Annotated in this window: 103 protein-coding genes (1 of these 103 running past the window's edge); 54 read left to right on the top strand and 49 right to left on the bottom strand. The window is 59.6% G+C overall.

Translation table 11 applies throughout. The annotated features are described in order from the left end of the window. The 11 genes from PL640_RS20565 to PL640_RS20515 form a co-directional block, all read left to right on the top strand. Positions 1-4,204, top strand: partial view of a non-ribosomal peptide synthetase gene (locus tag PL640_RS20565; protein WP_271363376.1) — the 3' portion only. 3,500 nt of this gene lie to the left of the window's left edge; the window shows 4,204 of its 7,704 coding nt (coding positions 3,501-7,704); its start codon lies off the left edge, out of view; it ends in the stop codon at positions 4,202-4,204. 4 nt (positions 4,205-4,208) lie between these two features. Beyond that, entirely contained in the window at positions 4,209-5,885 is a 1,677-nt protein-coding gene (locus PL640_RS20560) for a condensation domain-containing protein (protein WP_271363300.1), read from the top strand. Positions 5,886-5,899: 14 nt separating this feature from the next. Beyond that, on the top strand, positions 5,900-6,643 hold the full coding sequence (locus PL640_RS20555) for a thioesterase II family protein (RefSeq protein ID WP_271363298.1): 744 nt from the start codon (positions 5,900-5,902) through the stop codon (positions 6,641-6,643). A gap of 39 nt (positions 6,644-6,682) precedes the next feature. Then, positions 6,683-7,567, top strand: coding sequence for a ferric iron reductase (locus PL640_RS20550; RefSeq protein ID WP_271363296.1), 885 nt, complete (start codon positions 6,683-6,685; stop codon positions 7,565-7,567). Between the two features lie 194 nt (positions 7,568-7,761). Beyond that, entirely contained in the window at positions 7,762-10,134 is a 2,373-nt protein-coding gene (locus PL640_RS20545) for a TonB-dependent receptor domain-containing protein (RefSeq protein ID WP_271363295.1), read from the top strand. 54 nt (positions 10,135-10,188) lie between these two features. Further along, positions 10,189-11,109 carry an iron-siderophore ABC transporter substrate-binding protein gene (locus tag PL640_RS20540; RefSeq protein ID WP_271363294.1) on the top strand — a complete coding sequence of 307 codons (921 nt, stop codon included), beginning with the start codon at positions 10,189-10,191 and terminating at the stop codon, positions 11,107-11,109. A 35-nt stretch (positions 11,110-11,144) separates the two neighbouring features. Next, positions 11,145-12,158, top strand: coding sequence for a FecCD family ABC transporter permease (locus PL640_RS20535; protein ID WP_405049200.1), 1,014 nt, complete (start codon positions 11,145-11,147; stop codon positions 12,156-12,158). Beyond that, positions 12,155-13,129, top strand: coding sequence for a FecCD family ABC transporter permease (locus PL640_RS20530; protein ID WP_271363291.1), 975 nt, complete (start codon positions 12,155-12,157; stop codon positions 13,127-13,129). Before PL640_RS20535 ends, PL640_RS20530 begins: the two co-directional genes overlap by 4 nt. Next, on the top strand, positions 13,122-13,916 hold the full coding sequence (locus tag PL640_RS20525; protein ID WP_271363290.1) for an ABC transporter ATP-binding protein: 795 nt from the start codon (positions 13,122-13,124) through the stop codon (positions 13,914-13,916). Before PL640_RS20530 ends, PL640_RS20525 begins: the two co-directional genes overlap by 8 nt. 365 nt (positions 13,917-14,281) lie before the next feature. Beyond that, positions 14,282-14,824, top strand: coding sequence for an RNA polymerase sigma factor (locus PL640_RS20520; protein WP_271363289.1), 543 nt, complete (start codon positions 14,282-14,284; stop codon positions 14,822-14,824). Positions 14,825-14,883: 59 nt separating this feature from the next. Then, positions 14,884-15,843: a FecR family protein gene (locus PL640_RS20515; protein WP_269702818.1), complete on the top strand. Its 960-nt coding sequence runs from the start codon at positions 14,884-14,886 to the stop codon at positions 15,841-15,843. Positions 15,844-15,978: 135 nt separating this feature from the next. Here PL640_RS20515 and PL640_RS20510 read toward each other — a convergent pair whose 3' ends face one another. After that, the gene (locus PL640_RS20510; RefSeq protein WP_161991466.1) at positions 15,979-17,313 is read right to left on the bottom strand and encodes an aspartate aminotransferase family protein; all 1,335 of its coding nucleotides are present in this window, start codon (positions 17,311-17,313) and stop codon (positions 15,979-15,981) included. A gap of 105 nt (positions 17,314-17,418) precedes the next feature. Between PL640_RS20510 and PL640_RS20505 the strand changes: the two genes are divergently transcribed. Continuing rightward, positions 17,419-18,267, top strand: a complete 849-nt coding sequence (locus PL640_RS20505; RefSeq protein ID WP_271363287.1) for a LysR family transcriptional regulator — start codon at positions 17,419-17,421, stop codon at positions 18,265-18,267. On the opposite strand, the gene PL640_RS20500 is transcribed toward PL640_RS20505, so the two are convergent. The 4 genes from PL640_RS20500 to ampC form a co-directional block, all read right to left on the bottom strand. Beyond that, entirely contained in the window at positions 18,264-19,592 is a 1,329-nt protein-coding gene (locus PL640_RS20500; RefSeq protein WP_110760084.1) for a solute carrier family 23 protein, read from the bottom strand. The genes PL640_RS20505 and PL640_RS20500 overlap by 4 nt on opposite strands. 196 nt (positions 19,593-19,788) lie before the next feature. After that, a complete protein-coding gene (locus tag PL640_RS20495; RefSeq protein ID WP_271363285.1) occupies positions 19,789-21,198 on the bottom strand; it encodes a GGDEF domain-containing protein in 1,410 nt (469 codons plus the stop codon). Positions 21,199-21,384: 186 nt separating this feature from the next. After that, positions 21,385-22,548, bottom strand: a complete 1,164-nt coding sequence (locus PL640_RS20490) for an MFS transporter (protein WP_271363284.1) — start codon at positions 22,546-22,548, stop codon at positions 21,385-21,387. Between the two features lie 120 nt (positions 22,549-22,668). Further along, on the bottom strand, positions 22,669-23,826 hold the full coding sequence (gene ampC, locus PL640_RS20485; RefSeq protein WP_271363283.1) for a class C beta-lactamase: 1,158 nt from the start codon (positions 23,824-23,826) through the stop codon (positions 22,669-22,671). Positions 23,827-23,959: 133 nt separating this feature from the next. Here ampC and PL640_RS20480 point away from each other — a divergent pair, with 133 nt between their 5' ends. Then, the gene (locus tag PL640_RS20480) at positions 23,960-24,838 is read left to right on the top strand and encodes a LysR family transcriptional regulator (RefSeq protein ID WP_271363281.1); all 879 of its coding nucleotides are present in this window, start codon (positions 23,960-23,962) and stop codon (positions 24,836-24,838) included. A 6-nt stretch (positions 24,839-24,844) separates the two neighbouring features. Here PL640_RS20480 and chrA read toward each other — a convergent pair whose 3' ends face one another. From chrA to PL640_RS20455, 5 genes are all read right to left on the bottom strand, one after another. Then, positions 24,845-26,074, bottom strand: a complete 1,230-nt coding sequence (gene chrA / locus PL640_RS20475) for a chromate efflux transporter (RefSeq protein ID WP_271363280.1) — start codon at positions 26,072-26,074, stop codon at positions 24,845-24,847. Positions 26,075-26,239: 165 nt separating this feature from the next. Next, positions 26,240-26,710 carry a hypothetical protein gene (locus tag PL640_RS20470; protein ID WP_271363279.1) on the bottom strand — a complete coding sequence of 157 codons (471 nt, stop codon included), beginning with the start codon at positions 26,708-26,710 and terminating at the stop codon, positions 26,240-26,242. A 205-nt stretch (positions 26,711-26,915) separates the two neighbouring features. Further along, positions 26,916-27,467: a hypothetical protein gene (locus PL640_RS20465; protein WP_225245791.1), complete on the bottom strand. Its 552-nt coding sequence runs from the start codon at positions 27,465-27,467 to the stop codon at positions 26,916-26,918. 231 nt (positions 27,468-27,698) lie between these two features. Next, a complete protein-coding gene (locus PL640_RS20460) occupies positions 27,699-29,567 on the bottom strand; it encodes a tyrosyl-tRNA deacylase (protein ID WP_271363277.1) in 1,869 nt (622 codons plus the stop codon). A 49-nt stretch (positions 29,568-29,616) separates the two neighbouring features. Further along, positions 29,617-30,516, bottom strand: coding sequence for a hypothetical protein (locus tag PL640_RS20455; protein WP_271363276.1), 900 nt, complete (start codon positions 30,514-30,516; stop codon positions 29,617-29,619). Between the two features lie 566 nt (positions 30,517-31,082). On the opposite strand from PL640_RS20455, the gene PL640_RS20450 reads away from it, so the two are divergent. Together PL640_RS20450 and PL640_RS20445 are read left to right on the top strand one after the other, a co-directional pair. Further along, on the top strand, positions 31,083-31,913 hold the full coding sequence (locus PL640_RS20450) for a hypothetical protein (RefSeq protein ID WP_271363275.1): 831 nt from the start codon (positions 31,083-31,085) through the stop codon (positions 31,911-31,913). Positions 31,914-31,997: 84 nt separating this feature from the next. Continuing rightward, a complete protein-coding gene (locus tag PL640_RS20445) occupies positions 31,998-32,717 on the top strand; it encodes a GntR family transcriptional regulator (protein WP_142843178.1) in 720 nt (239 codons plus the stop codon). 52 nt (positions 32,718-32,769) lie between these two features. Here PL640_RS20445 and PL640_RS20440 read toward each other — a convergent pair whose 3' ends face one another. After that, the gene (locus PL640_RS20440; RefSeq protein ID WP_271363274.1) at positions 32,770-33,750 is read right to left on the bottom strand and encodes a 3'-5' exonuclease; all 981 of its coding nucleotides are present in this window, start codon (positions 33,748-33,750) and stop codon (positions 32,770-32,772) included. A gap of 218 nt (positions 33,751-33,968) precedes the next feature. On the opposite strand from PL640_RS20440, the gene PL640_RS20435 reads away from it, so the two are divergent. From PL640_RS20435 to PL640_RS20425, 3 genes are all read left to right on the top strand, one after another. After that, positions 33,969-34,478 carry an RNA polymerase sigma factor gene (locus tag PL640_RS20435; RefSeq protein ID WP_065116490.1) on the top strand — a complete coding sequence of 170 codons (510 nt, stop codon included), beginning with the start codon at positions 33,969-33,971 and terminating at the stop codon, positions 34,476-34,478. An 86-nt stretch (positions 34,479-34,564) separates the two neighbouring features. Continuing rightward, on the top strand, positions 34,565-35,491 hold the full coding sequence (locus PL640_RS20430; RefSeq protein WP_271363273.1) for a FecR family protein: 927 nt from the start codon (positions 34,565-34,567) through the stop codon (positions 35,489-35,491). 147 nt (positions 35,492-35,638) lie between these two features. Beyond that, positions 35,639-39,226, top strand: coding sequence for a TonB-dependent receptor domain-containing protein (locus PL640_RS20425; RefSeq protein WP_271363272.1), 3,588 nt, complete (start codon positions 35,639-35,641; stop codon positions 39,224-39,226). A gap of 68 nt (positions 39,227-39,294) precedes the next feature. Here PL640_RS20425 and PL640_RS20420 read toward each other — a convergent pair whose 3' ends face one another. The 3 genes from PL640_RS20420 to PL640_RS20410 all read right to left on the bottom strand — a co-directional run bounded on the left by PL640_RS20420 (position 39,295) and on the right by PL640_RS20410 (position 42,782). Beyond that, positions 39,295-39,708, bottom strand: a complete 414-nt coding sequence (locus PL640_RS20420) for a hypothetical protein (protein ID WP_271363270.1) — start codon at positions 39,706-39,708, stop codon at positions 39,295-39,297. 148 nt (positions 39,709-39,856) lie between these two features. Beyond that, a complete protein-coding gene (locus tag PL640_RS20415) occupies positions 39,857-40,729 on the bottom strand; it encodes a lytic transglycosylase domain-containing protein (protein WP_271363374.1) in 873 nt (290 codons plus the stop codon). A 268-nt stretch (positions 40,730-40,997) separates the two neighbouring features. Continuing rightward, entirely contained in the window at positions 40,998-42,782 is a 1,785-nt protein-coding gene (locus tag PL640_RS20410) for a methyl-accepting chemotaxis protein (protein WP_271363268.1), read from the bottom strand. A 299-nt stretch (positions 42,783-43,081) separates the two neighbouring features. Here PL640_RS20410 and PL640_RS20405 point away from each other — a divergent pair, with 299 nt between their 5' ends. The 6 genes from PL640_RS20405 to PL640_RS20380 all read left to right on the top strand — a co-directional run bounded on the left by PL640_RS20405 (position 43,082) and on the right by PL640_RS20380 (position 48,928). Beyond that, positions 43,082-43,672 (top strand): methyltransferase family protein, encoded by a 591-nt coding sequence (locus PL640_RS20405; RefSeq protein WP_271363267.1) that lies wholly within the window; start codon positions 43,082-43,084, stop codon positions 43,670-43,672. Positions 43,673-43,820: 148 nt separating this feature from the next. After that, the gene (locus PL640_RS20400) at positions 43,821-44,294 is read left to right on the top strand and encodes a VOC family protein (protein ID WP_046800437.1); all 474 of its coding nucleotides are present in this window, start codon (positions 43,821-43,823) and stop codon (positions 44,292-44,294) included. 260 nt (positions 44,295-44,554) lie between these two features. Next, positions 44,555-45,898, top strand: a complete 1,344-nt coding sequence (locus PL640_RS20395; RefSeq protein ID WP_142843191.1) for an extracellular solute-binding protein — start codon at positions 44,555-44,557, stop codon at positions 45,896-45,898. 88 nt (positions 45,899-45,986) lie between these two features. Next, positions 45,987-46,877: a carbohydrate ABC transporter permease gene (locus PL640_RS20390; protein ID WP_271363266.1), complete on the top strand. Its 891-nt coding sequence runs from the start codon at positions 45,987-45,989 to the stop codon at positions 46,875-46,877. 7 nt (positions 46,878-46,884) lie between these two features. After that, complete coding sequence (locus PL640_RS20385; protein WP_142843193.1) at positions 46,885-47,769, top strand: ABC transporter permease subunit; 885 nt, start codon at positions 46,885-46,887, stop codon at positions 47,767-47,769. A gap of 34 nt (positions 47,770-47,803) precedes the next feature. Further along, positions 47,804-48,928: a sn-glycerol-3-phosphate import ATP-binding protein UgpC gene (locus PL640_RS20380; RefSeq protein WP_271363265.1), complete on the top strand. Its 1,125-nt coding sequence runs from the start codon at positions 47,804-47,806 to the stop codon at positions 48,926-48,928. Positions 48,929-48,947: 19 nt separating this feature from the next. On the opposite strand, the gene PL640_RS20375 is transcribed toward PL640_RS20380, so the two are convergent. The 7 genes from PL640_RS20375 to PL640_RS20345 form a co-directional block, all read right to left on the bottom strand. After that, positions 48,948-49,775 (bottom strand): carbohydrate ABC transporter permease, encoded by an 828-nt coding sequence (locus PL640_RS20375; RefSeq protein ID WP_046800433.1) that lies wholly within the window; start codon positions 49,773-49,775, stop codon positions 48,948-48,950. Next, positions 49,772-50,656, bottom strand: a complete 885-nt coding sequence (locus tag PL640_RS20370; RefSeq protein WP_271363264.1) for a carbohydrate ABC transporter permease — start codon at positions 50,654-50,656, stop codon at positions 49,772-49,774. The genes PL640_RS20375 and PL640_RS20370 overlap by 4 nt, the downstream gene beginning before the upstream one ends. A 69-nt stretch (positions 50,657-50,725) precedes the next feature. Beyond that, positions 50,726-52,000, bottom strand: a complete 1,275-nt coding sequence (locus PL640_RS20365; protein ID WP_271363263.1) for an extracellular solute-binding protein — start codon at positions 51,998-52,000, stop codon at positions 50,726-50,728. 72 nt (positions 52,001-52,072) lie between these two features. Further along, a complete protein-coding gene (locus PL640_RS20360) occupies positions 52,073-53,146 on the bottom strand; it encodes an ABC transporter ATP-binding protein (RefSeq protein ID WP_269702765.1) in 1,074 nt (357 codons plus the stop codon). A 7-nt stretch (positions 53,147-53,153) separates the two neighbouring features. Continuing rightward, the gene (arfA, locus tag PL640_RS20355; protein ID WP_110760067.1) at positions 53,154-54,665 is read right to left on the bottom strand and encodes an arabinosylfuranosidase ArfA; all 1,512 of its coding nucleotides are present in this window, start codon (positions 54,663-54,665) and stop codon (positions 53,154-53,156) included. Between the two features lie 120 nt (positions 54,666-54,785). Continuing rightward, positions 54,786-55,715, bottom strand: coding sequence for an ArsR/SmtB family transcription factor (locus PL640_RS20350; RefSeq protein ID WP_271363262.1), 930 nt, complete (start codon positions 55,713-55,715; stop codon positions 54,786-54,788). A 158-nt stretch (positions 55,716-55,873) separates the two neighbouring features. After that, a complete protein-coding gene (locus PL640_RS20345) occupies positions 55,874-57,166 on the bottom strand; it encodes an ABC transporter substrate-binding protein (protein WP_142843205.1) in 1,293 nt (430 codons plus the stop codon). A 111-nt stretch (positions 57,167-57,277) separates the two neighbouring features. Between PL640_RS20345 and PL640_RS20340 the strand changes: the two genes are divergently transcribed. Genes PL640_RS20340 through PL640_RS20325 form a run of 4 tightly spaced genes read left to right on the top strand, consistent with a single transcriptional unit; the run spans position 57,278 to position 62,004 of the window. After that, positions 57,278-58,342 (top strand): LacI family DNA-binding transcriptional regulator, encoded by a 1,065-nt coding sequence (locus PL640_RS20340; RefSeq protein WP_271363261.1) that lies wholly within the window; start codon positions 57,278-57,280, stop codon positions 58,340-58,342. Continuing rightward, positions 58,335-60,212 carry a DUF2264 domain-containing protein gene (locus PL640_RS20335; protein WP_271363259.1) on the top strand — a complete coding sequence of 626 codons (1,878 nt, stop codon included), beginning with the start codon at positions 58,335-58,337 and terminating at the stop codon, positions 60,210-60,212. The genes PL640_RS20340 and PL640_RS20335 overlap by 8 nt, the downstream gene beginning before the upstream one ends. Continuing rightward, on the top strand, positions 60,209-61,225 hold the full coding sequence (locus PL640_RS20330; protein ID WP_271363258.1) for a hydroxyacid dehydrogenase: 1,017 nt from the start codon (positions 60,209-60,211) through the stop codon (positions 61,223-61,225). The genes PL640_RS20335 and PL640_RS20330 overlap by 4 nt, the downstream gene beginning before the upstream one ends. Next, positions 61,222-62,004: a sugar phosphate isomerase/epimerase family protein gene (locus PL640_RS20325; protein WP_271363257.1), complete on the top strand. Its 783-nt coding sequence runs from the start codon at positions 61,222-61,224 to the stop codon at positions 62,002-62,004. Before PL640_RS20330 ends, PL640_RS20325 begins: the two co-directional genes overlap by 4 nt. 174 nt (positions 62,005-62,178) lie before the next feature. On the opposite strand, the gene PL640_RS20320 is transcribed toward PL640_RS20325, so the two are convergent. The 4 genes from PL640_RS20320 to PL640_RS20305 form a co-directional block, all read right to left on the bottom strand. Further along, a complete protein-coding gene (locus PL640_RS20320; protein ID WP_271363256.1) occupies positions 62,179-63,252 on the bottom strand; it encodes an ABC transporter ATP-binding protein in 1,074 nt (357 codons plus the stop codon). 77 nt (positions 63,253-63,329) lie between these two features. Further along, the gene (locus PL640_RS20315; RefSeq protein WP_142843209.1) at positions 63,330-64,205 is read right to left on the bottom strand and encodes a carbohydrate ABC transporter permease; all 876 of its coding nucleotides are present in this window, start codon (positions 64,203-64,205) and stop codon (positions 63,330-63,332) included. Then, positions 64,198-65,076: a carbohydrate ABC transporter permease gene (locus tag PL640_RS20310; protein WP_225245840.1), complete on the bottom strand. Its 879-nt coding sequence runs from the start codon at positions 65,074-65,076 to the stop codon at positions 64,198-64,200. The genes PL640_RS20315 and PL640_RS20310 overlap by 8 nt, the downstream gene beginning before the upstream one ends. 81 nt (positions 65,077-65,157) lie before the next feature. Beyond that, on the bottom strand, positions 65,158-66,447 hold the full coding sequence (locus tag PL640_RS20305) for an ABC transporter substrate-binding protein (RefSeq protein WP_137454782.1): 1,290 nt from the start codon (positions 66,445-66,447) through the stop codon (positions 65,158-65,160). Between the two features lie 117 nt (positions 66,448-66,564). Here PL640_RS20305 and PL640_RS20300 point away from each other — a divergent pair, with 117 nt between their 5' ends. From PL640_RS20300 to PL640_RS20240, 13 genes are all read left to right on the top strand, one after another. After that, complete coding sequence (locus PL640_RS20300; RefSeq protein WP_110760058.1) at positions 66,565-67,263, top strand: TetR/AcrR family transcriptional regulator; 699 nt, start codon at positions 66,565-66,567, stop codon at positions 67,261-67,263. A gap of 244 nt (positions 67,264-67,507) precedes the next feature. Then, complete coding sequence (locus tag PL640_RS20295) at positions 67,508-68,650, top strand: Gfo/Idh/MocA family protein (RefSeq protein ID WP_065116516.1); 1,143 nt, start codon at positions 67,508-67,510, stop codon at positions 68,648-68,650. Positions 68,651-68,660: 10 nt separating this feature from the next. Continuing rightward, complete coding sequence (locus tag PL640_RS20290; RefSeq protein WP_271363252.1) at positions 68,661-69,824, top strand: dihydrodipicolinate synthase family protein; 1,164 nt, start codon at positions 68,661-68,663, stop codon at positions 69,822-69,824. Between the two features lie 27 nt (positions 69,825-69,851). Further along, positions 69,852-70,673: a sugar phosphate isomerase/epimerase family protein gene (locus tag PL640_RS20285; protein WP_065116518.1), complete on the top strand. Its 822-nt coding sequence runs from the start codon at positions 69,852-69,854 to the stop codon at positions 70,671-70,673. A gap of 19 nt (positions 70,674-70,692) precedes the next feature. Further along, complete coding sequence (locus PL640_RS20280; protein ID WP_142843213.1) at positions 70,693-71,928, top strand: Gfo/Idh/MocA family protein; 1,236 nt, start codon at positions 70,693-70,695, stop codon at positions 71,926-71,928. Positions 71,929-72,261: 333 nt separating this feature from the next. After that, a complete protein-coding gene (locus tag PL640_RS20275; protein WP_271363251.1) occupies positions 72,262-72,435 on the top strand; it encodes a hypothetical protein in 174 nt (57 codons plus the stop codon). A gap of 266 nt (positions 72,436-72,701) precedes the next feature. Further along, positions 72,702-72,911: a cold-shock protein gene (locus tag PL640_RS20270; protein WP_046800412.1), complete on the top strand. Its 210-nt coding sequence runs from the start codon at positions 72,702-72,704 to the stop codon at positions 72,909-72,911. Between the two features lie 103 nt (positions 72,912-73,014). After that, positions 73,015-73,302 carry a cold-shock protein gene (locus PL640_RS20265; RefSeq protein WP_142843214.1) on the top strand — a complete coding sequence of 96 codons (288 nt, stop codon included), beginning with the start codon at positions 73,015-73,017 and terminating at the stop codon, positions 73,300-73,302. Between the two features lie 28 nt (positions 73,303-73,330). After that, positions 73,331-73,567: a 30S ribosomal protein S21 gene (gene rpsU, locus PL640_RS20260; RefSeq protein WP_046800410.1), complete on the top strand. Its 237-nt coding sequence runs from the start codon at positions 73,331-73,333 to the stop codon at positions 73,565-73,567. Positions 73,568-73,601: 34 nt separating this feature from the next. Continuing rightward, the gene (locus PL640_RS20255) at positions 73,602-73,817 is read left to right on the top strand and encodes a hypothetical protein (RefSeq protein WP_269702737.1); all 216 of its coding nucleotides are present in this window, start codon (positions 73,602-73,604) and stop codon (positions 73,815-73,817) included. Between the two features lie 146 nt (positions 73,818-73,963). Then, positions 73,964-74,236, top strand: coding sequence for a hypothetical protein (locus tag PL640_RS20250; protein WP_271363250.1), 273 nt, complete (start codon positions 73,964-73,966; stop codon positions 74,234-74,236). An 87-nt stretch (positions 74,237-74,323) separates the two neighbouring features. Further along, positions 74,324-74,461 carry a hypothetical protein gene (locus PL640_RS20245; protein WP_167379179.1) on the top strand — a complete coding sequence of 46 codons (138 nt, stop codon included), beginning with the start codon at positions 74,324-74,326 and terminating at the stop codon, positions 74,459-74,461. 599 nt (positions 74,462-75,060) lie between these two features. Next, on the top strand, positions 75,061-75,348 hold the full coding sequence (locus PL640_RS20240; protein ID WP_271363248.1) for a hypothetical protein: 288 nt from the start codon (positions 75,061-75,063) through the stop codon (positions 75,346-75,348). Between the two features lie 371 nt (positions 75,349-75,719). On the opposite strand, the gene PL640_RS20235 is transcribed toward PL640_RS20240, so the two are convergent. After that, a complete protein-coding gene (locus PL640_RS20235; protein ID WP_271363247.1) occupies positions 75,720-76,829 on the bottom strand; it encodes an acyltransferase family protein in 1,110 nt (369 codons plus the stop codon). 312 nt (positions 76,830-77,141) lie between these two features. Here PL640_RS20235 and PL640_RS20230 point away from each other — a divergent pair, with 312 nt between their 5' ends. The 4 genes from PL640_RS20230 to PL640_RS20215 all read left to right on the top strand — a co-directional run bounded on the left by PL640_RS20230 (position 77,142) and on the right by PL640_RS20215 (position 81,712). Beyond that, positions 77,142-77,378, top strand: a complete 237-nt coding sequence (locus PL640_RS20230; RefSeq protein ID WP_046800405.1) for an acyl carrier protein — start codon at positions 77,142-77,144, stop codon at positions 77,376-77,378. Between the two features lie 266 nt (positions 77,379-77,644). Continuing rightward, on the top strand, positions 77,645-78,169 hold the full coding sequence (locus PL640_RS20225; RefSeq protein ID WP_046800404.1) for an RNA polymerase sigma factor: 525 nt from the start codon (positions 77,645-77,647) through the stop codon (positions 78,167-78,169). After that, positions 78,166-79,116: a FecR family protein gene (locus PL640_RS20220; RefSeq protein ID WP_271363245.1), complete on the top strand. Its 951-nt coding sequence runs from the start codon at positions 78,166-78,168 to the stop codon at positions 79,114-79,116. The genes PL640_RS20225 and PL640_RS20220 overlap by 4 nt, the downstream gene beginning before the upstream one ends. A 91-nt stretch (positions 79,117-79,207) precedes the next feature. Beyond that, entirely contained in the window at positions 79,208-81,712 is a 2,505-nt protein-coding gene (locus PL640_RS20215) for a TonB-dependent receptor (RefSeq protein WP_271363243.1), read from the top strand. Positions 81,713-81,760: 48 nt separating this feature from the next. On the opposite strand, the gene PL640_RS20210 is transcribed toward PL640_RS20215, so the two are convergent. From PL640_RS20210 to kduI, 6 genes are all read right to left on the bottom strand, one after another. After that, positions 81,761-82,855, bottom strand: a complete 1,095-nt coding sequence (locus tag PL640_RS20210) for a glycoside hydrolase family 88/105 protein (RefSeq protein WP_271363242.1) — start codon at positions 82,853-82,855, stop codon at positions 81,761-81,763. Between the two features lie 99 nt (positions 82,856-82,954). After that, complete coding sequence (locus PL640_RS20205) at positions 82,955-83,833, bottom strand: amidohydrolase family protein (RefSeq protein ID WP_271363241.1); 879 nt, start codon at positions 83,831-83,833, stop codon at positions 82,955-82,957. Continuing rightward, on the bottom strand, positions 83,830-84,966 hold the full coding sequence (locus PL640_RS20200) for a D-galactarolactone cycloisomerase (protein WP_271363240.1): 1,137 nt from the start codon (positions 84,964-84,966) through the stop codon (positions 83,830-83,832). Before PL640_RS20200 ends, PL640_RS20205 begins: the two co-directional genes overlap by 4 nt. Before the next feature lie 24 nt (positions 84,967-84,990). Beyond that, positions 84,991-85,902 carry a 5-dehydro-4-deoxyglucarate dehydratase gene (kdgD, locus tag PL640_RS20195; protein ID WP_046800501.1) on the bottom strand — a complete coding sequence of 304 codons (912 nt, stop codon included), beginning with the start codon at positions 85,900-85,902 and terminating at the stop codon, positions 84,991-84,993. 114 nt (positions 85,903-86,016) lie between these two features. Further along, the gene (kduD, locus tag PL640_RS20190) at positions 86,017-86,760 is read right to left on the bottom strand and encodes a 2-dehydro-3-deoxy-D-gluconate 5-dehydrogenase KduD (RefSeq protein ID WP_142843223.1); all 744 of its coding nucleotides are present in this window, start codon (positions 86,758-86,760) and stop codon (positions 86,017-86,019) included. Continuing rightward, positions 86,757-87,581 carry a 5-dehydro-4-deoxy-D-glucuronate isomerase gene (kduI, locus tag PL640_RS20185; RefSeq protein WP_271363239.1) on the bottom strand — a complete coding sequence of 275 codons (825 nt, stop codon included), beginning with the start codon at positions 87,579-87,581 and terminating at the stop codon, positions 86,757-86,759. The genes kduD and kduI overlap by 4 nt, the downstream gene beginning before the upstream one ends. Positions 87,582-87,718: 137 nt before the next feature. Between kduI and PL640_RS20180 the strand changes: the two genes are divergently transcribed. The 3 genes from PL640_RS20180 to PL640_RS20170 all read left to right on the top strand — a co-directional run bounded on the left by PL640_RS20180 (position 87,719) and on the right by PL640_RS20170 (position 89,692). After that, on the top strand, positions 87,719-88,516 hold the full coding sequence (locus PL640_RS20180; protein ID WP_065116535.1) for an NAD-dependent epimerase/dehydratase family protein: 798 nt from the start codon (positions 87,719-87,721) through the stop codon (positions 88,514-88,516). A gap of 89 nt (positions 88,517-88,605) precedes the next feature. Beyond that, positions 88,606-89,343 carry a FadR/GntR family transcriptional regulator gene (locus PL640_RS20175; protein ID WP_142843225.1) on the top strand — a complete coding sequence of 246 codons (738 nt, stop codon included), beginning with the start codon at positions 88,606-88,608 and terminating at the stop codon, positions 89,341-89,343. Between the two features lie 31 nt (positions 89,344-89,374). After that, positions 89,375-89,692 (top strand): cupin domain-containing protein, encoded by a 318-nt coding sequence (locus PL640_RS20170; RefSeq protein WP_110760129.1) that lies wholly within the window; start codon positions 89,375-89,377, stop codon positions 89,690-89,692. A gap of 21 nt (positions 89,693-89,713) precedes the next feature. Here the strand turns inward: PL640_RS20170 and PL640_RS20165 are convergent, their stop codons facing one another. From PL640_RS20165 to PL640_RS20140, 6 genes are all read right to left on the bottom strand, one after another. Further along, positions 89,714-90,946, bottom strand: coding sequence for a M24 family metallopeptidase (locus PL640_RS20165; protein ID WP_271363237.1), 1,233 nt, complete (start codon positions 90,944-90,946; stop codon positions 89,714-89,716). 293 nt (positions 90,947-91,239) lie between these two features. Further along, on the bottom strand, positions 91,240-93,243 hold the full coding sequence (locus PL640_RS20160) for an aldo/keto reductase (protein WP_271363236.1): 2,004 nt from the start codon (positions 93,241-93,243) through the stop codon (positions 91,240-91,242). A 45-nt stretch (positions 93,244-93,288) separates the two neighbouring features. Beyond that, a complete protein-coding gene (locus PL640_RS20155; RefSeq protein WP_065656174.1) occupies positions 93,289-94,374 on the bottom strand; it encodes an ABC transporter ATP-binding protein in 1,086 nt (361 codons plus the stop codon). A gap of 9 nt (positions 94,375-94,383) precedes the next feature. Continuing rightward, positions 94,384-95,220: a carbohydrate ABC transporter permease gene (locus tag PL640_RS20150; RefSeq protein ID WP_046800394.1), complete on the bottom strand. Its 837-nt coding sequence runs from the start codon at positions 95,218-95,220 to the stop codon at positions 94,384-94,386. Continuing rightward, the gene (locus PL640_RS20145) at positions 95,217-96,077 is read right to left on the bottom strand and encodes a carbohydrate ABC transporter permease (RefSeq protein WP_003523586.1); all 861 of its coding nucleotides are present in this window, start codon (positions 96,075-96,077) and stop codon (positions 95,217-95,219) included. The genes PL640_RS20150 and PL640_RS20145 overlap by 4 nt, the downstream gene beginning before the upstream one ends. Positions 96,078-96,330: 253 nt before the next feature. Next, positions 96,331-97,602 (bottom strand): ABC transporter substrate-binding protein, encoded by a 1,272-nt coding sequence (locus PL640_RS20140; RefSeq protein WP_080820771.1) that lies wholly within the window; start codon positions 97,600-97,602, stop codon positions 96,331-96,333. A gap of 92 nt (positions 97,603-97,694) precedes the next feature. Between PL640_RS20140 and PL640_RS20135 the strand changes: the two genes are divergently transcribed. Continuing rightward, positions 97,695-98,585, top strand: coding sequence for a helix-turn-helix domain-containing protein (locus tag PL640_RS20135; protein ID WP_080820769.1), 891 nt, complete (start codon positions 97,695-97,697; stop codon positions 98,583-98,585). Here the strand turns inward: PL640_RS20135 and PL640_RS20130 are convergent. Next, positions 98,582-99,436, bottom strand: a complete 855-nt coding sequence (locus PL640_RS20130; RefSeq protein WP_107327276.1) for an AraC family transcriptional regulator — start codon at positions 99,434-99,436, stop codon at positions 98,582-98,584. The genes PL640_RS20135 and PL640_RS20130 overlap by 4 nt on opposite strands. Before the next feature lie 123 nt (positions 99,437-99,559). Here PL640_RS20130 and PL640_RS20125 point away from each other — a divergent pair, with 123 nt between their 5' ends. Together PL640_RS20125 and PL640_RS20120 are read left to right on the top strand one after the other, a co-directional pair. Then, on the top strand, positions 99,560-100,762 hold the full coding sequence (locus PL640_RS20125) for an MFS transporter (RefSeq protein ID WP_003522697.1): 1,203 nt from the start codon (positions 99,560-99,562) through the stop codon (positions 100,760-100,762). Positions 100,763-100,847: 85 nt separating this feature from the next. Then, positions 100,848-101,744 (top strand): LysR substrate-binding domain-containing protein, encoded by an 897-nt coding sequence (locus PL640_RS20120; RefSeq protein ID WP_065116543.1) that lies wholly within the window; start codon positions 100,848-100,850, stop codon positions 101,742-101,744. A 24-nt stretch (positions 101,745-101,768) separates the two neighbouring features. Here the strand turns inward: PL640_RS20120 and PL640_RS20115 are convergent, their stop codons facing one another. The 10 genes from PL640_RS20115 to PL640_RS20070 form a co-directional block, all read right to left on the bottom strand. Then, entirely contained in the window at positions 101,769-103,049 is a 1,281-nt protein-coding gene (locus tag PL640_RS20115; RefSeq protein ID WP_269702679.1) for a TRAP transporter large permease, read from the bottom strand. Positions 103,050-103,052: 3 nt separating this feature from the next. Next, the gene (locus tag PL640_RS20110) at positions 103,053-103,604 is read right to left on the bottom strand and encodes a TRAP transporter small permease (protein ID WP_003522700.1); all 552 of its coding nucleotides are present in this window, start codon (positions 103,602-103,604) and stop codon (positions 103,053-103,055) included. Between the two features lie 142 nt (positions 103,605-103,746). Further along, positions 103,747-104,742: a DctP family TRAP transporter solute-binding subunit gene (locus tag PL640_RS20105; protein WP_271363233.1), complete on the bottom strand. Its 996-nt coding sequence runs from the start codon at positions 104,740-104,742 to the stop codon at positions 103,747-103,749. Positions 104,743-104,842: 100 nt separating this feature from the next. Next, the gene (locus tag PL640_RS20100; RefSeq protein WP_271363232.1) at positions 104,843-105,769 is read right to left on the bottom strand and encodes an NAD(P)-dependent oxidoreductase; all 927 of its coding nucleotides are present in this window, start codon (positions 105,767-105,769) and stop codon (positions 104,843-104,845) included. Between the two features lie 12 nt (positions 105,770-105,781). Beyond that, positions 105,782-106,084 (bottom strand): putative quinol monooxygenase, encoded by a 303-nt coding sequence (locus PL640_RS20095; protein WP_271363230.1) that lies wholly within the window; start codon positions 106,082-106,084, stop codon positions 105,782-105,784. Positions 106,085-106,101: 17 nt separating this feature from the next. Next, positions 106,102-107,460, bottom strand: a complete 1,359-nt coding sequence (locus PL640_RS20090; RefSeq protein WP_271363229.1) for an NAD(P)H-dependent oxidoreductase — start codon at positions 107,458-107,460, stop codon at positions 106,102-106,104. Between the two features lie 262 nt (positions 107,461-107,722). After that, complete coding sequence (locus PL640_RS20085; RefSeq protein ID WP_048902871.1) at positions 107,723-108,736, bottom strand: LacI family DNA-binding transcriptional regulator; 1,014 nt, start codon at positions 108,734-108,736, stop codon at positions 107,723-107,725. Between the two features lie 114 nt (positions 108,737-108,850). Next, the gene (locus tag PL640_RS20080) at positions 108,851-109,861 is read right to left on the bottom strand and encodes a D-altritol 5-dehydrogenase (RefSeq protein WP_271363227.1); all 1,011 of its coding nucleotides are present in this window, start codon (positions 109,859-109,861) and stop codon (positions 108,851-108,853) included. A 16-nt stretch (positions 109,862-109,877) separates the two neighbouring features. After that, the gene (locus PL640_RS20075; RefSeq protein ID WP_110760030.1) at positions 109,878-110,648 is read right to left on the bottom strand and encodes a galactitol 2-dehydrogenase; all 771 of its coding nucleotides are present in this window, start codon (positions 110,646-110,648) and stop codon (positions 109,878-109,880) included. 263 nt (positions 110,649-110,911) lie between these two features. Further along, on the bottom strand, positions 110,912-112,225 hold the full coding sequence (locus PL640_RS20070) for an ABC transporter substrate-binding protein (protein WP_271363226.1): 1,314 nt from the start codon (positions 112,223-112,225) through the stop codon (positions 110,912-110,914). A gap of 302 nt (positions 112,226-112,527) precedes the next feature. Here PL640_RS20070 and PL640_RS20065 point away from each other — a divergent pair, with 302 nt between their 5' ends. The 3 genes from PL640_RS20065 to PL640_RS20055 all read left to right on the top strand — a co-directional run. Further along, positions 112,528-113,535 carry a tagatose kinase gene (locus PL640_RS20065; protein WP_271363225.1) on the top strand — a complete coding sequence of 336 codons (1,008 nt, stop codon included), beginning with the start codon at positions 112,528-112,530 and terminating at the stop codon, positions 113,533-113,535. Beyond that, positions 113,532-114,809, top strand: a complete 1,278-nt coding sequence (locus PL640_RS20060; RefSeq protein ID WP_271363224.1) for a D-tagatose-bisphosphate aldolase, class II, non-catalytic subunit — start codon at positions 113,532-113,534, stop codon at positions 114,807-114,809. Before PL640_RS20065 ends, PL640_RS20060 begins: the two co-directional genes overlap by 4 nt. A gap of 123 nt (positions 114,810-114,932) precedes the next feature. Beyond that, positions 114,933-115,343: carbohydrate ABC transporter permease (locus PL640_RS20055; protein ID WP_271363043.1), on the top strand; the 411-nt coding region annotated here is incomplete at its 3' end.

Genomic DNA, 115,343 nt, shown 5'->3' with positions numbered 1-115,343 from the left:
AGAAGAGATCGGCGATAGGGAACTCGAGGCCGCCCTGCTCGATTGCGCGCGCCGGCCATTCGATCTTGCCGTTGCTCCGCTGCTGCGCATTCACGCCTTCCGCACCGGCCCGCAAGACCATGTTCTGCTTTTCATATTGCACCACATCATCGGTGACGCCCTTTCAGCGGAAATTCTGCTGAACAACGTTGCTGAGTTTTACGGGTCCCTCTTAAAGAAAACCGCACCGCCAGACGGGGCGCTGCCGCTGCAATATGCGGATTTTGCAATCTGGCAGCGGGAACAGGACACGAAGGGTGAGGTCGATTATTGGCATAAAACACTTGCCGGCGCTCCGCCGTTGCTGGAGTTGCCGACGGATTTTGTGCGGCCCGCCATACAGGGCTTCTCGGGTGACAGCATTCGCTTTTCGCTCGACGCAGTTTTGCTCGCAGGATTGCGAAAACTCTGCGACCGCGAAGGCGCTACCCTCTTCATGGGAATGCTGACGGCGTTCTCGACGCTGCTCCAGCGCGCCAGCGGCATGCGCGATATCGTCATCGGGACACCGGTATCCGAGCGGTTCCACCCCGATCTGGAAAACATCATCGGGATGTTTGCCAATACGCTGGCGATCCGATTACAGACCCAGGGCGGTGAGAGCTTCAATAACGCACTGAAGGCAACCCGCGACACGGCATTAAGCGCTTTCGCCAACCAGGCCGCGCCGTTTGAGAAAGTGGTTGATGCGCTCTCACTACCCCGGACATGGAGCCACAACCCGCTGTTCCAGGCCATGCTCGTCTCGACCGTCGAAACCCGGCGCGAAGCCATTTCGCTTGCCGGCATGGATTGGGAAAGACTGGTGCTTCCCGATACGTCGTCGCGTGTGGACCTGACATTGTTCATCCATGAAACGGCGCACGAACTTTCGTGCCGTCTGGAATATCGCAGCGATCTTTTCCGCCGCTCAACCATGGAATCTCTTGGTGATGCGCTGGTCGCCCTGCTTGAAAAGATTGTCGAACATCCTGATGTGCCACTCGACAGGCTCTCCCTGCTGTCGGTCAGCCAGCAGAAAAGGCTGCGGCAATGGAACGAGACGGAGGCGGCATTTCAGCCGCAGCGGCGCTGCCTGCACGACTTCGTGAAAGCGAATGCTGACGCCAATTCGCAGGCAATAGCCGTTACCGATCAGGACCGGAGCCTATCCTATGCCGAACTTGACCGAAGAGCCGACCGGCTCGCCAGCGGGCTCACCGCAGCCGGCATAAGCAATGGGAAACGCGTCGGCATCCGCCTTGAAAGAAGCGTGGGGCTGGTGGTCGCCATATTGGCCGTTCTTCGCACCGGCGCGGCCTATGTGCCGCTCGACCCGCGTTACCCCGCCGACCGCATAGAATTCATCGCCGCGGACGCCGATCTGGCACTCATTCTGGTCACGACAGAGGATGATATTTCGGCTGTCGGACAGAATTTCCGCTGCATGACGCCGGGTATGGTGGAAAGTCTGGCAGGCGGGGCCGTGCCGACGCCAGCGACGTCAGGCTCCGATCTTGCCTATATCATCTATACATCAGGCTCGACCGGCAGGCCGAAGGGCGTGGCCATCGAACATCGCAACGCCGTCGCTTTCGTGCAATGGTGCCTGCACAGCTTCACCGGCGACCAGCTGTCCGGCGTGCTCGCCTCCACCTCGATCTGCTTTGATCTTTCGATCTTCGAAATATTTGCGACGCTTGCGGCGGGTGGACGCATCTTCATGGTGGACGATCTCTTCGCTTTCCCGAGCGCACCGTTTTCAGGTGAAGTAACGCTGGTGAACACCGTTCCGACGCCAATGTCCGAGCTGCTCAAACTCGGGCCCCTGCCGGAGAGCGTGAAAACGGTTTGCCTTGCGGGAGAGCCGCTGCCGCGTGAACTTGTCGCGCGGATATACGCCAACGACCATGTCGAAAGCCTCTATAACCTGTACGGCCCCTCGGAAGACACGACGTATTCGACGGTGGCGCCGGTGCCCAAATCGGGAGAATGGTTCGGCATCGGCGTGCCGATTGCCAATACCCGCGCCTATGTACTCGACGGCGAGTTAAACGAGGTGCCGGTTGGAGTTCCCGGTGAATTGTTCCTGTCCGGCAGCGGGCTGGCGCGTGGCTACTGGAACCGGCCCGGCCAGACCGCCGAGCGTTTTCTGCCCAACCCTTTTGCCGATTGCAGCGAACACCGCGTCATGTATCAGACCGGCGATGTCGTGCGCAGACGTGATGATGGTGGCCTCGATTACATGGGGCGCGGCGACCGGCAGTTGAAGCTCAACGGTTTTCGTATCGAACCGGGTGAAATTGAGGCTGTATTGCTTCAGCAGGAAGGGGTGCACGAGGCCGTTGCCGGGCTCTGGCGCGACGCCTCCAATCATCCGCGCCTGGCAATGTGGATTGCCGGTGATCCTGCCCTCGAAATCGCCAAACTTGTCGCAATTCTCCGGCAACGCCTGCCCGAGCATTTCATTCCCGTGCTTGCGACGAGGCTCGACGCGCTTCCACGCCTGCCGAACGGCAAGCTGGATAGATCCGCGCTGCCGGACCCGGCAGCCCATGGCGAGCGCTCCGGTGAAATTGCAAGTCCGCTCAATGACCAGGAAAACGTGCTGGCGCAGATATGGCAAGGCTTGCTCGGTTGCGGAGACATCCGGCGAAACGACAATTTCTTCTCGCTCGGCGGCGATTCCATCCTTGCCATCCAGCTGGTTTCACAGGCCCGCCAGAAGGGGGTGAAGATGACCCCGCGCGACGTGTTCCTCCACCCCACGCTCGCATCGCTCGCAGAAGCGACACGCACGGAAAGCACTGCGGCGGCCGAAAACGGTCATGCCGATGGCGAAGCTACGCTCGGCGCGATTCAGCGCTGGCTTCTGGATCAGGACCTGCCCGATCTCTCCCACTGGAACCAGGGACTGATCCTGAAACCCACCCGATCTCTCGATCTCGACCGGCTCGAAAAGGCGATCGCCAGAGTTCTCGACGAACATCAGTCGCTTCGCGCCCGATTTTTGCGTGAAAACGGGCAATGGCAACAGAAATTCGCCCCCATTTCGGCGATGCCCCTCATGCAGCGACTGGCCGCCACGGATGAGAACGACGTCACGGATTTTGCCAAAAAGCTCCACGCCGGCTTCGACCTTGGTGCCGGGCCTCTTTTCGGCACGATTTTCGCGACATTGCCCGATGGTTCCGGGCGCCTCATCCTCGCGGCCCACCACCTCATCGTCGATGGCGTGTCCTGGCGAATGATCGTCGCGGATATCGAGCGGCATTATCTGGAAACGGGCACCATCCGCTCCGGCGCGGTCGCGGCGGGCAGCTGGAACAGCCGGCTTTCACAGTCGGTGCTTTTCGATGGAGAGGAGGCATATTGGCGCGGCATCTGCGAAGAAGACGTGCAGGCGCTGCCGCTCGACAACCAGAGTGGCAGCAATACTCAATCGGATGCGGTGACGTACCGCCAGACGATCGATGCCGAAACAACAAGGCAACTGCTTCGGGATGTGCCGGAATGCTTCAGCATCGCCTCGAACGAAGTTCTGGTCGCAGCCCTTTATCTGGCGCTGCGGCAATGGAGCGGAAAGCCACGCCTGCGCCTCGAAATGGAAAGCCACGGCAGACCGCATCTGTTCGAGGATATCGACGTTTCCGAAACGGTGGGGTGGCTGACCGCGCTTTATCCCGTGTTGTTCGATACGCCCGATGACGCTACGCCAGACCGCCTGCTTCTCGACGTCAAGGACACCCTGCGGCGAATTCCCAATAATGGTGTGGGTTTCGGTGCTCTGAAATATCTTCGCAACAGGGGTGAGCATTTGGACTACGGCCAACCGCAGGTCCGCTTCAACTATCTCGGCCAGATGGATGCCATGTTCGGGGCCGACAGCCTGTTTGCTCCCTCCGGCATCACCTCCGGTCCGATGTACGGTCCCGGCAACCCGCGCGATACGATCCTCGAGATCAATGCCATGGTGGTGCGCGGCGAATTGCAATTGCAATGGGTCTATGGTGCGCAGCTGTATTCCGGGGACACCATCAAGATGCTGGCCGGCCATTTCCGGGACAATCTCGAAACGCTGATCCAGCATTGCCTTGATGGTTCAGATGCTGGTTACAGCATTTCTGATTTCCCGCTGATGGATCTCGGCCAGGACGAACTCGACAATCTGCTAAAGAGCTTGTGACACAATGGACAATCGCCCGCTTGAAAGCCGCCGCCGCCCGGCTATCGAAAACATCTATCCGCTGTCACCGATGCAGGAAGGATTGCTGTTCCACTCCATCGCAACGCCTGACGAAGGCGTCTACGTGCCGCAGATCGTCCTGCAACTGAGGGGCGCGATCGATCCGCAAATCATGCATGACTGCTGGAGCGAGATGGTGTCGCGCCATGCCGTTTTGCGCACTACATTTCACTGGGAAGAAAGAGACGAACCCTTTCAGGTGGTCCACGGCGATGCCAGCCCTGCCTGGTCGCAACTGGATTGGTCCGGTATTGATGTAGAGGAGCAGCAAAGCCGCCTCGGCGCGCTTCTGTCCACCAACCGGCGGCAGGCTTTCGATCTGAAGGCCGCTCCGCTGGTCCGCCTGCAATGGATCGACTATGGCGGGGAAAATTCGCGTCTGGTACTTCAGTATCATCATATTATTCTCGACGGATGGTCGGCGGGCCGCATCGTCGAAGACGCCTTCAGGACCTATCAGAGACGGTGCGGCTCATCACGTCCGCCGCTGCCCGCACCACGGCCCTATGTGGATTATATTGCCTGGCTGAAAAGCAGGAAACGCGAAGCGACGCGTGCGTTCTGGACGGACTACACTGCCAGCATCGACCGACCGTGCAGGATTACCCGCGACGCCACCGGCGGCGAGGCGGATTTCTCCAGTCATAACCTCACCTGCGATCCCGCAGTCTCCACGCAGGCGGCAAAACTGTGCAGGGACATGGGGATTACCCCCAATACCCTGCTGCAGGCCGCACTTGCCATCGTCATGGCCCGAAAAACCGGCAACAGACATGTCGTCTTCGGTGCGACAACGGCCGGGCGTCCACCAGAACTACAGGGTGTGGAACACATGGTCGGCCTGTTCATCAACACGCTGCCGGTGTGCATCGACGTTGAAAAGGGCAACCTTGCCCCATGGCTGCAGACATTGCAGAAACGCCAGTCCGCCTGTGCGGAGCACGACTATCTGCCGTTGCGCGAGATACAGGCCGGGCGGGGTGATCTTTTTGACTGCCTGCTGGTCTTTGAAAACTATCCCGTGCCCCGAGACATATCGGCGGAAGCGACATTCGCCGTGACCGGCGTCGACGTCGATGAATGGACCCACTATCCCCTCACCCTGTTTGCCGCTGCCGACGCCACGAAGATCGCGATTTCCGCCCGATACGACAGGCGCAGTATTGCCGTGCAGGAGGTAGAGGCTTTTCTGAATGAGCTGGGGGAGACAATCGGCGAGATGGCCAGCGGCACTCCAACGGTTCCGCACGTATCCGATACGGATGCAAGGCCGGTGCATATCGACAGGCCTGCGCAGTCTTCGGCGGAAACACGCAATGATCTACCCCTCTCCGCTTCGTCTCCGGCTACCGCCTGGACGGAAACGGAAGAAAGGATCGCCCGAATCTGGGCAGAGGTTCTCAAAGTCGAGGCCGAGCGCAATAGCGATAATTTCTTCGACCTCGGTGGCCACTCGCTTCTGGCTGCCCGGGTCGTCAACCGGGTGCGGCGAGAATTTGCGATCAATTTTCCCGTAAAAGTCCTGTTCGACCGTCCGGTCCTTGCGGCATTTGCAGCATTCATCGACGCGCTGAAAGCAACCGCCGCGCCCGTGGGCGAACACAATGCGATTGAAATATGATACAAGGACATACAATGACAGTTCGTCCCAGGTTGATCTGCCTTCCGCCAGCCGGCGCCGGCCCGAGCCTGTTCCGGTCATGGGTTCATTCTGAGAGCGTCTTTGACGTCACCCCAGTCGCCCTGCCGGGTCGCGAAGCACATTTCACCAAGCCGCTGCCGCGCGATATCCAGAGCCTTGCGGAACATGTGGGACACGAAATCTCCGGGCTGCTTCAGGCCCCCTATGCCCTGTTCGGTTACTCCATGGGCGCTGTGGTGGCCTATGAGCTGCTTCGGCACCTCTCCATCCGGGGCCTGCCGCTCCCGGAAGCACTCTACATTCTGGGCTCGAACGCGCCTGACCGTGTTCTCGAAGGGCGTGAACCCATTCACGTCATGACGCGCGAGGATTTTCACCAGTCGCTGGTCGAAATCGGCGGTACGCCGGATGAGATATTACGCGACACCGAGGCGATGGCTCTGTTCGAACCCGTTCTGCGCAACGATTTTCGTATTTGCGAGACTTATGAATTTACGCCCCCGCATGTCCCTGTTACGCTTCCGGTACATGTATTCGTGGCCGATGCCGACCATCTGGTCAGCTGGAATGCGGCGCGTGCGTGGGAAAGCTGTATCGGTCAGGATGTCACCATGCATCGGATCGAAGGGTCGCATATGCTTGCTCCGCATGCGTTTGCGCACTTCATCGGCAGACTGGGCCAGCTGTGGCAAACCGATGCGATGCAGGCAGGGGCTGTTTCAGCGAGAGAGGCATGAGCCTGATTTGAGATGCGAATCTGACGGATGCTGCAGACAATGAGACATCATGAAACTGCCGGCGTCCCCGAAGCCAGCGATATTCTGACGGAAGCGACCGTTCTCCAGCAGTCCATGTGGCCCGAAGTGCCGTGTAGCACCGGCGCAATGCTTCCCGGCTGGACAACCGCTGCCGAGCTGTTTTCCAGCCCTTCGGCATTGCAGGAATTCCTGGATTATGAGGGGTCGTTCGATCCCGGCGTTGACCTCAAAAGCCGCGCTGCATTTCTGATGAGCGACTATTGCTACATCTTCTTCATGGCCACAGTTCCGTTGCTGGTTGGCCGCGGCATCGTGCCTGATATGTCGCCTGATGCCTTTTCGCTGCAGTTCTATACCCATCATGGCGAGCACGACGGAGAGCCGATGACGGTGCGGCGGGCCCGCGTCAGGCTGTTGTCATCGCAGATCTTTGCGGATCGGGATGACGGGCCGCATTCGACGGTCACGGACCACGCAGGCCTCTGCGAGCATTTCAGGATGGGCGTCGAGCAACATTTCCATCCGCTGGTGGAAGCATTGGCAAAAAGAACCGGCTTTTCCAAGAATGCGCAGTGGCGGCTGGTGGGAGACGCCATCGCCGGCAGATTTCTTGACGTCGGAAGACGGTTCGGCTGTCTCGCCGATGCTCTGTCGACGGCAATGGCGATCGTCAAGGTACAGGGATCGCCGCTGAACAACCGTCAGCTGGGGTATTTTGACCTTACCCTGCATGACAGCGCATTGAAGGAACCATTCACCTACACGTTTCGCGCGCGGGGTGGATGCTGCCGGTACTATACCGTTGAGGGTGCGGAAAAGTGCCCGACCTGCGTATTGAAGTCGAGCGATGAACGGGACGCCTGTCTGCTGCAGGAAATGCGCGCCCATTTCTGCCTGAAGTAGAATTATTATTTTCATAAATTTATTTCGACTTGAGAGTCCCATAGCCCCTTCCCTGTTCGTCTTCAGCATGAGTGGGCGGATATTGCCGCCTTTTGTCTGAATAGCTTATCGAGCGCGCGGGAGCGGGGGCTTCAATGGAATGCAAGGGAATTAACGGCAGAACGGCTCGAACCGGTCTGGCTGGATGGGTGGCAATGCTGCTCGCAACTTCGGTTTCTGCTCTGGCCATGCATGTGCCGGCCGCAGCGCAGGGCACGGGTCAGGCAAGCGCCTCGCCGCGACAGATTTCGATTGCCGCCGGGCCGCTCACCTCCGCCCTCAATCAGCTCGCCACACAAACCGGCCTGCAGATCATGTTTGACGGATCGGTTGCGAATGGCAAAAGGTCCCGTGGCGCCTCCGGCAATCTGACGCCGTCCCAGGCGCTTGACGCAGTGCTTGCCGGCACCGGCGTCCAGTCGCGTTTCGCGGGTCAAAATCAGATCGTCCTCAGCGTTGCCGCAAATAATACCGATGCTGTCGGCAGCGACGGCACGACGGTGCTGCAGGCGATCACGATTTACGGCGCCCGCAATGCCACGACGCTGGCCAGCACGTCTTCGAGCATCGGTATCGTCACCGCGCAGGAAATTGCCGATGGACAAATACACAGTTTTCGCGACAGCTTCCGGCGCATGGCGAACGTGATGGATGCCGACTGGGTGGATGGCGGCTTCATCATTCGTGGTGTCAATTCGGAAGGCCTGGTTCCCGGCGGAGCGCCGCTGGCATCGCTTTACGTCGATGGCGTTCAGCAGACGGTGCGCGGCGCACGGCGTGGCGCGCGCGGATTGTTCGACGTCGAGCAGGTCGAGATCTATCGTGGCCCGCAGTCGACCCTTTCGGGACGCGCCGCCATGGCCGGTGCAGTCTACATCAAGACCAAGGATCCGACCTTCGAGAAGGAAGCAGAGGTTTCGGCCACGATCGGCACCGGCAATCTCTACGGCACCGCATTCATGGTCAATACGCCGCTGATGGACGACCAGCTTGCCGTTCGCATCTCCGGCGAAATCCAGAGAAGCGAAAACGACATCAACTATCCGACCTTCGTGGGTTACGATCGATATAACGATTTCACGCACGATCTCTATTACCAGATCCGCGGCAAGGTGCTGTTCGAACCGGCGGAAATGCCGGAAACACGCGCCCTCTTCAGTTACTCATTCTCCCATGACGACCCCTATGTCCGCGACATTGGCGGCCCGGCAGGCGCGTCGCGCTTCCGTTTCGATGAGAAACGCGGCGATTATCAAATCCCTGCCTACATAGAATATCGCCCGACCGAAGTGCATAATGTCGGACTGGAAATCACGCATGATTTTTCAGACGAGTTGAAGCTGACCTCCCTTTCAACCTTCAGCTATTCCGACACCGACCGCTTCTCGCCCAACTATGGGACTGCGGGCGAAATCAACACCTATCATGGATACTACAAGGAATTTATCGCCTCGCAGGAGCTGCGCCTCAACTATGAAGGCGACAGATGGGACTGGGTCGGCGGCGTCTATTTCTCCTATGAAGACGAGAAGAATTTCTACGACCGTACCATTCCGCTAAGCGCCACCGTCAACCGCAACCAGTTCCAGCGCAACACGCAGAAATCGTTCAATGCCGCCCTGTTCGGCGAGGCGACATATGAATTCGTTCCGACCTGGAAAATCACCCTTGGCGGCCGTCTCGACTATACGGATCAGGACATAACCCAGTATCTTCTGCGGACGCAGCCGCTTGGCGGCACCCGCACGGTTCTGACGGACTATGCGGCATCCTTCCACGAAACCAACTTCGTGCCGAAAATCGGTCTGTCGAAGGAACTGACGGACACCCAGACTGTCGGGGTTACCTATTCCCAGGGGTTCCGGACAGGTGGTGCGAGCTATGATTCCTTCCGGCGCACTTCCTACACCTACGAACCCGAAACGGCCTCCACCTATGAACTCTTCTACAAGGGAACATTCCTGGACGACCGGCTGACCCTGAACTCCAACATCTTCTACACCAAATATTCGGACCAGCAGGTCCAGATGCAGCTCGATCCCACGGATGCAACGACCCGCCGCATCATCAATGCGGCATCGTCGGAAGCATGGGGCTTCGAGTTCGAGCCATCGTTCAAGGTAACCGACAATCTGGAGACCTTCGCCTCGCTCGGTTATGTCCATACCGAGTTCAAGGACTTCAACGACCTTGTCTACGGCAATCTGTCCGGCCTGCCTTTCCCGGAAGCGCCTGAGTGGTCACTCGGCCTTGGCGCCCGCTACACCTTCGATAATGGCGTCTATGTCGGCGCGGACGCGAAATATACGTCGAGCTATCTGGCACGGCTGGGCAGCCTGCCGCACGACTATCTCGACAGCCGCTGGATCGTGAACCTGCAGGCCGGCTACAAGACCGAGCGGTGGGAACTCAACGCCTTCGCACAAAACCTTCTGGACGAGGAATATTTTGTCTACAATGACAATGATGTCGCCGCCACGCTCGGTGAGCGCCGCAGCGTCGGTCTGAACCTGAAGGTCAAATTCTGATCCATTTCCTGCGCGGCTTCCACGCCGCGCAGGCTTCCATTTCTGGAGTAAAGAATGATCCTGCGATCGTTTGTCATCTTGCTGATCGGGCTTTTCGCCTCCGGTGCCTCGGCGCAATGTACGGGCAAGTCGGTTACATCAGGGGTTTATGACGCCCCCCTCTGTGTGCCGGATGCACCACGCAGGATCGTCGCGCTTGATCCGTTCTACAATCTGGGAATGGCGCTAGAGCTGGGCCTGCCGCTGGTCGGCGCGCCGCTTTTGACCGTTCAGGACCACGATCTGAAGAAAAAGGCCGAGGCAGCCTCCGTCTCCGATATAGGCGACGCGCGTCAGCCGAGCCTGGAACGCATCGTCGCCCTGAAACCCGATCTCATCATCGGCGACGCAACGCTGCATGGCCAATCCTACCAGAACTTCGCCAAGATCGCGCCGACCGCCCTCATTGACGCAAAGGACTGGAAGGAACATTTCAGCACCCTGGCGATGATTACCGGAAAAAGCGCCGATGCGACCCGAATGCTGGCGGGCTACGAACAACGGGTCGCCGCCATCAGAACCAGGACAGGCTCCCGCACGATGTCGGTTCTGCGGGTAACGCCGAGCGGCTTTCATCTCTATCTCGACGGCCCGGCCGCCTATGCGCCCTATGCGGTTCTGCGTGATGCCGGCGTCAAGCGAAGCGCCTACGAAACGACGCAGGATAATACCGTCTTCAAGCGGCCGGAATGGGAAGACCTTGCCCTTCTCGACGGCGACATCCTCCTTTACGTCGTTGCCGCCGGATATGACGCAAACCAGGACGATGCGCTTGCCGCGCGCACGACCAGCAACCCGTTCTGGCAAATGTTGCCGGCGGTCGCCTCTGGAAACGCCCACCGGGTCACGCGCGAAACATGGATGGGCTTCAACGGCATCGGCTCCGCAAACAGGGTCCTCGATGACATCGAGCAATATCTGCCGGGCAAACCGTGATACCGTTTCGCAGACCGTCAGGAGCAGACACACCGATCCATTCCCGCCGTGCAGAGTTTTCCTGTGCGGCACTGCTCATTCTTGCAATCGCATGCCTGCTGGTTTCTGCGGTCGTGGCCATAACGGCCGGGCCAAACCCCATGTCGCCGTCGACGGTGCTGTCTGCAATCTTCCGCTTTGACGGCTCGCGCGATCATCTCGTCGTGACATTGCTGCGCCTGCCCCGCGTTGCAGCGGCGATGATCGCTGGAGCCGGCCTTGCGGTATCAGGCGCAATCATGCAGGCGGTAACAAGAAACCCTCTGGCGTCGCCGGGTCTTCTTGGCATAAATGCCGGTGCAGCTTTCGCGGTCGTCGCCAGCCTGACGATCCTTGGCGCTTCGGGTGGCCATGGGCAGGTCTGGTATGCTTTTGCCGGTGCGGCACTCGCAGCACTGTGCGTTTTCTTCATCGGTTCCGTCGGCCGCATCGGCGCGACCCCGCTGGCGATGGTGCTGGCCGGGGCGGTGGTCGCAACATTCCTCACCTCGCTTACCACGGCAATTCTGATCTTCGACCAGACGACACTCGATGCGGTGCGTCTGTGGACCGTCGGTTCCTTGAGCGGCCGGACGATGGATCAGGTCTTCACCGTCATGCCTTATCCGCTTGCCGGACTGTTCGGATCACTTGTCCTTGCCCGACATCTGACGACCTTGAGCCTTGGAACCGATGTCGCCACTGCGCTTGGCCAGAACCCGGCCCTCTGGCGCAGCCTGTCGGTCGTCGTCGTCATTCTCCTGTCCGGCAGCGCCGTCGCACTTGCCGGACCGGTCGGCTTCGTCGGTCTCGTTGTGCCGCACATCGTGCGCCTGGCAATCAGCGTCGATTACCGCTGGGTCGTTCCCTTCAGCGCCGTCATCGGAGCGACCATGGTGGTCGTCGCCGATCTCGCCGGACGGATCATCCTCGCTAACCAGAGTTTTCCTGTTGGCGTCACGATGGCGCTGATTGGAGCGCCGTTTTTCCTCTGGCTGGCGCGTTATCGCACGGGGGCAGGCAAGCCGTGACTCGCGCGATAACTGTTCTGATCATTCTCAACCTGCTGGCCGTGGTTGCTGCAATGATGTGGGGTGACCAATCGATTGCCTGGCGTGACGTTGCCAATGCGGTCATCGGCGGGGCTTCACCCGACCTGCAGATGATCGTCATCGAATTCCGGTTATCGAGGGCGATCCTGGCCCTGCTTGCGGGGGCAGGCCTTGCCGTTGCGGGGACGATTTCGCAAACCGTCATGCGCAATCCCCTGGCGGAACCCGGCGTTCTCGGCATCAATGCCGGCGCAGCGCTTTTCGCAAGCGTGGTGATCATCGTTTTTGCCGATGTTTCACCAGCCGTTCTACCGTGGGCGGGCTTTGCGGGGGCCGTCACCATGGCGGCGGCGGTTTACGCCCTGTCCTGGAAACGCGGAACCTCCTCTCTGCGGATCATCCTTGTCGGCATCGGCTTAAGCGCGCTTGCCGGCGCGGGAACCAGCTTTCTGACCGCATTCGGCAATGTCGTTGATGTTCAGCGCGCGATGATCTGGCTTTCGGGCAGTGTTTACGGCGCCGACTGGAGCAAGGTCCAAAGTCTCCTGATCTGGCTCGCCGCTCCGCTCGCCCTGAGCTGGTTCTCCTGCCGGCAACTGGATCTCATCCGTTTCGGCGACGATGTGGCGACAGGCTTGGGACAGAGGGTCAATCTCATGCGGGCATTCCTGATATTGCTCTGCACGTTGATATCGGGAGCGACCGTCGCCATGGTCGGGCTGGTGGGTTTTGTCGGACTGATCGCCCCGCATATTGCAAGGCGGATCGCCGGCCATTCCCATCGAGCCCTCATTCCCGTTGCCGGGCTGACAGGCGGTCTTCTGCTGTTGATCGCCGATATTGTCGGCCGCACGGTCATCGCACCGGCGCAGCTGCCGGCCGGTATCGTCACGGCCCTGCTAGGTGCTCCATTTTTTGCCTATCTTCTGAAGGGTCGCAGGCATGTCTGAACACTATCGCCTCGCGACACGAGCGCTTTCCCTTGGATATAACGGCTCCGTCATCGTCGACGACCTGAACCTGGAAATCCCATCCGGGCGCTTCAGCGTTCTCGTCGGCCAAAACGGCTGCGGCAAATCCACGATATTGCGCGCGCTTGCCGGGCTTCTTACCCCGATGAAGGGAGAGATATTTCTCGATGGCAGGCCGACACGCAAAATGCCATCACGGGAACGGGCAAAACAGATCGGCGTCCTCACGCAAGGGCCCCAGGCCCCGGAAGGGTTGACGGTCGCCGAGCTGGTCCGTCAGGGGCGTTATCCGCATCGCAGGCTTTTCGAACGATGGTCCAGCCGTGATGAGGATGCCTGCGCCCATGCCCTTGATCTGACCAACATGACGTCGCTCTCCGGCCGACAGGTGGAATCCCTGTCAGGCGGCCAGCGACAACGCGCATGGATCGCCATGGCGCTCGCCCAGGAAACGGACATTCTTCTTCTCGATGAACCGACGACGTTCCTCGATCTCGCCCACCAGATCGAGATACTGGATCTGATCCGGCAGCTTGTTCATGATCGGGGTCGCACCATCGTCGCGGTGCTCCATGATCTCAATCAGGCTGCCCGTTACGCCGATGAGATTGTTCTCATCAGGGATGGCAGGATATTTGACGCCGGAACGCCAAGCGCCGTCATTACCGACACGAATGTTCTCGATGTCTTCGGCGTCAACGCCGTCATCATGCCGGATCCGCTTTCGGGAACGCCGATGTGTGTCCCCGTCCCATCCCGCAGCTGAGGCGAGCTGCGACCTGTGGCGGCCTCGCAACATTGGTTAGCTTTTTCGTAAATTACAATCCTGCCTCGCGCATCCCCACGCCTTCCTCCGTAAGGCCAAAAGATGTAATGAATCCAGACATAAACATGATAAAAAATATCCTCTTTTTGGCGGTGAAGGATTTTTTCTCGGTACAAACCGTAAATCATTGCACTTGCATCGCTTTTTACCCACCAGTAGAAATTCCTCCACGGCGATGATGGGTCAAAACTCTGCTGCCGGATGATGACTTGGGTCGGACGAAGGCCTTGGAGAGCTGCGGTTTGCGCTCCTTGTTCGCCCCTTCAGTTGTCGCAGATTGCAGCTTGCGGAGGATCAGGAAAGCGATGCGGACGTCGACGGCCAGCCTCAATGAAAGTGACGGAACCGACCTGCTGAACAGGGCGATCGTCGAGCATTACGGCGACATCATCAAGGCAGTGGGCGGACGCAGCCGGTCAGACGGGGCCGCGCGGGAAATCGTCCACGATCTCTATGTAAAATTGGCATTGCAGCCGGACGCGCTCTCCGGCAAACGGTCGATAAAAGCATTTCTGTGCCGCGCCGCATCCAATATGCGGATTGACCGGATCAGACGCGAGCAGTTCGAGTCCCGGCTTTTCTCCGGCTCCGATGAAGATGCAAAGGCAGTCGTCGCGATGGACAGCGCTCCCGATCAGGGACTGGCTGTCGAGGCGCGGCTGGCGATCCTGAAGCAGGCCATTGCCGACCTGCCCGAAAAACGGCGGACGGCATTCGTGCTGCACAGGCTGCACCATCTCTCTCCGGACCAGATTGCCGCGAAGCTGAAAATTTCGCGCAATATGGTCGACCGGCACCTCAGGCGCGCGCTCAGCCATTGCCTCGACCGCCTTTTCGAAATGGAGTAAACATCCCAATCCACGCAGTTCATTCGTCTACACATTGGAGAGCATAATTGGAGCGTTCCGTGCAACGTAGACGTCTGACGCGCGATCAGCGCAAGCGAAACAGAGATGCGGCCGACTGGGTCTTTCGCAACAGAGACCCAGAGCAGCCCGAAACGGAGCGGGCGGAGTTCCGTCGCTGGATGGAGCAGGATCCGGAAAACTGTCGGGCCTACACCGCTGCGAAGCGCATTCTCGGCGAAGCGAGAACAGCGATCCGCTCCGATGCCGGGCTTCGTGACATGCCGGTTGAGACTTCGCCGCGCGGACGCAACGCGATCATCTCTTCAATCGTGGCAATCATTTCGGCTGGCGCACTCTTCATTGCGCTGGATGGCCCCATGCGTCTGAGCGCGGATGTCATGTCCGGTGCCGGCGAAATGCCGGAAGTCACGCTGGAAGATGGTTCGCGGGTCCAGTTGAACGCATCTTCGGCAATCGCACTCGATTTCACCAGCGGCCGAAGGACGGTTCGGCTCCTGCGCGGGCAGGCCTTCTTCCAGGTGGCTCCGGATGAAAAACGTCCCTTCTCCGTCAGCACCGAGGACACGCTGGTAACAGCCCTCGGCACGGCTTTCGATGTTCGCCAAAGCGCGACGGACACGCGTGTTGCCGTAACGGAACATTCCGTAAGGGTAGAGTTCAAGACTGAGGGCAGTACCCCGGTGAAAATCGCGGAAGGTGAAGAAATGCTTCACCTGAACGAGACAGGCGAAAGCACGATCCGGAAAACCGATGCCGCGACCGCTCTCGCCTGGCGTCGCGGCCAGCTCACCGTGGACAACGTGCCGCTTTCCTATGTTATCGAGGAAATACAGCGGCATTTCCGCGGGCGCATCGTCATAGGAGACGAAGCGACCGCTCGACGGGTCGTCAGCGGCACGCTCTTCGTTACCGATACGGAGGGGGCGCTGAACTTCCTGCGCACCGCACTCAAGGTTCAGACATACAAGATTGGCCCCATCATCGTCGTAACGTCCTGACCCGATTGGCCGGGCTGCGGACTATCCGCAGCCCCGATTTTTCCGTGGGGATCGCGGATGCCGTTCACGCCTGAAAGGAGTGGATCACGCCCCGCCCACTGGCCTGAAATCTGGCGGTCAGGCGCGCATCACTGCCTATCGCACGGCCTGCGCGGATTTGATGGAATCCGCCAGAATATCCAGCCCAAGGTCGATTTCGGCATCCGACACGGTCAGCGCCGGAGCGATGCGGAAAACGCCGCCCATGCCGGGCAGCTTGACGATATTCATGCTCATGCCGCGCAGCATCGCCTCCTGCATGATGCGCGCACCGAGTTCGAAACCCGGAGCCTTCGTATGCCTGTTGGCCACGACTTCCAGTCCCAGCAGCAGCCCGCGACCGCGCACGTCGCCGACGCATTCGAACCGCTGCTGCAAGGATAAAAGCCCGTCCTTCAGGCGCTTTCCGCGGGCAATCGCCTGTTCCACCAGACCGTCACGCGCCACCACATCGAGGACCGTCACACCGACAGCCGCCGGCAGCGGATCGGATACATGCGTCGTATAGAACAGGAAGCCCCTCTCGAAGGCCTTTTGCTCCACTTCGGCGCTTGTCATCACGGCTGCGAGCGGCAGGCCGGCGCCGAGCGTCTTGGAGAGCGTCATGATGTCAGGCGTCACGCCATCGCGCTGGAAGGCGAACATGTGCCCCGTCCGGCCAACGCCGGTCTGGGCTTCGTCGAGGATGAGCAGCATGCCACGCTCCTCGCATTTCTTCTTCAGGGCGGCGAGATAACCGAGCGGCAGTTCGAGAATGCCGCCGCTTGAGAGGATGGGCTCGGCAATGAAGGCGGCGAGATTGCCGGTCGACTGGCGATCGATCAGCTCGAAGGCATCGTCAAGCTCGGCCTGCCAGTCATTCGATCCATCCGGGTTGCGGAAGCGTGGGCGATAGGCATTCGGGGCCGGAATGACCAGCGAACCGGCTGTCGCCGGGCCATATCCCCTGCGACCGGCACTATAGGTGGCAGATGCCGCAGCGCCGGTCATGCCATGCCAGCTCTGGGCAAACGCCACGACCTCATGGCCGCCGGTGACGAGCTTTGCCATGCGGATCGCCGCTTCATTGGATTCCGCCCCTGTCGTCAGCAATTGCACGCGGTCGAGACCGGGCGCCAGCGCCGCCAGCCGTGCCGCAAGTTCGACGACGGGGCGTGACAGCATGCCGGAGAAGAGATGCGCAACCGAGGCCATCTGCCGGTTGACGGTGGCGACAATATCCGGGTGGGTGTGGCCGATCAGGGCGCTCATCTGGCCGGAGGTGAAATCGAGAATGGCGCGGTCATCCGCATCATAAACGAAACTTCCCGCGGCGCGTTCGACGATGATCTCTTCGAAGGCCGGCCCATAACGGGTCAGGTGTTTGTTGGCGGCAGCCCAGAAGGCCGGTTCATCGTTCAGCGAAATGGCGCTTTTCGAAATGTTGTCCATGACACGTTCCCCAAAGAGGTGATCCTGAAGAACGGTAACAGGCCCTTGCGCAGGCAGTCCAATTGATAGTATCTGAAGCAGATATCGATAATTTTGATATCTCCAATGCTCGACCTTACGCTTCTCAAGAACTTCGTCATCGTCGCCCGCGCCGGCTCCATCAGCGTTGCCGCCATGCAGGTCGGGCGCACACAATCAGCCCTCAGCACGCAGATGCAGCGGCTTGAGGAGCAGGTGGGCCACAGCCTGCTGCAACGAACGGGTTCCGGGGTGCGGGTGACTGCGGCGGGAGAAAAACTGCTTGCGCATGCCAATGCGCTGCTTGCCCGGCACGATGAAATCCTCGCGGATATGAGCGAGGCTATCCTTCAGGGGACCGTCAGCCTTGGATGTCCGGAGGATTATTCCATCGCCTTCCTGCCGGAACTGCTACGGGGCTTCTGCGCAACCTACCCGAAAGTCGACCTGCGGATGGTCTGCGCGCCAACCATCGAGCTGCATCCGTTGCTGCGCCGCCGGCAGATCGACATGGCGCTGGTCTCACAGGCCGATCCTGATCATCCCGAGGTTCTGCGCAGGGAGAGTTTCGTCTGGGTGGCGGACAGGCCGGAACCCGACCTGCTGTCCAAGGACGTGTTGCCGCTGGCGCTCTCGGCACCGGCGACGCTTGATCACCGCGCGGCCTGCGATGCCATGGAAAGCGCCAATCGCCGCTACCGTGTCGCCTTTGCCAGCACCAGCCTTTCAGGCCTCATCGCCATCGCCCGCTCCGGCCACGCCATCAGCGTGCTGACGAAAACAGCCGTTCCGCCCGACCTTCATATCGTCAGCGATGGCTTGCCGCCGCTGCCGACGATCGGAATAGCCATCGCATTTTCCGATCCCCAGACATCATCGGCGGCCAAGGCGCTCGGCGATCACATTCGAGCGGTTCTTCCGGGCCTCAGTCTCTAGCGTGATTTCCCCTGGGCCGGAGCGCCGAGGCTGAGCAGATGATAAAAGACGATGGCGCCGATTGTCGCCGTGCCGATACCATCCAGCGTGAAACCGCCGACATTGAGCTTGAAGTTGCCGGCACCCAGCACCAGCGCGATACCCACGGTGATGAGATTGCGCGGCTCGGAAAAATCGACCTTGTTCTCGACCCAGATGCGCCCGGCGGTCGCCGCGATCAGGCCGAACACCACGACGGACAGGCCGCCGATGACGGGCCCCGGTATCGTCTGGATCAGCGCGCCGAATTTCGGCGAGAAGCCGAGAATGATGGCAACGAGCGCCGCAACGATGAAAACCAGCGTCGAGAAAATGCGGGTAATCGCCATGACGCCCATGTTTTCGGCATAGGTCGTCATTCCGGTTCCGCCAAACGCGCCGGAAAAGATGGTGGCGATGCCATCACCGATGAAGGCGCGGCCGAGATAAGGATCGAGATTGCGGCCGGTCATCGCGCCGATCGCCTTGATATGTCCGAGATTTTCCGCAACCAGAATGACGACGACAGGCGCGATCAGTGCGATTGCCGAGGCAGAAAATACCGGCGTGGTAAATGTCGGCAGTCCAAACCAGGACGCAGCCGCAACGCCTGAAAAATCCACGGGCTTGCCGAGACCGAGGCCGTTGGCCAGCACCAGATAGGCGATGTAGGCAATGGCGCCACCGAGAAGGATGGGCAGGCGTCGCGCCATGCCGGGCGCATAGACCGCGATTGCACCGACGGAAGTGACGGTCAAAATCGCAATCCAGCGCGACAGCTGGTCGCCATCGGGATTACCGGGGCCGGTGCCGGAGGCGCTGGCAATGGCAATCGGCGCAAGCACCAGACCGATCGCCGCAACGATGGCACCGGTCAGGACCGGCGGCATCAGCCGTTCAATCCAGTTGTGGCCGGCAATCATGACGATAACGCCGATCAGGGCATAAAGCACGCCCGCGGCAATGATACCGCCAAGCGCAAGCGCGATATTCGGGCTCGCCGCACCGGCAGCGGCACCGGTTGCCACCAGCACGGGACCGATGAAAGCGAAGGACGAACCGAGATAGCTCGGCACGCGGCCACCAACGGCGATGAAGAAGATCAGCGTCGAGATGCCCGAAAACAGGATGGAGACGTTCGGATCGAACCCCATGATCAGTGGCGCAAGCACCGTGGAGCCAAACATGGCGACAACATGCTGCAAACCGAGAACCGCGGTCTGCCCGGCGGGCAACCGCTCATCCGGCATGATGCGCCCTTCGGTTTTCAGTCGCCAGCGCGGAAAATAGCCACCTGTATCGCTCATCGTCGTCTGTCCCCCAGAAAGCGGCCGGCGCGATTTGGCGAACGTCCCCGTTGCAGATCGCAGCCGCATAAAAGATTTGTCTTTATGTGATATGCGACCGTCGTTCCGGGCCGAATCGGTGGCGGCGCATCCTGTCTTCGGTAGCGCGATTGCCGGCTGCTGTCATCGGGCATCAAGGGGTTACCCACCCCTCAGTTCAGCCAAACCGGCGAACGGGTTCAATCTCACAGATCGATGTCATCACCTTGCCGCGCCCTTCACCCTTGGCGCGGTAAAGCGCTTCGTCAGCGCAGCGGAAGGCCTCGTCGCAGGACATTTCCGCCCCGATGACGCTGCTCAATCCGAAGGACGCACCGATGATCATCATGCTGTCATCGACAACATAGGGCTCGGAGAGAAGCAGGCACAGCTGCCGGCAGCGCATCTCGGCCTCGGCAAGGGAAATGGCGGGCATCAGCACGGCAAACTCGTCACCGCCCAAGCGGAACACCACGTCGCGGTCGTGACAGGCAGCGCGAAGGCGGGTGGCGACCGCCTTGAGCAAGGCATCCCCGGCGGCGTGTCCGTGGCTGTCATTGATCGCCTTGAAACCGTCGAGATCAAGACAGGCGACAGTCAGGTCTCCCTGCTGCGACAACTTTGAGAATTCGGATGCGACGAGCGACCTGTTGGCCAGCCCGGTGAGGAAATCATGAGTAGCTGCGTGCCGCATCTGTCTTTCGGCCTCGACAAGCGAATGAACCGCACGGCGGGAAATCCGCACCGCGAAGATGCCACCGGCTATGAGGACGACAAGAACCGTGACGGCAAGTGGCATGGACTGACGGAGCAGATCCCGCGCCGGGGTCAGCGGCTGCCAGGACAGCGCCTGTGCCTGCCCATTCGGCCCCATGGCGATTTCCACCCTTGCGCGGTCTGCCGGAACGCTGCCGGCCGGCCCGACGGAAGCATCGTCCAGAAGGAAGCGGTTTCCGAGAAACTCCTGCAGGCTGCCGCCGATGGGAATTGCGGAAATAAGCACCGGCGCCCGTTCACCCCGGGGTGTTGCCGTCCTGAAGTCCGACTGGAAAAGGCTGGCTGTCAAAAGGACGGCATCATCACCGATCACCTCGATCTTGCTGAAGGCGATCGGCTGCGGAATGCCCTCCGGCCTTTCGCCACGTTCCTTTTCGCGCACGGCATCCACAAGCGAATGCGCGTCCTGCGTCACCACGTCCGCGCCACGGGCAAAAAACGGGCGTTGCAACACCTCGTCATCCGTCTTCGAATAGATCAGATCGCCGTCGCCGTTGAGAATGCTGACGAAACGTGTGCGCGACGTGCCGATGAGCGACCGTCCGATATTGCGATCGGTCCACTCAAGGTCGAACAGATTGTCGATCTTGGCGATGGATTCATCCCAGATCGTCCATGCGGTCAGCGCAAACTCCACTTCGGAAATCCATATGGAGATATTGCGTCCCACCAGGGTTTCCTGCCGCTCGCGAAGCTCCGCATCGAGACGCGCAACACCATAATAGGGAATGGCCGCCAGCCCTGCCAGCAATATGGCGATAAGCACTGCGGCCGGTCCGGCAAGCCTGAGTTGGGTGAAACGCATCGTCATCTATGGTCCGATTATTTGTTGGATGTCATTTTCGACAAGGCACGTTTCACCGCGGTTACCGCAATGGGAATTTCAAGCGGGTCGGTTAACACTTGGTTCCCGACACTGGCAGGCGCTTTCGGCGGGAACGAGGCTTGTCGCCTCGGCGGCGATGCGCGGCCGGTCGTGATCGACGTTTCCACGACCTTACTCAGCCGCAGCTTGCCGCACCCTCATATTGTTCAGCTGCAACAAAACCGCGAATGCTGCCGTGCTCATGATCCCGAGCACCGCAAACACCGCCTGCGGGCCGATGCCGCCCATCAACGTCGCCAGAACCGGGGGAGCCAGGGCATTGATAAGGTTCATCGGCAGGGCGATGGTCGCCATCGCGGCCGCGTAGTCGGATTTTTCAAAAAACACCAGCGGCATGGTTGCCCGCGCCACCGCGAAAGCCCCGCTACCGACGCCGAACAACATGAGATAACCAGCCACGGCGAGAAACCCCGCTCCTCCGAGCCATATCGCAACAAGGCCCACGGGGATCATCGCACCCGATACGACCGCAGTGGACAATCCGTCCCATCTTCGCCCGCCCACGAGATCGATGACGCGACCGCCAACCTTGAAAACACCAAGCAGCGAGGCGACAGCGACAGCGCTTGCAAGTTCCATTCCCATCGCCTGCAAAAGCTGTATGCCAATGGCATCAATGCCAAAGGTGACAAAGCTGTTCAGGGCGATGGCAGCGACCAGGAGCATGAAGACCCGTCCCTTTTTCCGGTTGCCATGACCCGCTGCCGCAGGAGCCGCTTGATGTGTAGCCGGCAAACCGAACAATACCAGCGGGCAGACAACCATGGTCATGGTGCCGGCATAAACGAGGACAACAGCGCGCCACCCCAACCCATGGTCAAGGAACGTGGTGACTGGCCAGAAGATGCTGCCGGCGAGGCCGGTCACCAGCATAAGTGTCCCAATCAGGCTGCGTGCCTGATCCTCGGCATATTCGGCAATATAGGCATAAGCGGAGGTTGTGAGGAACATCGCCCCCGCAAGCCCTGTCAGGGCCCAGCTCATCCAGAACATCGTGAGGTTCACAGACAAGCCAAGCAGGGAGAGGCCTAATCCCATGAGGCCGGCGCCGGCCGCCATGACCCGCCGCGCGCCAAACCGGCGGAACGCCCGACCGACCCACGGCGCGGCAAGTCCCATAGCCCCGAACATGACGGAGGTTCCAACAAAAACCGATGGAAGGGAGGTCGCAAACTCCGCCGCGACCGGACCAGCAAGCACCGGCAGGATTCCCACCGAACCCCAGCCGGTAATCTGGGTAAGGGCAATGAGAAGAAGAACATATTGGCGGCGCATCAATGACGCTTAAAGCCGAAGCGTGATGTTCTGATGACAGGCAATCAAGGCACAGGGCCCCAAAGATGATCGGTCAGCGCAGACGACGCGGGAGCGATGAACTCCCGCGCCGAAGTTTTCTCACTCCGCCCTGTCTAGCGCCGTCAAAATCTCGTAGGCCAGAGCGACACGATCCTCATTGGGATAGTTTTTGTTGGCCAGAAGGACGACGCCGTGCTTCTGCTTTGGTATGAAAGCCACATAGGCCCCAAAACCATTGGTGGAGCCCGTCTTGTTGATGAGGACGTCCTGACGCGGCTTCATCGGCGGGGTGATTTCGGAGACCGGAACCGTCTTCAAAAGGGCGCCGGAATTCGCGTCCACCAGCGTCTTCAGGGCAACGGGATAGGCATATTGTTCCCAGACCATGTCCTGCACCATCGCGCCGACACGGAAATAGCCCGTGTGGGTGTTGAGAAGCGCCTGCTGCATTTTTCCGTCCAGTGTCTCAAGGCCCATATTGGCGTTGACGAAACGGATCATGTCGCTTGCCGATGATTTGACGCCGTAAGCCTCCGAAGAAAGGATGGCCGGTGTCACGCGGGCCGGGTCGCCATTTCTCTTATAGCCTTGGGCATAATCCGCCATCTTTGCCTTGGGCACCACGGTGAAGGTGTTCTTCAGCCCCAGCCCGGGCAGCAGCGTGCCTTGCATCGCGTCGTCAAAGCTCTGGCCCATGGCCTTTGCGGTGACATAACCGAGCATTCCGATGCTGGGATTGGCATAGGTGCGGTGGGTTCCGGCCTTGTATGAAGGTTTCCAGGTCTTGAGATAGGTCAGCAGCTGCTGTTCTGTCTTGACGTTGTCCGGCACCTGCAGCGGGAATCCACCTGCGGTGTGGGTGCCGAGATGCATCAGCGCGATATCGCCGAACGGCTTGTCTTTCAGCGACGGAAGATAATCCGCGACCTTGCCGGACAGCGACAGCTGGCCGTTCATCTCGGCATAGGTGCTGAGCGCAACCGTGAATGTCTTGCTGATCGAGCCAAGCTCGAACAAGGTCTGTGGCGTGACGGGCTGGCCGGTGCTTTTGGACATGACGCCATAGGTGAAGACGTGATTTTCGCCATTAATACTGATGGCGACGGCCAGACCCGGAATGCCGTTTTTCTGCATGACCGGCTTTATCGCGGCATCCGTTATCGCCTTCAGCTTCGCTTCATCGGCGGCAGAAGCCTGTGTGAACAGGCCGGCCGAGAGCAGTGCTGCAAGGGCGATATGTCCGTGATTGAGTTTCATCTTTCGCATTCTCCAAAACCTCAGGTAGATGACCGGCGTTTGCGCCGCCCCCAGCGAAAGAGCTTTAGCTGCCCTACATTGCACGAACAAACCATGATATCTCGGAAGAGATACAAGAAAATCTAGGTCTCAAATGGTTCGGCAATTTCTTCCCCTCAACGGTCTTCGGGCCTTCGAGGCATCCGCAAGACACCTCAGCTTCACGCGTGCAGCCATCGAACTCTGCGTCACGCAGGCGGCGGTGAGCCAGCAGGTGAAGGTGCTGGAAAAGCGGCTGGGCGTCTCGCTGTTTCAACGGCTTCCACGCGGGCTGAAAATCACCGCCGAGGGTGAAGCGCTTCTGCCCACCGTCACCAGTTCCTTCGACCAGATGGCGACTACGCTCGACAGGATCGAGGCCGGACAGGTGCGCGAATTGCTGTTTCTGGGGGTCGTCGGCACCTTTGCCGTCGGCTGGCTTCTGCCGCGATTGCATGAATTTCAAAAGCAGCATCCCTTCATCGATATCAGGGTTTCCACCAACAATAACCGGGTGGACATGGCTGCCGAAGGGCTGGATTTTGCCATTCGTTTCGGTCAGGGCTCATGGCACGGCACCGATGCCTTCCGGCTTTTCGATGCGCCGCTTTCACCCCTCTGCACACCCAAGCTGGCGGAGACTTTAAAAACGCCCGCCGATCTTGTCGAGGCGACGCTTTTGCGCAGCTACCGGTCCGATGAATGGAGCACATGGTTTTCGGCCGCCGGCGTGACGCCGTCAGCGCAGGTGAATGCCGGGATCGTTTTCGACACCTCGCTCGGCATGATGGAGGCCGCGCTGCAGGGGCTGGGCGTGGCGCTGGCGCCGCCATCGATGTTTTCGCGGCATCTGGCGTCCGGGGCAATCATTCAGCCCTTCCCCGTCACCATATCGCTTGGAAGCTACTGGCTGACCCGGCTGCAATCAAAACCGCAGACAGCCGCCATGCAGGCCTTCTCGGACTGGATGTCGACCCATGCCGACTTTGCCTGAAAAGGCTTACAGCAGCGCCAGCAGAACGCCGCCGGCAGCACAGATCACCACCACGACCCATGGCGGGGTCTTCCACACCGTCAACAGGATGAAACCCGCAAGCGCCAGCGTGAAATCCTTGGACGTGAAGATGGCGCTGGTCCAAACCGGGTCATAAAGTGCGGCGCCGAGAATGCCGACAACGGCGGCATTTGCACCCCGCATGGCCGCCTGCGCCAGAAGATGCCGGCGAAACCCTTCCCAGAACGGCAGCGCACCGATGAGAAGCAGCATGCCCGGCAGGAAGATCGCAACAAGGGCGATGGCCGCACCGAAAACGCCGTTCGGCTGCGGCCCCACCACCGCGCCGAGATAGGCGGCGAAAGTGAATAGCGGGCCGGGAACGGCCTGTGTCGCTCCATATCCGGCGATAAATGCATCTTCCGTCACCCAGCCAGTGGCGACGACTTCGGATTGCAGCAGCGGCAGAACCACGTGCCCGCCGCCGAAGACCAGCGCGCCGGCACGATAAAACGCATCGAACAAGGAGAGACCCTGTGATCCCGCCACCGCCGCAAGCAGCGGCAGCAGGCCGAGCAGCAGGATGAAGGCCGCGAGTGCGATATATCCGACGCTTTTTGGCACCCGAAACTGAAGATGGGCAGATTCCCGCACCGCACCGTTACGACAGAAGACAAGCCCGGCAATGGCACCGACGGCAAGTGCCAGGATCTGCCCGAAGGCTCCGGCCAGAAAAACCACGCAAACGATGCCGGAAAGCGCAATGCTGGCCCGCTGCCGATCCGGCGCAAGGCTTTTTGCCATGCCCCAGACCGCCTGCGCCACCACGGCGACGGCGACGATCTTGAGGCCATGCAGCAGGCCGGTGCCAACCGGACCTTCGATGGAAGCGGCAATGGTGGCGAACAGCAAAAGCAGGACGGCGGATGGCAGGGTAAAGGCCGTCCATGCCATGAGAGCGCCGAGCGGCCCGGCCCTCAAAAGCCCGAGCGCAAAACCCACCTGGCTGGAGGCCGGGCCGGGAAGAAACTGACAGAGCGCCACAAGATCGGCATAACCGGCCTCGTCGATCCATTTGCGCCGCACGACCAGCTCATCGCGAAAATAACCGAGATGGGCGATGGGACCACCGAAAGAGGTGACGCCAAGTTTCAGGAAGGCGGCGAAAACTTCACCAGGGGTGCCGGTTTTTTGGCTGCCGGTTTCGGCTGGCACTGCTTGTGTTGACGGCTTCACGAAAAGCTCCCTGAGCGTGCAACGGCTATTCGTCAACACAGATGGGCCTCAAAAAATCATGTCGATATCAGACACTATTGCGACAGGGATATGAAGGGGTCGGTCACGTCGGCGCCGGAAAGTCGCTGACTTTCCGGCGTCTTCTCATGCTATCGGATGAAAATGTTATCTCGGCAATAACGCGGAGAAGTGAGACACCCAGCCATCGGCGTTGGTGGCGCCTGCAAAGCCAGTGGCGTCCCAGATGATGTGATGCCGGAAGCTTTCGTTATGAACGGTCACCGTGGCCGCGATCGGCGTTGGCGAGACCCATTCGAAGTGCCGGTTTCGGCCGACATTGATATGGCTGAGGGACTCAAGCTGCACATCATCAAGAAACATGACCGTGCTTTTGTCAGTTTCGTTAATGCCCCATCGGCCTTCAGCAACCTCGTTCGCAACCCCGACAAAAAGATTGCTCTGCCCCAGCGGATCAGACAGGGCAACCATCTGCCACTGATTGAGGATGTTCTGCACCTCCTGAGGTGTCACCAGTTCGTTTAGGAACTCGATGGTCTGCTCATTGGTGAATGTATTGTAGCCCTCTTCTCCGAAGGGGCGGATATGCTTGACCATGAAATTGCTGAGAATTGGCATTTCTGTCTCCTTTTGGACAATAACCTGCGTGTTCCCGGACTTTGAAATGCGGGATCGATCAGGTTGATCTGGTTTCTGGTTGAATGAGCATTTTGCCGGCACGCACCGGCATATCTGGCGAGTGCGGCTGGAGCGCATCCCGTAAAACGGGCTGTTGGCGCTTTACTGCAATGTTCTGGTCGCGCTGGCGCGCGGCCGGTATGCGTTAGCCACCCCGGTTGAAAATAATAGCCGTATGGGCAGGTGTCGCGAGGAGTGCCTGCAGGCCGAAACGGGTTCTGGTGCCACCCTGCCCGGCCGGCCATGGATCAAGGACATGAAGCTCCAGATCCTTGCCATTTTCCGTATATCCATAGACAAGGTAATAATGGATATTGGTTCCGATCACGAAAACGCGGTTGTTGTCGATCTCGCGTTTCACGATTTCGGCCGTCAGATTGGCAACGAACTGGCCGCCCGTCGTCGCGTGATCGAAAGCATTCCATTGGCTGGAAACCAGCTTGACGACATCGCTGTTCTGGTTGGCGCCGCCCATTTCATTGATGCCGGCGGACTGATCCAGAACCTGCGCCATCTCCCAGCGATCCTGAACCTGCGGATCAACCGTCGCAAGCGCCTCAGTATTGCGCCTCGCAATGGCATATTGCGTGGCTGGGGCGAGCCCATAATATGCTCGCACCATTTCCTCAACGGCGGCAAAGCACCAGGACGGGGTACGTTGAGCGATAAGGGCGGGAACATCGGTTACAGTCGGCATTTCATCTCTCCTTTTTAAGAATGACGGGATCTGCATTGCGTCTTGACGGCAATCGCATGTCCGTCTGCGGGTTCACATTGGATGATCAGTATCGGTGAAGATGCCCGTCCTGCCGGCAATTGCGCCGGCAGGACACTGCCCATGATCTCGCAGCCAGAGGGGACGACCAGTGGCTGGGATCATGGAGACGCTGCCTGCCGGGCCGGGACAGGAGCGGCAGTTGCACAAGCGTCACGCGCTCTTGTTCAGATCCTGACGATAGGCCTGCAACGACGCGATTTTTGCATCCGCTGCGGCTTCGCGTTCGGCGACGATCTCGGTGAGTTTTTCCGAGGCGACCGACAGATAGGTCTTTAGCTCGCTGCCGGTGAGATATTTACCACTCAGCTTGTTCAGCTTGGACCAGCCATCCGCAAAACTGCGGCTGAACCTGTCGCAGACGATCACAACCGCATGCCATTGACCGGTTTGCCTGACGAAAAACTCATCGACGGAGCGGACGAGCTGCGCGAAGCGGTTCTTTCGAATGACCTCCAGCTCGGCGACACTTTCGATGCCGCTGATCTGGTGCTGGGCATCATCGGCGATGGCCTGCATGAAGTCGGCGAAGGTCTTGAAGAAGTAAGCAACTTCCTCGATGATCTCCTTCATGCGCTTGAGGGCAGATAGGCTGACGTTCAGCGACTGGACCGCAAGCTGGATTTTATCGTCTTCAGTCTGCTTGCCTTTAAGCAGGGCGTTGATTTTCACCAGTTCGGCAGATTGGGTGCGGCGTTCCTTTTCATAGGCTTCCGCCTTGTCGATCATCTGCATCTGGATTTCGCGCAGGCTTGCCGCCTGTTGCTGTTGCTCATCGGAAAGCTTGCCCAGTCCCTGGTCCAGGGCTTTGAGCGAAGCCTGCAGGCTGGAAACAATGGTTTCCTGTTGTGCAACCTTTTCTTCTTGCGTCTTGAGTTCGTCAGAGCGGGTCTTCAGACGCTTTTCGAGTTCGGCAAGCTCAACCGCCTTGGCCGATTTCGGATCGGCGCCTGCAGCCTCTTCCGCCAGCTTCGACTTCGATTCCTCCAGCGATTTGACATCGCCCTTCAGGACGTCGCGTTTTTCCTGGCTTTTGCGCAGTTCGGCTTGCTTTTCGGAAAGCTCGGTCTGCTTGGCGGCTGCATCGCTCTTGCCGCCGCCGGTCGCCGGGTTGCGCGAGCCTCCGCCCTGTCCCTGCCCATCGGCATCCTGCCCACCCTTGGGCTGCCCCGAAAGCGCGCCGCCGACCGAAGACGCCAGCATCGAGGCCGGACCACCAGCCACCATGGCGATGGCGGGAATAGCGCTTGAGATCATCTGCGCACCGACCCGGATGATCGACATGACAAAAGCGCGCTGCTCTGCCGTATTGGCGCGTTTCTCGTATTCGCTTGCTTTCTTTTCAAATTCAGCGACCTGCACCCTGAGGTCGTTGACAAGCGATTCAAGCTGTTCGCGTCGTGCGCCCGCTTCGGTGATTTCCTTTTCGATCGCGGCCTTGTCGATGAGCCGTTTGCTCAAAACGGTTTCGCTCTTGTCCGTGGTCTGCACCGTGTCCTTGATGATGACATCATAGGTGGACGCGATAACCAGAAGCTCGTTGCGAACACCCAGCGCCCTGTCGCGGACGTTTTTGGCGAGTTTAATCAGATCATTGGAGACAAATGCCTTGACCTCGGCCTGATCGCTTTCCTCCCGGACGTCGAGCCAGTCCGGGAACAGATCGGCGATCGCTTTGCCGATCCTGCCGGCCTCATCCATCGCGCTTCGCATGGTGCGCTCGCTTTGCTGCTGAGCCGTTATCAGCTTGTTCATGATCGCGCTGATGCGCACACGAACGTCGCCTTCCTCCTGCGGGGTGGTGTTGTAGGCGATGTAGAGCAGATCGATCGCGTTGTCTGTATCGCGCTTGGCCCGCTCGACATCGTAAGTTCCCTGGATCTTGTCGACATAGGACCGGACGAGCGCCGTATCTGACTTGGGAAGATTAAACTTCGGCTGCGAAAGGATCGTATCGACACTGGCGTCGATCTCGCTTTTGATTTTGGCTTCGCGGCTTTCAAAGGTCACAACATTATTCATTTTCATGCTCCTGTTGATGGTTGTTGCGGAGAGTCATGGGGTTGATCGTTCACGATCCGCATTGTTTCCTGGCATCCTCAGGCAGTCCGGCCTCGGTGGAGGAAATGAACTGCGGCACGTCCTTGGTCAGGCCGTCGATCTCGGCGGACAGCCGGTCGACCTGACGTATTTTCGCGTCGTCAGGATTGACCTCGCTCGCTTCCTTCAGAGCGTTGGTGAAGTTGCCGACCTGAATGTTGAAGTCCTGAACCTTGACGTTGATGGTGGAAATCGCCGCCTTGAGCCTGGTGATCTGCTCTTCCAGATTTTTCACCGCGCTCTGGTTTTCCGCGTGGCTCTGCTGTGCCGCTATCAGCTGGCGGCGATTGTTTTCGAGCTGGTTGCGAACGCCCTCAAGCGCCGTCCGGGCGTTGTCCAGCCGTGGCTGTGCGATGCGGTATTCCCGCTCCGCATCATTCATCCATCCCAGCGCCTTGACTGCGGCGTCACCGGCCTGGCAAATTCCCGGCAGGAAGAAGAGGACGCCGCTGCATATTGTTACTCTCTTGGCCTGCTCGTCCCTTTCCCTTCGGGCTTTTTCGAACACGGCCTGACGCGCCCTGACGTTCTCGCTCTCAGACTGAACCAGTTCTTCATAACCCTTCACGGCCGTTTCGGACTGCGCCACCTGCCGTTCCAGCTCGATCTGCAGGTACATGGCCTCTCCCAGCGCCCTCTCCCGTTCGGCGCTGAGCTGCTGTTGCGCCGTCAGATGTTCCATCAGGCACACGGATCGGCGGCCGAGCAGCTCCCGGCTGGCTTCCGCCTGTTCAAGTTTTGACTGGAAAGCCGCCACCTGTTCGGTGGTGAGGGCGGCCGCATTTGCAATGGCCGGCTGGCCCAGGGACGGTATATCAAACTGCATCGCGATTGCCGCAAGGCCGGCAAAAATAACATGTCGAAGTTGCATCGCTTTATCCTCCTTCTGAGAATTGTGGTGAATGGACGTGCCGCGGCCCAGCCGACATTGCTGCCGGACGTGCCAGAAACTCGGTAGAAACATGCGGATGCCAGGCGGCTTCGGAATGCACTTTGCGTCACTCCGTCAAGGCCGAGAAAACAACCATCAAAGATTGTGTTTTCGATTGCCCAACGAAAGATTTTATGTCCGAAGCCGAATAAAATTATGCAATAAAAACAGACGATAAAATTGTTGTTATCGCCGCTCTCGCAAACCGTTCCAAAAGGGCACATATTTCAATGCGCTCTTTAACACTCAATTTATGAGAGTATTTTTTAATACCCTCAAGGAGAGCGGTGCGGGAGTGCAACAAATTGCACGCATCTCCCGAACCCGGAACATTTCAGCTGTCATGCGGGCCTGAACGGCCGCAGCCGGTAAGCAAAACTCATATTTTGAAATTCGCCATAAAGTAGCGAAACTTAAGATTCCGTGGGAGAAGGGCATCTGGAAAAGCAGTTGCGCAGGATTCAAAATCGCTCCCGCAAGGAGACCCCGTTCGGCCGCAGCCGGACATGCTTCAGGAGAGGCTGACACCCCTTGCGAACCGGATCCTGAACGATGCCGTTTTTGACGAGACTGTCATCCGTCTTTGCTCGCAGATATCGATGGTCTTCAAGCAGGAGCCGCGCCTCGTTCGCGCCATCGGTGATTTCGGCGCATTCGCAACGATCCTGTGTGCCATTTGCCTGGCATCGATCCATGGCGGGCAATTTACCCTGGCTGCGGTTCAGGCGATCGTCGTCCCCCGAGGCTGGGCCTCCAGCCGCAGGACACGGGCCTTGATCGACTGGCTGGAACTCGAAGGCGCCGCCCGGCGGCATCAACCCCGTGGCGACAACCGCGAACGTCCATGGTCGTTGTGTGGCTGGCTGATAACGGCCATTGAGACGCTCGCCGAGGCTTATCTTGCCGCAGCCGCGCCATGGGAGGCGCAGCCGGTTCCGGGCAGGCCGGCGAAAGATGACATCGGCGTCAACACCCTTGTCGATGGCGTCGGCTGGCTTTTGAAGCAACAGCAGGCGCTCACCCCCATATCAATGGAAACCCTGATGTTCCTGGGCCATGCCCCCGGATTTCCCCTGCTGCTGGATCTGCTGTCTGCGGCGAAAACCAGCAGATCAGATGCGTCAGATTGTGAATTTTCCCGCAAGGCGGCTGCGCGCGCCTATGGGATAAGCCGCGCCCACGTCACCGCCCTCTTGGCCAAGGCGGAACGCCTGAGCATTCTGAAGCGGAACGGATCCCGCATATGTCTGAGCGACAGGACATTGCAGAATGTACAAGGGGATATCGCCCATCAACTGGCATTCGTTGTCGTGTGGCTGGGGATTTTGAGGAACTGACGGCGTCAGCGCCTACTCACCGCAATGGCACCCCTAGGAAAACCGTTGCCACCGGGTTAGAAGAGGCAACATCGGATCCGTGACATGACCTTGCCTGAAACAACCCCTGCCGCCGTGGATGCCACAATCGAGGATCGCTCGCTGCTGATCCGCGAATCCCTGCGCAATGCCATCATCGACCGGCGGCTGGCGCCCGGAACCAAACTGTCGGAAGCCGAGGTTGGTGCACTCTTTGATGTCAGCCGCACGGTGGCGCGCGCCGCGTTGCAGATTTTGGCCTTCGAGGGGCTGGTAAAGACCGAGCGTAACCGCGGAGCCTTCGTTTCCACGCCCTCGCCGGAAGAGGCGCGCCAGATTTTCGCCTCGCGCCGCCTGATCGAGCCGGGCATCATCGCGGCGGCGGCGCAGCGCATCACGCCTGCGGATATTGTGCGGTTTGAGCATCACCTCGTCGACGAGGCACACTATATGAATGAACGGGGTCCGGCCGCGCGCCGGGCGGAAATAAAGGCCTCGGGCGATTTCCATCTCCTGCTGGCGGCCCTGTCCGGTAACGTCATCCTCCAGCGGTTCATGGATGAACTTGTCGCCCGCTCATCGCTGGTCGTCGCCCTTTATGGCCGCTCGGGTGTTTCGAGCTGCGGCCACAATGAACACCTTGCCATTCTCGAGCTTGTCGCAAAGGGTGATGCAAAAGGCGCGTCAGATCTCATGATCCATCACCTCGATCATATCGAGGCCGATCTCGATCTGCAGCCGAAGCAGGGTGTCAGCCTGAGAAACGCGCTGGCACCACTTTCCTGATTGCCGCCGGATATCGATGGCGGACAACGTCCGTTGCGCCGAAACGAATGCTCTAGTTTGCCTTGAAGCGGTCGAAGGCGGTGAGATGCTTGACCGGGGGATCGGCCTCCCAGCGATAGATCTCGGTCCGCAGGAAATGCAGCTCCTCATCGCGCTTTTCTTCGGCCACTTCCACCCACCAGGCTTTGGGTCGGCCATCCGAACCGTCCGACCAACGATAGCCGCGCTTTTTCAGATGATCCTTCATGTCGAAGGGGCTGTTTTCCGCATAAATGCGAACCCGGGAGCGCTGGCTTGCCTGATACAGTTCTGCGAAGGGTGCTTCGCCCTGCCCCGCCCGGGCGTGACCCAGCACTTCCAGAAGCGCAAAACAATCATCGACGGCACGATGGCCGTCGTGGAAATAACCGGATTGTCCGATGAGATAGGCAAGTTTGCTGCCCTCAAAACCCCGCGCCCGCCAGTCGATCTCGGAAACCGAACAGGCCCATGCCTTCTCGCGGAAAATCGGCGAGAAGGCCTCGCAGAACGGACGGTCAAAGCTGGCATTATGGGCGATGATCAGATCCGCCCGGGAAACAAGCGCGCTCAGGCGGTCCATGTCGATCACCTGTCCGGCGACCATCTCGTCGGTAATCCCGGTCAGGCGCGTGATCTCTTCCGGGATAGTGACGCCGGGCTGCCGCAGGCCGCCATAAACGCCGGTAACATCGCCGATCGCGCCATGATCGTCGAATGTGAAGGCGATGACGCCGATCTCGATGATTTCGTCGGTTCGATGATTGAGGCCCGTGGTTTCGGTATCGAGGATAATGCCCTGACGGGGGAACTCCGGCCGCGGTCTGTCAACGACGGTACGCGGCATGAGCCGGCGTGAAACACGGTAATTTCCGGTGGATTCAAGATATCCGGCAAGCGTCTCGTCATCCGCGACGTTCTTCTGCACCGTTTCGCGGCCGGCCGCTTTTCGCCCCCGTTCACCCTGGGGAAGCCGCGCTGCCGCGGAACCGAAAAAATCCAACTGGGAGCTCATTATGCGCCTGTCCGCCATATCCGGAAATCGTGATTTAAGTAGTCCAGCATATGTGCAGAGGCTCACGGTAACAACAGCGGTTGCTTTCATCCACAGAAACTGAGCCACACAGGTTGCGCGATTATCGTCCCCGCCGGCTTTAACATGATTATTTAAGTTAAGTATTGAATTCGCATCTGCCACGGGGTATCGCCTGAAGTCCAATCTCCAGGTCGGTCATGACGCAGCGCGACGACAAATTCCTTTCGGCATTCCTGAAAACCCAGTCGGATATCAAGCGATATCTGACGCGGATGACGGGCTCGCGCGAGGATGCCGAGGATCTTGCCCATGAGGCATGGATCAAGCTGGCGAGAAACAGCTCGAACGCATCCGCAGCACCAGTGCCTTATCTCAAGCGCATCGCCAGGTCGCTGGCCATCGATCACGGGCGGGGCCGCAGGCACCGTGCCACGACCGAGCAGATCGAGGATGCCCTTTCCATTCGCGACGAGCGCCCGGGTCCGGACCAGCAGGTAATCGACCGTGACCAGATCCGGCAGCTCATGCGGGTCATCGGTGAGCTGCCGGATCGACAGAGAAAGATGCTGGTCGCGGCGCGGCTGGAATTTCGTCCCTATGCCGAGATCGCAGAAGAGTTCCATGTCTCCACCCGCACGGTGGAAATGGAGATCAATCGCGCCCTCAACTACTGCATCGAGAAAATGGGACATGAGCGGCGCAGATAATTTTCGGATTTACCGTTTGTGATCGTTAGAGCTAATGAGGTTCATGTGAAATTCCGGCATCCAGACGGTTTTTTGATAGGGGTTGCGTGTTGAACGAAGGATCCGATGCGCTCAGAAGAAAGGCCACGACCTTTATCGTCAGGCTGCGCTCCGGCGCGGCCACGATCGAGGATACAGAGGCGCTCCGCCACTGGCGCAGCCTCAGCGCTGATCACGAACGCGCCTTCGTCGAGGCGTCGGCGCTCTGGCGCGATCTTGGCCCGGCCCTGGAAGCGCAGGCGCAGACCCGCGTCAAAGCCACATCCAGACGATCCTTTCTGGTGGGCGGCAGCCTTGCCGCCGGCCTTGCCGGCATTGCCGTCGCGCTGCCGGAACTCGGTTACCTGCCCTCCATAGGCGCAATGCTTGCGGATTTTTCAACTGGTGTCGGCGAGCAGCAGAATGTCAGCCTGCCGGATGGATCGACCGCCTTTCTCGATGGCGGCTCCGCCCTGTCGCTGGAGCGCGGTGAACGGCAGTTCGATCTCACCGCAGGTGCTGCGGTCTTCACCGTCCAGCAGGCGGCGAACAGTCCTTTTGTGGTCAAAGCCGGCAATGGCCGCGTGCAGGCCTCCGGCGGCGCCTTCAGCGTCACCCATAATGCCAGCGGCGTAACCGTGGAATGCCTGTCTGGCCCGCTCAGCGTCCACTGTCTCGGCGATGCGCAACTGCTTCCCGGAGAGGCGATCGTCTATTCGGACGCTGGCCTTGGTGAAAAATCCGCGATCGACCTCGAGACGGCATCGGCTTGGCGTGAAGGCATGCTGGTCTTCAACAACCGTCCGTTGGAAGACATCGTCGCGAGCCTGAACCGCCACCGGCGCGGCAGGATCATCATCACCCGTCAAAGCCTGCGCTCCCTGCACGTCTCGGGCGTCTTTCAGCTCAATCGGCCGCAGGACATTATCGCCCATCTTGAAGAAACCCTGCATCTTCATGCGGTCGGCGCAGGCGGAATATTGCTGCTCGTCTGAAGCCTTTCAAACCGGAGATAGCACTGGATTCCGGACGATCCGAAAATATTACAAAAAAACTCCACAAATCTTTTCGGGTTCATGCGCCTCGGTCGTCTTCCCTATCAGAGGCCGCAGCAAGGCGGCGAAATGGAAGGGAATACGGGGATGACTTTATTGGCGACGGGACATAAATCCGGTGGTCGCGAACGGCGTTTGAGGCTTGCAGCATTCTGCGCATCACTGGCCTGCTCCGTATCCCTGGTTGCCCATACCCAGGCAGTTGCGCAGGAGTTGCGCCAGTTTTCCATTCCCGCCGGGTCCCTCGATGTGGCGCTGACGCGCTTTGGCGCCGCAAGCGGTATCCAGATTTTCTACGACGCATCCTTGACGAAAGGGCTCAAGACCTCCGGCGCAGCCGGCTCCCTGCCACCGCGGGAAGCACTCGGCAAGCTGCTTGACGGCACCGGCCTCAGCTTCCGCTTCACCGCGCCCGATCGCGTGACGGTTTCCAACGCCTCACAGGCACCGGAAGCAACCTCTGCGGATGGCTCGCTCGTTCTCGAAACAATCACCGTCACCGGCAAGTCAGGACGATATGGCAGCCCGGACGCACCTTATAGCAACGATGCCCCGACCGCCTTCATTTCAGGCGAGGATATCGAGCGCTTCCGCGGCTCAAGCCCGGCCGACATGTTTCGCGGCACGGCCGGCGTCATGTCCGGCGAAGCGCGAAACGGCGCCGGCGCCATCGACGTCAACATTCGCGGCATGCAGGGAATGGGCCGCGTCGCCACGACGGTCGACGGCGCCGAGAATTCCGTGACGGTCTATCAGGGGTATCAGGGCGTCTCGAACCGCACCTATGTCGATCCCGATTTCATCGCCGGTGTCGACATTACCAAGGGAGCCGATGCCGCTTCCTTCGGCAATGCCGGATCGGTGGCGATGCGAACGGTCGGCGCCGACGACATCGTCAAGCCGGGCGAGAAATGGGGGCTTAAGGTCAAGGGCGGCTTCGGCACCAATTCATCAAGCCCGACGGAAGGCGCATTGAGCGGCTACAGCTACCAGTCTGGCGCAGGCACCGCGACCCCGTCTGCCGATGGCATGGACAGACCCGCCTTCCTCAAGCCGACGACCGGTTCCGGCAGCGTCATCGGCGCTTATAAGGGCGAGGATATTGATGTCGTCGCCGGATATGCGCATCGCCGTCAGGGCAATTATCACGCCGGCAGCCATGGTCCTGTCGCGTCCCCGAAAAACATCGGCGACACGAAATATTGGGGCGGCACTCTGCCCAACACGATGATCAATGAAGGTCTGGCCAATTATCGCGGCGGCGAGGAAATCCTCAATACCGAGCTGGAAACGCAATCGCTTCTGGCGAAGGTCACGGCGCGTCTGTCAGACGACCAGACATTCCAGATCGGTTACATGGGATACAGAAGCGAGGCCGGAGACAGGCTTGCCTCGCGGCTGACGTCGAATACCGGACAGGCGCAGCAGCAGGAACAGACCGTCAGCACCAGCCTCGACACATTTACCGCCAGATATAACTGGAACCCCGAAGACAACGACCTCATCGACTTCAAGTCGAATTTCTATTTCAACCATCTCGAAGTCCGCAACCCCGTGCGCGGCGGGCGTGGCCTGACACCGGAGAAGATCGGCCTGCCATCAGGCTTCCGGGTCGGCACCGATACCAATATGTGGGGAGCGGAGATTACCAACCGCTCGCAGTTCAGCCTGGATTACGGCGATTTCGACCTGAATTACGGATTTTCCTACCGCGCCGAAGACACCAATGGTAGCAACCACACCGCCGTTCTGGAGGGGTGGCTGACCCCGCGCGACGCCATTCGCCATGAAGGTGCAGCCTTTGCCAAGGCAGCTTACAAGCCGGTGGACTGGCTCACCCTTAATGGCGGCCTGCGATATTCCCATTATTGGGTTGAAGACCGATTTGATCCCTATGAGCGTTATCAGGCGCGGGACAAGCCGGTTGACCTGAAAGTGGATGATGGCGGTTTCAGCCCATCTGCCGGAGTGACGCTGGAACCGTTCGACAACACCCAGTTCTACGTCAATTATTCGAATACGCTGCGCTCGCCATCCATCATTGAATCCGTCTCGGCCTTCAACAGCGTCATCGCGAATGCCGGCGTCCTGCCGGAGCGCTCCAGCAACTGGGAAATCGGCACCAACATCATTCGCGACGGCATCTTCTCCGAAGATGATACCGCCATGATCAAGTTCGGTTATTTCAACTGGGATGTGAAGAATTACATCTCGCGCACCGTCGTGACCGAACCGCAGCTGACGCTGAATATCGGCAATATTCCGCGCGCCAAATTTTCCGGTCTCGAAGTTTCCGGCCGTTACACCAATGGCGGATTTTCGGCCGATCTTTCCGCCAACTACTTCCTGAATGTCGAATATTGCCGCACGACCCAGACGTGCGACAGCAAGTCTCTCTATGGCGACTATGCGACGAACCATGTTCAGCCGGAATATACGGTCGACCTGACGCTTTCGCAGAAATTCCTCGAGGACCGGCTGACGGTCGGCGGCCGCGTCTCCTATGTCGGCCCGCGCGCCATCGGCCACGGCGACGTCACCGCGCAGGGCGCGTCGCAATTCATCGCACTTGTCGACTGGGAGCCCTATACGCTGGTCGATCTGTTTACCGAATACAAGATCAACGACAACATGACGGCGAGCCTGCGGGTGGAGAACCTGTTCGACCGTTTTTATGTCGATCCGCTCGGCCTAGTCACGCAGCCCGGTCCCGGCCGTACGATCTATGCGAGCCTTACCGCGACGATCGGCGGCGGCGAGGCCCTGCCCGGCCTTTCCCCCTTCAGCAGCCCGACGGACGCATCCTTCGTGCGTGACTGGACCGGCTTCCATGTGGGTGCCCATGCCGGCGGCGATTTCCTGAATTTTGCCGGAAATACGACCTCGCTGGATGGCACATTCAACGATGCGGCCGCACGGGAATCGGCCGATTTCAACCTGCGGGGCGGCGCGTTTGGACTGCAGGCCGGTTATGACCGGCAGCTGGAAAACGGCTTTGTCGTCGGCGTCGAGGCCGATTACACCAAGACCTATCTTCGTGGCCTCGAAAAGTTCGGTTCCACCGATCCGGTGCTGGCAAAGAGCGGCCATGTGGACGCAACGACCAGCTACGATATCGACTGGACGGCCGGTCTGCGGGCGAAGCTCGGTTATGCCGTGAATGACAGGCTGCTCGTTTACTCCACCGCCGGCCTGGCGCTGGCGAAAGAAACCCAGTGGCGCGACCAGTATATTTCAGACGGCGCGAGCGCGACCAATCCTCTCGGCTCTGAAACGACGGCATTCTTCGTGGAGAAGGCTTCCGGAACACGTGCCGGCTTCACCGTCGGCCTCGGTGCGGAATATGCGCTGAACGACAACTGGTCGATCCGTGCGGATTACAGCTACAGCCATTTCCGCGCCAAATCGTTCAAGTTCAAGAACGCCCGCGCCGGCACCGGCAAGGATTATCGCACCAGTGAGCAGACGGGCACGGAGATGGTCGATCCCGGCTTGAAGAATGATCCGAACATGGCCTGGCTCTGCGATTCCATGCCGGAAGTCTGCGAGCCCTATGAATCCCCGATCTACGAATATGTAGACCATGCCGGGACGTCCGGAATTGCAAACGGTCGCAATGCCTCGAACTCGTTGAACCTGCATGCCATCAAGGTCGGGCTGAACTATCGCTTCTGAGGAAACTTTCCGCAAACTTTCGAGCCGTGCGCCTACCTGGCGCGCGGCTCACCGAAACATGAGATTGCTCACGAAACCGGACGATTGAGAATGGTTTCGCAACTCGCCGGATTGCCGATGATCTCGCTGGTCTTGATGATGGAGCCGGCATCTGCCGTGATCTTGATGATACAATCGCGGCGGTGTTCCTTGATTTTCATGCCCTCGGTCTGCGTCATCTGGGTCTGTCCATCCACGGATTTGTATTCACGCCGATTGCTCAGCCCGGCATAGGTCTCCACATCAACCTTCAGCCAGTAGGATTCGGTTGCGCCCTTTTCGATAACCACCTTGTTGGGGCGGCCAAGCCTGGTAATGGCCGCGTCCCGCGGCTGCCCCACAAAGGCTGCGACCGTGCGGGAAATATCGGTTTCTCCGGTTGAGGTGCAGGCGGTGACAATCATCACCGCAGCCGCCAGACATCCGGTTTCAAGCCATTTCATTTTCAATCGTCCCCTCGCAAGATATCGCCCGCCGCATAGGTCGCCTACTGCCGCAGTGGCGCAAATCTAGGGTCAATGATTTCATGCTGAAAGGAGGGCGGACCGAAATCGCGATCAACTTGTTATGATCGACGCGCGTCAGGCGTCTCTATCTGTTGCGGAACACGGTGCAGGGGACGCCGGCCTGTCGGATCTCTCCGCAGAGTCTGTTGGCTTCGGCGCGGGTCTCACGGCCGATGCGGGCGGCATAACGCGGGCGCGAGCCGAAATTCCCGCCTCTTTGCCTGACGATGAGGGCACGTTCCGCATTGAGCGGTTCCGACAATCCGCCAATCGCGCGGGTGAACAGCCGGTTCGCCACCGCCGGATTGTAATGCGCCGCAAGCTGCACCCCCCAGGGCGCCCAGTCGGCCGAGGAGATGAGAACGGGATCGTTCATGGTGCGTGTGTCGGCGAGACGCAGGCAGGCATCGAGGAAGGACCGGCCGTCATCCAGCGCCGGGGCGGCCTTTTCCGGCGGATTGTCTTTCCAGTTTTCGACAGGATATCCGGTGATGGCAAACACGTAATCGCGGGTTTCCATTGGCAGGCGGCCGGTGGCGATGAATGTCCGCAACCCCGCCTCGCCGGCATTATAGGCCGCAGCGGCAAGACCGAAATTACCGAATTGACCATTCAGCTCGGAGAGATAACGCGACGACGCCTCAAGCGCGGCAATGATGTTGAAGCTATCCTCGAGACCACGCAGCCTTGCTGTTCCGGGCATGAACTGGGCGATACCCTCGGCCCCTTTCGGGCTGACCGCATCGGCGCGGAACAGGCTTTCGCGCCAGATCAGCCGGGCGAAATAATCCGGCGGCACGGCGTAACGTCCGGCCAGCACCTCGATGGCATGACACAGATCGCTATTGTAGCTGCCGACCCGAATGCAGAGTTCCGGCGCAACGGCATGGCTATATGCGCAGGTGTTTTTCCCCTCCGCCGGCTCTTCAGCCCGGGCAGCACCGCCCGCTGTCGCCATCAGGCAGAAGACCAGAGCGACACGGCCTGTCCATATCCCTGCCCATATCCCTGCCAAGCAAACGACCCCACACTTCCAGACGCAAAGCACCGATTATCGGGCGATCGCGAAAATATGCCCCGACCTTCGGTCCTGTTCAATGGTCGTTTCGGTTTCGCGCTGCCGATGCGCATCCGTGCTATCAAAAGGCTCGGCGCAAAACATCCAGCCGACCCGATTGCCGGGCCGGCTGGACGCTCTGATTTTACCCGCTCTGACGAGAAGCCGTCTAGAACTCCTGCCATTCATCGTGATTGACGGCAACCGCAGCAGAACCACGCGTCGCAACGGGCCGGGATACCGGGCGGCGCGATTGAGCCGGCGCCGGTCGCACCTCCGGGCTGCTGCGCAGGGAGGATGCCGCACGCGGCGCCTCATCGAACCTGAATTGCCCCAGAAGCTCGAACAGGGCGGCGGCTTCCCGGGCGAGGCTGTGGCTGGCGGCAGTCTGCTCCTCCACCATCGCAGCGTTCTGCTGCGTGCCCTGATCGACCGTGTTGACCGCCTGATTGATTTCGGCAAGTGCGGTGGACTGTTCACGGGCGGCTTCGACAATCGCCACGACATTGCTGTTGATATCGCGAACCTGCGCCGCAATTTCCTGCAGCGCCGATCCCGCCTTGGTAACCAAACCGACGCCGTTTTCCACCTGCGAACCGGACGCGTTGATCAGGCTCTTGATTTCCTTTGCAGCGGTTGCCGAGCGCTGCGCCAGCTCGCGCACTTCCTGCGCGACGACTGCAAAACCCTTGCCCGCCTCACCCGCACGCGCCGCTTCCACGCCGGCATTCAGCGCAAGCAGATTGGTCTGGAAGGCGATCTCGTCGATCACGCCGATAATGTTGGAAATCTCGCGCGATGATTTTTCGATCTGATCCATGGCGCCGATCGCATCGCGCACCACCTGGCCCGAATGTTCGGCATGGTCGCGGGCCCGGGCCACGATCGTGCCGGCCTCTTCGGCCCGGCGGCTGGAATCGTTGACCGCAGTGGTGATCTCCTCCAGCGCCGCGGCAGTCTCCTCGATGGAGGCGGCCTGCTGTTCCGTGCGTTTGGCAAGATCATCGGCAGCGGAGCGTATCTCGTTGGAGCCCGAGGAAATCGCGCCGGCATTTTCAGATACCAGCGTCATCGCTCTCTTCAGCTTTTCCGAGGCCGCGTTGAAATCCGTCCGCAATCTCTCAAGCGAGGGGATGAACGGCTTGTCGATGCTCTGCGACAGGTCACCATCAGCCAGGTCCGTGAGACATTGGGCGAGCTTTTCAACATTTTCGACACGACCGGTCACGTCGGTCGCAAATTTGACGACCTTGAACACCTTGCCGTTCAGATCGAAGATCGGATTATAAGAGGCCTGAATGAAGACCTTGCGGCCGCCCTTGCCGAGCCGCATGAATTCATCCGCCACGAGATCACCGCCCGCGAGCCTTTCCCAGAACTGCTTGTAATGCGCCGACTGCGTATAGGCCGGTTCGCAGAACATCGAATGATGCCGGCCCTGAACCTCCGACAGTGAGTAACCCAGTGCCGCCAGAAAATTCTCGTTGGCGGTCAGGACATCGCCACCAGGTGAAAACTCGATGATGGCCTGCGCCCGCGACAGGGCGTCGATCTTGCCCGCATCTTCCGCCGCCTTCAGCTTGCGCCCGGTGATGTCGGTGGCGATCTTGATCACCTTCACCGGCTTGCCGCGGCGAAACACCGGATTATAGGAGGCTTCTATCCAGACCTCCCTGCCACCCTTGCCGATGCGCTTATATTGCTGCTGATCGAATTGACCGGCGGAAAGTTTTGCCCAGAAGCTCTTGTAGTCCTGCGAAGCCACGACGGCCGGCTCGACGAACATGCTGTGATGCCTGCCGATGATTTCCGCAAGCTCGTAACCGAGCGCACGACAGAAATTCTCGTTGGCGGTAAGAATTTTCCCGGAAAGGTCAAACTCTATAATGGCCTGGGATTTGGAAAGCGCGGCAAGAACCGCGAAAGCATTGGCACCACGATCAAGAAAATTCACGCGCAATCCTCCGATGGCAGATTAATGATTTCCGTTGAAAATCATTCAATAATATTACTGTTACATTCTTAAATAATATTTAAGGATAAAGATGCTGCCAGTTGAGTTCGATTGAAAAACTCAAACTGAATTTAAACCAGCTTTCGTTTCTTTCCGCAGCCGTTTCCCTCTGCCAAAGGGCCATTGGGCGGGCGTAACAATCGCGTATTATTCCTGTTTATACTCTGGCCATCAGACGAATCGGCTAAGGCTGTCCTTTGCAGATACGTTGCGGCTTGCCGGTATTTTCGGGAGAAATCATGATCGACGTCGTAACCGCACTCGCCGTGTGGGCCTATATTGCCGGATTTCTGTTTTTGACGGCGCGGCTGGCAAGGCAGACGGGCGAGCCGATCTGGCTCTTCGCAAAGGGTCGCGAACGGCAGGCCGTTCCCGCCATGCTCTTTCGCCTCGCTTTTTTCCTTGGCGCTCTGCTGCCGCTCGTCACCCTGTGGCTGGAGCCGCAAAATCCGGTCTGGCTTCTGAGCCGCAGCGATCTTGGCACCGCAATCCGGATTGGCGGCATGGCGATGGTGCTGGCTGGCGGCCTGATTGCGCTTTATGCGCAGAACCATATGGGCAGGTCATGGCGCATCGGTGCGGCCGAGGGCCATCTTGGCACAATCGTCGACAGCGGTCCTTTCGGCCGCTCCAGAAATCCCGTCTTTGTCGGCCAGATCGTGCTATTCGCCGGGCTGGTGCTGGTGTTTCCATCGCCTCTACAGCTTGTTGTCGCCATCGCTCTTGTCATCGCCGTGTCGCTGCAGGTGACTATTGAAGAACGTGTGCTGACGAAAGAGCTTGGTCCGGCATATGAGGCCTATCGGCGCCGGGTGCGGCGCTGGCTGTAACGGCCGCCAAACCGGAGCCGTGGCGCGGCCTTCAGCTTTTTCGGAACATTCATCCGCCGCAGGCATTTTATGCTGAATGGGGGGCCGACCAATTTCCTTGCCTGTTCAGGCAAGACGAAAATCAGTTCCAACCTGGAGGAGCAAGCAGATGAAAAAGAACACGATCTGTATCTGGTACGACAAGGACGCCGAGGCCGCCGCCAGATTTTACGCCGAGACCTTTCCCGACAGCGCGGTAACCGCCGTTCACCACGCGCCGAGCGATTACCCCTCCGGCAAGAAGGGCGATGTGCTGACGGTGCAGTTCACCGTGGCCGGCGTATCCTGCATCGGTCTGAATGGCGGTTCCGCCTTCAAACAGACCGAGGCTTTCTCGTTCCAGATATCGACCGAAGATCAGGAAGAAACCGATCGCTACTGGAATGCCATCGTCGGCAATGGTGGCGAGGAAAGCGCTTGCGGCTGGTGCAAGGACAAATGGGGTGTCTCCTGGCAGATCACCCCACGCGTGCTGATGGACGCCATGGCTGCCGGCGGTGCTGAGGCCAAACGTGCCTTCGAGGCGATGATGGACATGAAGAAAATCGACGTCGCCGCCATCGAAGCCGCACGCCGCGGTTGACGCGGACGGCTTACTCAGCAACAAGTAGCGAAGCGATATTTCAAACGTAAGTCGCTAAAATATAAGGGAAAATTCGGATTTTCCGGTTTTATCACACTTTTCCCGCCGCGCAGATCGCCCTGCGCGGCAAGTCATCATAAAACGTTCAACAAAGTGTAAGCGATCCGTCAAAGACGGCTGTTAGCAGAGCCCGTGGCTTCGTGCTGGGAACATGATGTTCTTGCCGATCAGGCCATTATTCCATCAACGGGGCTCAACTCATGAAATCTTCCGCTCTGACCTCTTTCGTGGCTGGCGTCGCCATTGCCGCCGCCTTCGGCGCCACCGCTGCCCACGCAGAAAAGACCAAGTTCGAATTCTGGTACGGCCTTTCCGGCGATCTTGGCGATCGCGTTCAGGAAACCTGCAAGAAGTTCAACGACTCGCAGGCTGAATTCGAAATCGTCTGCACCTCGCAGAATGATTACGACGCCACGCTGCAGAACACCATCGCCGCTTACCGCGCCAAGAAGCAGCCCGCCATCACCCAGATCTATGATGCCGGCACGCTGGACATGATGCTGTCCAAGGCTTTCGTTCCCGCCAAGAAGCTGATGGCCGACAATGGCTACAAGATCGACTGGGACAATTATTTCCCCGGCATCGCCAACTATTACGCCACCGCTGCGGGCGAGCTGAACTCTTTCCCCTATAACTCCTCGACCGCGATGTTCTATTACAACATCGACGCTTTCGAAAAAGCCGGCATCACCTTCAAGCCGGACACCTGGGAACAGGTTCAGGAAGCCGCCACGAAGCTCAAGGCCGCCGGCTTTGAATGCCCGCTGGCCTTCAACTTCGACACCTGGATGCTGATGGAGCAGTTCTCCGCCATCCACAACCAGCCGATCGCCACCAAGGGCAACGGTTACCAGGGCCTCGACGCCGAACTGACGATCAACAAGACGAAGTTCGTCGATCACGTCAAGTTCTTCAAGAAGATGCAGGACGAGAAGCTGTTCGTCGTCAAGACCAAGCAGCTCGGCATGGACATCCTGCCCGCCTTCACCTCGCAGACCTGCCAGATGTTCATGACCTCGATCGCCAATCACGGCACCGTCGCCAAGACCATGCCCGAAGGCGTGAAGTGGGACGTTGCCATGCTGCCGGTCTGGAAGGGCACCGAACGTCATAATTCGCTGGTCGGCGGTGCGTCGCTGTGGGTCATGGCCGGTCGTCCGGACGCCGAATACAAGGGTGCAGCCGCGTTCCTGAACTTCATCGCCCAGCCGGAGATGGTTCAGTGGTGGTCGACGGTCACCGGTTACATCCCGGTCACCAAGACCGGCTTCGACGCCATGAAAGCCAATGGCTTCTATGACAAGGCTCCTTATAAGGGCCGCGAAAAGGCGATTGAAAGCCTGACCTTCACGCCGCCTTCGGAATATACCCGCGGTATCCGCCTTGGCGGTTTCACGCAGATCCGCAAGGAAGTCGCCACCTCGCTCGAAGCCATCTTCATGCAGAATGCCGATATCCAGGCTGAACTCGACAAGGCTGTCGAGCGCTCCAACGCCGGCCTGCGCCGCTTCGAAAAGACCTATGCCGGCGCCAAGCTGAACTAAGTTTCTGCAAATTTTCTAAAGACTTGCCCGCAAAGCTTCAAGCTTTACGGGCAAGTCCGCCCATTTCTCCAGCATTGCCGGTTTTTTCATGGAAAAGCGCGCCGTCTTCAAAAGCACGTGGTTGCCCGTGCTGTTCGCCCTGCCGCAGCTTCTGCTGATCTTCCTGTTCTTCTATTGGCCCGTGGCAGCGGTCATCAACTGGGCCTTCACGCTCGAACCGCCCTTCGGCGGCGCTGCGGAATTTGTCGGTCTTGCCAATTTCGAGGAAACCTTCCTCGATCCGCTTTACTGGCAATCCGTGCTCGTCAGCATGGTTTTCGCCATTGCCGGCCCGTTCTTCACCATCCTTATCGGCCTCGTTCTGGCGCTGTGCGTTGATCGCGCCCTGCCCGGCTCCGGTTTCTTCCGGGTGCTTTATATCCTGCCCTATGCCATCGCGGGTCCTGCCGCCGGCATGGCCTTCCGCTTCATCCTGTCACCGGAGCGTGGTCTCGCCGCCTCCCTCAACGCCTGGTGGCCGGATATCTGGAACCCGGCCAAATACGGCGAACATGCGCTGATCCTCGTCATCGTCATCTTCATCTGGAAATGGGCCGGATACACCTTCATCTTCCTGTTTGCCGGCCTGCAATCCGTGCCGCGCTCGCTGACGGAAGCCGCCGCCATGGACGGTTCCGGCCCCATCCGCCGCGCCATCGATATCCAGGTGCCGCTGCTCGCGCCGACCCTGTTCTTCCTGACCGTCATCATGATGACCGAAGGCTTCGTCGGCGCCGACACGTTCGGCATCGTCGCCACCACCACCGAAGGCGGCCCCAACCGCGCCACGGAAGTGATGGTCTACCGCATCGTCAGCGAAGCCTTCGAGGGGCTGAACTATTCCGGCGCCTCGGCGCAGAGCCTCGTCCTCATCGGCCTCATCATGATTTTCACCTTCATCCAGTTCCGCTTCGTCGAGCGGCAGGTCCATTACAAGTGAGGCGGCGATGATCCAGCGCACCCCCTATGCCGACGCCCTGACCTATATTCTGATGGTCGCCGGTTTCCTTCTGCTCATCGGCCCCTTCGTCGTCATCATCGCCGGAGCGAGCCAGACGATAACCCAGGTCAACAGCGTACCGTTCCACTTCATGCCGCAGGGCGAGTTTCTCGCCAATGCCGAGACAGCCTGGAAACGCGCCAATCTCGGCAATGCGCTGTGGAACAGCATGATCATGGCGACGCTCGTCACGATCGGCAAGGTCGCGCTTTCGGCGTTTACCGCCTTCGCCATCGTCTTCTTCCGCTCGCCGCTCAAACATCTGTTCTTCTGGACGGTGTTCATCACCCTCATGCTGCCGCTCGAAGTGCGCGTCGTGCCGACCTATTCGGTGGCCGCCGATCTGTTCCAGCCGTTCCGTTCCATTCTCGGCCTGTTCGGCATCGAGGTGACGGTGGAGTGGAACCTTCTCAACTCCTATGCGGGCCTCACCCTGCCGCTGGTCGCCACCGCCACCGGCACCTTCCTCTACCGGCAGTTCTTCATGACCATCCCGGACGAGCTGGCGGAAGCAGCGCGCATGGACGGTTCGGGCGCGATACGTTTCTTCGTGGAAATGCTCCTGCCATTGTCACGCACCAACATGGCGGCACTCACCACCATCATGTTCGTTTATGCCTGGAACCAGTATCTCTGGCCGCTCCTGATGGTCACCGACCCTTCCTACAAGACGGTGATGATGTCGCTGCGGGCGCTGTTGCCCGCCGAAGACGGCACGCCGGACTGGAACGTCACGCTCGCCGGCTCGCTCATCATCATCACACCGCCGCTTCTCGTCGTGGCCTTCCTGCAACGCTGGTTCGTCCGCGGTCTCGTTTCGTCCGAGAAGTGACGGCGCGCGGTTTTCAACAACAAGGTTTCCCATCATGGCTCAGATCGATATCCGCCAGGTCCGCAAATCCTACGGCAAGACACCCACCCTGCATGGCGTGGATCTCTCTTTCGAATCCGGCGAATTCGTCGTTATCCTCGGCCCCTCGGGCTGCGGCAAATCCACGCTTCTGCGCATGATCGCCGGGCTGGAAGACATTACATCAGGTGAAATCGCCATTGGCGGGCGCGTCGTCAACAGGCTCGAGCCGCGTGAACGCGGCTGCGCGATGGTGTTCCAGAATTATGCGCTTTATCCGCATATGTCGGTCGCCAGCAATATCGGTTATGCGCTGAAAGTCGCCGGTGTCGCCAAGGCCGAGCGCCTGCGCCGCATCGAAGAAACCGCAAAGATTGTCGGCCTTACCGATTTTCTGGAACGCAAGCCGGCCGCCCTTTCCGGTGGCCAGCGCCAGCGCGTCGCCATGGCCCGCGCGATCATCCGCGAACCGCAGGTGTTCCTGTTCGACGAGCCGCTCTCCAACCTCGATGCCAAGCTGCGTGTCACCATGCGCGCCGAAATCCGCAAGCTGCACCAGCGCCTGTCCGCCACCTCCGTCTTCGTCACCCATGACCAGGTGGAGGCGATGACGCTGGCCGACCGGCTGGTGGTGATGAACAAGGGCAATGTCGAACAGGTCGGCCATCCGCTCGATATCTATCATCGCCCGGCCACCACCTTCGTCGCATCCTTCATCGGCTCCCCGGCGATGAACCTGTTCACGACAAGGGTCGAAGTCGAATCGCCTTCAGTGATGCTGGGCGGCGCGGCGGTCAGGCTCTTCCCGGAGACCGGTCTCGAACTGCGCGGCCGCGACGTGACGGTGGGCATTCGCCCGGAACAGTGCCTTGTCAGCAAGGAAGAAGGCGCGGGCGTACCGGCAATCGTCGATTTCGTCGAAGAGCTCGGCTCCGGCCGCATCGTGCATGCCGAGATCGCCGGCGAAACCTTCTCCGCCGCAATCGGCGAAGACCTTTCGGTCAAACCCGGCCAGCGCATCCACCTCACCATGCCGCCTGCACACCTGCATTTCTTCGACCCGGCCACCGGCAAGCGGATCGAAACGGAAGGAGCAACCGAGGCCAATAACGTCGGTAAGGAGGCATTGCTGGCGGTCTAAAAGACAAGGCCTTTCGGCTTTACCCCTTCACGCCCGACGAAATCATGATGGCCTCCGTCACCCGTCGCTGGAAGATGACGTAAGCGATGATGACCGGTAGTGCTGCAAGCATTGCAACGGCCATCAGGCGCGCATAAGCGACACCGAAGGCGTCGTTGACCTGGGTGATGCCAACGGGGATCGTCATCATGTTTTCCGAGGTGACGACGAGGAACGGCCAGAAGAAGGCGTTCCACACCGAAATGAAGGTCACGATCGCCATGGCGGTCGTGATCCCCCAGTTGAGCGGCAGATAGACCCGGAACAGGATCGTGTATTCGCCGCCGCCATCCAGCACCACGGCTTCGCGCATCTCCTTCGGCACGCTGTCGAAGAACTGCTTGTAGACGATGATGACGATGGGGGTGATGAGCTGCGGCAGGATGATGCCGGCCCAGGTGTTGATGAGGTTGAGGTTCTTCATCAGGATGAATTGCGTGACGACAAGCGTCTGCGCCGGCACCATGAAACTTGCCAGCACGATGCCATAGAGCAGCCGCCGCCCCGGAAAGCGGATTTGCGACAGCGCATAGGCGCACAGCATCGAAATGAACAGGACGGAGACCGTGACGATGACGGCGGTGCCGATGGAATTGACATACCAGGTCAGCAGCCGCGTGTTGAAGATCGCGTTCACATAGGCACCCAGCTGGAACTCATCCGGCAGCAGCGATGTGTTGCCGGCAACATTTTCATCAGAGCGAAGCGACGTGACGAAACTCCAGTAGAGCGGAAAAATCCACACCAGCGCCGCCGAAAAGGTCAAAAGGGTGAGAACAATATTCTCGAGTTTTCGGGTCGGGCTCATGAGTTCCTCCGGATGCGCAGCAGCTGGAACTGAAGAACGGAAACGATGACGATCAACAGGAAAAGCACGGTCGCGACGGCCGAGGCATAACCGCCATTGTTCATCTGGAAGGCCTCCCGGTAGACCTTGAGGAGAAGCACGAAGCTGGAATTGAACGGGCCACCGCCGCTTAGAAGATAAATCTGGTCGAATATCTTCAGCTGCAGAATCAGTTGCAGCGTCAGGACAAGTGCCGTCACGGGCCACAGAAGCGGCCAGGTGACGCGGTGGAAGCGTTGCCAGGTCGTCGCGCCATCCAGTGCCGCCGCTTCATAAAGCTCGGCCGGAATATTGCGCAGGCCGGCAATGAACAGCAGCACGTTAAAACCGTTCGTCCACCAGATGGTGACGACAGCGACCATCGGCATCACCCAATAGGGGTTTTTGAAGACGGCAACCGGCTTGCCCGCCAGCAGCGAAATGACCGGCTGCAGAACACCGAACTGCAGATCGAGCATCCATGCCCAGATCTCCGTCACCACAGAAACCGGCAGCACGTAAGGCAGGAAAAACAGGCTCATGGCGATTGTCTGCCCGATGCCCGACAGCCGGCTGACGGCGAGTGAAATCATCAGCGCGATGACGGTGGTCGGCACCACGGTCAAGAGAACGAAATAACCGTTGTTCTTCAGCGAGGTGACAAACAGCCGGTCGCCCAGCAGTTTCGCGTAGTTTTCAAACCCGACCCAGTTTCCCTCGCCGATCAGCGGCGCATCGGTAAAGCTGATGCGCACCATCTCGATCAGCGGATAAAGGAAGAAAGTGGCGAAGACGACGATGAATGGCGTCACCATCGACAGCGCGATCAGCGACTTCTTCCGCCGGTTTTCAATCATTGCCATGGAATGCCTCCGGGCCTCTGCGCATTGCGCGATGCCCTCCAGCCATCAGGGCCGGAGGGCAGGCGTGGATTATTTGAGTTTGCCCTGAAGTTCGGACTGGATCTGCTCGACTGCTTCCGCGCTGCCGACAAACCCCTGAATGGCCGGTGCGATGACGTTGAGTGCCGCGTCATAGGCCGGAGAGGCAACCCCGGTAATCGTGGTCTTGGGGTCAAACACCGCCGCCTCCGCCAGCGTGGCATAGGTGGCGTTGGGCTGCATGGCCTTATATTCTGGGCTTTCGGTAATCGATTTATAGGCTGGAATATGTCCGGCATCGGCCCAGCTGATGGCGTGTTTTTCCATCCAGCCGATCACCGTCATGACGGCGGCGCGTTTTTCGCCGGAAACCGTCTTGTCGCCTTCATTGGGGATGGCAAAAGCGTGGGAATCCGCCCAGGTGGCGCGTTTGCCCATCAAAGGCGGCACTTCCACCGCGCTCCATTTGAAACCGAGCTTGCCGTTCTTTTCCAGATCCTTGTAAGTCGGCACTTCCCAGACACCATTCAGCTGGAAAGCGGATTTGCCGGCGGAAAACAGCGCCACCGAGGCCTCATATTCCGCCTGTTCCGGCGCCCAGCCGTTTTCCCGCCATCTGGACATGGTGTCGATGGCTTTGGCAGCCTTTTCGGCATTGTCGCCGGCCAGAACCTCCTTGCCGGTGACAAGTTCGCCACCCTGCTGCGACAGCAGCGTGTAAAACACCCGCCAGACCCCGCCTTCACCGCCCGACTGATAGGTGATCGGCGTCTCAACGCCATTTTCCTTCGCCCAGGCGAGCGCCCTTTCGAAATCCTCGATCGTCTTGATCCCCGTCAGCTTGCCTTCGGCATCGAGATAGGGAGAGCCCTTCAGAAGATCGGCGTTGTAATACAGAACAAGCGCGTGAATATCGAACGGCACGGCATAAAGCTTGCCATCCTGGGTGGCCGCCTCCACCGGCGCGCTGAAGAAGTCTTCCGTCTTCAGCCCGGCATCCTCAAGATCCTTCGCGGTGATTTCGCTCAGCACTTTTTCTTCAAGGCCAAGCGGTGCGCGCGACAGGTGATAAGTCATGATATCCGGACCCGAACCCACCGCAGAGGCCGTTCTGACCTTGGTGTAAAAGGGAACGCCCCATTCCAGCGTCGTGCCCTTGATCTGGATATCGGGATGTTCCTTGTTGAAGGCCTCGATCAGCGCTTTCATGCGCACGCCGTCACCACCGGCCAGAAAGTCCCACCAGATGATATCCTGCTTGGCAAGCGCCGGCATGGCGGTCAAACCCAGAACCGTGCCGATAAGCAATGTCTTGATCAATCGCATCGTCATTCCTCCCGTTTCTTGAAACACCCCGTCAGGGGATGGTTTGCTGCATCGAAAGGCGCCTCCTCGCGCCTATCGCAACCTTTTGCCGTCGCTGTCGAAAACCAGAATCCGGTCGGGCGAGGCGCTGAGCGAGACGGACCGGCCATCCAGCTGCTCGCGGGAGCCCTGCCGCTGCACGATAAGCTCCTTTCCCGCCCTGGTGCGGGTGTAGAGGTAAGACAGATCGCCAAGCTCCTCGGCCACCTCGACGATGACGGGCAAGACGCCCTCATCCGTGATCGCCAGATGTTCCGGCCTGATGCCGATCTCCAGCCGCTGGCCGGTCGACACCGGCTGCGACAACCGCGCTTCGAGAGGCCGCTCGCCGCCTTCGAGCGCCAGCGTCACGCGGCCATCACGCTGCTCCACCACATCGGCCTGCAGGAAATTCATCGCCGGCGATCCGATAAAACCCGCCACGAAACGATTGTCGGGATCGTCATAAAGCGTCAGCGGCGCGCCCGCCTGCTGCACGATGCCGCCCTTCAGCACGAAAATCCTGTCGGCAAGCGTCATCGCCTCCACCTGATCATGCGTGACATAGATCATGGTCGCGCCGAGCTTGCGGTGAAGCCGCGTCAGTTCCAGCCGCATCTGCACGCGCAGTTCGGCGTCCAGATTTGACAGGGGCTCATCGAACAGGAACACCTTCGGCTGCCGCACGATGGCGCGGCCGATGGCGACACGCTGCCTCTGGCCGCCCGAAAGCTGGGAGGGCCTTTTGTGCAGATGCTCGTCAAGCTGCAGGATACGGGAGGCCTCACCCACCCTCTCATTCACCTCCGCCTTAGGCCGGCGGGCAAGCCGCAGGCTGAAAGCCATGTTCTCGAACACCGTCAGATGCGGATAGAGCGCATAATTCTGGAAGACCATGGCAACGCCGCGATCCGCCGGTTCGACCGCGGTGACATCACGGTCGTCAATGGCGATGCGGCCGCCACTGGTTTCCTCAAGCCCGGCGATCATGCGCAACAGAGTGGATTTTCCGCAACCGGAAGGCCCCACGAACACCGCGAAGCTGCCGGTCGGAATTTCCATCGAGACGTCCCGGATCGCTGCGAACGATCCGAAGGACTTGGCGATATTGTTGAGACGGACACCCATCACCGCCTCACTGAACCTTCAGGCGCAGCACATGGTAGGACAGGGCCGGCACGGAGCCTTTGAGTGCCCCATCCTCGACAGCGACGCCACTGCCCGGCACCGGCACGACGCGGTCGGGCTGGTCGGGGCCGTTTCCGACCCGCAGGTCATATCCCGCCATCGCAAGATGCAGGCTGAGGGTGGCGGATGAAAATCCGGTGAGGCTGACATTGATCTCCGCCGCCTCGGTGAGATGACGGTTGAGGACAAACAGCGTCACCACGCCCTCTTCCTCGCTGAAGACACCGGCAACATCGAGATATTTGACGTCATCGGCCGCGTTGCAATCGTAGGTCGGGCAATCCACTGCAACATTCAGCGCAACGCCACGGCCATAAAGCGAGGCGAACTGATAGGGGTAATAGATCGTCTGGCGCCAGGCCGGCCCGTTCTTTTCCGCCCGGATGGGGGCGATGACGTTGACGAGCTGGGCGATGCAGGCGATGCGCACCCGGTCTGAGCGGCGAATAAACTCATTCAGCAGACCGGCAACGAAAAGCGCATCCTCGAAATTATAGGTCTCTTCCAGCAGGGCCGGCGCTTCCGGCCAGTCCCAGCTCTTGATGCGTTTGCTGTCGTCTTCGCGGATGTGATACCAGACGTTCCATTCGTCAAAGCAGATGGAAACATCGTTTTTGGCGCGCTTCTTGGCCTTCACATAATCGATGACGCCGGCAATCGTCTGGATATAACGACCGGTCTCTTCGATCTTGCCGAAATAATTCAGCGTGTCGCGGCTGTTATTGCCGAAATATTTGTGCAGCGAGATATGATCGACATTCTCGTAGCATTCTTCCAGCACCTCGCGTTCCCACTCGGGATAGGTCGGCATGCCGTCATTCGAACTGCCGCAGACGATCGCTTCAATTGTCGGGTCGAAGCCTTTGAAAGCCTTGGCGGTTTCATTGGCGAGCCGGCCATATTCCACCGCCGTCTTGTGGCCGATCTGCCAGGGGCCGTCCATCTCGTTGCCGAGGCACCACATCTTGACGCCATGCGGTTTCTCGGTGCCGTGGCTGCGGCGCAGATCACTAAGCTCGGTGCCGCCAGGGAAATTCACATATTCAAGGAAGTTGCGGGCATCATCCAGACCACGGGAGCCGAGATTGACCGCAAGCATCATCTCGATGCCGGCCATAGAGGCCCAGTCTGCGAATTCATTGATGCCGATCTGGTTGGTTTCCTTCGACCGCCAGGCAAGGTCCAGACGAATAGGCCGCTTGTCGCGCGGGCCGATACCGTCTTCCCAGCGATAGGCCGAAACGAAATTGCCGCCGGGATAACGGATGGCGGGAATTTTCAGGTCCTGCACGAATTTCAGGACATCCTTGCGAAAGCCGTTCTCATCCGCCTGCGGATGGCCGGGCTCGTAAATCCCGCCATAGATCGCACGCCCCATATGTTCGATGAAGGCGGAATATAGGCGATCGTCGATACGCCCGATCCGGAAGTCCCGGTGGACTGAAACCCGCGCTTTCATAGGCTCTCCTCCCTGCGCATTTGTATCATAAAATATGGTATAAACCATATTTGATAATATAGTTGCCGAGGGAATCCGCGCCTGTCAACCGCGAAAATCATACTTTTAAAATTTGAAGGCTCAGTCTGCCGTGCGCAGGCGCAGGACAATGTCCTGATCGTAATTTCCGAAACCCCGGCCGAAGATATTCAACCCGCCCGGATGTTTCGCATCAGCCTTGACCTCGATGCGCAGGCGGATGGAACGATGGCTCACCAGATCGATATCCGCCAGCGTCACATCCGAAATGCGGGTGCCATCGACATAGGTCCCCTGCCCCGTGATGCGCCAGGTTTTGAGCATGCCATATTGCGAACCGGAAAGTTTCCACCAATCGGGCGTAAACACACCCCGCTTGTCCCCGAAGTCGCCCGGCGACGTCCACACGCCGATCTCCCGGCCATTGACGGAAAGGGTTATGTCCGACGGCCAGTTGCTGTGCGTTCCCGGCACCTCGGAACTGACCTCCATGGAAAACTCGATTTCCTCGACGTTTCGGCCCTGAATCTTGGCATTATTGGGGAATTGATATTCCACGAAGCCCGACGTCAACCACAAGAGCGCCGTCTTCATGCGGTCAGGATCCATGAAGGTATCGGGCACATCCAGAAGCCCGATAATACCCTCAGGCGAACAGATGCCGCAGGGTGCCGTTACCGAACTCTGGGTGTAAAGACCAAGCGGCATAGCCACCGCAATGTAATTGGAGGCCGCCGGCGTCTCGGGTTTCCGGAAGGAAACGATGAGTTCGTCGCAGGTGGCAAAGCAGATTTTCTGGCTGCCCTTGCGCGCCTTGCGCGTCTCGGTTCGCAGCAGCCCCGCCTCTTCAAGAACAGCCACACCGGCGGATACCGTGGACTGAGGTAGATCCAGCCGCTGCGCGATCTCGTTGACATTCAGACCGCTCGTCTCGTGCAGCAGCTTCAATATCTGCACGCGGATCAAAGATGCGGCCGCTTTCAGGACATCGAATTCTTTTTCAGCATCAACCAGGAGGAAATTGGGGGCCATTCTCTAATCTTCAGATTTATCGATCCAGATCAGGATTTCTGGCTTAAATACCCTATACTTGTCCAGTGTTGTTTATCGTTCGGGCATATCTGAAGGTTAAAGACATGAAAAAAGGCATCGCCACGCAGCCTTGGCCACGTGGCGATGCCCCTTTGTCGTCAACCGCGCTTGCGCAGGGTCCGCGTGCCGGTGTCGACAAGATTCTGCGCCGCTTCATCCACGCTGGCGCGACCGAAGGCGAGCGAATCGGCAATCGGACGCATCACGCCGCGGTCGAACTCATTGGCGCCGATGGGGGCGGGCTCCGGATAGGGATCGAGTTTGCCGGACAGGCTCTCGATATAATCCACCGTCTTGCGTTCGGTCTCGTTGAGGCTTGGCAACACCGCCTCACGCACCTTCTTTGCCGGCGGCACGCCGCGCTCGACACCCAGCACCTTGCCGGCATCGAGATCATTGACGAAGAAGTTGATAAACTTCGCCGCCGCTTCCGGATTGGTGGAGGTAGACGAAATGCACCAGATGAGCCCCGGCCGGTAATAATGCCCGGTCGGCTTGCCAGCCCCCTCACCCGGCAGCATGCCGATGGACAGCGTCTTCTTGTTCAGCGCCTGATAACCCACAAGCTGGTTGGAATAGGCAAAACCGATGGCAGAATTGCCAAGCGTCAAGGCATTGGATTCGATGGTGTTGTCATCACGTGTCTGGATATCGGCGGAAACGCAGAGCTTGTCCTCGCGCAGCTTCTCCCAATAGGCGAACCATTCCTTGGCGTCTTCCTTGTTGAAGCCGATGGTGCCATCCTGAAACAAAAGCTTGCCGCGCTGGCGAAGCCAGACATCGAAGACATAGTGGTAACGCGCACCATAGGGCACCGCCCAGTAATTGCGCCGCGCCGGGCCGTTCTTCTTGAAATCGCGCGCCAGTTCCGCAAGCGCCGTCCAGGTGATCTGCCCTTCCGGCATGGAAACGCCGGCTTCCTTCATCGCTTCAGCATCATACATCATGCAGAAGGAATTGAGCCCGAGACCGACGCCGTAAAGCTTGCCGTCAATGCGGCAAAGATCGATCTCGCTCTTGCCGAAGCTGGAAAGATCAAGCGCCGAGCCGACGAACTTGTCCAGCTCCATGCAGGCGCCACGGCCGGAATAATCGGCGATGGTGGATGGTTCCAGCTGGAAGATATCGGCGACATTGCGTCCGGCCATCGAGGTCGCAAGCTTGGTCCAGTAGTCGGAGCCGGCGATCATTTCGCCGCTGACCACCGTTTGCGGATCGGCCTTCTGGTAAAGGGCGATAACGTCATTGGTGCGTTTGTTGCGATCGGCTGATCCCCACCACACGCAACGAAGCCGGGTCTCGGCCGCCAGCGCGCGGAAACCGCCCGCCGCAACCCCAAGACCGGCCAGCGCCGCCGTCACCAAAAATCCACGTCTGTCGATAGTTTGCATCTGCTCCTCCCGCGTTTTGCAAATTTTTCACTGACTACTTAATTCTTGCAAATTTTCTGTATTTGCAATATTTGCATCATAATAGATTTTTTTGCAAGCGCAGGAGACGACATGAACGATACGCCCGACATCAGCCGCCCGCGCCAGTCGGATATCGCCCAGCGCGCCGGTGTTTCCATCAGCACCGTCTCTCGTGTTCTCGCCGGGGAAAAAGGCATCAGCGCTTCGATCCAGACCAAGGTTCTGGGGGTTGCGGCGGAACTTGGCTATCCGCTGCGGCCGGTCACCAGCCAGGCCGGCGGCGTGCCGCTGGAAGGCAAAAAGGTTCTCGCCTTGATGTCCGCCGAAAGGGCAACCGGCGATATCGGCGCTTTTTATCACGATATTTTCGACATGCTGCGCAGCCTCGCCCAGACGGACGGGTTTGAACTCGATATCCGGCTGCTGCACCAGAAACAGGTGGATGACGCGCTGACACAGCGGGTCTGCGAGGCGGACGGCCTTCTTGCCATCGGCCTCGACCCTGAAGAGGAGATCATCCACCGCATCACGCAGGGAGTGCTTCAGCCGGTTCTGGTCAACAGCGCCGACCCCTCGATGACGCTGGATTGTGTTTCGCCCTCCAATTTTTACGGCGGTGCGATGGCGGCGCGGCGGCTTCTGGAACTCGGCCACCGCAAGGTCGCCTATATCGGCCCGCACCACCGCCACACCATACGCGAGCGCATGCGCGGCTTCCGCCACACCATCCTCGAACAGGAGGGAGCCATTTATGAGGAATTCCTGCTGACAACGGTGGATAGCGGCTTTGGACAGGCGGGCGATGCGGTTCGCCAGCTATTGGCCAAAAACCCCGATCTGACAGGCATTTTCTGCATGAATGATGCGATTGCGCTCGGCGCGCTGGGGGCAGCGCAGGAGCTTGGCCTTGGCGTACCCGATGATCTTTCCATCATCGGCTTCGATGATCTGCCCTTTGCCGAACTCTCCACCCCTCGCCTCAGCACCATCCGCGTCGACCGACGCGAAATTGCCCGCGAGGCCGTGGAACTGATGCGCCGCCGGCTGACGGAACCTTCCGCCAATGCCCGGCAGGTGCAGCTGGGCGTGCAGCTGGTGGAAGGACAGACCGCCGGACAGGCGAAAGAGACGGGAAAGGCGATACGTAATGCATGATGCGGCAAACAATGATCCGATGACCCGTTTCAATCCGCTCTATGGTAATCCGCTCAGAACCCGCGCCGATGTCAGGAAGGCGCTGGATGACAGTTTCGCACCGCTTCTGCCCTATTTTTCGCAAAGCGGCGCAAGGGTGACACTTAGCGGCACTGCCGCGCATTTTGACCGGGCAGCGGCCGATCTGGAAGGATTTGCCCGGCCGCTCTGGGGCATCGCGCCGCTGGCGCTCAGCGGCGATAGTTTTGAGCATTGGCCGCTTCTGGCAAAAGGCATCGCCAACGGCACCGATCCCGCCCATCCCGATTATTGGGGCGACGTGCGCCAGAAGGATCAGCGGCTGGTGGAACTTGCAGCTCTGGGCTTCGCGCTTCGGCTTGCGCCACAACATCTTTGGGAACCCCTCTCCGACACGCAGAAAGACAATGTCCGCCGCTATCTGCTGACGGCGCGCGAGCGCAATTATGCCGATAATAACTGGAAGTTCTTCCGGGTGATGGTCGACATGGCGCTCGATCATCTCGGCATAGATTTCGACCGCAGCCTGACGGAAACCTTCAAGGCGGAGCTGGACGGCTTCTACGTTGCTGACGGCTGGTATCGGGACGGCGATTATCGTCGTATCGACCACTATATCGCCTTCGCCATGCATTTTTACGGCCTGATCTACGCGAAACTCAGCAAGCCTGACGATGCTTACGCCGAACGTTACCGTGAACGCGCCCGCCTGTTTGCCGGCGATTTTGCCAGCTGGTTCGATGAGGATGGCGGCGCGCTCGCCTTCGGCCGGTCCATGACCTATCGTTTCGCCTGTGGCGGCTTCTGGGCAGGCCTTGCCTTTGCCGATGAAGAAGCCCTGCCCTGGGGCGAGATCAAGGGGCTTTATCTGCAGCATCTGCGCTGGTGGGCGCAAAAGCCGATCGCCGACCGCGACGGCGTTCTCTCCATCGGCTACGCCTATCCGCAGCTGACCATGTCGGAAAGTTATAATTCGGCCGGTTCGCCCTATTGGGCCTTCAAGGCCTTCCTGCCGCTCGCTCTGCCGGAAAGCCACCCCTTCTGGCAGGCGGAAGAAAAGCTGCCCGAAACCTCCACCAAACCACGGCCGCTCATTCACCCCGGCATGGTGATGATGCGGACCAAAGGCAACGTCACGGCACTTTCCAGCGGGCAGGAAACCCTGTCCATGCGCGGCGGGTCGGAGAAATATGCCAAATTCGCCTATTCCTCCCGTTATGGTTTTGGTGTGGAAGTGGATGAGCGTGGCTTCAAGACCAATGGTTTTGACAATATGCTGGCCTTCTCTGACGACGGCCTGCATTACCGCGTGCGCGAAACCAACGAAAAGGTTCTGCTGGCCGGGGACAATCTGCGGGCGACATGGAAACCATTCCCCGATGTCGCGGTTGAAACGACGCTGGTTGCCGCCGGCGACTGGCACATCCGGCTGCATCGGATCACCAGCGCCCGGCCACTTTCCGTGACCGAGGGCGGCTTCGCCATCAATCGCAACGACGGCGACAGGGATGCCGTAACCGAGACAGCCGGCCAAGCATCGGCGGATTGCGGCACCGACATTTCCGCGATAATCGATCTCGGCTCCGTCATATCCCGCCAGGGCATCGCACTGAAGGCGCTGCCCAATACCAACCTCGTCAATGCCAAAACCACGGTGCCGCAATTGCGCGGGGACATTCCAGCCGGCGAAACTCTGCTTGCCTGCGCCGTTTTTGTGGGATTGACCGGGCCAGAAAGCAAAAAAGCCCTGGCAGCTGTTCCAGCGCTCCCGGATATCAAGGCGCTCGACCGCCTGTTTGCAGAGCACGGCGTCCCGGTCAGCAGCATGGCGGCGACGGGAGAGCCACGATGACGAGCCCGCTTCCGCGTCTCAGCCTTGCCATGGACCCGGAGCGGACGCAGCATGTGCTGACACCACAGGCGCTCGAAAGGCTGTCGCAGAGCGTCGATATCATCGATATCAGCCGGATCCGCGACTTTCACGATCCATCGGTAAAAGACCAGCTGGAACGGACGGATATTCTCCTGACCGGCTGGGGCTGTCCCGATATCGGCGCACGGGAACTCGCGTTGATGCCAAGGCTCAAGCTGATTTCCCATGCCGCCGGCACGGTGAAATATTTCCTCTCGCAGGCGGTCTTTGAGCGCGGCATCACCGTGTGCAGCGCGGCGGAAGCCAACGCGCAGCCGGTCGCCGAATTTACACAGGCGATGATCCTGCTTGCCGGCAAGCGCGTATTCAGCTTCCGACGGCTTTATGGAAACGATCGCGGGCGGGAAAACGTCGATCACCTGCAATCGCAGGCCATCGGCAATCTCGGCCTGACGGTCGGGGTGGTCGGCGCGTCGCGCATCGGGCGTCGGGTCATCAATCTGCTGAAACCCTTCGATCTCGACATCATCCTTTTCGACCCGTTTTTAAGCGCAGCAGAGGCGGAGCGCCTTGGCGTGCGGCTGGTATCGCTTGATGCGCTGATGGCAATCAGCGACGTCATTTCGCTGCATGCGCCGTCGCTGCCGCAGACCCGGCATATGATCGGCGCGGAAGCGCTTGCCCGGATGAAGGACGGCGCAACCCTGATCAACACGGCGCGCGGTGCGCTCGTCGATGAAGAGGCGCTGCTGGCGGAACTGAAAAACGGGCGTATCGAAGCCGTCATCGATGTCACCGATCCGGAAGTGCCGCCGCCCGATTCTGCCTTCTACAGCCTGCCCAACGTCTTCCTGACACCGCACATCGCCGGCGCCGTGGGCCTCGAACGCGCCAGGCTGGGCGACATGGCAATCGCGGAAATCGAACGCTTTTGCCAGGGAACGGCACTTGAACAGCAGGTGCGGCCGGAACAACTGGAACTGATCGCATGAGAATTTTCGAGCCGGGCCTCTGCTCCGTCACCTTCCGCTCCCTGTCGCCGCAGGCCGTCATCGACCTTGCCGTCGCGAACGGCATCAAGGCAATCGAGTGGGGCGCGGATATCCATGTGCCACCAGGCGATCTCGAAAACGCAAGGGATGTGGTCGAGCGGACGGCCAAAGCGGGCCTGACCGTCTCTTCCTACGGTTCCTACATCTTCGCGCCGGATTTTACGCGGCAAGATTTGACCGCCGTTCTCGAAACTGCCAAAGCGCTCGGCACCGGCCATATCCGTATCTGGCCGGGCCAACGCAAAAGGCCCTCCACCGACTACTCTCCCGCCGAGCGCCGCAGGGCCACCGAGGCACTGGCAGAGATCGCCCGCCATGCGCAAGATTACGGCATGACGATTGGCCTCGAATATCACCCCAATTCACTGACGGACACCCTGCCTTCGGCCCTGCAACTGGCGCAGGATTTGGCCATGCCCAACCTCTTTTTCTACTGGCAGCCGGCACCCGGCCTGCCGCTCGAAAAGGCTCTCGCTGAAATATCGGAAATCGGCTCACGCATCTGCCATCTGCACGTCTTTGCATGGCTTGCCGACGCGAGCCGCCTGCCGCTTGCCGACCGCGCCGATTATTGGCGGTCGTGTGTCGAGGCGTTACCGCAGAGCGAATGGACGAAACCGGCTTATGCGATGCTGGAATTCGTCAGGAGCGACGATGTCAGTCAGTTTGCGGAAGATGCGGTGACGCTAAGCGAGATCCTCGCAGGTCATACCGATTAGTGCACGATTGCAACCTCACACGCGACGTCATTCTCGGTCCTGTGCCGGGGATCTAATTACATTGAACAAAATCAACATGTTGCAGATCCTCGGGACAGGCCCGAGGATAATAAACGCAAGCTTTGCGGACTTCGTTAGCCGCCCTGTGGTGAGACAGCTCTCACCCACCCACTCTCATATCCGCCGCCCATCCGCCCCGAACAGATGGGTCTTGGCCAGATCGAATGCAAAGGGAATGGTCTCGCCGATGCGGATTGGGCGCTGGCCGTCCAGCAGCACGGTGGCCGGTTGGCCGTCCGGGGTGTTGGTGTAAACCACCGTCGAGCCGCCCAGATGTTCCACGAGCTGGATGGAAGCTTCGCCGAGCGAGGATTGCGCCTGCGGGTTGACGTGTTCGGGGCGCACGCCGAAGGTCAGCGGTTCGCCTTCGCCGGCCGCAACCGGCTTTTCCAGCACGATGCGCTGGCCGGCCACCTCGATGGTGCGGTTGGAGCTGTCGCCTGCAACCACCTTGGCGGAGAGGAAGTTCATCTTCGGCGAGCCGATGAAGCCGGCCACGAACTGGTTGGCGGGATTATTGTAAAGATCGAGCGGGCGGCCGACCTGCATGATGCGGCCGTCACGCAGCACGACGATCTTGTCGGCCATTGTCATGGCTTCCACCTGGTCATGCGTCACATAGATCATGGTGCTGCCGAGCGTCTGGTGCAGCTTGGCGATTTCGACGCGCATCTGCACGCGCAGTTCGGCATCGAGGTTGGACAGAGGCTCATCGAAGAGGAAGATTTTCGGCTCGCGCACGATGGCCCGGCCGATGGCGACACGCTGGCGCTGGCCGCCCGAAAGCGCCTTCGGCTTGCGCTGCAACAGCGGGCCGATCTGCAGGATATCGGCGGCCTTCTGCACCCGCGCCTCGACCTCCGGTTTTTTGTAACCCGCGGTTTCCAGACCGAAGGCGAGGTTCTTGTAGACGCTCATATGCGGATAAAGCGCATAGGACTGGAAAACCATGGCGATGCCGCGTTTGGAGGCGGCTGTTTCGTTGACCCTTTCGCCATCGATGCGAAGATCACCCTCGGAGATTTCCTCCAGCCCGGCAATCATGCGCAAAAGCGTGGATTTACCACAGCCCGAGGGGCCGACAAAAACGGTGAATTCACCCGGCTCGATCTTCAGATCGATACCGTGAACGACCGGAAAAGCGCCGAACCGCTTGACGATTTTTTCCAGAGTAATGCTGCTTGCCATGCTGTTTCTCCCGACTGTCGCGCCGCGCCAAGGGCGGCCGCGACAGTGTTGATGGTCTTATAAAATGTTTTCTCGGTTCAGCGTTTCATTCCCGTCGTGGCGATGCCTTCGATCAGCAGCCGCTGGAAAAACAGGAAGAACAGGAAGACCGGCACCAGTGACAGGTTGGACATGGCGAAAAGCGAGGTCCAGTCCGAGCTGCCGGTGGAATCCACGAAGGATCTGAGGCCAAGCTGCACGGTGTAGGTGTTGATGTCGTTCAGATAGATCAGCGGACCGAAGAAATCGTCCCAGGTCCAGATGAAGGAAAAGATGGCGGCCGTCGCCAGCACCGGCATCGACAGGGGCAACATGATCTTCCAGTAGATGCGGAAGGGCGAGCAGCCATCCATGACAGCAGCCTCGTCCAGTTCACGCGGGATACCGCGGAAGAACTGCACCATCAGGAAGATGAAGAAGGCATCCGTCGCGAGGTACTTCGGCACGATCAGCGGCAGCGAGGTGTTCACCCAGCCCATTTCCAGAAACAGGATATATTGCGGAATGAGCACGACGTGATAGGGCAACATCAAGGTGCCGAGCATCAGCGCGAACCAGAAATTGCGCCCACCGAACCGCAGCCTTGCAAAAGCGAATGCGGTGAGCGAGCAGCCGACGACATTGCCGATGGTGGCGAGCACCGAGATGAAGAAGGAGTTCCAGAAGAACTGCCCGAAACTCACCTGCAGCCCGGTCCAGCCGCGGATATAACCGCCGATATCGACCGACGAGGGAATGAGCGAGGAAGAACCGAACAGCTCATCCTGCGGCCGGAACGAACCTGAAATCATCCACAGGATCGGATAGAGCATCGCAAAGGAAGCAATGATCAGCGCGGTGTGGAGCATCACCGATTTCAGCGGCGTGCGTTGCGGGCCTTGTCCGGGCCGAGGGGCGGTAACAGCGTCAGTCATCGTAATGCACCCAGTATTTCGCGCTGAGGAACGAGAAGGCCGTGAACAGCGAGATGATGATCACCAAAATCCAGGCAAGCGCCGAGGCGTAGCCCATGCGGAAGAAACCAAAGGCTTCCTGATAGAGGTAGAGCGTGTAGAACAGCGTCGAGTTGATCGGCCCGCCGGTGCCTTCGGAAATGATGAAGGCGGGCGTGAAGGCCTTGAAGGCATCGATCGTCTGGATCACGGCGTTGAAGAAGATCACCGGCGTCAGGAGCGGCAGGGTAATGCGAAAGAACTGCCGCACCTTGCTTGCACCGTCGATTTCGGCGGCTTCATACATATCCTGCGGGATTTGTCTCAGACCCGCGAGGAAGATGATCATCGGCGAACCAAACTGCCAGACCGACAGGATGACCAGCGTGTAGATCGAATAATCCGGATTGGAAATCCAGCTCGGTCCTTCATAACCGAAAGCCTGCCACAGGATCATGTTGACGAGGCCGTCAGAGGCGAAAAGCTGGCGCCAGAGCACGGCAATGGCCACGCTGGAACCCAGCAGCGACGGCAGATAGAAGATCGCCCGGTAGAGCGTCAAACCCTTGATGCCGCGATTGAAGGCGAGCGCCACCAGCAGGGCGAAGATGAGCTTCAGCGGCACCGACAGCAGCACATAGGTAAACGTCACCTGCATGGCCGCTGCAAATTTCGGATCATCGGTGGCGATGCGCACATAGTTCGCCGCCCCCACCCAGTCCGGCGACTGCAACAGGTCATAATTGGTGAAAGACAGGTAAAGCGACGCGAGCGCCGGGCCCAGCGTCAGGCCGAAGAAGCCTATCAGCCAGGGGAGGAGAAACAGGTAGGCGTGAATATTGCGGTCGAACATCCGCTTCACGCTGCCCCGCTTCGGGAGAGCCGCGCCACGGCTCTCCCCCACAAGAGTTTCAGATCGAAATGCCATACGCAATCACTTCCGTTTGATAACGGTTTCAGATTCCTTGACGAGGCGGTCACCGCCCTCTTCAGGCGAAATCTTGCCGAAGCCAACTTCCTCCGCCGTGCGTTTCAGGACAAAGGCGAACTCGCCTGCACCCGGGGGTGGCGCCGGCGGCAGATCGCCGACGCCGGGGGTAATCTCGGCAATATATTCCACCATGCTCTTGCTGACCTCATCGAGCTTGGGGGTAAGCGCGTTACGCATGGATTCCGAAGCGGGAACACCGCGTTCAACGCCCAGAATATCGATGCCCTGCGGGTCGGCGACCAGGAAGTTGATGAACCCAACCGCCTGCTCGATGCCGGCGCTGCCATTGGCGACGCTGATAAGCATGGAAGGTTTGAGATAGTGGCCGGAAGGGCCATCCTTCGTGCTCTTCGGATAGGAGCTTATGGCAAGCTTGGCCTTGTTGAGCTTCTGATAACCGACGAACTGGTTGGAATGGGCGAATGCAGTTGCCGCCTTGCCCGTCGTCAGCGGGTTGGTTTCGATATTGAGCTGGTCGAGCGCCTGCACATCGGCCGGCACACAGGCGCCGCTCTTGCGCAGATCCGCCCACAAAGTGAACCACTTGGTCGCATCAGCAGGGTCAAAGCCGATGCCGCCATCCTGCGTGTAGAGCGATTTGCCGTTCTGGCGCAGCCAGTTCTCAAAGCTCGGCTCCACGCCGCTGGCATCGGCGGTGGCATAATAACCGGGCTTCGGCTTGTTCTTGCTGAGCTTGGCGGCGTTTTCGGCAAACTCTTCCCAGGTCTGGCCGATGGATGGCGGCGTCGCGCCGGATTTTTCCCAGGCCGCCTGGTCGAAGAAAACGGCGCTGGAATTGACGCCGAGATTAATGCCGTAAAGCTTGCCATCGACCCGGCCGGAATCGATGTTCATCTTGCCGAAATCTTCGATCTTCAGGCCCTTGCCGATATATTCATCGAGCGGCGCAAGCGCGCCGCGACGGCCATATTCGAAGATGTAACGATAATCCATCTGGATCAGGTCAGGCGCGTTGCGGCCCGCCACCTGCGTGGCAAGGCGCGGCCAGTAATCACTCCAGCCGGCAAACTCACCGGCAATATCGAGATCCGGCTTGACCTGCTTGTAGGCCGATATCGCCTTGTTGGTGCGATCGGCGCGTTCCTGCGACCCCCACCACAACATGCGAAGGCGCGCGGCCTGCGCCTGCGCCGACCCTCCTCCCAATGTTGCAAGCGACAGGGCCGCAAGCCCTGCTGAAAGCACACCTCTCCTGTGAAGCATCATGGGCATTGGCAACTCCTCCCTATTGACTGCCAATTGATGATGAACGTAAACGACACTTGCCGTTTTATAACTAATTGGTTACATGGGAACACTGATCGCAAACATTGTCAAGCGGGTGCTGAAATGGAAGAAACGACAAAAAACCAGCCACTCGATCCGGCTTCGGAAAAAGCGCCTGCGCCCAAGCGCAAACGCGCCACCGCACAGGTGCGAAACCCTGAAAGGACCCGGGCCGCCATCCTTGAAGCCGCCCGCCGCGAGGTGGCCGCCAAGGGGCTGGCGGGGGCACGGATAGATGTAGTCGCCCGCCGCGCCGGCACTAACAAGCGGATGATCTACCATTATTTCGGCGACAAGGATGCGCTTTATCTCGCCGTTCTGGAAGATGCCTATCGCCATATTCGCCACACCGAAAGGCGACTCGACCTCACCCGCAAGCCCCCTTCGGAGGGGTTGCGGGAGCTTGCGCTTTTCACCTGGCACTATTTCCTCGATCACCCCGAATTCCTGAGCATCCTCGCCACCGAAAACCTCAATAAAGCCCGTTATCTCAGGCAATCCCCGACGATTGCCGCCATGCATTCGAATTTCATTTCGGAGCTGGAAGAGGTGCTGCGGCGCGGCAGCGACGCCGGCGAATTCCGCGACGGCCTCGATCCGATCGACGTCTATCTGACCATCGCTTCACTCGGTGCATTCTATCTTTCGAACCGATTCACGCTCTCGACGATCTTCCAGCGCGACCTGACCGACCCTGCCGAACTGGAAAGATGGGGCCAGCACATCGTCGACACGTTGCTTGCTGCAGTGCGGCCAGTCTGAGCCGGCAGAACCGAATTCTCGTTTAACAACAGCGACGACGCGCTTTCGCATCCGCGAAGCGCGTCGTTTTCTTTTGCGGCGCGGTGAAGAAGCCAGACGGCGGCCTTTCTCGAAATTTGAATTTTGTGCGCCAAAAACACCTTGACAGATCGCATCCTTCACGACCACAAATAACCAAATGGTTACAAATTGCCATGTTTGACGGAAGCGGCTTTCGGGAAAAGGCCGCCTTGGGAGGAAATTCATGAAACGTATCGGCGTCATCATGCACGGCATCACCGGCCGCATGGGTTACAACCAGCATCTCGTTCGCTCCGTTCTCGCTATTCGCGATCAGGGCGGCGTGCTTTTGAAGAACGGCGAAAGGGTCATGCTTGACCCCATTCTGGTCGGCCGCAACGGCGCAAAGATCGAGGAAATCGCGAAAAAGCATAATGTCGCCCGCTGGACGACCGATATCGATGCGGCGCTTGCAAACCCTGACGATACGCTGTTCTTCGATGCCGGCACGACGCAGATGCGCGGCAGCCTGCTGGAGAAAGCCATCAAGGCCGGCAAGAACGTTTATTGCGAAAAGCCGATTTCCGACACAATGGAAGAGGCGCTGGCGATTGCCCGGCTCGCCGAAAGCGCCGGCATCAAGCACGGCGTGGTGCAGGACAAGCTGTTCCTGCCCGGTCTGCGCAAGCTCGCCATGCTGCGGGACAGCGGATTTTTCGGCAAAATCCTCTCGGTGCGCGGCGAGTTCGGGTACTGGGTGTTCGAGGGCGACTGGCAGCCGGCGCAGCGCCCATCATGGAACTACCGCCTGAAGGATGGCGGCGGCATCATTCTCGATATGCTGTGCCACTGGCGTTATGTGCTCGACAATCTGTTCGGCCCGGTGAAATCGGTGAGCTGCCTTGGCGCCACCCATATTCCGGAACGTTTCGATGAGCAGGGCAAAGCCTATAAGGCGGATGCGGACGATGCGGCCTATGCCACTTTTGAGCTGGAAGGCGGCGCAATTGCCCACATCAACTCTTCATGGGCGGTGCGGGTACGCCGCGACGATCTCGTCACCTTCCAGGTGGATGGCACCCATGGTTCGGCGGTGGCGGGCCTGACCAAATGCTTCACCCAGCACCGTACCAATACACCGAAACCGGTGTGGAACCCCGACCAGCCGCAGACCATCGATTTCTACAAGACCTGGCAGGAAGTGCCCGACAATGTCGTTTATGACAACGGCTTCAAGGCGCAATGGGAAATGTTCGTGCGCCATCTGGTGGACAATGACCCATGGCCCTACGGGCTGATGGAAGGCGTGAAGGGCGTGCAGCTTGCCGAACTGGGGCTGAGATCGTGGAAGGAACGCCGCTGGCTCGACGTTCCCGCAATCTCTTGAGGAGGCTGACGTGAGCGAACTCAAGCTACCGAAGGACGACCGTAGTATCGAGGTCTACAAATTGTCCGGCACGCCCGTCGCGGTTGAAAAGCGAAGTGCTGCGGATTTCAACCGCGTCGCTTTCGCCGCCGCCCATGTGGTGGCCGATCCGTTTGCCGATAACGACCCGTGGTTGAACCCCGCCATAGACTGGGACGCGACGCTGCGCTTCCGTCACCGCCTGTGGGACCTTGGCCTCGGTGTCGCCGAGGCGATGGACACGGCGCAGCGCGGCATGGGGCTCGCTTGGCCGCAGGCCCAGGAACTCATCTCCCGTTCGCTGAAGGAAGCAGCCAGCCGCAAGGATGCGCTGATTGCCTGCGGCGTGGGCACAGACCATCTTGATAGTGGCGGTTATGACCTGAACCAGATTGTCGACTCTTATCTGGAACAGCTTGATTTTGTTCAGGGAGAAGGCGGGCGCGTTATCCTGATGGCAAGCCGTGCGCTGGCCGCTGCTGCCCGCTCGCCGGATGATTATCTCAAGGCTTATGCCAGGGTGCTTTCCCGCGCCGAACAGAAAGTGGTGATCCACTGGCTGGGCGAGATGTTCGACCCGGCGCTTGAGGGTTACTGGGGCTCCGGTGACCACATGCAGGCCATGGAAACCTGCCTTGCCATGATCGAGGAAAATGCCGACAAGATCGACGGCATCAAGATTTCGCTTCTTTCCAAGGAAAAGGAAATCGTCATGCGCCGCCGCCTGCCGGCTGGTGTTCGCATGTATACCGGCGACGACTTCAACTATGCCGAATTGATCGCCGGCGACGAACAGGGGCATTCGGACGCCCTGCTCGGCATTTTCGACGCCATTGCGCCGGCCGCCTCCAAGGCGCTTGCCAGCCTGAAGCGCGGCGCGGACAATGAATTCTTCGATATTCTGGAGCCGACGGTGGCGCTGTCGCGCCATATCTTCAAGGCGCCGACGCGCTTCTACAAGACCGGCGTGGTGTTCCTCGCCTATCTCAACGGGTTGCAGGAGCATTTCACCATGGTTGGCGGGCAGGAAAGCACTCGCTCCACGCAGCATTTCGCCGAGCTTTTCCGGCTGGCGGACAAGGCCAATGTGCTGGCCGAACCGGATCTCGCAACGCACCGCATGAAGGCGTTTCTTTCGGTCCGGGGCATTGGCTGAGGCAGCAGAACCAGGGGAGATATCGATATGAGCCTTGAGGGCCTTTCCATCAATTTCGCCACCGTGCGCCAGGGCGGTGCTTTTGGCGCCATCGTTGATGCCTGCCTTGCCCATGGCATCACCGCCATTTCACCCTGGCGCGAACAGGTGCACGGCGTCGGGCTCGCGGAAGCCGCCCGCATTGTCGAACAGAACGGCCTGCGCCTCAGCGGCCATTGCCGCGGCGGCTTTTTCCCCGCCCCCGATGCGGAAGGCCGACGCCGCGCCATCGAGGATAATAAACGCGCCGTCGATGAAGCGGCCGCCATGAAGGCCGATTGCCTCGTGCTTGTCGTGGGTGGCCTGCCCGCCGGCTCCCGCGATCTGAAAGGCGCGCGGCAGATGGTGGAAGACGGCATGGCCGAACTTCTACCCTATGCACGGGACGCTGGCGTGCCGCTTGCCATCGAACCGCTTCACCCCTTTTACGCCGCCGAGCGCGCCTGCTTCAACACACTGAAACAGTCGCTTGATCTCTGCGACCGGCTGGGGGCTGGCACCGGCGTTGCCATCGACGTCTACCACGTCTGGTGGGACCCGGAACTGGAGGAACAGGTGGCGCGGGCCGGCAGGAACGGGCAAATCCTTGCCCACCACATCTGCGACTGGCTGGTGCCGACCACCGATCCGCTCAATGATCGCGGAATGATGGGCGACGGCGTGATTGACCTGAAGGCATTTCGCGCCATGATCGAGGCTGCCGGCTTCCACGGCCCGCAGGAAGTGGAAATCTTTTCGCATCGCTGGCAGGCACGGCCAATGGACGAGGTTCTGTCCACGGTGGTCGAGCGTTTCAAGACTGTTTGTTGAGGTATCCGGGAGAGAGACAATGCCTGAAAGGGTGAAACGCAAACGCTATGCGCTGGTCGGCACCGGCAATCGCGGCACCACCATGTGGGGCCGCGAACTTCTGGCCGGCTGGAGCGATTATGTCGAGCTGGTCGGCATTTGCGACCTGAACCTGATGCGCGCCGAACGCGCCCGCGCCATGATGGGATCGAACGCACCGCTTTATGACGATTTCGACCGGATGATGCTGGAGCAGCGCCCGGAACTGGTGATCGTCTGCACGCCTGACGATACGCATGACGACATCATCATCCGCGCGCTGGAAGGCGGAGCGGATGTCATCAGCGAAAAACCCATGACCACCACCCCGGAAAAGATCGACCGTATTCGCGCAGCGGAGGCCAAAAGCGGCCGCCGGGTCGATGTGTCCTTCAATTACCGTTTCTCTCCCACCGCCGCGCGGATCAAGGAACTCATCGACGACGGGGCCATCGGCACCGTCACCTCAGTCGATTTCCACTGGTATCTCGACAACCAGCACGGTGCGGACTATTTCCGCCGCTGGCACGCCTTCACCGAACATTCCGGCAGCCTGTTCGTGCACAAGGCCACCCACCATTTCGATCTCTTGAACTGGTATCTCGATTCCGATCCCGTGGAAGTGAAGGGTTTCGGACAGCTGCTGCATTACGGCAAGAACGGCCCGTTCCGCGGAACGCGCTGTCGCACCTGTCCGCACAAGGATGAGTGCGATTATTTCATGGATCTCGGCGCCGATCCTTTCCTCGATGCGCTCTATGAAGATCCGTCGAGCATTGACGGTTATATGCGCGATGCCTGCGTCTTCCGCGAAGAGATCGACATCCCCGATACGATGAGCGCCTCGATCCGTTATGCGAGCGGCGTGCAGGTGTCCTATTCGCTCAACACCTATATGCCGATCGAAGGTCATCACATCGCCTTCAACGGCCATAAGGGCCGCATCGAGATGCGCCAATATGAAAAGCAGCCATGGACGGAGCCGCCGGCCGATGAAATCCTGCTGGTCAAAAGCTTCGGCGGCGGTGTCGAGCATATCTGGGTGCCGCATGAGCCGGGCGGCCATTATGGCGGCGACAACCGCATGCGCGACATGATCTTCAAACCGGGATCGAATGACCGGCTGCGCCAGCGGGCAGGTTCACGCGCCGGCGCCATGTCGGTTCTCTGTGGCGTGGCAGCGCTGAAGAGCGCCCGCGAGGGCGGCTCCGAAGCGGTGAAATCACTGCCGCTCTAGAATCTTCGGCGCGCGGCCGCTTCGATAGCGGGCCGCGCGCTGCAACTGGCAAAAAGAACGGACGATATTCCGCAGATTACGCGCCTCTTCCATCCCGATAATATGATCATCGGGGGAAGAGAGAGTGAATTATGTCCAGTTTTGAAGCCTTCGTTCCGCTTATCATCATCGGTGCCAGCCTGTTTGTTTTCTTCAAATGGGTGGGACGCGATATGAACAGGGACGAGAAAAAACCGCGATCCCGCCGCTGACGTATGAACAGCTGCCATAACCCGGCACAGCTGCGGAACCTCGCGCTTCTGCCGGCGTTTTCCTTCCAAAGGAGAACAGGCCATGATGCAGCAGAAAAAACCGAAGACAGACGAAAAGAGCCCTTCCAAGGCCGGCGAAATTCCGCCAGCCGGCCCGCACGCCAAACCTTCGCTTACCGATTATGACAAGACGCCGGGCGCAGGCAGCCTGCCGGATGGCGACAACGCGAAGGATGTTTCGCCTGGTGCCGGTTAACACGTATCCCGTGCGGCTTGCAGCTACAGGGCATCGCGGAAAACGTTTTAAAATAATTACTTACAAGAAATACTAAGATGACTTAACGTATTTTCCACCGCGCCCTCGTTGCAAAATTGAAAATTCCGGCTATATTTGCCCAATCGACCATTGCTTGTGACCGACGCTCCAGCCTCCGTGCTCTCGTTGGATTTCCTCTCAAATAATCGATCCAATCCCGCAAGGTATCGCGGGAACCACAACGATTGCTACGAAAGGAAATCGTTATGAACACTGGTACTGTAAAGTGGTTCAACGCCACCAAGGGCTTCGGCTTCATTCAGCCTGACAACGGCGGCACGGACGTTTTCGTTCACATCTCCGCAGTTGAGCGCGCAGGTCTGCGTTCGCTGAATGACGGCCAGAAGGTCACCTACGACATCGTTCAGGACCGTCGCTCGGGCAAAAGCTCCGCCGACAATCTGCGCGCTGCCTGATTTGTCATTCGCGCCGCTGGCGTTAATACGGCAGCGGGCGTAATGATTCTGAGAGGTCGGGTTAAGCCCGGCCTTTTACTTTTTTTGGCCATGGGAGGCTCTCATGCGCAAAAATCTTTACCGCTCCGGCGATGCGATTGTCCTCAAGGCGGGCGTCCTTGGCAGCAATCAGCCCAGCGGTCCTGGCCGTATCACAATGGTTCTGCCGGAAACACAGGGTTTGGTTCGTTTCAGGGTTCGTTTTCAGAACGAGAACTTCGAACGGAACATTGCGTCCGATGAAATCGATACCGCTTCGTCCTCATCGAGAGGAATGGATGCGGAAAGTTTAGCACCCCGTGCTTCGGGATCCAGCTGGATCAACTCAAGCACGATCAAAGTCAGAAAATAGCAGCGACGGCTGCTTTTAAGGAGATATTTTGCAGGTCATCGTCAGAGACAACAATGTCGAGCAAGCGCTTCGCGTCTTGAAGAAGAGAATGCAGCGCGAGGGTATTTTCCGCGAAATGCGTGCTCGTGAAGCTTACGAAAAGCCGTCGGCAAAGCGCGTTCGTGAAGAAGCCGAAGCCGTTCGCCGCCACCGCAAGCTGGCGAGAAAAAAGATGCAGCGCGAGGGACTGCTGCCGGCTCCTAAAAAGGCTGCCCGCACCCGCTAATTGCTAATCCTGCCTTCCCGCAAAGGAGAACGTCATGACCGAACCAAAAGAGGCTGTTTTCAAACCCGAAAAACTGTCCTCTCAGGATAAGGCCTCGATGACGGACAAGGCGGCAAGACAGATTATCACTGCCGAATCCGACCAGCGTACGCGCAAGACGGAACGGCTTCGCCAGCTTCGCGAAGCGCAGGAGGCGGCAACCGCCGCCACTCCGCACCCACCTGCCAAAAGGCCATCCGGTAAAAAATAGCGCCGTTGCGCATTTTGCCGTCGTCTACTCGAAAAACCTCTTGAACCTTATACGCAACAGGCGCACCTTTCGCCTGTCAGCAACCTGTTGAAGGGCGCTGGTGATTGAGGACAGACAGTCCTCGCCCCAAACGAAAGGAGGACGTAATGTCTTCCGAGTTTTATTCACCAAGTCTTTCACGCAACCTCGTCCGCACCGGCGGCGCGGGGTATCGGGAAAATGCGTCGCTGCGCCTGCTTCTGAACGCAGCCGAAGAAACGGCCATCCGCCAGGATCGCGACGCTTATTTTGCAGCCTTTCCGGATTTCGGCGTCCAGACCGACGTGTCGAAGAGAAGCGTTCCAGCGGGCCGCATTCGCCTGTCCAAACCGACCCTGTCCTTCGGGAAACAGTCACTGACGGGACCATCCTTGTCCTGACGGTGAAACTGCTTCCCACCCCTGCCCGCCTTGAGCGACGATGCTCAAGCGTCATATCAGATACTGCTTCAACACGAGGAGAACACCATGGCCAAGGGTCAATTGCGCAGCAACAAGGAAGTCCGCAAACCGAAGAAGGACAAGACCAAGGCTGCAGCCGCAGCGCCGACCGGTTCGCAGGTCAAGTTCGCAAACGCCACGACGGCGGACGGCAAGAAGAAATAACGGGGGCGTCCCAAGTGGCTGCCGGCAAATTATAGAGGGTAAGACATCCTTTTAATTACCGGACTTGTTTTGGCCACATTGCCCACCTATATAGCTCATATGGCAACTGCTGGTGAGCGCGAATGAAATTGTCGTTCGCAGTTGTTTTAGTCGCTTTAGACTTTTGACCACGGATGTACTGGCACTGGTGTTGAAAGCGATATGAGGAAGGTCGGTGCAATATTGCCCCGGCCTTTTTTGTTGCCTGCAATGCTGCGGATGACAGATGCCGCAGATTACAAATATCTCTGAACGTGCGATCGGCGGCCGAATTAACTTGCCTATCAGCCCCAAAGGGCGCACGATTCCCCATCGGTAATTTATGGGCGTTACCGCCGTCAGGCTGATATGCCGTCCCAAAGCCCCCGTCCTGCGCATGTCGTTGACCGACAGGACTTTTCGTATTTTTTAAACGACATGCACGGCGGCATCGGCCGGGACACCGGAAATGGTTTTCCTTGGTATCGCCCGTCGTTTCAAAACGTTGAAGCGTCCTTGCATGGCGTCCGGAAGGACGCGTGACGCTCCGGCTTTGTGTACTCCACAGAAAGGAGGACGTCATGTCTTCCACTTGCGACAATTGCATCATTTCATCACAAGACCTGAAAATGCTTCAATCGGTGCTCGAAGGTCTGGGTTATGACCACCACCTCGTTGATGACGAGGCTCTTCTTTACAACAATGCGGCCCGCAAGGTGATCCAGCTGTTTCAGGACGGGTTGACCGACCCGGACGATCTTTCGGGCGAAATGCTTTTTCTGTTCGGCATTCACAAACATGAACGCGTGAAGGCCTGGAAGCCGCTGCCGCGTTACGCGATCCAGGGTCTGCCGCCGCTTTATCGATGATGGAAATGCCCTCGTGCCTTGCATGAAGGGCAACCTTCAAAATCACCGATGAAAATAACGGCTTGGCAAATGCCGTATATCAGGCAAGACTGAAATGGAGCGTCCTGCATGCGTTCACGCGCAACACGGGACGCTTCCCGTATGGAATTTGCAGCATCAGACATTGCAGAACCGCGACTGGCTTGCGGCAATGTCCTGACCGGGTTTCATATCGGCAAGTTTTGCGTCTGCGTGGAGGGTGGAGTATGACGTATGACTGGAGCGGCCGCAGGATGCGGCGTATGCGAGCGGCGAAACTGACGATCATCAGCCTCGTCGCGGCTTTCGTGCTGACGGCTCCGATCTTTGCGCATTACTGAAACCACGCAAATTTAACGTCCGATCAAACCGTCTGGCTGATTTTGTCCGGCTTTCTTCAGGCGGTTCTTCAGCCATTTTTGAACCGGCTGATCATAATGCACCGTCAACCACCATGACAGGCAGGTCGTCCCGACCAGGAAAACGATGCCGGCCGGCAAAGCCATGTTCGTCCCATCAACGGCGGGTATCAGAAGCTCCGTCCAGGCCAGAAGCGGAATATGCAGAACATACACCGCATAGGACGCCGTACCCAGAAACGCCGACACAACTGCCGTCCTGCGGCCCGGAACCGTCTGGCTTGCGACGAACAATAACAGCGGCCAGATGAGCAGCACGACCATAAGATCGAAGAATGGTCGAAGCTCCCGCGTCATCGGCACGGCGAGGATGAAGCAGACCAGCAGAAGACAAAGAACAGCCTGTACCGGCCGCAGCTGCGGCGCGTGGCTGCGGTAACGATAAATCAGCACGCCGATGAAAAACGAGAAAAATACCCGTCCCATGCCGGCATACATCTCATGCCAGCGAAAACCCGCATGCAAGCGGCCAAACTCAGCCGCGGCCACCATCAGCACAATGGCGCTGACGGCCAGCACTGCAGCCGTCTGTTTCGCCGTCGCCCGCACGCCCCAGCGGGCATAAAACACATTCACCACCAGCTCGTTGAACAGCGACCATGCCGGGCTGACGAGAAACAACGCGCCGTTGAGGGTGAGCGTGAAGGGAGCCGGCAGAAAGAGAAGCCCCGTGACCAGAGCGAAAGCCAGCTCGCCCGGCTCGATATGGCGATGAAGATCATCGATCGGCGTTGGCAGGCCCAGCACATAAAGACAGATGAAATAGGCGGCCATCAGTGCCAGCGCCAGGCCGTAAAGCGGATAAAGACGGGCAAAGCGCGCCTTCATGAAAAAGCCGGGGGAAATCGTCCCCTCGAGCAACTTCCTGCTATAGGCATGCGCCAGCACGAAACCGCTCAAGGCAAAGAAGAGATCCACCGCGAGATAGCTCGACGCCGTGCTTTTTCCGAAAAGCTGCTCGGCATGACGGTGAACGATGAAGAGGGCAGCCACACCCCTTACGCCGTCGAGCAATATGAAGCGTTCCGGGGATGATTGGACCATGATATTGGGGCTCGGTGGGGCTGAACGATATTATTCCACAAAAACGAGGTTTACCGCGCAGCGGCTCATCGCTTCCAGTCACAAACTGTTTAACGCAGCATACACCGCTCAATATTATGAAACACTTCCCCTTGGCCGACACTCTTCCGCAGACGTTAAAGGCATGCTACGTCCGGATGTCATCGATGCTTTGCCCCTTTGACTTTGCGCATCACGCCCCGCGAAAACCGGCTTCGATTTTTGTGAGGGATACGCCGGGCGCAAATTGGGATCGGGCAGATCGGAGACAGGCAACTTTCGCGGAGTCCCATTATGTCCAGCATTGCAGACCGTATCAGAAAAATCATCGTGGACCAGCTGGGCGTAGACCCCGCCACGGTCGTCGATGACGCCAATTTTGCTGACGATCTCGGTGCTGATTCCCTCGAAGTCGTTCAGGTTGTCATGGAAATCGAAGAGGAATTCGGCGTGGAAATTCCCGATTCCGCCGCAAACACGATCCTGACCGTGGGTGATGCCATCCGCTTCATCGAAAAAAACAAGGCTTGATTTTGGGCCTGCCCGGCAGTGGCGGGTTTACCCCCCGCTAACAGCGCCGCAACGGATCGGGTTTCGACGCAGGCGGCGCGGCCTGTACCAGACCGTGATATTCACCAGAGCGACGGCTAGAATGACGGCCGGGCGTCATCCTCCCGGCGTATCTTTCGCCGGACGCAAAAGATATATGATAAAATTAGTCATGTTTATTGCCACGGGGTGATTTTTCACCTATGCAGCCCGGGATCGCTCAATCCTTCCGACCGGGAACCCGCCTCATGTGGAGCAAGCCCACGTCCCGCGCACTTATCGATGATGCCGTACAGCTCTATTATGAGGAACTGTGCAAGGCCATGAACCGGCGCGGACACACGACTGCCATTTCGCAGGAGATCGTCCACGATCTTTACGTGCGGCTGACCGGCAAACCCCGGCTTCCCGAAAATACCTCGCTCATCCGTGCCTTTCTGGTGCGCGCCTGCGCCAATCTCGGCATCGACCGCCGCCGCCGTGAACAATTCGAGCGCAGGCTGTTTTCCGGCAGCATGGAGGAAGCGCTTGCCGCGCCACAGCCGGTTAATGATGCCGATAGCCTCGCCGACCGGGAACATCGCCTGAAAGTGCTGCGCCGCGCCGTCATGTCCATGTCGCTACAGCGCCGACAGGTCTTCCTTGCCAGCAGCATCGGCAACCTGAATTCGGTCGATATCGCCGCGCGAAGCGGCATCAGCAAAAACATGGTCGATCGTCATCTGCGCAAGGCCTATCTCCATTGCCTGGAGTGCCTGGAGGAAACGCTGTGACGGGATCGGCAAAAAGCGCCTCGACGTTGCGCGAAGAGGCCGTCGACTGGTTTCTGCAACGGCGGGAAAGCCCGGACGACCTCATACTGGCTGCGCATTTCGATGCCTGGATCGCCGGGGATGAACGACATGCAAAGGCTTATGAGCGTGTCCGATGTCTTATGGGCGACGCCGGCACCCTTCTGGCGGGTGATCAGGCGTTTCTGGCAAATGCAACGCGCAGGCGCGGCGGCGGCAAAGCCAAAGCGGCGGCGGCGGCCATTGCCGGCGTCTCGCTGCTTTCCGCCTTTTACCTTACCGACATGCCCATGCGTCTGCGTTCCGACCATATGTCCGGCACGGCGGAGCGACAGGTCATTACCGCGCCGGATGGCTCGACCATCACCCTGAATGCCCATTCCGCGATTGCCCTGCGTTTCTCGAAAGAGGAGCGGCGCGTTGTGCTGCTGCGCGGGGAAATTTTCGTTGAAGTCGCCCCCGATGCGGCACGGCCATTTTCAGTCGAGGCGGCAGGCGGCACGACAACAGCGCTCGGGACAGCCTTCGATGTCGATATGCGCAACGAAGCGACGAGCGTGACGGTGCTGGAACACAGCGTGCAGGTGGAAACCGGCAAGCAGGGCCAGAATGGCCGGATTCATGAAAACCAGCGCGTCGATTATTCGCCCAACGGCGAGCTTGGCAGCATTGAAACGGTCGATCCCTCCTCCGTCGCCGCCTGGCGCAACGGCCGCTTCATCTTCGAAGACAGGCCGCTTGCCGAAGTGGCGGAAACCTTCGAGCGTTATCTTCCCGGTCGCATCGTCATGACGCGGGAGGGCCTGCGGCAAAAGCGGCTGTCGGGCAATTTCGACCTTGCCAACCCGAATGCCGCTCTTGCGGATCTGGCCGCCGCGCTGGAAATCCGCCTCATCAAAGCCGGCCCTTATCTGACGGTTCTTTATTGAGTGAAATTTTTTCGCCGGGGGTGTCCTTAAAAAACGGGCCCATTCGTTCGTGGAGCAGAACAATATCTGCCGCCCCGGAGAGGTGCCCGAAATGACCAGACCAGAACCCGCTTTCCGCCACGGGACACGCGCCCGCGCATCGTTATTTTCCCTTTTGCTTGCCAGTGCGGCCATGGCGGCTATTCCCGCACAGGTCTTAGCGCAGCAAACCCAGAAGGTGGCGATCAATCTGCCCGCCGGCAACATGGCGACCGCGCTTAATCGTCTCGCCAGCCAGTCCGGCCTGCAGATGGTCTATGACGCCTCCGTTGCCAAGGGTCTGAAAAGCGCTTCCGTATCGGGAACCATGACGCCGGCCGAGGCGCTGGAGCGGCTGCTTTCGGGAACCGGCATTCGTTACCAGTTCATCGGCGAAAAAACCGTCCGCATGGAAATGGCCAACCGTTCCGCCACCGCCCCCGAAGGTGGTGAAAGCACCGTGCTCCAGCCGATTACGCTCAAGGGCGGACGCGTCTTCAACGGCGATGCCCCGAGCGTGGTCGAGATCGATCAGGCCGCCATCGAGGCCGCGCAATCCAACTCCCTGCCGCAACTTCTTCAGAAAACCCCGGGCGTCAGCGCCAGCGGCGGCGTGCGCTCGCAAGGGCAATCCACCTCCATTCGCGGCTTTGCCCGGCAGTCCGACGTGCGGCTGCTGCTGGATGGCGCACCGAAGAATTTCGAGCGTTACGACCAGGGTACCGTCTTCATCGATCCGGAACTGCTCAAGCGCGTGGAAATCCAGAAAGGCGCGACATCCGTCCGTTATGGCAATGGCGGCTTCGGCGGCACCGTCATCATGGAAAGCAAGACGGCTTCCGACATGCTGAAACCGGGCCAGAGCTTCGGCGCATGGGGCAAGACCAGCTTCCAGTCGGCCAACAAGCAGAAGCTCGGATCGGCGGCGATCTACGGCAAATCCGATTTCGGCGGCCCCGTGACCTATGACGGGCTTGCCTCGATCATCTGGCGCAAGAGCGACAATATGCGCGTCGGCGGCGGTCAGGTCTATGACGCGTCCAACGACAAGATCACCTCTTTCTCCGCCAATGCCGGTGCCGCCTATGACGGCCATGAGCTGCGCGCTTCGGTCATCTACGGCAAATCTGGCGATTACGGCCCGCTTGCCGCCAATCGCGGTGATCTCGGTCTGACGGCCTATTCCATCAAGACCTATGGTTATGATCTGGCGCGGCTGAGGGCACTGGCCTGGCGCGACATGGAGGATTTTTCCTCAACGCTGAAATATTCCTATGACGGTGACAGCGACCTTGTGAATTTCAAGGCGATGGCGAGCTTTTCCGCCACCAGCCTCGACATGACCCGTCCGGCCATTCCGGGTTTCGTTCCGACAGGCTCGCTCGGCGGCATGCAGGACGACACGAAATATACCGACTTCAAGCTTGAGGCGGAAAACACATCCAATTTCGAGCTCGGCGGCGTGTCCCATGTCGCCAATTACGGCGTGCAGTATATGCGTCATGAGCGGGACTCGTGGATGTACGACATCGCCAACCGCACCAGCGCCCAATATAATTACGGCCGTTATGCCTCATGGATCAAACCGGAAGGCAAGCAGGAAACCATCGCCGCCTTCTTCCGCGACGAGATCAGCCTGACCGATACGTTCAAGGTGACGCCGGGCATCCGGTTCGACCATATCCGCTCGCAAGGCGTGCCCAATGCCGCGCCGCGTTACAACACACCGGCCGCCGGTCACGATTATTCTGCCGTGTCCCACAGCGGCGCGACGCCGGCTCTCAGCATGCGCTGGGAAGCGGTGCCCGGCACCACCTTCTTTGCAGACTGGGCCTACGCCATGCGCGCGCCGGTCATTGACGAACTCTATTCAAGCCAGAGCCTGGCAACCACGGCGTCGGGAACCTCGCGTAACCTGAAGGTCGAGCGCAACAACAACTTCAATCTGGGTGTTTCCCAGCGTTTCGATGACGTGTTCCAGAACGGCGACAGCCTGACGGCTTCGATCGGCGGCTTTTACAATAACGTCACCAATCCCATCACCCGGCGGTTCGGCAGCGCCAACCTTGCCCGCGTCAAGAATGTGCCCTTCTACTGGAACACACCGTCCTACAAGATTTACGGCCTCGATGTCTCGGCGAGCTATGATTCCGACTACATCTTCGGAAATCTCGGGGTTTCCTGGATGAACGGTTCCCGCAACGGCGCGATCAACGATGTCTATGGTCCCGATACCTATATGAACGACCTGTCGCCGCTGACCGCCAACCTTCAACTGGGTTACAAGCTGCCGGACTGGGATCTGGCGCTGAGCTGGAACGGCCAGTTCGTGGCCCATCAGGAGCGCACGCCCGTCAATCAGGGTACCGGATATTTCTACGCGCGGCCCGAAAGCCTCGGCTACGCCGTGCACGGCATCGCTCTCGACTGGACACCGAAGGAAGGCATGATGGCCGGGCTGGAAGTGCATGCGGCAGTCGAAAACCTGTTCGACAAATATTACTTCCCCTATCTCAGCGATGGCATCGCCGCCCAGCCGGGCCGCAATTTCAAGCTGTCGATCAGCCGCAAATTCTGAACCCGGAAAACCAAAGGGGCGGAAACCGTTTCCGCCCTTCCCCATTTATCACTTTAGTTGAAGACTTTCGGCATAGGCCATCATCAGCGGCCCGACGCCTTTGGCGTCATCGGAGACAACCGGCTCGGTCAGGTAATAATCCGGGGAGCCATCGCGATAATTGCCCTCGAAGCCGCCAAGCCCGGCAACATGGACGATGCCGGTTAGGCGGACGACACCCTCTTCATCAGCCTTGAGCCGCGTTTCCAGCAATGCATCAAGCGCCCGACGGCCAGCCGCGCGGGCAACATCCGCCTCTTTACCTGATAAGAGCCGCAGCCGGCTCGCCCGCAGCAAGGCGTAAGCGAACATGGCCGAGGCGGAGGTTTCCTCGTAATTGCCGGCAAGGGCCGGATTATCGAGCACCTGCATCCACAAACCGTTTCGCGTCTGCCGCGCAACAAGTCCGGCCAGAAGCAGACGCGTCTTTTCCCGAAGCTGCGCCGTGCTGTCATCATCCGGCAGGATGACCAGCGCATCCACCAGCGCCATGCCAAGCCAGCCCACCGCACGCGCCCAGATGGCCGGCGATTTGCCGCTTGCGGGATCGGCCCAGCGCTGGTCGCGGCTTTCATCATAGCCATGGACATAAAGCCCGCTGGCATCCGCCGTCAGTGCAAGCGCGGTTGCGAATTGCCGAAGTGCATCGTCGATCAGTTCAGCGCGACCGGTCGCCTGCGCATATTCGATCTGGAAAGGCAGCCCCATATAAAGCCCATCCAGCCAGACCTGATACGGATAACGCTTCTTATGCCAATAATTGCCCGCCTTGATGCGCGGATGGCTGTGGAGCTGGCCCGCCAGATGTTCCGCGGCGGCCAGATAACGCGCCTCACCCGTTTCCGCCGCCAGCGGAAAGAGGACGCGCCCGGCGAGAACATGATCGATATTATATTCTTCCGGCGCGTAACCGGTAAGCACTCCATCGGCCGATATCTGCGCATCAGCCAGACGATGAAGATGTTCACTCCAGCGCCGGTCTCCGCTCGCCTGAAACAGAAGCTGCAGCCCCCGATAGATGCATCCATCCTCATAACACCAGCTACCACCCTTGTAGTGCCGGTATCCGTTTGAGAATTGATCAAAATAATCAGTGGCTTTCATGAGTTTCCTCAACAAGATTACGACGCCTGCCAGCCCGACTTGCCAAGACCCTTCAGTCAAGGATGATGGGTTTGCCTCGTCCCATCGTCTCGACGGAAATTATGCCGCAGCTGATGATGGCAGCTTGAACAGCGCCTCAGGATTATCCACCAGGGCACGTTGACGCGCAGTGTCATCCGGCAGCCAGCCAAGAACCAGTTCCGCAAGACGGGCATCATCCGGATAAGCCGCAGTCTCGCGGACCGAATTATGCGGCCAATTGGTGCCCCAGACGATGCGTTCCGGCGCATGGGCCGCAATCACCCGCGAAAAGGCGGCGACGTCTTCATAGGGCCAGCTGTCACGCGAACTTTCATAGACGCCAGCAAACTTGAACCAGACATTGCCACGGTCGATGAGCTTCAGGAGCGCTGTCATCTCCGGGCCATCGGTTTTGATGCCCTTGAAGAACTTGCCGTGGTGATCGAACACCCAGCGCGAGCGGATTTTCTCAAGACGCGGCAGGTGATCAAGCAACGTATTGCCATCAAACTGCACCGCCACCATCCAGTCGGCCGCATGCGCCCGCTCATCGACCGCTTCCAGCTCGGACAGGTTCACCGCACCGCCCGGCAGGTCCATGATACGTGCACCGACGGTACCGGCAGCGGTGAGGCTTTCCATGTCCTTTTCGGTGGTTTTCGCATCGATGATGACAACCGCGCGGGCCGCTTCGCCGATTTCAGCAACACAGGCAAGCGTATTGGCATTGTCGCGCTGATGCGCATTGCCCTGGGTGATGATGACCCGGTCGATACCGAGCCATTGCATCAGCTTCCGGTAGTCGGCGGGACCGGGAAGCGAGCCCGGCGGCAGGCCCGGCCCGCCCGGCAAGGCGGGGTAGCCGGGCAGATAAAGATGCATCTGCGTATCGACGGCACCCCTCGGAAAAGCAGGGTTCGGCGCTTCACCCGTCAGCTGGCGTATAAGCTCACTCATGCGTCCGGCATCCTGAATTCGGTGAGGGCATCCCGGTTGATCTCGATGCCAAGACCCGGACCATCGGGAATGGCGACAACGCCATTGACCGCTTCGATCGGCTTGCTCAGAACCGCCTGCCGGAACGGATTATAGGTGCGGTCGAATTCCATGATCGGCTCTATCGGATTGACGCGAACGGGATCTGGCGTCATCGCCGCCATGAATTGCAGCGCGGCGGCGATCTGCACGCCGGTGCCCCAGACATGCGGCACGATGCGCACCCCATGTAACGTGGCAAGCGTGGCGATCTTCTGCGTTTCGGAAAAACCACCGCAGCCGCAGAGATCGGGCTGGAGAATATCCACGGCTCCGGCGGAAAGCGCCTGCCACATGCCGTAACGCCCATGCCAGGTCTCACCGCCCGCAACCGGGATCGGCTGGCCGGCCCGCACGCGGGCATAGGCATCCAGCTGTTCGGGAACAACAGGCTCTTCGAACCAGTCGATGCCATAATCGGCAGCGCGGCTGCCGAGGATGATGGCTTCGGTGATGGTATAACCGTGATTGGCGTCGATCATCAGCCGCATATCCGGCCCTATGGCATCGCGCACGGCGGCGATGACCCTGAGGTCTTCTTCGATGCCGAAGCCGATCTTGATCTTGCAGGCGTGAAAGCCTTCCGCCCGCCGTTCCGCCATCTCCGAGGCATTGTCGGAAACGCGGTCGACACCATCGCGCTTGAAGCTGCCGGTGGCATAGGCGCGTACGCTTTCGCGCCAGCGCCCGCCAAGCAGCATGGAGATTGAAGCACCGTAATGCTTGCCCTTGATATCCCAGAGCGCGATATCGATACCAGACAAGGCAGTAAGACTGAGGCCGCGCTGGCCCTGATCGCGCAGGGCATTATAAAGCACGGCCCACAGCTTTTCGGTCTGGCGCGGGTCCTGGCCGATAAGCCAGCCGGCGTAAGCCTGAACCACGGCGGCGTTCGGTCTGGCCGGGCCGAGGCATTCGCCCCAGCCGACCGTTCCGTCATCGCATTCGATCTCCACCAGAATATGGGCGCGACGATCAAAGCGCATGGAAGCGCTTTCAAACGGCGTGTCCAGCCGGTGTTCGAGCAGATGCGTGCGCACCGCAGTGATTTTCATGGCTCCCCTCCCGTCATGCCGTGATCAGGCTTTACGCTTGTGCGTGCCAATCAGGGCTTCGAGCATGCCGATTTCCTCATTGGTCAGGTCTTTCAGCGGCGCACGCACCGGCCCGGCGTTGAAGCCCTGCAGGCGCACACCGGCCTTGACGGCGGAGACGGCATAACCCTTGGCGCGGTTGCGGATCGCCATGAACGGATAGAAGAAATCCGTCAGGATGCGTTCGCAGGTGGCGCGCTCGCCGGCACGCAGCGCCGCATAGAACTCATTGGCAAGGCCGGGTACGAAGTTGAAGACGGCCGAGGAATAAGTGGTGAAACCGGCGCCGAGATAGGCTTCAGCAAACAGTTCCGCCGTCGGCATGCCGCCGAGATACATCAGGCGGTCACCCATCTTGGCGGTGATCTGGCGCACGAGGCCGATATCGCCGGTGCCATCCTTGAAACCGACAAGGTTCGGGCACTCGTCACAAAGACGCGCCAGCGTATCGGCCTGCAGCACGGAATTGTCGCGGTTATAAACCATGACGCCGATGCCGACCGACTGACACACCTTCTTGATATGCGCGTAAAGGCCTTCCTGCGGCGCATCAATGAGATAATGCGGCAGAAGCAGAATGCCATCGGCACCGACCTTTTCGACCGAGCGGGCAATGTCGACGGCAATCTCGGTGCCGTAACCGCAGCCGGACACGATGGCGGTTTCGCCGGCCACTTCCTTGGCGGCGGAAACGATGGTGGGGATTTCATCCGGCTTCAGCGAGAAGAACTCGCCAGTACCGCCGGCGGCAAACAGCACCGGCGCTTTATAACCGGCGAGCCATTCGACATGCGCCCTGTAGCTATCGGCCGCAAAACGACCCTCGGCATCGAAATGGGTGACCGGGAAGGACAACAGACCGGAGCCGAGCGCCGTCTTGATTTGTTCAGGGTTCATCATCGAAATTCCTCTGCAAGTTCACTGACTGAAAGCCACCTAAGCCGCTTGCCGCATCTTTGTCAACAACTCATCATACATCTTGTATGATGAATTTCGAAAATCTGTCACAGATTAACGCGCCAGCCAGCCGCCATCGACATTGAGAATGGCGCCATGCACGTAATCCGCCGCCGGCGACGCCAGAAATACCGCCGCGCCGGCAATATCCTGCGAGTGCCCCCAGCGACCTGCCGGAATACGCTCGAGAATGGCCTTGTTGCGGGCGGCATCCGCACGCAGCGCCTCGGTATTGTTGGTTTCGATATAACCGGGCGCAATGGCATTCACATTGATGCCCCTGGCGGCCCACTCATTGGCCAGAAGCTTGGTGAGACCCGCAACGCCATGTTTCGCCGCCGTGTAGGACGGCACGCGAATGCCGCCCTGAAACGACAGAAGCGAGGCGATATTGACCACCTTGCCGGAGCGGCCTTTCGCCAGCAGCTCTTTCGCGAAAGCCTGCGTGGTGAAAAACAGCGCCTTGAGATTGACGTCCATCACCTCATCCCAGTCGAGTTCGGAAAACTCGACGGAATCGGCGCGGCGGATGATGCCGGCATTGTTGACGAGGATATCGAAACCGGCGTCAGCAAAACTGTCCTTCGCCGCCAGCGGATCGGCGAAATCGATGAGCAGTGCGCTCGCCTTGCCGCCTTCCTTTGCGATGATATCAAGCGTTTCATCCGGCGCACGGCGGGCGGCGCAGACCACCTCCGCACCAGCGGCGGCAAGACCAACCGCAATCGCCTGACCAAGGCCGGTATTTGCGCCCGTCACAAGCGCCTTGCGCCCTTCAAGCGAAAAGGGGTTTCTCATTTCAGATCCCCCGGCTGGATGAAGTCCATGTCGGTGTAATCGACATTGTCGCCAGCCATTGCCCAGATGAAGGTATAAGAGCCGATGCCGGCGCCGGAATGGATGGACCAGGGCGGCGAAATGGCACCTTCTTCGTTGGATATGAATAGATGGCGGGTCTCCTGCGGCTCACCCATCAGATGCAGCACGCACGACTTCTCATCCATGCCGAAATAGAGATAGGCCTCCATGCGGCGATCATGAATATGCGAGGGAATCGTGTTCCAGACCGAGCCGTCCTCCAGCATGGTATAGCCCAGCACCAGCTGGCAGCTTTCCATGACCAGCGGATGGATGAACTGGTTGATGGTGCGCTTGTTGGACGTTTCCGTCGCGCCGAGCTTGACTTCCTTGCTGTTGGCAAGCGTGACGAGCTTGGCCGGCAGGCTGCGATGCGCCGGGCAGGAAGTGATGTAGAACCGGCCTGCCCCGTCAAAAGTAACAGCACCGCTGCCCGCGCCGAGGTATAGCACATCGCCGCGATTGAGGGTGTAGGTCTCACCGCCCGCGCTGACGGTGCCGCTCTCGCCGATATTGACGATGCCCATTTCGCGACGATCGAGGAAGGACGGCGTCCTGGTTTCTTCCACCTTGTCCAGCGTCAGCGGCGCACCATCAGGCACCGCGCCACCCATGACGAACCGGTCGTAATGGGTGTATATCAGCCTGATTTCACCGGAACGGAACATGTCGTTGGCGAGGAAATGCCGGCGGAGCCCTTCGGTATCCAGCGTTTTTGCATATTCCGGGTTCACGGCCTGCCTTGTTTCGACGGTCAACATCAAACTCATCCTTCATGATTGTTGCGTATGGCACATAATATATGTTATCCGCTTTTTGTACGATCTGTATGACAAGGTCAAGAGGCGCCGCCATATCTCGACTGCGTCGGAGACGGCAAAGCTGAGGGAGAATGGCAATGAAACGGCTTCTTGTTACCGGTGCGGCGGGCCAGCTTGGCCGCGTCATGCGTGAACGTCTCGCACCGATGGCCGAGATATTGCGTCTTGCCGATCTCTCCCCGCTCGATGCGGCCGGTCCGAACGAGGAATGCGTGCAATGCGACCTTGCCGATGCGGATGCCGTGAATGCGATGGTTGCCGGTTGCGACGGCATCGTTCATCTGGGTGGCATATCGGTGGAGAAGCCCTTCGAGCAGATCCTTCAGGGCAATATCATCGGGCTTTATAATCTCTACGAGGCCGCCCGTGCCCATGGCCAGCCGCGGATCGTCTTTGCCAGCTCCAACCATACGATCGGTTATTATCCCCAGACCGAGCGGCTCGGCCCCGACGTTCCGGTGCGTCCGGACGGGCTTTACGGCGTCTCCAAATGTTTCGGCGAGAACCTCGCCCGCATGTATTTCGATAAATTCGGACAGGAGACGGCACTGGTGCGCATCGGCTCCTGCACGCCGGTGCCCAATAATTACCGCATGTTGTCCACCTGGTTTTCATATGATGATTTCGTGTCGCTGATCGAGGCGGTGTTTCGGGCACCAGTGCTCGGCTGCCCGGTCGTCTGGGGGGCGTCGGCCAACGAAGCCGGCTGGTGGGACAATTCGCATCTCGGTTTCCTGGGCTGGAAACCGAAGGACAATGCCGAGGCCTTCCGACAGCATATAGCCGAGACCACACCGAAGCCGGACCCGAAGGATGCGTTGGTGCGGTTCCAGGGTGGCACGTTTGTCGACAACCCGATCTTCAAGCAAAGCTGAGTGATCAGCGGGATTGCAAGCCGGGCCGCGAATAACGTATCGAGGACATCCGGACGCAACCCCGCACCCTTTTTAGAACGGCGACACAGATGACAAAAGCGACAACCTCCGAACCGGCAGCTCCACAGGGCAGAACGCTTGTGGTGAAGGTTTCGGAGGAACTCCGCAGCCAGATCGCCAAGGGCCGTTACAAGACGGGCGACCGCTTGCCATCGGAAGCGCAGCTGACGCAGGAATTCGGTGTGAGCCGCACCGTGGTGCGCGAGGCGATTGCCTCGCTGCGCTCCGACGGCCTGGTGGAGCCGCGTCAGGGCGCTGGCGTCTTCGTGCTGGAGCCCGCGCCCACCGAGCGGCGGCCTTTCCACAATATAGATCTCGCCCGCGTCTCGTCGCTGATCGAGATGCTGGAATTACGCACCGCCGTGGAAGGCGATGCCGCCGGCCTTGCCGCCATTCGCCGCTCACCGGCGCAGGAAGAAAAGATCATCGAGGCCTTCGACGCTTTCCGCGCCAGCGCCGCCAGGGGCATTCCGACGGCCGAGGCCGATTTTGCCTTTCATCTCGCCGTGGCCGAAGCGACCAACAATCCCCGCTTCAGCGAGTTTCTGCAGGTGCTTGGCCCAACCGTCATTCCGCGCCGCGCCGTGGCTGATAATGGCGCAGAAACCGTGCTTTCACCCGCCGATCTCAGCCGTCTCGTCGGCGAGCATGAAGCGATCCTGATCGCCATACAGGATGGCAACGAGGATGCGGCGCGCAGCGCCATGCGCAACCACCTGAAAAGCAGCCAGACGCGTTATCGCGCCATGCTGCGTGCGCCGCGCTGAAAATCAATATTGCAAGACAGAGGAGAACGACATGCAGCAGCTTCCCAAATTCCCCACCGTTTCACCCGATGACGGCGTGGAACGCACCGTGCTTTCCGAAGCGCCGGAGCTGATGGTCGTGTCCTTCCGGTTCAAGACCGGCGCAGAAGGCAAGCTGCACAGCCATCCACATGTGCAGTCCACCTATGTCGCCAGCGGCAGCTTCCGCTTTTACCGCGATGGTGAGGCCTATGACCTGCAGAAAGGCGACAGCCTCGTCGTTCCCGGCCATATCGAACATGGCTGCCTGTGTCTGGAAGAGGGTGAGCTGATCGACTGCTTCACCCCGCGTCGCGACGACTTTCTCTAAAGGCAGGAACGGCGCAGGCCGTCACTGCCGTGACAGATCCCTGAGAGTGCGTGACAGGCTGTTCATGCACTCCGCACCTGACGATGTGACGAGGAACTGATCCTCGATCATCAGCGCGCCCAGCCCTTCGCCATAAAAAGGCGATTCGAGTGCGACCACCATGCCGGGAAGGATGATTTCCGGATTGTCATGGGAAAAGAACGGCCATTCCTCGATACCCACGCCGCCGCCGACGGAATGGCCGAAATGACCGCGATAATATTCGCCGAAACCTTGCCTGCGCATCGAGGCCAGCATGGCCGCGTGCACCGCGCCAAAGCTGTTGCCGGGGCGGATCGCTTCCAGCCCGCAGGCAAAGGCTGCCTCCAGCGCCTTGAAAATATCGGCAGCAAGAGCCGAGACCGGTCCCCACGAAAAAGTTCTTGCGCCATCGGACGAATAACCGTCGACCAGCGTGCCGACATCCGCCTTGATCAGCGCGCCCGGTGTGACCGCCGCCGTCATATCCGACAGGGCCGGACCGACGGAAATATAGTCCCAATGCCCGCTCAGCGAAAAACCGGATGTCGCGGCATATGCCTGCGCGCCGGATTTCCAGGCGGCGGAGAGCTGACCAAGGGCTGCTCCCGGTCGGACGGCGGCCGCCATCTCGACCAACCCTGCCTCGGCGGCGGCTGCCGCCTGCCTGAGAAGTTTGATCTCGCGTTCTGATTTCACCGCCCTCAGACGTTTCAGCACCGTCGAACCATCAATCCAGTTCACCTCGGGCAGCGCCTGCTGAAGCGCTGAAAAATCGGCGACTGGCATGAATTCAAGATCGGCACCAAGGCGCGCTGCAGTCAACCCGCGATCCCGCAAAAGATCGGAGAGCAGGCCGAAACAGGCGGTGCGATCAAATGTCTCCGGCCGCGGCCCACCGGAATTGTTGCGGCGATAGGCGTCGTCCACCTGCGCGACGGTTTCCACACCCGAAAGATCGACCATATCGATCCAGATGCGATGGCAGCGCAGATCGACATCCGGCGCGACCTTCCTGACGAGCGGGGCGGCATGATCGCTGACGACGGCAGCGAGCCCTGCCCCGGCATCGGCCGGCACCAGCGCAATCGCTGAGCCCGCCTTGCCCCACATCGTCGCCACGCCTGCAGGAGCACCGAGCGCATAACGGAAGGCTTCGGGCTGAAACAGCACCAGCGCATCAATCTCCGCCTCCCGCATCAGCTGCTGCGCACGGCTTCGGTCGATATCGCTCATGGGAACCTCGGTGATTGTTTGGCGGCAGGTTTGTGAACCTACGCTTTAGCAGTCACCGGGAGAGGAAAGAAGGCGGAAGATGATGTCTCCACCCTGAGAATCGTCAGTGGGAGCGAGCGGATGCCCCTTGTTTCTTCTCCCCGCCGGGGAGAAGGTGGCGCGCAGCGCCGGATGAGGGGGCTACGGTAGAGATATACGGAGAGCTAGCCCCCTCATCTGCCCCTTCGGGGCATCTTCTCCCCGGCGGGGAGAAGAAATACGCGGCACCGTTTTACCTATCGCAAAGAGGCCTTTCACGCCTCCAGCCACTTCACCTGCTCATCCGTCAGCGCAATATCCAACGCCGAAAGACTATCCTCCAGCTCCGCAATCGTGCGCGGCCCGATCAGCGGGATGACCGGGAAAGGCTGGGCGATGACATAAGCGAGCGCGATATGGATCGGGTGGCGGCCGAGTTTTTGCGCAAGCTCGATTGCCCGGTCGCGGCGTACGAAGTTGCGGTCGGAATACCAGACGCGGACGATTTCCTCATCGTCATGCTTGTCGCGCCCTGCCCGGTCGGTGAAGAAACCGCGCCCCTGGCTGGACCAGGCGAAATTGGGGATCTGGCGCGATTGCAGCCATGCCTTCCACTCGTCGTCTGATGCCGCAACGCAGCCTGCCCAGATGGGATCGAGCATTTCGGCAAGCGAGAAATTGTTGGAAAGCGCGCCGGGCGCCTGCTTGCCGTTCTTCTGCGCGTAAGCCGCGGCCTCATCCATGCGCTCGCGCGTCCAGTTCGAGCCGCCGAAAATGCCGCGAATGCGCCCACGCCGGACTTCGGCATCCATGGCATCAACGAACTCGCCAACCGGCACGTCGGGATTATCGCGATGCATGAAATAGGCATCGACATAATCCGTCTTCAGCCGCTCCAGCGACTGGTCCAGCTGTCTGGCGATGACGTCGGGATAGCAGAGCGGCGAATGCGCACCCTTGCCGATCAGCACGATCTCCTCACGCGACACATTGCGGCTGGTGTGCCAGTCGCCGAAAATCGCTTCGGTCCTGCCTGCGCCGTAGACATAGGCCGTATCGAAAAGATTGCCGCCGGCCTCGTAAAAGGCATCGAGCGTCAGGGATGCGGAGGCGAAATTGGGGAAGAACTCGAAACCGAGTGCAACCACGGACGCCGGCTTGGCAAGGCCCGGTATCTGCCGCCTGGGAACCGAATTTCCGGCGACGACCTTGCCACCGGCGATATTTCCGATGCGCGATGTCGCCTTTTCGATGCTGTATTCCAGCCCGACGGAAGCCCGCCACTGGTCCATGACACGCAGATTGCCGAGGCTGTCGGCCCAGGCCATGCCGGGTGCCGCGAATTCGTGTCTGCCCTGGCGAATTGCCTCGCCGGCCGCATCGACTTCGAAGGAATAAAGCCAGCGATCCTCGGGCAATTCGATGGTTTCGACCTTGTCGCCCCTGATGATATCGATCCGGCCGGTGCCGCCCTTGTGGCCGGCGGCGAACCAGAAATCCTTGACCTCGATGCGCCCTTCCGAGCCGATGATGCGCAGCACATTGTCCTGCGCCGCCATGATCGAGCACGAGACTTCGGCGACGATGCCGTTTGCGAATTTCAACACGGCCGAGGCCCATTCATCAACGCCCGACTGGCCGAGATACGCCGCACCCGAGACCTTTTCCGGTTCGGCAAAGGGTTTTCCGTCCACGGCACCGGCAATCATCCGCACCATGGAAACCGGATAACCGCCGACATCGAGAATGCCGCCGCCCGCCGTTTCATTGGCAAACAGCCGGTGATCGGCCCGGAACGAACCCATGTTGAAACCGAAGCTGGAGCGGATGATGCGGATATCGCCGACCACACGGGCCTTCACCAGTTCCAGCAATTTCGCCGTCTGCGGATGCAGGCGATACATATAGGCCTCGCCGGCGAAGACGCCTGCCTTTTTCGCCTCGTGGAAAATGGCGTCGGCATCATAGGCCGAGAGCGCGATGGGTTTTTCCACCAGCACGTTCTTGCCGGCCCGGATCGCCTTGATCGCCCATTCGGCATGGCCGGTATGGGGTGTGGCTATATAGACCGCATCGATAGCGGGATCGGCAAGCAGGGCATCGTAACCCTTGACAATGCGCGCGTCGGCAAAAGCTTCTGCAAGGCCGGGCTTGTCCGGATTGCGGGTGGCGATGGCCTCTAACCTGCCGGTGCGGGAATGGGCGATACCGTCAGCAAAGGTTCTGGCGATGGTGCCCGGGCCGATGATGCCCCAGCGGATCGGTTGTTCGGTCGTCATGAAATCCTCGTCTTTCATATCAGTCTTGGGTGCTTGGGAAAGGGTTCAGCGCAGGCGTTCGCCCTTGCTGTCGAAAAGGAAAGCCCGGCGGGCGGAAAGGCCGACCGTCAGCCGGTCGCGATTGCCGACATCGCGCGATTCCGGCCGCTCGATGATGAGCTGCTCGCCGCCTTCGGTTCGGGCATAGACATAGCTGGTATTGCCGAGATGTTCGGCGACATCGACATGCACGGTGAGATCGGCATCACCCCCGCCCGCATCGGCAAAATGCTCCGGCCGGATGCCAAGCGAGACCTTGGCCCCCTCGTTGACGCCTTCCTTTATCGGCAAAGTCAGCCGCACCGCAGGATCGCTGTCGAGAGCGAGCGTGACGCTGTCGGCGCCGCTGCCGATGATGGTGGCGTCGAGAAAATTCATCTTCGGCGAACCGACGAAACCGGCAACGAAGCGGTTGGCGGGATCATCGTAGAGATCAAGCGGCGCGCCGACCTGCTCGATATTGCCCGCCCGCAGCACAACGATCTTGTCGGCGAGCGTCATCGCCTCGGTCTGGTCATGCGTCACATAGATCATCGTGGTGCCGAGCTGCTTGTGCAGGCGCGAGATTTCCACGCGCATCTGCACCCGCAATTCCGCATCGAGATTGGATAGCGGCTCGTCGAACAGGAAGACCTGCGGTTCGCGCACGATGGCGCGGCCGATGGCGACGCGCTGGCGCTGGCCGCCGGAAAGCTGCTTCGGCCGGCGCTGCATCAATTCATTGATCTGCAGAATTTCGGCGGCGCGGTTGACCCGCTTTTGCGTATCGGCCTTGGGGTTACCGTTCATTCTAAGGCCGAAGGAGAGGTTTTCGGCCACCGTCATATGCGGATAAAGCGCATAGGACTGGAACACCATGGCAATGCCGCGATCTGCCGGATCGGCGTCGCTGACAGTCCTGCCGCCAATCACGATATCGCCACCGGAAATATCTTCCAGCCCGGCGATCATTCTGAGAAGCGTGGACTTGCCGCAGCCGGAGGGGCCGACGAAAACGACGAACTCCCCGTCCTTTACCTCCAGATTTGCGCCATGGATCACTTCCAGCGCGCCGTAACGCTTGACCACGTTGTTGAGCGAAAGTTCCGCCATGCGGCCCCCTTACTTGACTGCCCCGGCGGAAATGCCGGCGATGAAGTGACGCTGCAAAGCCACGAAAACCACGAGGATGGGTGCGGTGAGCAGCACCGCGCCGGCCATGATGCCGCCCCATGACACTTTGGTCAGCCCGATGAGGGTGCCAAGCGCCACGGGTGCGGTCATCATTCCTGGGCGGGAATTGATGAGAAGCGGCCAGAGGTAATTGTTCCACGAGGCCAGGAAGAGAATGATCGATAGCGCCGCCATGGTGGGTCGCGCCAATGGCAGGGCGATACGCAGGAAAATCTGCCATTCCTTGACGCCCTCCACCCGTGCCGCATCGAAAAGTTCCGTCGGCATCATCGAGAAGGATTGCCGCATGAACAATACGCCGAGCGAATTGAACAGCGGCGGCACGATCAGCGCCACCCAGGTGTTGGCAAGCTTGAATTCCCGCGCCACCATGATGAATTGCGGAATGACGACGACGGCAAAAGGCAAAGTGATGGTGCCGAGAATGATGGCGATCACCACCCCGCGTCCGGCAAAGCGGTAACGCGCCAGCGCCCAGCCGGCCATCGACGTCAGGAACACCGAAAGCACCGTGTAAATGACGGCGACGGTGATCGAGATGAACATGGCCCTGAGGAAATTGGTATCCGCCTGCAGATTGTTGAAATTCTCGACAAAATTGGTGGATGGCACCAGAACAATGTCCGGGCTGAAAATGCCGTAATCCGGCATGGTCGAGAACACGAACATCATCCACAGCGGAAACAGCCAGATGATGGCAAGCGGCGTCAGCGCCGCATGCAGCGCGATTTTCTGCCAGAAAAGCGATCTCGATTTCGATCTCATTTCGGCTCCCTCCCGACCCAGAGATTAAGCAGCGAAATGGCGATGGCGAGCGCCGCCATGGTGTAGGCAATGGCCGACGCATAACCGAAATTGAGCGAGGTGAAGCCCTGGCGATAAAGGAACAGCCCCAGCGTCTCCGTGCCGCCGCCCGGTCCGCCCCTGTTGGTGATGAGGAAGGGTTCGGCAAACAGCTGCATTGTGCCGATGACCGACAGGACAACGCAGAACAGGATGATGGGTTTGAGGAGCGGCAGGGTGATATAAAAGAACTGCTGGCGCTTGCTCACCTTGTCCAGCGTCGCCGCTTCATAGACATCGCCGGGGATCGATTGCAGCCCGGCCAGAATGATGATGGCGTTATACCCCGCCCAGCGCCATGTCACGGCAATGATGACCAGCGCCATGGCCGCATTGGCATTGTCGAACCACGAGATGGGCGAAAGGCCGACTGACGTGATGAGCTTGTTGATGATGCCGAAATCGGCGCTGAACATCAGCCGGAAGACAGCCGCATAGGCCACCTCGCCAACGACGACAGGCGCAAAAAAGGCAAAACGATAAAGCGGCCGCGCCTTCAGGAGCGGCGAATTCAATAGCACCGCCATGACGGTGGCGAGCGCGATCATCACGGGCACCTGAATGACCAGAATGATCAGCGTATTATAAAGCGCATTATAAAAGGCCGGATCGGAAACCAGCCGCCCCCAGTTCATGGAAGGCGCAAACCGCCACGGATTGATCCGCGTGTTCTGGAACGAAAGCATGAACGAGCTGATGATCGGCCAGACCCAGAAGGTGGCGAAAATCAGGAGATAGGGCGCAAGGAACGCATAAGCGATCCTGTTCCTGGACGGCATGACGACCTCCATGTGCCGGACGATGGGCCGGATAAATGGAAAAGCTTGGAGGCCTGCCCCGTTTGAGGGCGAGACCATTGCAAGGCGGTGCGGCCTATTTCTTCTCCCCAAGGGGGAGAAGGTGGCCCGAAGGGTCGGATGAGGGGGCTGGCTCTCCGGATATCTCTACCCTCGCCCCCTCATCCCGCTGCCGCGGACTTCTCCCCCTCGGGGAGAAGAAACTTGTGGCACCCGCTTGGTCCTAACCGCCGGCTTACTGCGCGACGGGCAGCCCCGTGGCCGTTTCGATCTGCTTGGCCGCATCATCAAGCGCTGCTTTCGCATCGGGATAACCGCCGGCGAAATATTTCGTCTGCGTCGCCTTGTAGATAGCATCCGCATCCGACTGGAACGCCGTGCCGCGGCTCGGCACGATCTTCGGCAGGGTGGCGAGAATATCGGTCCACACCGCCTGCCCGCCCCAATAGGCCTGCTTTTCCTTGACGAAAGGATCATCGATGGCGGACAGCAGCGAAGGAACGAGGCCGAAGGATTTCAGCATCGTCACCTGGCCTTCATTGGTGGTCAGCGCGTAATCGATATATTTCCACGCCGCTTCCTTGTGCTGAGACGTCGAGCTGATCGCCAGCGACGAGCCACCGAGATTGGCCGCATGCGGACCATCCGCCGTCAGGCTCGGCATCAGATAGACGCCCCATTTGCCGGAAAGATCAGGAGAGCCGGAACGAACCGTACCTTCATACCAGGCGCCATACATCTGGCTGGCGGCCTTGCCGGCCGTATTGGCCTGGATTTTCTCATCCCAGATCGCCGCCGTGATGATGCCGGCGTCCTTCATCTCCTTGACCTTTTCAAGGGTCGCGACACAGGCGGGCTGGTTGATGGTGATGTTCTGGCCATCAGTCGAAAAGTAACCGCATCCCTGCTCATTGGCGATCATGCGAAACCATTCGCTATCGCCGTTGAAATCGGCCTGCGCCATGACGGTGCCGGGATTGGCGGCCATGACCTTCTTGCCGGCGGCGATGAAATCATCCCAGCTTTTGATGGTGGCCGGATCAACGCCTGCCTTCTCATAGAAGTCGCGGCGATAAAACACCGCCACCGGACCGGAATCCCACGGAACCGCATAGGCGACGCCGTCAACCTCCAGTTCCGTGCGCTTGAAATCAGGGAAAAGCGCCTGTTTCTCAGGCGTATAGCCAAGCTCGGTCAGATTGGCGAAACAATCGGGAAAACGGCTCCAGAACAGCTCCGCCTCGAAATTTTCAATGGTGACGATATCAGGAAGACCATCGCCCCCGGCTGCGCAGGCAGCCAGCGTCTTGTCAAAAACCTGATTGTTTCCAAGGTCTTCAACGACGATCTTGATATCCGGATTCTGCTTGTTGAAGCCCTCTACCGTGGATTTCAGTGCGGAAGCCGCGACGTTCCAGCTCCAGATGGTGACGGTTTCAGTTTGCGCGAAAGCCGGGGCTGCGAGAAGCAGCATGGCCGTAGACGCGCCAAGAAATTTCAAGCACATTGAAAACCTCCCTTTTTCAATTGCCGTTCTTCAGCGAACATGGGCACATTAGCGGCGGCAGGAAATCTGTCTCGTAAAAAGGGAACATCGATTTGGCGGAAAGTAAGATTGCTGAAAGAGCCTTCTACCAGCCGGGTGCAAGCAGCATCGAAGGCATGCCGACGACGCTGCAGCTTTTTCACAATCATCCGCCCATCATGCTCAGGCCTCACTGGCACGCGCAGGTGGAAGTGAATTACGTGATGTCGGGATCGGTGCATTATCGCATGGGCGATCACGACCTGACGCTCGATGCCGGCCAGATGTGCATCTTCTGGGGTGGCCAGCCGCACCAGATGGACCACTCCTCCGACGATTCCTTTTACGCCGGCGCGCATCTGCCGCTGGTGCACTTCTTCCGCATGCGGCTGCCCGCCACCGTTTCCAGCCTGCTGATGGGTGGTGCTACGATGGTGAGCGCTGAGACCGACCGGGCAGATGCGGAGAATTTCGGCCGCTGGTTCCGTTATGTCACTTCGGGCGAACAGGCGAAAGCCCAGCACGCGGTGGAGGAATTGCTGCTCAGGGTCGAGCGGATGTTCCTTGAACCCTACTCCGTCATATCATCCGCCGCCAATGGCAAACGCAGGGAGGATGACGAGGGCATGGCCCCCTCCATTGGCGTGGTGCGCATGTGCGACTTCATCGCCGCCAATTTTCTCGACGATATCGACGCGACGGAGATTGCCCGCGCCGCCTCGCTGCATCCGAAATATGCGATGAACCTGTTCCGCAAATCCACCGGCATGACGCTGATCAAATATCTGACGCTGCTGCGGCTTTCCCGCGCGCAGGCGATGCTGATGACCGGCAAGGACAATATCCTGCAGATCGCCATGGAAAGCGGCTTCGGCTCCGTCAGCGCCTTCAACAAGGCGTTCCGCCAAATCGCCGGCATGTCGCCTTCCGATTTCCGCCGCGACATGCGGGCGACTGCGGCTTAACCTTCGATCTCTTCGAAATCGGAAAAAGCAGCGCTGCGCTGCCGCGCCGCCTGCCGATAGGCCCTTGGTGAACTGCCCAGCATTCGCCGGAACATGGTGGTGAAGGCCGGGATGTTTTCATAACCGGCATCCAGCGCCACATTCGTCACCGCTTCGCCGGCCGCCAGCCTCGGCAGGGAGGCAAAGATGCATGCCTGCTGGCGCCAGGTGACGAAACTCACCCCCAGCTCGTTGCGGAACAGCCGCGTAAAAGAACGCCGGCTGATGCCCATGGCCGCCGCCCAGTCATCGATCTCCACCCGCGCCACGGGCTTTTTCAGGAAATCACGGCACAGCGCCGCCAGACGCTGATTATCTGGAAAAGGCAGTCCGAGCGGCCTTTCCGGCAGGCGGTTGACCTCGTCCAGCAACAGCGCCCGCACAAGGCCCTGCCGGTGAAAAGCCGTCGGCTGGTGTTCCTCACCCAGCAATTCCGAAATCAGGCTGGAGGCGAGATCGGTTATTTCCACCACGCGCGGTGCGCCCGCATGAAACAGGTCCGGATGGACGTAGATCGAATGCATTTCCACCGTCGAGATGGTTTCCGCCTCATGTTGCAGCCCGGCGGGAATGAGCAATCCATGACCGGGCGGTATCATCCAGCGACCATCCGCAGTGCTGACAAGCACGACGCCCTGACGGGCGCACCAGATCTGCACGCGGCTATGGCTGTGGGGCGGCGTCCGGTGCCCGGTGGGGTAAACGCGGCAAAGCGCCAGCACCGGCTCATTGGTGCCGTCGATCAATTTCAGACTGCGTTCATGCTCGTCATGCGTCAGTCCTGAAGGCTGCCGCGATTTGATTTTTGCCATTTGGCCCACTCACAAAGAAAATCGTCCAGAACACAAATGCAGGCCAGAAACAATATGAATAAAAGCGGGAAGAAATAAAGACATGTTTCCCGTCTTCCGCCGGGAACCCGAGAGGACTTCATCATGGCCACTGTTACCAGCGCCGGCAACAGCTTCAATCCGCAACGCACGGCGTTTTCGATCATCGCAGCCGCCAGCTTCTGCCACATGCTGAACGACATCATGCAATCGCTGCTGACGTCGCTTTATCCGCTGCTGAAGGCGAATTACGCGCTCGATTTCATGCAGATCGGCCTGCTTACCTTCGCCTTTCAGGTCACCGCCTCGCTGCTGCAGCCGGTTGTCGGCATGGTGACGGATCGCTGGCCCATGCCGTTCTCCCTGCCCGTCGCCATGCTGTCCACCTGCGCCGGCCTCATCACGCTTGCTTTTGCCCATAGTTTCGAGGTTCTGGTGATCGGCGCCTGCCTCATCGGCATCGGTTCGGCGATCTTCCATCCGGAAGCCTCCCGCGTTGCGCGTCTCGCATCCGGCGGCCGTCATGGTCTGGCGCAGTCCTTCTTCCAGGTGGGCGGCAATACCGGCACGGCCATCGGCCCGCTGCTCGCCGCCTTCATCGTCATCCCGCTCGGCCAGACGAGCCTCAGCTGGTTCTCGCTGATCGCGCTCGTCGGTTTTGGCGTGCTTTCCTGGGTTGGCGTCTGGTACACCCGCCACCGCCGCGCAACGGTCGGCAAGGCGCCGGCCAGCCGCACACTTCCCCTTGCGCGTGGCACTGTCATGATGACGCTTCTGGTGCTGGTGGTTCTGACCGCCACCAAGAATGCCTATCTCGCCAGCCTGTCCAGCTACTTCACCTTCTACACCATCGACAAGTTCGGTCTTGGTGTTCAGGACGCGCAGGTTCTGCTGTTCCTCTTCCTCGGCGCTTCGGCACTAGGCGTGTTCTTTGGTGGCCCGATCGGCGACCGTTTCGGCTCGCGCGTCGTCATCTGGTTCTCGATTCTCGGCGTCATTCCCTTCGCGCTGCTGCTGCCCTATGCGAACCTGTTCTGGACGGCCATTCTCGTCGTCGTCATCGGCTTCGTGTTCTCCTCCGCTTTCTCGGCCATCGTCGTGTTCGCGCAGGAACTGGTGCCGGGCCGCGTCGGTCTCATCGCCGGCATGTTCTTCGGTTTCGCCTTCGGTTTCGGCGGCATCGGCGCTGCGGTACTGGGTGTTTATGCGGATAAGGAAGGCATCGAATTCGTCTACCGCATCTGCTCCTACATGCCGCTGCTCGGCCTGCTCACGGTGTTCCTGCCGAAATTGCCGAGCCACCGCTAAAAGCCTCGCGTTCAACGCTTTTCAACACGGCGGTCACCTGTGATACTCAGGTGACCGCCGTATTCCGTTGAGCAAAGCCCTACCCATGCAAATCCCGATAAAATCGATCCTTGTTTTCCACGCCGCGGCAAGGGCGGGCAGCATTTCCCGGGCGGCGGAGGAACTGAGCGTCACACCATCGGCCGTTTCCCAGCAGATCCAGTTACTGGAAGGCCAGCTCGGCACGACCCTGATGGCGCGAACCGGCCGCAAGGTGACATTGACCGAAGCGGGCGAGCGCTATTTCTCGATGATCACCGCCCAGATCGAGCAGATATCGGACGCCACCGACAGTATTCGCGGCTTCCGCTCGGTCACCACGCTGACGATCCGGGCGACGCCGACAATCTCCAACAAATGGCTGCTGCCGCGTCTCGGCTCGTTTCTGGAGGAGCACCCCGAACTTGAAGTGCGCCTCGACGGCACCAACGAGCCGACGGATTTTTCGCAGGAGCTTGTCGATATAGAGCTACGCCATGGCGATGGCCGCTGGCCGGGCCTCTTCGTGGAAGGGCTGGTGGAGGAGGAATTCCTGCCGGTCTGTTCGCCGAATTATCAGGGTGCGGGTAAATTTCTGCCCGAGGAATTGCAGAACCAGCGGCTGATCCATTCGGTCAAGGCGCAGGCGCAATGGAACCACTGGTTCCCTCTGGCCGGTGTCACGGCTGAGAAGCGCTGGCGGCGAGTCCTGTTCGACCGCAGCCACATGGCCATCGATGCAGCCGTTCTCGGCATTGGCGTGGCGCTGGAAAGCACCTTGATGATGGAGCGGGAGCTGCAGGACAAGATGCTGGTGCCGGCCGTGACGGACGCGCCGCGCATCAAGCTCGTCACCCAATGGATCGTTTGCCCGCATTCCCATCTGCGGCAGAGAAAAGTCATGCTGTTTCTGGAGTGGATGCGAAAACAACGCGACGAGTGGCAAGCCCGTCGCGTTGTCTGATGGTTCAGGCAATCCATTTTCGCGTCAATAAAGCCCCATCAGCCTGATTGGCCCGAGCGTCAGCACCGGGAACAGCACCAGCGCGAAGATGGCAAGCGTCAGCACCGTCATCGGCGCCAGCGAACCGCGAATGACATCCTCGATCTTCATATTCGCCACCTGTGCTGCCGCAAACAGGCAGACCCCCACCGGCGGCGTCACCAGCCCGAGCGTCAGCGTCATGACAGTCACGATCAGGAAATGGATCGGATCGATGCCCAGTGCCTCGACCGGCGGCATCAGCACGGGGATGAGGATGAACATCGCCGGGATCGCTTCCATGAAGATGCCGATGATCAGCAGGAAGACGAAGATGACGAGCATGCCGGTCATGGGGCCGAGGTTCATGGCCTGCAAAAGCTCGGCCACCTGTTCGGGCAACCCATCGAAGGTGAAGACCCAGGCGGCAAGCTGCGAGGTGGCGGCGATGAACAGGATGGTGCCGGAAATGCGCGCCGTCGAGATCAATATTTCCGGCAGTTCCCGCACCGGCAGCGTGCGATAGACGATGACGCCAAGCACCGCGACATAAACCACCGCGATGGCTGCGGCTTCCGTTGGCGTGAACAGGCCGCTGGCAATGCCGATGATCAGGATCAGCGGTGTCAGCATCGGCAGGATGGCGCGCAGACCCGTGACGACCACCAGACGGAAATTGAACGGTGTCGGCGGATTGTAACCATAATGCACCGAATAGAAGTGGTTGAAGACCAGAAAGGCGAAGGCGATGAAGAGGCCGGGCACCAGACCGGCGATCAGCAGCGTGCCGATCGACACGTTGGCGATGGAACCGGCAATCACGATCAGGATCGACGGCGGAATGATCGAGGAGAGCGTCGAGGTGCAGAGCGTCATGCCGACGGCATAACCCTTTGGAAATCCATGCCGCTCCATGGCCTTGATCTCGATGGCGCCGACCGAGGCGATATCGGCGACGGACGAGCCGGAGACGCCGGAAAAGATCACCGATGAGATGACGTTGACGTGGCCGAGCCCGCCCGGAAGCCAGCCGACCATGGCCTCGGCGAAATCAAAGATGCGCTCCGCCACCCGCCCCCGCTCCATGACCGTGCCGACCAGAATGAAAAGCGGCACGGCGACAAGAAGGAAGGAGTTCATCGACGAGAACATCGTCTGCGACAGCAGGTCCATGGGCATGGAGGTGAAGAGCCACAGCGTGCCGACACTGGCGAGCGCCAGCGCGATGGCAAGCGGCACGCCAAGCATGCTGAGACCGAAAAAGGCGATGAGAAGAAAGACCGACATGGCTCAATGTCCTGCTGAAATGGAGATATCGGCATGGGCGATCTCGTCCGCCGGCAGGCCAAGCTCGGGAAGCGCGATGAGCTCCCGGCGGCTGCGCAGCGATTCGATGATGGCGAGCACGGCGATGATGGCGGAAACGGGCAAAACCATGCCGATGGCCCACATCGGGATCGGCAGGGTGGCGGCGGTCTCGTTCATCATGATCTGCTGGCGCACCAGGGTGAAACCCGTCCAGCCCATCATGCCGAAGAAGAACACCGATGAACCGACATAGATCGGCACCGCCAGCCGCCGGAAGAAGCGGTGGAACAGCACCAGAAACACCACGACACGGGCGCTTTCCACGGTGCGGAAACCGGCGGCAAGGCCAAGGAAGACCATCCAGATGAAGAGAAAGCGGGTCGCCTCCTCGGTCCAGGGAAGCGGACTGCCGATGAGGCGGCCGATGACCTGAAGAAGCACGACGATGAGAATGCCGGCGCAGGCTGCCCCCGCGGCTATATCGGCGATGAGTTTTACGATGGTGCCGAGCACCGAAGGTTTCGTATCGCGCATGACAATACCCTTCCACTGCTGAAACCGGATATCCGGTGAAACGAATGTCACCCTGCCGTTCTGGCAAAGCAACGCCTGCTGACGTTTGGGGACGGCCGGGCCTACCAAAAGATGCAGGCCCGGCCTCCAACTGCGGGAAACGTCAGTTCGTCTTCAGGAAAGCCTGCGTCTTGTCGAAGAACGCCTGATCTTTCACCAGCGCCGAGAACTTCGCCGAGAGACCGGCCGCGACCTCTACGAACGCCTTGCGCTCGTCGTCGGTCAACGTGTTGACCTCCATGCCGTTCTTCTTCAGCGTCTCAAGCGACTTGTCGATATCGGCAGCGTCGTTCTGCGCTTTCCAAAGCTCGGTTTCAGTCGCCGCTTCCTTGAGCGCCGTCTTGAAGCCCTCGTCGAGACCTTCGAAGCGGGCCGGGTTCATGCCCAGCACCCAGGCGTCAGCGATGTGATTGCTGATCGTCAGGTACTTCTGCACTTCGTAAAGCTTGGCGCTGACAGGCACGTTGACCGGATTTTCCTGCCCATCGACGACTTTGAGCTGGAGCGCATTGTAAACTTCAGCAAAAGCCATCGGCGTCGGCGCAGCCCCCATGGCGCCGAAGAATTCGACCCAGAGCGGATTGTTCGGCACCCGCAGCTTCATGCCCTTGATATCGGCCGGCGATTTGATCGGCGCCTTGGAATTGGTGATCTGGCGCAGCGGCCGCGACCAGAGATCGAGCCCGAGAATGCCGATCTTGCTCAGATCGGTGGAAAGCTCCTTGCCGAGATCGCTGTCGAGATAGACCCGGAGCTGGTCGATATCGCGGAACTGGTAGGGAATGGCGATGGCCGTGAACTTGGGATTGAAGGTCGCGTAAAGCGAGGTCGAATTCAAAAGCATGTCCAGCGAACCGCCGGCCAGCTGCTTGACGCCCGCCGAAGGGTCGCCGCCATACAGCGTGCCGTTCGGGAATACCTTGATCTTGAGTTTGCCGTCGGTCTTTTTCGAGACGATCTCGGCAAACTTGTTGGCGGCGAGCGTGATTTCGGAATTGTCGGCATCCGGCGTCGAAAGCGTCAGCGTTTCGGCCTGCGCGATGGATGCGACCAGCATGGTGGCGGCGAGAGCCAGCCCGTAGAGTTTTGAAATTTTCATGTGTTCCTCCCTTGTTATCTATGAAGCACGTCCGGTTAAAACGGAATCTTTGGACGTGCTCTATCTCTTTGTTTTAGCGCATTATCCGGACGTAAAACCGCTACGCACTTTTACTGGAAATGCTCTGGACAGTTTCGAGCGTTCCTCCGAACGCATTCATGCGCTTAATCTCAAGGATCACACCGCTGTGATCAAGCTCACCCGCGCCATGCTCGACCATGGAGCGGAACAGCCGGTCAACCTCCTCGCCGACCGGTAATTTCAGGCCACGACTTTCGGCGAAAGCCAGCGCCGTGGACGTATCCTTCACCTGGTATTTCGCCGGGCCGCCGGGGCGGAAATCGCCCTCCACCATGCGTTTTCCGTGCTGGCGGAAGACGGTGGAGTCGGCAAAACCGCCCAGCAAAGCCTGGCGCACCTGCGCCGGGTCGGCTCCCCCCGCTTCAACCAGCGTCAAAGCCTCGGCAACGGCGCAGATTGTCGAGGCGACGATCAGCTGGTTGGCGAGCTTGGCCAATGAGCCGCAGCCCACCGGCCCGACATGGGTGACGCGGCCAAGGCAATTGAGGAGTGGCCGCAATGCATCCACATCCCGCTGTTCACCGCCGGCCATGATGGCGAGCGTTCCCTCGATCGCCCCTTTTTCACCGCCGGAAACCGGTGCGTCGACATAAGCGACGCCATAAGCCTTTGCCGCCTCCGCCTGTTCCCGTGCGCTGTCGACCGGGATGGAACTCATCACCAGCAGAATAGCACCGGGCTTCATGGTGGAAACGACACCCGAGACACCGAGCAATACCCCGTCGCAGACCGGCCCGGAACTCAGCATGCAGATGACGACATCGGCTTCGGCCGCAGCTTCGGCAGCCTTGGCCGCCGGCTGCACGCCCTTTGCCGCCAGAACCGCAGCTTTTTCAGCGCTGCGGTTCCAGGCCTTGACGGAAAACCCGGCCTCCGCCAGACGCCCTGCCATTGGGGCGCCCATGATACCCGTTCCGATAACGGCGATCCGGCGAATGTCAGCCATCGTTTCCATCTTTCAGAGCCATTGCCGGTTCAGGAAACGCACCGGCAGTTCTTCTTCGATGAGGGCGGGAAATGCTTGCCGAAACCGGTCGAGATGTGGTGTTTTCAGATGGTCGTCGAAAGCCTGCCTGTCGTCATAGACCTCGTAGAACACCACGTTGTTTCCGGTTTCCGGCCGCACCACATCGAATTGCCGGCAGCCCGGTTCGTCCTCAACCGAATGCCTGGCGTCATCGCGCGCCGCATCGAGAAAGGCGTCCATCGCGTCGGGCTTCACCCGGAATTCTGCGATCACCACGAAAGCTCCCTTCGACATGTCCTCTCTCCCGTCCATTACGCCGCGGCGTCCTTTTGCGGACGGAACTGGTTTTCCATGTCCTGGCGCAGCTTCACCACATCGAGATCATTGACCAGCTCCACATCGTCGAAGCTGACGATCTGGTCTTTCTTGATGGCGCGCTTCAGCTTGACATTATGGGCAAGGCCGATCGGCAGTGCCTTGATGTCGAGGCTGCGGGTGGCGGGAATGGCGTTTGCCCAGACCGCGTAACCGCCTTCGCCGTCGAGCATCTCGCCGGGCTGCATGTCCTTCTTCGCCGTAGCGACGGCATCGCCGCGGAACTCCCTGGAGCAACCGGTCGCTTCGTTGCGCAGCACGGCGGAAAGCACGCTGATCGAGGTTTCCAGCCCGATGATGTGGAAGGGGCGCCACATGGAAGCGTACCAGCCGGAGGGATCGGTCAGCAGGCCATATTGCTTGAAGCAGGCGCGGGCATATTCATTATGCGCCTTGAAGGTGACGAAAACGCCGTAGCGAATGTTGTTGAACACCTCGCGTCCGTCCGGCTCCTGGCTCGCGGCAATATCGACCAGACCGGAGCGCGACATGCGGCCGCCATCGGCAGCGGGGCGGAAGACGCGGGCGAGATCGTGCAGGCCGGCGGGCGGGAAGGCCAGACCGTCATCCGGGCAATCCAGCCCCGTGCCGTTGGCGACGGCCGCCATTTCGATGGCCGCCTTGGTGCCGTCGGTGAAGGAATTGTACATTTTCGGATTGAAGTCGCCCTTGGCCACTTCCTCGTCCGTCCAGCCGAAATAACCCCAGACCGTGTCCGGTGTCGAATAACGGTAACGGGGCTCGAAATTCATGCCCTTGCCGGCGGAAACGATCTCGAAGCCGGTGGCGCGCGCCCAGTCCACCAGCTCGCAGATCAGCGCCGGCTGGTCCCCGTAAGCCATGGAATAGATCAGGCCCTTGGCCCGGGCCTTTTCAGCAAGGATCGGCCCGACCATGACATCGGCTTCGACATTGACCATGACGACGTGCTTGTTGTGCTCGATGGCGCCCAGTGCATGGCGCGCGCCGGCCAGCGGATGGCCGGTCGCTTCGATCACGCATTCGATCTCGCCGCAGGCGAAAAGCTCGTTCACATCGTCGGTCACATAGGTCTTGCCGCTCTTCAGCGCATCGGCGCAGCTCGTCGCGTCGTAACGCTCCTTCGGCCAGCCGACGCGGTCAAACGATTCCCTTGCCTTGCCGACATTGAGGTCTGCGACGGCGACCATGTGGAAACCGGCGATGCGCTGCGCCTGCGCCAGCACCATGGAGCCGAACTTGCCGGCACCGATGAGACCAACCCGGACAGGTTTGCCGCCGGCTGCACGCGCTGACAGAAGAGAATAGAGATTCATGTTTTGACATCCTTCGCTGGGGAAATTGCTGGCGAGAGTGTCCAGACTGCCCGGCGAAGGCCATGCGATACCGAGGCAGCGAAGGTTCACCCCTCGCGGCGCTGGCCACATGACGTTTCTGCGTTCCTCCCGGATCCCGGCACACACTTGCGCCGGCTCTCGCGGTCGCCTCCCAAAGCAACCTTGAGACCAGAGTAGGAGCGTTCAGATATTAGTTCTATTTAGAAAATCAGATTTTTCGTTTAGTTTATCTAACAAGCCATCAGGCCGATTTGCGCAGCATCAGATCGGCGCTGAGCAGGATACGTTCACGCATCCGCGTCGTGTCATCCGTCTCATCATCCAGCTTCTGCAGCAGAAGCTCGATCGACAGCCTGCCGATCTCGTTATAATTCTGCGCCACCGTGGTAATCGGCGGGCAGGCATAACGCGACAGCGGATGGTCGTCATGGCCGGCAACCCTGAGATCGTAGTCGGAGCCATGGCCAACCTTGATGCCCTTCTGGAAGGCGGCGGCGATGACGCCGAAGGCGATACGGTCATTGGCGCATAAAATGGTGCGCGATGGCAAATGCCCTGCCCCATCCAGCAGCCTGCTCGCCTCATCAAAGGCGAAACGCTCGAAATCCCAGGTGACGATGCCGGGAACATCGATGACATGCGGCTCGAAACCCAGACGCTGCATCGCTTCCTCATAGGCCGTGCGGCGTGTCGCAGCGTTGGTATTGACCTGCGGCATATCGAAGAAACAGGGCGGTTCACCCGAACGGCAGAGATAATCCACCATCAGCCCGACACTCTGGCGGTTGTCCGTGCCGACAAAGGCCGAAGTCTCATCCAGCGGCGAATCGACATAAACGATCGGAATGCTGGCCGCGAGCTGCTCCAGCGTGGCGCGATGGGATTTGACGCCGAGCGGCGCGATGATGGCGCCCGCCACATTCATCGACTTGAAGGTGCGGATCGCCCGGTCCTCGATTTCCGCCTTGCCATCCGAAGACAGTACGAAGGCGAGGAACCCCGCCTCGTTGGCGATGAGTTCGATGCGGCTCGTCAGCGCCATGTAGAACGGATCGGTGGAGTTCGGAATGATGATGCCGATGATATTGGAACGGCGGCGGTTGAGGTTGACGGCGAAGATATTCGGCCGGAAGCCCGATTTCTTCAGCGCATCCTCGATAGTGTCCCGCGTCTTCTTGCGGACCGAGGCCGGATCATTGAAGTATTTCGAAACGGTCGGGCGGGAAAGGCCGACGAATTCCGAAAATTCTTCCATCGTCCTGATAGATTTGGCCAAAGTGCTTGCCCCCATGAAATATTACATGTGGTACTCTATATCGACCGGCCTTCGCACGAAAAGCCGGTCGAATGGTTATCAACGGCCAAACGATCATTCGGCCGCAAACTGCACTTTCATCGTCGCCGGATCAGACGGTTTTTTCGTAAAGAATGGCAGCATTTCCGAAAGCGGCAGCCGGTGCGACACCAGCCGCGCCATGACATCGCCATCCGTCTCCAGAATGGCAAGCGCCTGCGGTATGTTGCGGTTCAGCGAATGTGAGCCGACAAGCTTCAGCTGACGCCGGAAGATTTCGAAAGGCGCCACCGAAATGCGGGCATCCGGCGCGCAGACGCCGAAAAACAGCGCGGTGCCGCCATCCGCAACCAGCGGGATCATCGCTTCGGCAACGGCGGCAATACCCGTCGCATCGGCCACAAAATCGAAAGACTTCTGTTGCCGCAAGAGCGCTTCCGAGCCGGAAACCGCCACCTTGAGTCCGAGGCTTTCTGCAAAGGCCAGCCGGCTTTCATTGATATCGGCCATCGTCACCGTCGCAATGCCGCGGGCTTTCAGCGACAGGGCAAGCAGCAGGCCGATGGGACCGGCACCGAACACCAGCGCACTTTCCGGCACCACGCCAGTCTCGCCGATGCCAGCGCTCTGCATGCCGTTGACGACGCAGGCGAGCGGTTCGGCCAGTGCCGCGACATGATAGGGCATCGAACCGATGCCGTGCAGGTGATCCGCACGCACCACGCTGAATTCGGCAAAGCCGCCATTGTGGGAAACGCCATAGGCCTTCAGCGTGCTGCAAAGGTTGGTCAGCCCCTTCCTGCAACTGGCGCAGGTGCCACATGGCAGATTGGGATCGACGGCCACACGGTCGCCAGCCCTGAAGCCTGTCACATCGGAAGCCACGGACGCAACTTCACCGGCATATTCATGGCCGGGGATGACGGGAAACGCACCGTCACCATAACGCGCATGCAGCACGTCTATATCGGTGTGGCAAAGCCCCGAAGCCTTGACCCGCACGAGCGCGTGACCCGGCGGCAGATCGGCGACAGGGAGTTCCGCCAGCACGGCGCGTCCCTTCTCGACGAATTGAATGGCATGCATGGTCATCTCCGGCTTTTCAGCTCATCCAGTTGCCGCCGTCGACATTGTATGTCTGGGCGAGAATATAATCGCTGTCGGCGGAGGCGAGGAAAACCGCCAGCCCCTTGATGTCGTCAGGCGTGGCGAAACGGCCGATCGGCACGGATTTGGCCACCGCCGCCTTCTTCTCGCCGGGCTTCAAGCCTTCCCACTTGGCGAAATGCGCATCGACCACTTCCCAATGCTCGCCATCCACGACGCCCGGCGCAATGGCGTTGACATTGATGCCGTGCTTGACGAGCGCCAGCGCCGCCGACTGCGTGGCGGAAATGATCGCCGCCTTGGAGGCGCAATAAAGCGTCACCAGCGCCTCGCCGCGCCGGCCGGCCTGGCTTGCCATATTGATGATCTTGCCGCCGCGCGCGCGCTCGATCATGACATTGGAGACAGCCTTCATCATGAACAGCGGTCCCTTGAGATTGATGTCGAACACCCGCTCATAGCTCTCTTCGGTAATGCCGTTGATCGGCGCCATATCGAAGATCGCGGCATTGTTGACGAGAATATCGATGCCGCCGAACTCCTCATCCACCGCCTTCACCACCGCATTGATCTGAGCGAGGTCGGTGACATCCAGCCGCACCGCCTTTGCCGAAGGGCCGATGGCGGCGGCAGACGCCGTGGCCCGGCCAATATCGATATCGGCGATGATGACCTTTGCGCCCTCATCGGCGAAAGCCTGCGCAAAACCAAGGCCGATACCGCGGGCAGCGCCGGTGATCAGCGCAACCTTGTTGTTCAATCTCATGTCGATCTCCGTGATGCATGGCGGGTCAATTGGCCATGCTCGTTTGTTGTTCGATGCTTTTCCTCACTCCCCTCATTCCTGTGCTTGTCACAGGAATCCAGCCGACGCGGCTCTCACGCGACGAGAAAGTCCTTCCAGCCCAAAGACTTGGGCTGACTGGATTCCTGTGACAAGCACAGGAATGAGGGAAGAACTGGCCCTCGATCCCCACCCATGCCGCCCGCCACCAGAAGGCGAACGGGCGGCACGCCGGGAGGACGCGGCTACTTGATGTAGCCCGCGCGGGTCATGTCACGTTCGACCTGTTTCTGCGCGCCTTCGAGCGCCGCATCAACGGTCTGCTGGCCGGAAAGGGCTGCCGCGATCTGCTGGCCGACAACCGTACCGATGGACTGGAATTCCGGTATGGCGACGAACTGCACACCGGTATAGGGCACCGGATCCTTGGTCGGCTTGGACGGATCGGCAGACATGATCGCCTTCAGCACGGTATCCGCGAAAGGCGCAGCCTTCTTGTATTCCGGCAGCTCATAGGTGGATTTGCGCGTACCCGGCGGCACGGCAACCCAGCCCTCGCTTTCACCAACCGTCTTCACATAGGACTTCGAAGTCGCCCATTTGACGAAGGACTTGGCGGTTTCAAGCTTCTTCGTGCTGTTTGGAATTGCAAGGTTCCACGACCACGACCAGCTCGAACCGTTCGGCGTTGCCTCCACCGGAGCACGCGTAAACGCGGTCTTGTCGGCAACCTGGCTCTGCTTGGGGTCATAAACGCGGCCCGCCGCCGAGGTGGCGTCGATCCACATGGCGCAACGGCCGGATGAAAACAGCGTCTGGTTTTCGTTGAAGCCGTTGGCGGCCGCACCGGGCGGACCGTAGGAGGTCATCAGCGCCACATAATCCGCAATCGCCTTTTTCCACGGCTCGCTCGTCAGCTGCGGTTTCCAGTCCATGTCGAACCAGCGGCCGCCATAGGTATTGATCATGGTGCCGAGGAAGGCCATGTTTTCGCCCCAGCCCGGCTTGCCGCGCAGGCATATGCCATATTGCTGTTTCGACTTGTCGGTCAGCTTGGCGGCGAAATCCTTGATCTGGTCGTAGGTCGGATTGTCAGGCATTTTCAGGCCTGCGGCGTCGAACAGATCCTTGCGGTAAAGCGTGAACGAGCTTTCGGTGTAGAACGGCACGGCGTAAAGTTTGCCGTCCACCGTCAGGCCCTTTTTGATCGGGTCGAGCAGATCGGCGTAATCGTAATCGTCGCCGAGATCGTCGACCGGCGCCAGCCAGCCCTGCTTGCCCCAGATCGGCGCTTCGTAACCGCCGATGGTCATGATGTCGAACTGGCCGCCATTGGTGGCGATGTCGGTGGTGACGCGTTCGCGCAGGACATTCTCTTCCAGCACGATCCAGTTGATCTTGTTGCCTGTTTCCTTCTCCCAAGCGCTGGAAAGCTTCTGCATGATGATCATGTCGCCATTGTTGACGGTGGCGATGTTGATCTCTTCCGCCTGCGCCAGCCCGGCCAGAAGCCCGGCTCCAACCACAGACGACGACAGAATTCCAATAAATTTGCTCATGATACCCGCTCCTCCTTTACGGATGTCCACGCATAACAATACATGCGTAAATTTTTTATCTCGCGAAATTGCATCCATTGTCAACATCCAAAAATAAATCATCGCGCAGCCAAACCGTCTGAAACCTGCATAAATCCTTGTTTACACCAGAATATTCGCTTCATAATTTATTATTTCGGGCATTTCTCTTGCTGCATTGCAGCAGATATTTCATCCATTAATATCTTGACGCGCGTAAACTTTAACTGATATCCGAAAAAATAACAGACCGGAAATGCACCTGCCCGGCAGGACGGCAGCACATGCTTATGGAGGAGACGATGAGGCAGGCATCTACACTGGCGCCGCAGACCCAGGGCCCGACCATCACGGCCGGCGAAATCCTCGTGGAGATCATGGCGACGACGGTGGGAAACGGCTTTCTCGAGCCGCAAACGCTGATCGGCCCTTTCCCGAGCGGCGCACCGGCCATCTTCATCGATCAGGTGGCGCGGTGCGGCGGAACCGCCGGCATCATTGCCGCAGTCGGTGACGACGATTTCGGCCGCCTCAATGTCGAAAGGCTGCGCCGCGACGGCGTCGATGTCTCGGCCATCGCCACTATTCCAGATCGCCCGACCGGCAGCGCCTTCGTGCGCTACCGTGAGAACGGCGCGCGCGACTTCGTTTTCAACATCGCCCATTCGGCGGCCAGCGAAACGCAGATGACGGATGAGGCGCAGGCACTCATCGAAAAAGCCGGCCATGTGCACGTCATGGGATCAGCCTTCGCGATTGCCGGCATTGGCGACATCATTCTGGCAGCGATCAGACATGTCAGGGCACGTGGCGGTTCGGTGTCTTTCGATCCGAACATCCGCAAGGAACTGGCGCAGGGTGACGAAGGCCGCAGGCTGATCGACGATCTGCTTGCCGTCACCGATCTCCTGCTGCCATCAGGCGAAGAACTTCAGGCCGCCTCCGGACTGGATGATGAGGAAGCGGCGATAGAAAAGCTGCTCGCCTCCGGTGTCGGCGAAATCGTGCTGAAACGCGGCGCGAAGGGTGCAAGCCATTTCAGCCGCACCCATGGGCGCATCGACGCCCCCGGCCTGAAGGTGGCGGAAATCGACCCGACCGGTGCCGGCGACTGTTTCGGCGCAACCTACCTCACCTGCCGCCGCCTCGGCATGCACCCGGCAAAAGCGCTCGCTTACGCCAATGCATCGGGTGCCCACAACGTCATCAGGCGCGGCCCGATGGAGGGCGCTGCCAGCCTTACCGAACTCGATGCCTTCATGGCCGCGCAATTGTCGGAGGAAGTCCTATGACCGCCATTCTGGAAAATCTCGCCGCCGCCCGCCGCGCCGGCAAACCCGCGGGCATCACGTCCGTCTGTTCGGCCCACCCCGTCGTCCTGCGCGCCGCGATCCGCCGCGCCGCCGCCAGCAAGACAGCCGTGCTGATCGAGGCGACCTGCAATCAGGTCAACCATCTCGGCGGTTATACCGGCATGACACCCCGTGATTTTGTTGCCTTCGTCAACGGCATCGCGGCGGACGAAGGACTGCCCGGCGAACTCCTGATTTTCGGCGGCGATCATCTCGGACCCAACCCCTGGCGCAGGGAGAAGGCCGAAGAGGCGCTGATAAAAGCCGCCGCCATGGTCGAGGCCTATGTGGCATCGGGCTTTCGCAAGATTCACCTTGATGCATCGATGGGCTGCGCCGGTGAGCCGGCAGCGCTGGATGATGTCACCATCGCCAACCGCGCCGCCAAACTTGCGGCCGTTGCCGAAAAGGCGGCCACCGATGCCGGCCTGCCCAAACCGCTTTATATTCTCGGCACCGAAGTGCCGGTGCCTGGCGGTGCCGACCATGTGCTCGACACGGTTGCGCCGACACTGCCGCAGGCAGCGCGCAACACCATCGACCTTCACCGCGAGATATTCGCGCAGCACGGTCTTTCACAAGCCTTCGAACGGGTCATCGCTTTCGTCGTGCAGCCGGGCGTGGAATTCGGCAGCGACAATGTCGTCGCTTACGATCCGCAGGCCGCACAGGCGCTGAGCGCCGTTCTGGACGGCGAACCGCAACTGGTGTTCGAGGCCCATTCCACCGATTACCAGACCGAGCCTGCCCTTGCCGCACTGGTACGCGACGGATATCCGATCCTCAAAGTCGGTCCGGGTCTCACCTTCGCTTATCGGGAAGCGCTTTATGCACTTGATATGATCGCATCCGAAATGGTCGGCACCTATGGCGACCGACCGCTGGCACGGACCATGGAAAAACTGATGTTGAGCGCGCCGGGCGACTGGCAGGGCCATTACCATGGCGACGACATCACGCTGCGATTGCAGCGCCACTATAGTTACAGCGACCGCATCCGTTATTACTGGACGCGGCCGGAAGCGTTGCAGGCCGTTTCCGCCTTGCATAAGGCGCTGGATGGGAAGACAATTCCCGAAACCCTGCTGCGCCAGTATCTCGGCGAATTACCGCTTGCAACAGTTGCGGGCGAAGACGCGGAAGAGATTTTGATCGCGGCTGTGGATCAGGTTCTGGCGACCTATCACGCGGCGACGGGCGAAGGCCGCCACTGACGGCAATCATAAATCCGGATGCCCCTGCGGCAGAGGCCGCCGGAGCGAAATGGGGGAAGTGTGAGCGGTTTCATCTGAAGTCCCGCTCAAACTCATAACTGTATCCGTGAGGGAGGACGACTAATGGCAACTCGAAACACGAGCGGTCTGGCGCGGGTGATGCTTGCGCCATCGGTGCTGTTATTGCTGGTGTGGATGATCGTGCCTCTGGCGATGACGCTGTGGTTCTCGTTCCAGAACTACAATCTCCTCAACCCGGCCAATGTCAGCTTTGCGGGTCTGTTCAATTACCAGTATTTCTACACCGACCCGGCCTTCTTCCAGTCGATCTGGAACACGCTTTTGATCGTCGGCGGCGTGCTTGCGATCACCGTCATTGGCGGCATTGCCATTGCGCTCCTGCTCGACAATGACATTTTCGGCCAGGGCATCGTCCGCATCATGATCATCTCGCCGTTCTTCGTCATGCCGCCGGTGGCCGCATTGGTGTGGAAGAACATGATCATGCATCCCGGTTACGGCGTGCTTGCCGAT

This window comes from Agrobacterium sp. ST15.16.024, assembly GCF_027956545.1.
Classification (GTDB): Bacteria; Pseudomonadota; Alphaproteobacteria; order Rhizobiales; family Rhizobiaceae; genus Agrobacterium; species Agrobacterium cucumeris.
The sequence above is the reverse complement of the archived record's forward strand: the minus strand, read 5'-3'. Positions and strand labels throughout refer to the sequence as shown.

Coding starts and splice junctions, on each gene's coding strand:
- PL640_RS20495 (WP_271363285.1), bottom strand. CDS start 21,198: ATGACGATGCGTTTCACCCAACTCAGGCTTGCCGGACCGGCCGCAGTG.
- kduI (WP_271363239.1), bottom strand. CDS start 87,581: ATGTTGACCGTCGAAACAAGGCAGGCCGTGAACCCGGAATATGCAAAA.
- PL640_RS20280 (WP_142843213.1), top strand. CDS start 70,693: ATGCCTGAAAGGGTGAAACGCAAACGCTATGCGCTGGTCGGCACCGGC.
- PL640_RS20305 (WP_137454782.1), bottom strand. CDS start 66,447: ATGCCCATGATGCTTCACAGGAGAGGTGTGCTTTCAGCAGGGCTTGCG.
- PL640_RS20265 (WP_142843214.1), top strand. CDS start 73,015: ATGCGCAAAAATCTTTACCGCTCCGGCGATGCGATTGTCCTCAAGGCG.
- PL640_RS20255 (WP_269702737.1), top strand. CDS start 73,602: ATGACCGAACCAAAAGAGGCTGTTTTCAAACCCGAAAAACTGTCCTCT.
- PL640_RS20300 (WP_110760058.1), top strand. CDS start 66,565: ATGGAAGAAACGACAAAAAACCAGCCACTCGATCCGGCTTCGGAAAAA.
- PL640_RS20360 (WP_269702765.1), bottom strand. CDS start 53,146: ATGGGTGTCCGTCTCAACAATATCGCCAAGTCCTTCGGATCGTTCGCA.
- PL640_RS20330 (WP_271363258.1), top strand. CDS start 60,209: ATGACGAGCCCGCTTCCGCGTCTCAGCCTTGCCATGGACCCGGAGCGG.
- PL640_RS20325 (WP_271363257.1), top strand. CDS start 61,222: ATGAGAATTTTCGAGCCGGGCCTCTGCTCCGTCACCTTCCGCTCCCTG.
- PL640_RS20060 (WP_271363224.1), top strand. CDS start 113,532: ATGACCGCCATTCTGGAAAATCTCGCCGCCGCCCGCCGCGCCGGCAAA.
- PL640_RS20160 (WP_271363236.1), bottom strand. CDS start 93,243: ATGACGACCGAACAACCGATCCGCTGGGGCATCATCGGCCCGGGCACC.
- PL640_RS20440 (WP_271363274.1), bottom strand. CDS start 33,750: ATGAGCTCCCAGTTGGATTTTTTCGGTTCCGCGGCAGCGCGGCTTCCC.
- PL640_RS20480 (WP_271363281.1), top strand. CDS start 23,960: ATGGTTCGGCAATTTCTTCCCCTCAACGGTCTTCGGGCCTTCGAGGCA.
- PL640_RS20235 (WP_271363247.1), bottom strand. CDS start 76,829: ATGGTCCAATCATCCCCGGAACGCTTCATATTGCTCGACGGCGTAAGG.
- PL640_RS20070 (WP_271363226.1), bottom strand. CDS start 112,225: ATGAGCAAATTTATTGGAATTCTGTCGTCGTCTGTGGTTGGAGCCGGG.
- PL640_RS20345 (WP_142843205.1), bottom strand. CDS start 57,166: ATGCAAACTATCGACAGACGTGGATTTTTGGTGACGGCGGCGCTGGCC.
- PL640_RS20200 (WP_271363240.1), bottom strand. CDS start 84,966: ATGAAAATCACTGCGGTGCGCACGCATCTGCTCGAACACCGGCTGGAC.
- PL640_RS20310 (WP_225245840.1), bottom strand. CDS start 65,076: ATGTTCGACCGCAATATTCACGCCTACCTGTTTCTCCTCCCCTGGCTG.
- PL640_RS20500 (WP_110760084.1), bottom strand. CDS start 19,592: ATGAGCGATACAGGTGGCTATTTTCCGCGCTGGCGACTGAAAACCGAA.
- PL640_RS20110 (WP_003522700.1), bottom strand. CDS start 103,604: ATGCGCGATACGAAACCTTCGGTGCTCGGCACCATCGTAAAACTCATC.
- PL640_RS20175 (WP_142843225.1), top strand. CDS start 88,606: ATGACAAAAGCGACAACCTCCGAACCGGCAGCTCCACAGGGCAGAACG.
- PL640_RS20170 (WP_110760129.1), top strand. CDS start 89,375: ATGCAGCAGCTTCCCAAATTCCCCACCGTTTCACCCGATGACGGCGTG.
- PL640_RS20445 (WP_142843178.1), top strand. CDS start 31,998: ATGACCTTGCCTGAAACAACCCCTGCCGCCGTGGATGCCACAATCGAG.
- arfA (WP_110760067.1), bottom strand. CDS start 54,665: ATGAAAGCGCGGGTTTCAGTCCACCGGGACTTCCGGATCGGGCGTATC.
- kdgD (WP_046800501.1), bottom strand. CDS start 85,902: ATGAACCCTGAACAAATCAAGACGGCGCTCGGCTCCGGTCTGTTGTCC.
- PL640_RS20250 (WP_271363250.1), top strand. CDS start 73,964: ATGTCTTCCGAGTTTTATTCACCAAGTCTTTCACGCAACCTCGTCCGC.
- PL640_RS20065 (WP_271363225.1), top strand. CDS start 112,528: ATGCTTATGGAGGAGACGATGAGGCAGGCATCTACACTGGCGCCGCAG.
- PL640_RS20455 (WP_271363276.1), bottom strand. CDS start 30,516: ATGCAACTTCGACATGTTATTTTTGCCGGCCTTGCGGCAATCGCGATG.
- ampC (WP_271363283.1), bottom strand. CDS start 23,826: ATGAAACTCAATCACGGACATATCGCCCTTGCAGCACTGCTCTCGGCC.
- PL640_RS20080 (WP_271363227.1), bottom strand. CDS start 109,861: ATGCATGCCATTCAATTCGTCGAGAAGGGACGCGCCGTGCTGGCGGAA.
- PL640_RS20205 (WP_271363241.1), bottom strand. CDS start 83,833: ATGAGTGAGCTTATACGCCAGCTGACGGGTGAAGCGCCGAACCCTGCT.
- PL640_RS20465 (WP_225245791.1), bottom strand. CDS start 27,467: ATGCCGACTGTAACCGATGTTCCCGCCCTTATCGCTCAACGTACCCCG.
- PL640_RS20225 (WP_046800404.1), top strand. CDS start 77,645: ATGTGGAGCAAGCCCACGTCCCGCGCACTTATCGATGATGCCGTACAG.
- PL640_RS20390 (WP_271363266.1), top strand. CDS start 45,987: ATGGAAAAGCGCGCCGTCTTCAAAAGCACGTGGTTGCCCGTGCTGTTC.
- PL640_RS20150 (WP_046800394.1), bottom strand. CDS start 95,220: ATGAGATCGAAATCGAGATCGCTTTTCTGGCAGAAAATCGCGCTGCAT.
- PL640_RS20285 (WP_065116518.1), top strand. CDS start 69,852: ATGAGCCTTGAGGGCCTTTCCATCAATTTCGCCACCGTGCGCCAGGGC.
- PL640_RS20105 (WP_271363233.1), bottom strand. CDS start 104,742: ATGAAAATTTCAAAACTCTACGGGCTGGCTCTCGCCGCCACCATGCTG.
- PL640_RS20270 (WP_046800412.1), top strand. CDS start 72,702: ATGAACACTGGTACTGTAAAGTGGTTCAACGCCACCAAGGGCTTCGGC.
- PL640_RS20470 (WP_271363279.1), bottom strand. CDS start 26,710: ATGCCAATTCTCAGCAATTTCATGGTCAAGCATATCCGCCCCTTCGGA.
- PL640_RS20525 (WP_271363290.1), top strand. CDS start 13,122: ATGTCTGAACACTATCGCCTCGCGACACGAGCGCTTTCCCTTGGATAT.
- PL640_RS20245 (WP_167379179.1), top strand. CDS start 74,324: ATGGCCAAGGGTCAATTGCGCAGCAACAAGGAAGTCCGCAAACCGAAG.
- PL640_RS20315 (WP_142843209.1), bottom strand. CDS start 64,205: ATGACTGACGCTGTTACCGCCCCTCGGCCCGGACAAGGCCCGCAACGC.
- PL640_RS20090 (WP_271363229.1), bottom strand. CDS start 107,460: ATGAATCTCTATTCTCTTCTGTCAGCGCGTGCAGCCGGCGGCAAACCT.
- PL640_RS20140 (WP_080820771.1), bottom strand. CDS start 97,602: ATGTGCTTGAAATTTCTTGGCGCGTCTACGGCCATGCTGCTTCTCGCA.
- PL640_RS20560 (WP_271363300.1), top strand. CDS start 4,209: ATGGACAATCGCCCGCTTGAAAGCCGCCGCCGCCCGGCTATCGAAAAC.
- PL640_RS20295 (WP_065116516.1), top strand. CDS start 67,508: ATGAAACGTATCGGCGTCATCATGCACGGCATCACCGGCCGCATGGGT.
- PL640_RS20415 (WP_271363374.1), bottom strand. CDS start 40,729: ATGGCGACAGCGGGCGGTGCTGCCCGGGCTGAAGAGCCGGCGGAGGGG.
- PL640_RS20365 (WP_271363263.1), bottom strand. CDS start 52,000: ATGCGATTGATCAAGACATTGCTTATCGGCACGGTTCTGGGTTTGACC.
- PL640_RS20320 (WP_271363256.1), bottom strand. CDS start 63,252: ATGGCAAGCAGCATTACTCTGGAAAAAATCGTCAAGCGGTTCGGCGCT.
- PL640_RS20420 (WP_271363270.1), bottom strand. CDS start 39,708: ATGAAATGGCTTGAAACCGGATGTCTGGCGGCTGCGGTGATGATTGTC.
- PL640_RS20095 (WP_271363230.1), bottom strand. CDS start 106,084: ATGTCGAAGGGAGCTTTCGTGGTGATCGCAGAATTCCGGGTGAAGCCC.
- PL640_RS20145 (WP_003523586.1), bottom strand. CDS start 96,077: ATGCCGTCCAGGAACAGGATCGCTTATGCGTTCCTTGCGCCCTATCTC.
- PL640_RS20155 (WP_065656174.1), bottom strand. CDS start 94,374: ATGGCGGAACTTTCGCTCAACAACGTGGTCAAGCGTTACGGCGCGCTG.
- PL640_RS20350 (WP_271363262.1), bottom strand. CDS start 55,715: ATGGCCCCCAATTTCCTCCTGGTTGATGCTGAAAAAGAATTCGATGTC.
- kduD (WP_142843223.1), bottom strand. CDS start 86,760: ATGAGAAACCCCTTTTCGCTTGAAGGGCGCAAGGCGCTTGTGACGGGC.
- PL640_RS20240 (WP_271363248.1), top strand. CDS start 75,061: ATGTCTTCCACTTGCGACAATTGCATCATTTCATCACAAGACCTGAAA.
- PL640_RS20460 (WP_271363277.1), bottom strand. CDS start 29,567: ATGAATAATGTTGTGACCTTTGAAAGCCGCGAAGCCAAAATCAAAAGC.
- PL640_RS20520 (WP_271363289.1), top strand. CDS start 14,282: ATGCGGACGTCGACGGCCAGCCTCAATGAAAGTGACGGAACCGACCTG.
- PL640_RS20505 (WP_271363287.1), top strand. CDS start 17,419: ATGCTCGACCTTACGCTTCTCAAGAACTTCGTCATCGTCGCCCGCGCC.
- PL640_RS20075 (WP_110760030.1), bottom strand. CDS start 110,648: ATGAGATTGAACAACAAGGTTGCGCTGATCACCGGCGCTGCCCGCGGT.
- PL640_RS20405 (WP_271363267.1), top strand. CDS start 43,082: ATGATCGACGTCGTAACCGCACTCGCCGTGTGGGCCTATATTGCCGGA.
- PL640_RS20555 (WP_271363298.1), top strand. CDS start 5,900: ATGACAGTTCGTCCCAGGTTGATCTGCCTTCCGCCAGCCGGCGCCGGC.
- PL640_RS20370 (WP_271363264.1), bottom strand. CDS start 50,656: ATGGCAATGATTGAAAACCGGCGGAAGAAGTCGCTGATCGCGCTGTCG.
- PL640_RS20130 (WP_107327276.1), bottom strand. CDS start 99,436: ATGGCAAAAATCAAATCGCGGCAGCCTTCAGGACTGACGCATGACGAG.
- PL640_RS20125 (WP_003522697.1), top strand. CDS start 99,560: ATGGCCACTGTTACCAGCGCCGGCAACAGCTTCAATCCGCAACGCACG.
- PL640_RS20230 (WP_046800405.1), top strand. CDS start 77,142: ATGTCCAGCATTGCAGACCGTATCAGAAAAATCATCGTGGACCAGCTG.
- PL640_RS20400 (WP_046800437.1), top strand. CDS start 43,821: ATGAAAAAGAACACGATCTGTATCTGGTACGACAAGGACGCCGAGGCC.
- PL640_RS20385 (WP_142843193.1), top strand. CDS start 46,885: ATGATCCAGCGCACCCCCTATGCCGACGCCCTGACCTATATTCTGATG.
- PL640_RS20435 (WP_065116490.1), top strand. CDS start 33,969: ATGACGCAGCGCGACGACAAATTCCTTTCGGCATTCCTGAAAACCCAG.
- PL640_RS20540 (WP_271363294.1), top strand. CDS start 10,189: ATGATCCTGCGATCGTTTGTCATCTTGCTGATCGGGCTTTTCGCCTCC.
- PL640_RS20215 (WP_271363243.1), top strand. CDS start 79,208: ATGACCAGACCAGAACCCGCTTTCCGCCACGGGACACGCGCCCGCGCA.
- PL640_RS20100 (WP_271363232.1), bottom strand. CDS start 105,769: ATGGCTGACATTCGCCGGATCGCCGTTATCGGAACGGGTATCATGGGC.
- PL640_RS20115 (WP_269702679.1), bottom strand. CDS start 103,049: ATGTCGGTCTTTCTTCTCATCGCCTTTTTCGGTCTCAGCATGCTTGGC.
- PL640_RS20340 (WP_271363261.1), top strand. CDS start 57,278: ATGAACGATACGCCCGACATCAGCCGCCCGCGCCAGTCGGATATCGCC.
- PL640_RS20510 (WP_161991466.1), bottom strand. CDS start 17,313: ATGGACAACATTTCGAAAAGCGCCATTTCGCTGAACGATGAACCGGCC.
- PL640_RS20425 (WP_271363272.1), top strand. CDS start 35,639: ATGACTTTATTGGCGACGGGACATAAATCCGGTGGTCGCGAACGGCGT.
- PL640_RS20395 (WP_142843191.1), top strand. CDS start 44,555: ATGAAATCTTCCGCTCTGACCTCTTTCGTGGCTGGCGTCGCCATTGCC.
- PL640_RS20275 (WP_271363251.1), top strand. CDS start 72,262: ATGATGCAGCAGAAAAAACCGAAGACAGACGAAAAGAGCCCTTCCAAG.
- PL640_RS20165 (WP_271363237.1), bottom strand. CDS start 90,946: ATGAGCGATATCGACCGAAGCCGTGCGCAGCAGCTGATGCGGGAGGCG.
- PL640_RS20180 (WP_065116535.1), top strand. CDS start 87,719: ATGAAACGGCTTCTTGTTACCGGTGCGGCGGGCCAGCTTGGCCGCGTC.
- PL640_RS20490 (WP_271363284.1), bottom strand. CDS start 22,548: ATGCGCCGCCAATATGTTCTTCTTCTCATTGCCCTTACCCAGATTACC.
- PL640_RS20210 (WP_271363242.1), bottom strand. CDS start 82,855: ATGAAAGCCACTGATTATTTTGATCAATTCTCAAACGGATACCGGCAC.
- PL640_RS20120 (WP_065116543.1), top strand. CDS start 100,848: ATGCAAATCCCGATAAAATCGATCCTTGTTTTCCACGCCGCGGCAAGG.
- PL640_RS20450 (WP_271363275.1), top strand. CDS start 31,083: ATGCTTCAGGAGAGGCTGACACCCCTTGCGAACCGGATCCTGAACGAT.
- PL640_RS20545 (WP_271363295.1), top strand. CDS start 7,762: ATGCTGCTCGCAACTTCGGTTTCTGCTCTGGCCATGCATGTGCCGGCC.
- PL640_RS20380 (WP_271363265.1), top strand. CDS start 47,804: ATGGCTCAGATCGATATCCGCCAGGTCCGCAAATCCTACGGCAAGACA.
- PL640_RS20375 (WP_046800433.1), bottom strand. CDS start 49,775: ATGAGCCCGACCCGAAAACTCGAGAATATTGTTCTCACCCTTTTGACC.
- PL640_RS20335 (WP_271363259.1), top strand. CDS start 58,335: ATGCATGATGCGGCAAACAATGATCCGATGACCCGTTTCAATCCGCTC.
- PL640_RS20550 (WP_271363296.1), top strand. CDS start 6,683: ATGAGACATCATGAAACTGCCGGCGTCCCCGAAGCCAGCGATATTCTG.
- PL640_RS20085 (WP_048902871.1), bottom strand. CDS start 108,736: ATGGAAGAATTTTCGGAATTCGTCGGCCTTTCCCGCCCGACCGTTTCG.